Below are 114,417 nucleotides of genomic sequence, written 5' to 3' on the forward strand. Positions count from 1 at the left end.
GACGGCGTGCGGGCCGAGGAGATCAAGGAGAGCCTCGACCAGGACATCCAGGAGGAGCTCACGCATGCGCGCCAGCTCGGCGAACGGCTGAAGCAGCTCGACGACGCGCCGCCGGGGTCGATGGCGTTCGAGGCCACCCAGGAGAACCTCCAGCCGCCCACGGACACGACGGACGTGCTGGCGGTCATCGACGGCGTCATCGAGGCCGAGGAGGACGCCATCGAGACGTACCGCTCGCTCATCACGGCAGCCGAGGAGAACGACGACCCCGTGACGGAGGACCTCGCGGTGACCATCCTCGCCGACGAGGAGGCCCACCGGGCGGAGTTCCGCGGCTACCGGAAGGAGTACCGTCAGGACTAGTTCTCCGGCGACCCCTCGGCACCACTGGGGCCCGGGGGCCTGTCCTCGCTGCTGTCCGTCGAGGAGTCGACAGACTCCGCAGCCGTGGGCTCGCTCGGCTCGTCAGGCGTCTCGGCCGACCGAGCGGTCGACCCACCTGCGTCGTCGAGTGTCTCGACGACCCGCCAGCGCTCGGTCGGCGGGTCCGACCAGACCGTCACCGTCGCCAGCACGAGCGACGCGACCAGCCAGAGCGACAGCCCGACGAGGTTCGCGAGCACCGCCGAGAGCGGCAGCGTCGCGGCCTCGACGGTGCGGACGGACAGCGCGAGCGTCAGCCCACGGAACGCACTGTTCGGGCTGAGCGCGAGCAGGTAGCGGAGCGCGTCCGGCCCCACGAGCCCGGTCGACAGCGCGCCGACGAGGCCCAGGTCGAGGCCGACCGTCAGGACGACGAACACGCCGACGGCGGCCGCGATGGCGGTCCGTCCCTGGGTCGCGACCGCCGAGACGGCGACGACCACGGCGAGCACGACGGCGGCGTACAGCGTCGCGAGCAGCACGAACCGGAGGTAGGCCCCGAACGGGCCGTCGCCGCCGTGGCTCGCGATGACCGGGTTCGCGGGCGGGCCGAACAGCGGGACGAACAGCCCGGCGACGAGCAGCGTGGCGAACACGAGCGAGAGCACCGCGGTCGCGCGGCCGACGAACACGCCGACGACGTAGGTCCGTGGACGGAGCGGGTACGTCCGCAGCACGTCGAGCTCCTTCGAGGCGGCGTCGGCCTGGATGGCGCGGTAGCCGAACGCCACGGCGAGCAGCGGCACGAGCACCTCGACGGGCGTGAGCAGGTCGGCGACGAGCGGGACGTAGCCCGTCAGGCTGCTCGCGAACGCGAGCCACCAGACGACGGCGGCGAAGCCGACCGCGGTCGCGATGTAGGCCGGCGTGCGGGAGACGATGGTCAGCTCGCGTTCGACCACGGCGAACAGGTCGTCGGTCTCGCCGTTCATGCCTCGCCCTCCGTCTCCGCCGTCCGTTCATCGCTCGGGTCGGTCTCGCCGGCTCCCGTCCGCCCGGCCCGCACGGTGAGTTCGTCGCCGACCATGGCGCGGAACGCCTCCTCCAGGGTCGCCGCGCCGGCCTCGTCGATGATCGACCGGGGCGGGCCGTCGGCGACGATGTCGCCGTGGTCGAGCACGAGCAGGCGGTCCGCGGTCTCAGCGCCCACGAGGTGGTGGGTGGCGAGGACGACCGCGACGCCGCGGTCGGCGAACGCGTCGGCCGTCTCGAAGATGTGGCTCCGCATCGCCGGGTCGAGCCCGCTCGCCGGCTCGTCGAGGACGAGCAGCGGCGGGTCGCCGAGCACCGCACCGGCCATCCCGAGCAGGCGCTTCATGCCGCCGGAGAGCGCGCCGACCCGCCGGTCGGCGACGGCGTCGAGCCCGACGAGCGAGAGCGTCTCGTCGACGTCCGCACCGCCTTCGAGCAGGTCGGCGTAGAACGACAGCGTCTCCCTGACGGTGAACCCCGCCCGGAACGCGGGCTCCTGCGGACAGAAGCCGATGGGTCGGTCGCCCGTCGCCGCGACCGCGACCGAGCCCTCGGTGGCCGGGAGGAGCCCGGCGAGCACCCGCAGCAGCGTCGACTTGCCGGAGCCGTTCGGGCCGACGACGGCGGTGACGGTCCCCGAGTCGAGCGTGAACGAGATGTCGTCGAAGACGGTCACGTCGCCGAAGGCGAGCGTCACGTCGTCCACGAGTGCGACCGGATGGCGGTCGACGGTGAAGTGGTCGCCCCCGGTCTCCGCGTCGTCAGCCTGCTCGGCCTCGCCGTCGTCGCGCTCCGCGTCGCTCATGCGCCCACCCCCGTCGCGTTCAGCGCCGCCGCGACCGCACCGGGCCTGACCGGCCGGACCCGCGGTGCCTGGTCGACGACGCCCCGGCTCCGGAGGCCGGGGAGCGTGCCCTCCTGCGACCGGAGCAGCTGGACGGCCGGCGAGGTGGCGAGGACGTGGGCGTCGGGCGACGACCCGGCGTGCCGGTCGACCGCGCCGGTCGGCTGGAACGCGCGGTCGATGAAGCCGTCGCGGTCGCTGTCGACGCCGGGCGCGCCGTCCCAGTAGTTGCCCGCGCCGTCGTCGGTCCAGATGCGGACCGGCCCGAGCGAGGTGGAGACGTAGCGGTCGTTGCCGACGATGTCGTTCGCGGTGACGACGTTGGTCGGGATGAGCGTCGAGGCGCGGATGCCGACCTCGTTGCCGACGACGGTGTTCCGGGCGAACAGCGACCGGTCCGAACCGACGTCGAGGCCCTCCTCGTTGCCGACGACGGTGTTCTCGACGACGTAGGAGGCGCGGCCGGCCACGTCGATGCCGACGGCGCTGTCGCTGACGTGGTTGCGCGCGACGACGTTGTCCTCGGGGAGCGTCATCACGACGACGCCCGTCCGGGTCCGCGTCGCGGTGTTGTTCGCGACCAGCGTCTCGGAGGTGTACATCTCGTGGACGCCGAAGCGCAGGTCGTCGAAGCTGTTGTTCCGGACGACCGTGCCGTCGCCGAGGTGCATGTAGACGCCGTCGCGCCCGCCGACGAACGTCGAGTCCTGCACGACCATGCGCGAGTGGACGGTGATGGTGCTCATGAAGCCCTCGCGCCAGGGCGTCTCGCCGTCGACGCGGACGTCCTCGACGACGACGCCGTCGCTGTAGCGCACGGTCACGCCGTTCGTGGGCGTGTCGATGTACACGTCGGCGACGTACGAGCCGGCCGCGTCGTCGAACTCGATACCGGAGGCGGCGTAGCCGTACGCCCGGAGCACCTGGGCGTCCCAGGCGTCGGTGTCGACGGTCAGGTTCGGGCGGGCCTGCTGCTGGCCGATGCCCCGGATCGACAGGTCGGTGACGGCGACACGGGCGTCGAACCCGCGGAGGACGCTGCCGTTCCCGTCGCCGACGAGCCAGGTCTCGTTCACGCCCGCCCCGCGGATGGTCAGCGGCTTGCGGACGGTGCGGTTCACGTCGCGGTACTCGCCGGCCGGGAGCACGACCGTCGTGTTCGCGGGGGCCTGTTCGATGGCCGCCGCGAGCGTGGGGGCGTCGTCGCCGACGACGACGGAGACCGGCCGCTCGGTCAGGCTGCGGGCGTCGGCCGCCGCGGCGTCGGCCCAGGCGTTCCGGTCCGCGGCGCGTCGCTCGGCGGCGTCGACGGAGAGCTCGGAGCGCTCGAACGGGTGCGCCCTGAGGCCCGCCCAGTCGACGACGGTGCCGCCGAAGCTGTCGGTGAACCGTTCCGCTGCCGCGCGTTCGGAGAACGGCACGACGGCGGGACCGCCCGGGTGTCTGGCGTCGGCGTCGACGACGAACGCCGCGTTCTCGACGGCCACCCAGTCGGTGTCGCCGCCGGTCACGCGCAGGAACCCGTCCTCGCCCGTCGCGAGCTCGGCGTCGGTGTAGTCCGTGACGTAGATGGAGAGCGGGACGCCGAACTGGCGCTCGTGGCCGTCGCGGTCGAGCTCGGTCACGAGCGAGGCGAGCCCCTCGTGGCCGACGACGTACCGGTAGCGCGAGTAGAACACCTCCGCCCGTGGGACCGCGAGGCCGCGCTCCCTGACGACGCGCTGTTCGGCCTGGGTCAGGTCGGTCATCCTGATCGTGTCACCGAAGTCGACGACCGAGGGCCCCTCGCCGGGGTCGACGTCGACGACGAAGACGCCGCTGCTCACCAGCAGGACGGCGGCGAGCGCGGTGACGAGGTAGCGGGCGTACACGGCTCAGCGACCGACCAGTGCGGGGGTGATGTCGTCGAACGAGACGACCTCGCCGCCGTACTCCGCGGCGAAGGCGTCGGCGTCGCCCGCGTCGGAGAACGGGACGAAGTCCGCGCCCATCGCGCCGTTGACGTCGCTCCCGACGACGTAGGAGAGCTCCCGTGCGGGCGCGAACGCCTCGGCCTCGGGGTGGGAGCTGATGTACGGCGCGTCGCCCGACTCGGAGACGGTGTAGTCGACCGAGGAGTAGTCGGTGACGTAGACGGCCTGGAGGCGCTGCTGGTCCCGGTTCTCGAAGAAGTGCGGGAACAGGCACTGTTTGAGTGCGTCGAACCGGAACGGCGCGTCGTGCTCGTCCGGGGTGAGGTCCTGCCAGTAGCTCTGGCCGTTCGGGCCGGGGTGGTTCGTGATTATCATTCCGCAGACGTCGCAGGCGTCGCTGCTTCCGATGGTGATGGCAGCGGGGACGGTGTCGTCGCCGTTACCGCCGAGACAGCCGGCGAGTGCGGTGGCGGCGAGCGCGCCGCTCGCACCGAGGACCGTCCGTCTCGACACGTCGTGGCCGGTTCCGTCCGCCTTGCTCGGACAGTGATGGTGGTGGCACATGGTGGAACACATCGGAGCGGGTACCGCTCGGCCTAATATTGTGCTCGGAAAACAATATCAATGCCGATGGTGCTTTGTAACTGGTAATCGGCGCAAACTACTTGAGCCGGGTGGGAGGCGAGGATTTTTCTCGTGCGGATTCGAGTACTCCTCCATGAGCAACTTCGACCTGGACCTGAACGCGGTCGAGGACCACCTGCCCGACGAGACGGCGGACGGGGAGGACCTCGCCGGCGCGGTGGAACTCGGGCACCTCGACGGCTCGACGTCCGACGAGGAGTGGATCGAGACGGTGATGAACGGCCGCATCCTCGTCCTCAACGTCGAGGGCGACGTGAACGAGCTCGCGTCCGGGTTCGCCCGCAAGATCAAGAACGAGGGCGGCGGTCTCGTCCACTTCCGGGGCTTCCTCATCGTCTCACCGCCTGGCATCGAGATAGACACCGACCGGGTCTGACTCAGGTGCCGGTCACGGTCAGGTAGTGCCCGTCCGGGTCGCGGATTCTCACGCCGTCGTCGACCGATTCGACAGCGCAGGCAGCGTCGCCGACGGCCGCACGGACGGTGTCTGGGTCACCATCGAAGGCGAGGTCGACGTGCAGGCCGCCGCGTGCGTCCGCCAGCCCGAGGTGTGGCTCCCAGAGTTCGAGCGCCATCGGGCCCTGGAGTCTCGTCCGGACGCGGTCCTCGCCGCGGTCGACGGGCTCGAAGCCGAGGGCGGTGTAGAACGACTCCGCCCGTGCGAGGTCCTCGACCTCCAGGACGACCTCGAAGATACCGTCGATGCCCGGTCCGTCGACGTTCGTCTGGCCGAGCTCCACGCAGTTGCCGTCGGGGTCGTAGCAGTACAGCGACCGGGCGTCGCCGAAGACGTGTTCGTCGAGGTCGAACTCCCCGTCGAGCCGGTCCCACCAGTCGTCGTACTCGTCCGCGGGGACGGAGAACGCGAAGTGGGTGTGGACGCCGCCCCTCGGGACGGTCGACGGTCGCCGGAGGACGAGGTCTGTCTCGCCGGCGGCGTAGGCGACGGCCTCGTCGTCACGTCGCAGCTCGGTCATCTCCAGGGTGTCGCCGTAGAAGGCGGTGGCCGGGTCGAGGTACTTCACCTCGAGCCCGAGCCGGGTGAGCGCGTCGAGCATACCGCCGGCTTCGACGGCCGACGGGATAAACGTGCCCGCGAGTCAGCAGGTCAGGTCGTTGTCCCGCGTCGAGATGTCGCTGGCACTGTCGCGGACGACTATCTGGTCGTCGTCGTTCTCGCAGATGGTGTTCTCCCGGACGCTGATGTCCGACGACGTCTTGACGTCGACGCCGTCGTCACCGTTGTCGCGGATGGTGCTGTCGACCACGTCGGACTCGGCGCGCGAGCTGCCACGGAAGAAGACGCCGTCGTCGGCGTTGTCCTCGATGGTGCTCTGCTCGATGTAGATGTTGCTCGATGACTGATGGTCGATGCCGTCGTCGCCGTTGTCCTCGATGACGCTGTTGTCGACCCCGCCGTCGCCGACGACGTCGAAGTAGACGCCGTCCTCGGCGTTGTCGTGGCTGTGCACGTCGCGCATGTACCCCTCGGTGAGCTGCTTGAGGTGGATGCCGTCGTCGGTGTTGTGGTGGGCCTCGACGTCCTCGAGTCCGAACTCGAAGAAGTCCCGGGCCTTCACGCCGTCCTTGTTGTGGTGGGCTTCGATGTCCTCGACGAAGGCGTAGTCCCCGCCGCTGCTGTCGGGTGCGGTGGCGAGGATGCCCTCGTCCCAGTGCGAGACCTCCAGGTCGTTGACGTACGTCTCGCTGGTCTCGCCGATGTACACCCCGATGGTGTCGTCGTCACCGACGCCGTCGATGGCGTGGCCGTTGCCGTCGAAGGTCACGTCGTCCGCCTCGATGACGATGCACCTGTCGCGTTCGCTGTCCTCGATGTCCTCGGTGAGCTCGTACGTGCCGGGCTCGTCGATGGTTCGGCAGGAGTCGATCTGTACTGCGGTGGTCGTTGCCGACGGGATGGCACCGACGCTCCCGACCGCGGAGAGCGCCAGTACGCCCGCCAGACAGAGGGCAAGTATCGCCTGTCTGGAGACCATACGGCTACCGAACAGCACGGTATTTCGTATTGTAACGCGACGGTTTCGGGAGTAACGGGCTGCTTCGGGGCCTGCGATGACAGGTTACTCGACCCTGGCGACGCCGAGCATGTGGCTCGACAGGTCGACCACGCTCCGGTCCTCGCGAAGCTGGTCGTTCACCTCGCGGACGACGCGTCGACGGTCGTCGTCGAGCCCGTCGAACTCGTCCCGGCGCGTCGAGGCGACACCCTCCAGCGCCGCCAGCGTCTCGACGGTGAGGCCGCCGGATTCGAGCAGCGACTCCAGCTCGTCGGCCCGGAAGAAGTGGCAGTCCGCCATCGCGGGCTCCACGTCGTGCTCGGCGCAGCGCTCGCCGGTGTAGTCGCCGGACTCCACGAGGTCGGGGAGGATGTGGTAGTCGGCCGCCCCCGCCTCGAACCGTTCCCGGCCGGTGTGGTGGACGGTCGTGAGCACCGCGGAGAGCCGACCCATCACCGAGACGAGGACGGGGCCGCCGAGCCTGGTGACCCGCTTCAGCTCCGAGACCGCGGTCTCGCGTTCGGCCTCGTCGAGGACGTGCGAGATGGGGCCGCCGAGACAGAGCGTCGCGTCGAACTCGTCGGCATCGAACGCGAGGTCGCGCACGTCGCCCTTCTCGACGGTCACCGAGCCATCGAGGTCGCGCTCGGCGACCCGTTCTCCGGCGATGTCGAGCTGCGCCGCGCTCAGGTCGACCAGCGTCACGTCGTAGCCCCGCTCCGCGAGCCAGACCGTGTAGCGTCCCGCCGCCCCGCCCGCGTCGAGGACGTGGCCCGACTCGGGCAGGTAGCGGTCGAGGTACTCGACGGTCCCCTCCCACTCCAGCCGGTGGAAGAAGTCCCGTTCCAGTCGCTCCCACTCGCGCTCGCCGTACTCGTCGTAGAACGCCTCGGGATCCGTGGTGTCCGTCATGGTCGGTGCGACGAGGGCGGACGGAAAAGGCTTGCCGAAGGTGTGGCTCTGTCTGTCGAACCAGCTGCCGCGAGCCCCCATTTTATCCGGAACCGGACCTATCGAATGGGTATGGGAATGAAAGCCTCCGGGACAGCCGAGGCGTTCCGCGTCGTCAACGAGGGCGACCACGGCTTCGGCTGGATCGCCTACCCGGACGAGGAGATGCAGCGCGCGTCGGTCGCGCTGGTCGGCGACGACGACAAGGTGTGGGTGTGCGACCCGGTCGACGTGCCCGGGCTGGACGACCTGCTCGCAGAGCGCGGCGAGGTCGCGGGTGTCGTCGTCACGCTGGACCGGCACAGGCGCGACTCGGCCGCGGTCGCGAACCGCCACAACGTCCCGGTCTACCTGCCGACGTGGTTCACCGGCGTCGCGGACGACCTCGACGCGCCGGTCGAGCGGTTCGGGAACGAACTCGGCGAGTCGGGCTTCCGGACGCTCCGCCTGCGGGACGGCCGGTTCTGGCAGGAGGCCGGACTCTACAACGAGGAGACGGGGACGCTCTGGGTGCCGGAGTCCGTGGGCACCTCGAGCTACTTCCTCGCGAAGAGCGAGCGCCTCGGCGTCCACCCGGCGCTGCGGGCGTTCCCGCCGCGGCGCGCGCTCGGCAACCTGACGCCGGAGCGCGTGCTCGTCGGCCACGGCGAAGGTGTCGAGACGGACGCTAGCGCGGCGCTGGCCGACGCGCTGGCAGGGTCGCGAAAGCGGATGCTCGGCGTGTATGCGAAGACGGCGCGGAACGCGCTGCCGTTCTGAGCGTTCTCACGACTGTTCTTTCGTCACGGCTTCTGCGAGGAAGAGGTAGCCGATCGTCAGTGGGAGGAGCTGGACCCGGTGGGGACAGAGATGCGCACACAGGTCCGCGGCGAAAGACACGGCGATAGCGGGCCCGAACAACGACCAGTCGTAGAAAACGTGGAGCTCCCTGGTTCCGCTGCAGCTGGCGCCGAAACAGGCCCTCAACGGAATCGGCAGCGCTGCGACGCCGAAGAAGACCACACCGAGCAGTGATACCTCCCATTTCTCCGACAACATCGTCTCGACGCGTTCGCCGACGTTGAGCCTGAAGAGTCCTATGAGGAACAGACACAGGAGCGCGAGGCCCATCGCTCCGACGTGGTTGAATCTCGGAGCGACCGCGACGTACGCGAAAACGACGACGAGGACGGTGAGCGCACTCCAGAGCACCAGCACACGGAGCGACAGGTAGCGACGGACTCGCTCGCGGATCTGTGAGGGGATGGGTGTGGAGGTCACGTCCCAAGTACTCTCACGAGTGTACAAATACCTCCATGCTGGCTCACATACCGACTGCCCCCAGAAGTCGGGGCAACGTCGAGGGTCTTGTTTATCGAGGAGTTCTCCTCGATGAGGAACATACTCGAACAGACTCTCGGTGTGACAAACTGAATCCACTGCTACAGGGTGTTTATTGTTCGGACACTCCTTGAGAGGAGCAATGGCCGAGGAGCCAAGCACCGAACTGCTCGATGAAATCGGTGCGTTCGAATCGATCTCGTTGGAGGAGGCCATCCCGATCAGAGGAACTCCCTGTGCTGCTCGGTCGTCAGAATCGGTAGAGACAGGGGACGTATTCAACATCACCCACCAGGCCAGCGTGGAGTCACCCCTTGACCTGTTGAGAGATGCGGTACAACGGGTAGAAGAAGTACAGACCCGCCAGGCCGACCAGCACGTAAATGGCTCTGCCCACTAGTTCGGCCGCAGATGGCTGGAATACCGGGTTCAGTAACGCCTCGACGGCGTTGAATTGCAGAAGGCCAACGAGCCCCCAGTTGAGCGCGCCGATGATCAGTAGCGCGAAGCATACCCAGTCAAGTGCCGACCAGTCAAACTCCGAAAGTCGATACAGGGGCATACACGGCAGTTGGAGCTATAGTAAATTAGTTAATTTTCACTTATTAGGCAATCCGTGAACTGCTTGCTGGTCGTGCGTGGAATGGGCGAGGAGATAGCTTCGCACGTTTTGCTTGTCGGGGTCTTCAGCGAACAGAGGCCGAAACGAATCGAGGTCTGTGTATTCTCTGGATTCAGCAGGCCACTTCTAACAGGGTATTGAACGGTAGACGCTTGACCGTCACCAGGTCAGCCCTTCGTACCTGATGCCCTCACGCCGCTCGATGACGTGCCGACCGTCGACGACGACTGGACTCGCCATCGCGTCGAACTCCGAGTCGAGCGCGGCGAACTCGTCCCAGTCGGTGACGACGGCGCAGGCGTCGGCTCCCTCCAGCGCGGCCGCCGCGGAGCCGGCGAACTCGACGTCGATCTCGGGATGTTTTGCGCGGAACTTCTCCGTGGCGACGGGGTCGTAGGCGACGACCGTCGCGCCGCGCTCGCGCAGGCCCTCGACGACCGGGACGGCGCGGGAGCCGCGCACGTCGTCGGTGCCGGGCTTGAAGGAGAGGCCGAGGACGGCGACGCGCGCAGTAGCGAGGTCGACGTGCTCGGCGAGCAGGTCGAGCAGGCGCTGGGGCTGGAGGTCGTTCACCTCGACGGCGGCGTTGAGCATCGGGGGCTCGTAGCCGGCGTGCTCGGCGGCGGCGATGATGGCGGCGACATCCTTCGGGAAGCAGGAGCCGCCCCAGCCAAGGCCTGAGCGGAGGAACCGCTCGCCGATGCGGTCGTCGAGGCCGATGGCGTCGGCGACCTCGTAGGCGTCCACGTCGAACTCCTTGCAGACGTTGCCGATGTCGTTGATGAGGCTGACCTTGCTCGCAAGGAAGGCGTTGTTGGCGTACTTTATCATCTCGCCCTCGCGGAGGCCGGTCTCGACGACGGCGGGGTCGGCGTGCTCGACGACGCCGGCGTAGAGCTCGTGGAGTCGGTCCAGCGCCCACCGGTCGCCGGTGGTGCCGAACACTATCTTCTGGGGGGTCCGGAAGTTCTCGACCGCCGAGCCCATCTGGAGGAACTCGGGGTTGACGGCGACGTGGACCGACTCGCCGACGGGCTCGTCGAGCTCAGCTTCGAGGGTGGGAATCACGAGCTCGTCCGTCGTCCCGGGGACGACCGTGCTCTTGACGACGACGAGGTGGTCGCCCGCTTTCGCGGCGAGCTGTTCGCCGAGCGAGCGCGTGGCCGCCTCGACGACGCTCGTGTCGATGCTGCCGTCGTCGCGCGAGGGCGTCCCGACCGCGACGAACGTCACGTCCGTGTCACGGACGGCCTCGTAGTCGGTCGTCGCGCGGAGTCGCCCGCCGGCGTGCTCGGCGAGCAGTTCGTCGAGTCCCGGTTCGTGGATCGGCGACCGGCCGTCGTTGATGGCGGCGACGAGCTCCTCGTCGATGTCGACGTTGACCACGTCGTGCCCGTCGTCGGCCAGACAGGCCGCGACCGTGGTGCCGACGTAGCCGCTCCCGATGATGCTGACGTCCATTGTGGGCGGGTACGACGGGGCCGCTAATGATGGTGGTGGTCTCCGGTCGAACTGGGGGGCGACGGGACGGAGGTCGGGACCATCTCGACACGCTCTGACGTGTGACTCGAGACCACGTCTCATGCTCTGCGGGAATAAAACCAAGAACTTTAATTACTCTCAGTAGTTATACTCGGTATCGTGACCGACCTCACCGTCGAACCAAGGACGTACGAAGACATCGCGCCGGAGCGACGACCAAGCCTCGCCCAGGCGCTCGTGCCGATGCTCGGCGTCGTCGTCTTCCTTGGCGTCGGGTCGGGCTACCTCCGGCTCGCACCCCATGCACCGCTGCTGTGGAGCATCGTCCTGACAGCCGCCGTCGGGAAGTACTGGCTCGGCTACGACTGGGCGGACCTGTACGAGGGCATCGCCGACAGCCTGCTGATGGGGCTCCAGGCCATCCTCATCCTCTTCGTCATCTACGCGCTCATCGCGACCTGGATCAGCGCGGGGACCATCCCCGGGCTGATGCACTACGGGCTCGCCGTGTTGACCCCGACGGTGTTCCTCCCGGTGACGGCGGTGCTCGCGGCCGTCGTCGCCTTCGCCATCGGCTCCTCGTGGACGACGGCGGGCACCCTCGGCGTCGCCTTCATCGGTATCGGCTCCGGGCTCGGCATCCCCGCGCCGATGACCGCCGGTGCCATCCTCTCGGGGGCGTACGCCGGCGACAAGCAGTCGCCCCTCTCGGACACGACGAACCTCGCCGCCGCGGTGACGAACACCGACCTCTGGGACCACATCCGCGCGATGCGGAACGGGACGGCCGTCGCGCTGGGTCTGTCGGTGCTCGGCTACGCCGTCCTCGGACTCCGGGCGGGCAGCTCGATCCCCGCCGGCCGCGTCGCGGAGATACAGGGCGCACTCGCCGGCACGTACGACCTGTCGGTGCTGGTTGTGCTCCCGCTCGTCGTCACGTTCGGGCTCGCGCTGCGGGGCTACCCGGCGCTCCCGACCCTCGTCGCCGGCGTCTTCGCCGGTGTCGCGACGACGGTGCTCGTCCAGGGCGTCGGCTTCGCCGCCGCCTGGAACGTGTTCCTGAACGGGACCGCCCCGGAGACCGGCGTCACGGTGGTCACCGACCTGCTCGAAAGCGGCGGGCTCGCCGGCTCCGCCTGGACCATCTCGGTCGTCGTCGCCGCGCTCTCGCTCGGTGGGCTCCTCGAGCGGACCGGCGTGCTGGCGGTGCTCGCCCACAGCCTGGCGAGCGCGATCCGCGGGACGACGGGGCTCGTCGTCGGCACCGGCGTCTCCGCCATCGCCGTCAACGCCTTCTCCGCCCAGCAGTACATGAGCATCGTCGTCCCGGGGATGACCCTGCGGAACATCTACGACGAGTACGGGCTGGAAAGCGAGGACCTCTCGCAGGCCATCGAGTCTGCCGGTACCCCGACGGGCGCGCTCTTCCCGTGGCACGCCGGCAGCGTCTACATGGCCGGCGTGTTCGGCGTGCTTCCCTGGGCCGGGAGCTTCGGGCTGGCCGGCTTCGCGCCGTACTACTTCTTCGCGTACCTCTCGCCGCTGGTGCTGTTCGCCAGTGCGCTGCTCGGAGTCGGGTTCGAGCCGAGCGACGACACCGACGGGCCCACCCCGTCGAGCACCACCGCAACGGCCGACGACTGACCCGGCGCCTGCGACCAAATCCCTTTAACGCGCTGACCCGCTATCAGTTCTCGTGGTACATCTCACACAGGGGCTTCTGGAGACGTTGCTCGACTTCGCTCGAGAGGCGGACCCGGAGGACGTGACGGTGTCCCTCGCCGTCACGGCCGCCGGCGACCTCGACGGGGCCGAGGACCTCCCGCCGGAGACACCGGTGTTCACTGATTTCTACCTGCCCGACGCCGGCAGCTCTGTCTCGGCAGTGTTCGGCGTCGACCTCGGAACCCCGGCCGGCCAGACACACGGCCGGTTCGTCTCGCACGCGACGGGCGAGCTGGCGGTCTCACGCGAGGACGACCTCCACGCCGTCGTCTTCGTCGCCGTGCCGCCCTGGGAGTCAGGGAACGTGCGAGCGTTCGACCGGTCCGGTCGCAGACAGGAGATGCACGTCGTCGACGCGGTCCCGCCCGAGGGCTCCATCGACTGAGCCCGACGCAGGTGCGACGCAGCCGCACCGGCGATGGCTCACTCCAGGTAGCCCAGGTCGCGCAGCTGTTCGGCTATCTCCTCGAACTCCGCCTCGGTTAGCTCGCCCCGTCGCTGGTGCTGGATGACGATGCTGCGGAGCAGGAACCGGACGAGGTCCGACGTCGAGGAGAAGCTCGTGCCCTCGATCGTCTCCTCGACGCGGTCCGCGAGGTCCTTCGGGATGGAGACGGTGGTGTAGTCGGTCACATCCGGCCAGTGCCGGTCCGCGGTATTGGGCCTTGCGGAGCCGGGGCACCGCAGCCGAAGGATTTTGCCTCACGAGCCGTAACTGCCGAGTAACGATGGGAATGCGCCCGCCGTCGAACGACACGGACGAGCCGACCTCGGTCGAGTTCGGCATCGCGGCGGTCGACGCCAGGCTCGACGAGTTCGATATCGCGTACCCGGTGACGAAACCCGACCTCGAGCGACGCATCGGCCACCTCGACATCGCCTACGATATGAAGGGCCACACGCTGTCGATGCGCGACGCGCTCGATAAGGTCGACCGGGACGAGTTCGCGGACGAACAGGCGCTCCTGAACGCGCTCCACCCGGTGTTCGAGCGCCGTCGCGAGAAGGGCAGCGTCCTCGACCGCATCCGGTCGAGTCTCCCGTTCTGAACTCCGGACGCGTCTCCGCCGCCCGCGTCGCCGTTCAGTCCTCGGTCTCCGACGACAGGTCGGCCCCGGTCTCCTCCGCGAGACGCTCGATGCGCGTCCGCTGCTCGCGGTGGAGCACGACCATGGTGTCGGCGAGCACGCCGAACATCGCGAGCTGGACGCCGACGAGCAACAGCACACCGGCCAGCATCGCGAGCACGTCGTGCGGGACCCTGTTGACGAACCACTCGTAGCCGACGTAGGCGGCGATGCCGACGCCCACCGCGCCGAGGATGCCGCCGACGGTTCCGAAGTAGAACAGCGGGTTGTGCGTCTTCGAGCGCAGGTACACCGTCAGCAGGATGCCGCCGCCGTCGCGGAACGGCCGGAGGTTCGTGTCCGAGCCGTCCGGGCGCGCGAGGTAGGTGATGTCGACGACCTCGGTCGTGATGTCGTGGCGCGCGCACTCGACGGCGAGCTCCGTCTCGATGCCGAATCCCTCTGCACTGAGCGACATCAGCTCGAACGACTCCCGTGTGAACGCGCGGTAGCCCGAGAGGATGTCGCCGAAGTCCTGCCGGTGGACCAGCCGGAAGCCGGCGTTGATGACGCGGTTCCCGAACTGGTTGAGCCGCGTCATCGCGCCCGACTCCATGTCGGCGAAGCGGTCGCCGACGACGTGCTCCGCGCGCCCCGACAGGATGGGTTCGAGCATCGCGTGGGCGTCCTCGGGCCGGTAGGTGCCGTCGCCGTCGAGCATCAGGACGTACTCGGCGTCGATGCGCTCGACGCCCTCGCGGACCGCCTCGCCCTTGCCCGAGCCGCGGCCGGTCCCGGTCTGGAGGACGACGCGTGCGCCGTGCTCTGCGGCGATGTCGCGGGTACCGTCGGTCGAGTGCCCGTCGATGACGAGGACGTTCTCGAACCCCTCGTCGCGCAGGCCCGAGACGACCTCGCCGATGGTCGCCGCCTCGTTGTACGTCGGCACCAGCACGCAGACGTCGTCTTCCGTCTCGGCCATCGCACGGAGTTCGACGTGGCGGCCGCAAAAGAGTTGCTGTCGGTGCCGAGTAGGAGGACTAAAACTATTTACAGCCGGAGGAGCCGATATGATGGTATGAAAGCTGTCGTACTCGCCGCCGGAAAGGGCACCCGCCTCCGTCCGCTGACCGACGACAAACCCAAAGGGATGGTCGAGGTCAACGGCAAGCCCATCATCACGCACTGTCTCGAACAGCTGCGCGACCTCGGGGCCGACGAGTTCGTCGTCGTCGTCGGCTACCTCAAGGAGAAGATAATCAGCCACTACGGCGACGAGTTCGAGGGCATCCCCATCACGTACGCCCACCAGCGCGAACAGAAGGGCCTCGCCCACGCGCTGCTCACCGTCGAGGAGTACATCGACGACGACTTCATGCTCATCCTCGGCGACAACATCTTCCGCGCGAACCTCCAGGACGTCGTCCGCCGCCAGCGCGAGGACCGCGCCGACGCCGCGTTCCTCGTCGAGGAGGTCCCCTGGGAGGAGGCCAGCCGCTACGGCGTCTGTGACACCAACAAGTACGGCGAGATCGTCGACGTCGTCGAGAAGCCCGAGGACCCGCCGTCGAACCTCGTGATGACCGGCTTCTACACGTTCTCGCCCGCCATCTTCCACGCGTGCCACCTCGTCCAGCCGTCGAACCGCGGCGAGTACGAGATCAGCGACGCGGTCGACCTGCTCATCAAGAGCGGGCGCACCATCGACGCCATCCGCATCGACGGCTGGCGCACCGACATCGGCTACCCCGAGGACCGCGACGAGGCCGAGCGCAAGCTCCAGGCCGCGGAAGAGGGCGTCACGGACGACGTGAGCGCAGCCGATGAGGAGGAAGCAACCGCAGAGAGCGGGTCCGAATAGATGCAGGCGGTCGTCGTCGCCGCCGGCGAGGGCACCCGCATGCGACCGCTGACCGCGAACCGCCCGAAGCCGACGCTCCCGGTCGCGGGTACACCCCTCATCGAGCGCGTCCTCGCCGCCGCCGCACCGTACGTCGACAGCTACGTCCTCGTCGTCGGCTACCGGGACGAGGTCATCCGCGAGCTCGTCGGCGACAGCTACCGCGGCCACCCGGTCGAGTACGTCCAGCAGACCGAACAGCTCGGGACCGCACACGCCGTCGGTCGAGCCGCTGATGTGGTCGACGGTCGCTTCCTCGTGCTGAACGGCGACGTGGTGGTCACCGACGAGCTGGTGGCCGGGCTGGTCGACGCCGGTGGGACGGCTGTCGCGACGAAGCCCGTTCCCGACCCGTCGAACTACGGCGTCGTCAGCCACGACGGGGGACGGCTGACCGAGCTCGTCGAGAAGCCCGCCGACCCGCCGTCGAACCTCGCGAATCTGGGGCTGTACGCCTTCGAGGAGTCCGTGTTCGACGCGATCGACCGTACCGAGCTGAGCGAGCGCGGCGAGTACGAGATCACGGACTCGATCGGTCACCTGCTCGATGATGGTGAGGACGTCTCTGTGGTGGAGTACGATGGTCCCTGGTTGGATGTCGGTCGGCCGTGGGAGCTGCTGTCCGCGACGGAGACGCTGCTGGAGGGGCTGGAAGGACGTATCGACGGGACCGTCGAGGACGGTGCAACGTTGTCGGGTCCGGTCGTCGTCGAGGAGGGGGCTCGTGTGCGTGACGGCGCGTACATCGAGGGCCCCGTGGTGGTCCAGTCCGGCGCGGACGTCGGCCCGAACTGCTTCGTCCGCGGTGCGACCGTCGTCGGACCTGACGTGCGGGTCGGGAACGCAGTCGAGGTGAAGAACTCGGTGCTGATGGCGGGGACGAACGTCGCCCACCACGCCTACGTCGGTGATTCGGTGCTCGGACGGGACGTGAACTTCGGGGCCGGGACGAAGGTCGCGAATCTGCGTCACGACGACGAGAACGTCCGGATGACCGTGAAAGGTGAGCGGGTCGACACCGGTCGCCGGAAGTTCGGTGTCGTCTGCGGCGACGAGGCGAAGACCGGCATCAACAGCAGCCTGAACCCCGGGGTCGTGCTGGGGGCGGGCGCGATGAGTACCCCCGGCGAGGCGGTCATGCGGGACCGGTGAGCCCACGCGTCCGAATTTCGAAACGGACGAATTGTTGAATCGGCCTGAACGGGCTCCTATCGCCACTTAAAGCCGTTTCTGGGAGATATGAAAGCATATATGGGATGGCCATCGAGAGGTTGACAATGGATTTATCCTCGAAACTCGCCGAACGCACGGTGTTCGTCACCGGCGCGGACGGGTTCGTCGGAAGTCATCTGGTCGACACACTCGTCGAGTACGACGCCAACGTCCACGTCTTCGTCCGTGCGACGTCGAGTGGCGAACTCAACAACATCCGTCACCACTCGGAGAACGTCACCGTCCACCGGGGTGACCTCCGCGACAAGCACTCGGTCGAACGTGCCCTCTCCGCCCTCGAGGGCCACTCCGACTCGCTCATCTTCCACCTCGCTGCGCAGGCCCACGTCGGCGAATCCTGGGAGCGCCCGTACGAGACAGTCGACTCGAACGTCGTCGGGACGCTCAACCTCCTCCAGTCCGTGGTCGACCTCGACCTCGACATCGCGAAGTTCGACACCGCCGGCACCTCCGAGGAGTACGGCAACGTCAGGGACGAGGTGCGTGACCACCACGACTTCGTCGACGACGGTCGCGTCCTGCTCTCGGAGCGCTCGCCCGTCAACCCGACGAGCATCTACGCCACGTCGAAGCTGGCGGCGGACTTCCTGACGATGAACTACTACGACGCCTACGACGTGCCCACCGTCACGACGCGGATGTTCAACAACTACGGGCCGCGGCAGAACCCGCGCTACATCACGGGTACCATCATCTCGCAGGCGCTGAAGCGGGACCACGTCGAACTCGGCAACCTCACGCCGAAGCGGGACATGTGCTACGTCGAGGACGGCGTCCGCGGCCACCTGCACGTCGCACTCGGTGGGAACCCCGGCGAGCAGTACGTCTACGGCTACGGCGAGAACATCTCGATGCAGGAGTGGACGGACACCATCCTCCGCGTCGGCACCGAGGAGGGCTACTGGGGCGATCCCGAAATCGTGCAGGACGAGGACCGCTACCGGCCGGGGGACAGCGACGTCGAGGAGCTTCTCGTCGGCCACGAGAAGCTGACGAAGGAGACCGGCTGGGAGCCCGAGGTCGGCTGGGAGGAGGGTATCCGCCGCACCATCGAGTGGTACGCAGAGCACGAGCACCGGTGGATCGGCCGGGTGGACTGGCGATGAGCTACTGGGACGGAAAGACGGTGATGGTCACCGGGGGCGCAGGTTTCCTCGGGAGCCACCTCGTCGACGACCTCGAGTCGCGTTCGGACACCGTCGACGTGTTCGTCCCACGGAGCAACGAGTACGACCTCCGGAATCGGGAGGATATCCGACGTGTACTCGACGACTCTGACCCGGATGTCGTCATCCACCTCGCAGCCACGGTTGGCGGTATCGGTGCGAACCGGGAGAACCCCGGCCGGTATTTCTACGACAACGCAGTGATGGGGATCGAACTCATCGAGCAGGCCCGCCAGTTCGGCGTCGAGAAGTTCACCATCCTGGGCACCATCTGTGCGTACCCGGAGGAGACGCCGGTCCCCTTCTCGGAGGACGACCTGTTCGAGGGTTACCCCGAGCCGACGAACGCCCCGTACGGCATCGCGAAGAAGGCCCTGCTCACGCAGTCGAAGGCCTACCGGAAGCAGTACGACTTCGACAGCATCTACCTGATGCCGGTGAACCTCTACGGCCCGCGCGACGACTTCGATCTGGAGAGTTCACACGTCATCCCGGCCATCGTCCGGAAGTGCGTGGAGGCACGCGAACGGGGCGACGACAGCATCACCGCGTGGGGGACCGGCGAGCCGACCCGGGAGTTCCTCTACGTCGAAGACGCCGCCGAGGGTATCCTCGACGCGACCGAGGAGTACGACCGGAGCGAGCCGGTCAACCTCGGCAGCGGCATGGAGATCAGCATCCGTGAGCTGATCGAGACCATCGCCGACGTGACCGACTTCGAGGGCGACGTGGAGTGGGATACGTCGAAACCGGACGGTCAGATGCGTCGCTGTCTCGACACCTCGCGTGCGAAAGAGTACTTCGGCTGGGAGGCGACCACCGACTTCGAGACCGGGCTGGAGCACACCGTCGAGTGGTTCGAGAACGAGTCCGAGTATGTCTGAGTTCACGCCGAGACACGACCGCATTCCGAACGACGAGTGGGAGACGGTCGTCCGGAACGTCCCCATCGTCTCCATCGACCTCGTCGTCCGATCCGCCGACGGCATCGTCCTCGGGGAGCGGACGAACGAGCCGGCGAAGGGCGAGTGGTTCGTCCCCGGCGGCCGCGTCCACAAGCACGAACGACTCGTCGACGCCGCCCGTCGAGTCGCTAGCGAGGAGCTCGGCGTCGACGTCGAGGTCGTCGAGAAACTCGGAGCGTACGAACACCTGTACCACGAGGCGGAACTCGACGGTGTCGGCGGGAAGCACTACCTCGCGAACGGCTTCGTCGTCGAGACCGACGCGGGTATCGACGAGATGACGCTGGACGACCAGCACGGCGATGTCCGTGCGTTTGCGCCCGGTGACATACCGGCTGACCTTCACGAGTACACCGCAGCGTACCTGCACGACGCGACGACCGTTCAGCTCATCAGTGATAACGAGTGAGTCGGACGCGCCGGACGGCACAGGGTCGAGAACGGAATCGATGACGGACTGGTTCGGTGCCGCACCCGGCCCTCGATTCGCGATTCAGGGTTAGCAGCCCGGGAATCATTCAGATTAAGTACGGGAAATTCGTGTTAAAGCACAACGTGCCACTCCTCCCGCCTCACGCGTCGCGTGCACTCCGCCAACGCGGTCTTCGTCGGTTCCTCTTCGACGGCATCGACATCGTCACCGAACAGCAGATACAGCCGAAAGCCCGCCCGTACTTCGAGCGGCGGGCGCTCCACGAAGGAGATCTCTCCAAGATCTGCGCCGAAGAGGACACGTTCTTCGCCTACTACGATGACGAGGAGCACTGTACGCTCTCGCTCCCGACCACCCCGAACGGCTACCCCGAGGACGCTCGTTTGCAGATGCAGGAGCGGTTTGCGAGCGGGATGCAACTCGACGCTCCGTTCGTCTGTGAGGTTCCGGACGTAGACCTCGTCGGGCCCGACGCGCTCGCCGTGACTCACGGCGGCTACGTGTTCGAGAACTCGCTCCAGTACGAGAAGCGTCTGACGGTTAGCGGTCTGCGCTCGCTCCAGCGCGGCGTGTGGCCGACGCAGTCTCGGTGGCTGCGACCAAGTGCGCGGGTGGAGACCGCCGTCTCGCTCGTGGGCCCGTGGACGAACAACTACACACACTGGTTCCAGGACTACCTCACCCGGCTTGAGGGACTGGAGCACTACCGCGCGAAGACCGGCGAGAATCCGACGCTGCTCATCCCGAAGGATGCGAGCGGCTGGATGCGTGACGCGCTCAGGGCGGTTGGCTACCCAGAGGACAGCTGGATCGAGTATCCCGGGGGGCGGGTGGGGGTGGACCGGCTCGTCGTGCCGTCTGTCCGTCACGAGGCGATGGCCGACGCAGAGGTCCACGATCGGCGCCGCGTCTATTCCCCAACCGGTATCCGCTGGCTCCGTAACCGCATCCTCACCAATGTCGAGCCGGTGTTCACCTGTGAGCATAGCCCGAGGGTGTACATCTCCCGGGAGAACGCACTGAAGCGGCGAGTCGTGAACCAGGAACAGGTGATGGAGGTGCTCTCCAACTGGGGATTCTCGGCCTATCGCCCGGAAGAACTCAGCTTCGCCGAACAGGTGACGCTATTCTCGAACGCCGAGGCCATCGTTGCTCCCCACGGCTCTGGACTCATGAACCAGATGTTCGCCGAGGACGCGGTCGTGGTCGAACTGATGGGGAAGAAACAGACCGTCACCTCACCGGCGACGGAGTACTACTACGCCGAGCTACTGGGGCACGACTACGGCTGTGTTCCCGGCGAGCCGGTCGGACCAGACGTCCGGACGGATACCGAGGGGGTGGAAGCGGTTCTCAGGGAGCTCCTCGGCTGAGGCGGCGACGCTACAGTATTTCCTCAAGTAACGCCGGTCGTTCGGTGTACCACTCTACTGTCTCGTCTAGGCCGTCCTCGAGCGACCAGTCCGGTTTAAACCCGAGCAACTGACGGCTCCGCTGAAGGTCCGCGACGTATCGATCGACCTCGCCCGGACGGTTCGAATCGACCGTGACGTCGATGTCTGCGTCGAAGGCCTCCACAACCAGCTCCGCGAGCTGTAGCAGGGAGTAACCCTCGCCCGACCCGACGTTCACAACCTCGCCGTGAACAGAGCTCATCCGGTCGATGCTCCAAACGAGTGCGTCGACACAGTCGTCGATATAGAGGAAATCGAGCAGCTTGTTGTCACCGTAGACAGTGAGGTCTTGCCCACGGGCGGCCTGTGCGATGAACAGCGGAATCACACGGTTGTAGCTGTCGAACCGCCCATACACGTTCGAGAGTCTGAGTGTGCAGGAACGGATGCCGTAGCACTCCCTGTAGGCCTCCACGAGGGCTTCACCGCCCGCTTTGCTGGCACCGTACGGGTTCTTAACGTCCCGGAGTCCGGCGTCCGACTCGTGGTAGATGGTCTGTCCCTGATAGCCGTACACCTCGCGGCTACTCGTGAACAAGAAGTCGCTCTCGGTCTCCCGGGCGTACTCCAGGACGGTCGAGAGCATCTCCATGTTCTCCGTCGCCTCCAGAGGATTCGTGACAGAATCTCGGACCCGGGAGTGTGCCGCGAGGTGGACCACAGTGTCGACGTCCGCAGGGAGCCGCTCTCGGGCATCGCTCGCGAGCAAGTCGACCTCACTCGTGACGTCCTGCACCGCATCCGACCACGGGTTCGGGTGTCTGTCGATTCCTCGAACATCGGTGCCGTCCTCGAGCAACCGCTGGACCAGTGCTGTTCCGACGACGCCACTGCTCCCGGTCACGAGTACCGACGGTGACTCGGTCATCAGGTGGAGAGTTTCAGGGGGACCGAATAAGCGTTTCTACGGCCGCGTCGATGGGTCCTGATTGACGATGCCGTGCTCGTGAGACCGAAAGTGTTCGAACGTCCGTCTGAGCCCAGTCTCGAGCGACACTTCGGGCTCCCAGTCCAGGAGTCGGCGGGCTTTCGAGATGTCCGGACGGCGGCGCTGGGGGTCGTCCTGCGGAAGTGGTTGGTAGACGATTTCGCTCTCGGTGTCGCATTCCTTGAGGACCATCTCCGCCAACGCCCCTATCGTCACCTCGTTCTCGATTCCGATGTTCACGGCCTCCCCCTGCAGTCCATCGGTCTCCATCAGCGACCGGAGCCCGGCAATCATGTCTTGGACGTAGCAGAAACTCCGGGTCTGAGAACCGTCGCCATATATCGTGAGGTCCTCGCCCTGAATCGCCTGTGTGATGAACGTCGGGATGACCCGGCCATCGTTGGGACGCATCCGTGGCCCGTACGTGTTGAAGATTCGTGCAGTCCGCACGTCGAGGTCGTAGCGCTTTTCGAAAGCGACGGTCAGCGTCTCGCCGAAACGCTTCGACTCGTCGTAACAGCCGCGTTCGCCCCGGATGTTCACGTTCCCGTTGTAAGACTCTGGCTGGGGATGCACCTCGGGGTCGCCGTAGACCTCGCTGGTGCTGGCGTACAGAATCCGTGCGTCACAGTCGACGGCGTGTTCCAACAGGTGGCGGGTACCTTCGGTGTTCGTCAGGGCGATTCTGACCGGGAACTCGGTGAAATCGGCAGGGGATGCCCGGGAGGCGAGGTGGTATATTTCGTCGACGATCGGCAAATTAGACGACTTCCTGATATCATCCTCGAGAAACCGGAAGTTGGCGTGGTCCTGAATGTCCGCCACGTTCTCCTGACGACCGCTCCCTAGATTGTCGACACAGACTACTTCCATCCCATCGTCGAGGAGGGAGCGACAGAGGTGGCTTCCGAGAAAGCCTGCACCCCCTGCGACAAGAACCTTTTTCGTAGCCATCACCTACGTCTCCTCGGCCGAGACTAATGGAGTTGGCGGTTACTTACGCGGGGCAACGACTGTTGCTCCCGACGGGACGACTTCAGCCCCGTCTTCCGCGACAGCCGTCCCCCCTCCGTTCGCACGGCGACCGACTCCTGGAGCCGGGTAGCAGGAAGTAATAAATAGAAACCCTCCTGTAGAATGGTATCAGGATAAAGTGTGGACGTTTCAAACGTATGCTGCTACAGCAACAGAGATTATGATGATTGACAGAATTATTACATATCCGGTGCAGTTCTTGTTGAACACCATCCGCTGGCTATTCTACGGGACATACAACTCCATCGTGGCCCAGGACGTACGGTTTCTGTTCAGCTCCTTCTGCTCACAACGACTCCCGCTGTCGACCTCGTTCCCGCATCCCGTCGGAGTCGTCATTTCGAGCGACAGTCCCATCGGAGAGAACGTAAGCATATTGCAGAACGTGACAATCGGTGGGAACGGAGACGGTATCGCCCCCCGAATCGGCGACGACGTTACGATACACAGCGGTGCGGTCGTTGTGGGGGACATCGACATCGGCGATGGTGCCGTCATCGGTGCCAACTCAGTCGTTCTCTCGGACGTGCCAGCGGGCGCAACAGTCGTCGGTGCTCCTGCCCATGTCGTAAAGGAACCGTAGTCGGCGGACGCAGTTGAGAAAACGATTCCGACGGGGTCAGCGGATCAGGGGTTCGTACCAGTCACGATTCGCCTCATACCAGTCGATGAACTCACCGACGCCTTCGCGGATGGTCGTCGTCGGCTCATACCCGATGATCTCGTTGGCTTTCTCGATGCTCGCATGCGTGTGCTCGGCGTCCGCAGCGAAGCGCTCGTCGTACTCGAGTTCGACACCGGGCGCGAGCTGATCGCGAACCTCCTCGGCGAGCGCCTTGATGCTGATATTGTCCGTGCTTCCGATGTTCATGACCTCTCCGTTGGCGGCGTCGGTTTCGAGCAGTGAACGGTTCGCGGTAAGGATGTCGTCGACGAAGGTGAAATCGCGTGTCTGCGTCCCGTCCCCGTAGATGACCGGTGGCTGACCGTTGAAACAGCGGGAAACGAAGTTGCTGATGGCCATGTTCGGGCGCATCCGGGGGCCGTAGACGGTGAAGTACCGGAGTGCGACCGTGGGAAGATCGTATACGTCGTTGTACATCCGGACGTACTGCTCGGACGCCAGTTTGGAGACACCGTACGGGCTGACTGGCGTCGTCGGATGGTCCTCGTCGTAGGGGAGGTACTCCGGTTTCCCATACACCGAGGACGAGCTGGCGACGACGAGGCGTTCGATGTCCGTCTGCCGGGCTGCTTCGAGAACGTTGAGCGTTCCGCAAACATTGACGTCGTTGTACGACTGGGGCTTTTCGACGCTGTCACGGACGCCGACACGGGCGGCCTGGTGGTAGACCATGTCCGCCCAGTCGACGTACCGTTCGATTATATCCTCGTCTCGGATGTCGCCTTCGACGAACTCGTACGTCCCGTCGGCCGCTTCGGCCGCCGCTACGTTCTGCTCTTTGATGCTCAATGAGTAGTTGTCAAACAGAGAGTCGAGCGCGACGACATCGTGTCCGTCGAGGACGAACTCCTCGGCGAGGTGGCCGCCGATGAACCCGGCACCACCAGTGACCAGTATCTTCATGCTGTTACCCTGTTTCTGCCCGCCGTCTCACAAGTAGTTATCGCGTTTCGGTCAGTGAGGGGCACTCCGTAACTCCTATGACGCCACTCTCGGATAGGTAGCGGTAGATGAGCGAGCCGTCCGTCAGCGTCGTCATCACCACCTACAACCGGTGCGAACTGGTCGGCGACGCCATCGAGAGCGTGCTCGCACAGACCTACTCGAACTTCGAGCTGTTCGTCGTCGACGACGCGTCGACCGACGACACGGAAGCGGTCGTCGGGTCGTACGACGACGAACGGCTGACCTACGTCCGCCACGAGACGAACAGACATCTCTCAGCGGCCCGGAATACCGGCATCGAACTGGCGAACGGAGAGTACATCGCATTCCTCGACGACGACGACGAGTGGGTCGAGACCAAACTCGAACGGCAGGTCGAGCGGTTCGAGGAGGCGTCCAGCCGAGTTGGACTCGTCTACTGCTGGATGGACTACTACGAGGGCGACGAGGTCATCGCGGAGTATCATCCCACCTTCCGTGGCGACATCTACCCACGGACGCTTGGTCGACAGCCGCTCGGCAACGGTTCGACGTGGCTGGTCAAGGCGGAGGTCTTCGACGCGGTCGGCGGCTTCGACGAGGACATCCGTCGGGGGGTTGACGGTGACTTCGTCAGGCGGGCGTGTAAGGAGTACCACGTCGATGTCGTCCCGGAGGTGCTGACGGTGTACAACGTCGGTCACGGTTCTCGACGCATCACCGGCGAGGACGAGGACAGTATCCGGGCTGCGATAGAGGGACAGCGAACGAAGTTCCAAAAGTACGGCCCCGCATTCAGGGAGTACCCGAGACAGGAGGCTATCGTACGGGCGAAGATTGGCTGGCGTCGAACCCAGCTAGGTGAGTGGTGGGATGGAATAGCCGAGTTCGACCGGGCCTTCAGACTTGCACCGACCTGTACGACAGTGTACTACTACGTGGGCGTCGCTGTCTTCCACGCACTCAAGCGATATCTCCCATCGCAATCATCATGAATCGAGAGGCAGGTAACCGGCACGAGGTTCAGTGAGTACCGATGACCGACGACTTCGACGAAGAACAGCAGATACAGGAGCAACAGTACGAGTACCCCTACCACTACCTGCCGCGAGTCGAGGATGGGAACTACAGTCAGACGCAGTACTGGTCGTGGGGCATCCACTATCTAGGCGGGATGCGAGTCGTCCTCGACCAACTCTCGGACTGGACGTTCGATTCCCTCGTCGACGTCGGGTGCGGTGACGGTCGGTTCCTGCGGGAACTACACGTAGCTCAACCCGATGTCGATTCACTGGGCGTCGACTACTCTGAACGTTCCATCGCAATGGCGAACGGAATGAACCCACATCTTACCTACGAGGCCCGGAATATCCTCGAGGAGGATCTGGACCGGGCGTTCGATGTCGCCACCTGCATCGAGGTGCTCGAACACATTCCACCTGAGGACTGCGCGGCGTTCGTCGAGGCCATCGCCGGGACGCTAGCCGACGACGGCAAGCTCGTCCTGACGGTCCCACACGTGAACAAGTCGGTCTCGGAAAAGCACTACCAGCACTTCGACTCGGACAAACTCGTCGACCTTCTCGACCCACAGTTCGACCGCGTCGAGTTCGTCCCGTTCGACCGGCAGTCGAAGGTGTTCACCGCGCTGGAACTGGCCGTCGGTGGCCGGGGGAACCAGTTCGTCGTCAACTCGCCACTGGTGCTGAACAGGCTCTGGGGGTTGTACGAGCGCCGGTACATGTACGCCGATAGCGAGGCGAACTGCCGTCGAATCGCTGCGGTCTGTGAGAGATGACGCGGGAATCGGGAGCGACCGACGAGGGCGACGCCGGACACGGCTGGAGCAGGCACGACCTCGCCGTCGACACCGGAGACGGACGGCTCGACGACACCGATCCGACGGCCGAAACCCCGCTGGTTACCGCTGTCGTCACGACGTACGACCGGTTCGAGGAGGCGACGCGAGCCATAGAGAGCGTGCTCGCCCAGACGTACGAACCGGTCGAGTTCATCGTTGTCGAGGACGGAACTGAAAGCGGTATTGAGGTGTGGCTCACCGAGCAGGGCCATTACTCGGTCCGGTACGTTCGACATGCGACGAATCAGGGGCTCGCCGGAGCACGGAACACCGCCATCGCGCTCGCCTCGGGCGACTACGTGGCTTTCCTCGACGACGACGACAGCTGGAAGCCGGAGCGCATCGAACGACAGGTGTCGGCACTTAGGTCGCTCTCCGACGGGGAACGCGAGAATCTCGGTGTCGTCTACTGTGCAGTCGAGGCGCGGGAGGACGGGCGGGTCACCTCCGTGATTCCCCCCGAGAATAGTGGGAACCTCCGTGAGGCCATCGCCCGTGACGGGCCGTCGACGCTCCAGTCCGCCTGCTTGTTCTCGAAGCGTGCCCTGCTCGCCGTCGACGGCTACGACGAGGAACTCGTCTCGTCGGTCGACCACGACATTTGGCTCTCGCTTGCCGTGGGCGGTTACAGCGCGGTGACCGTCGCAGAGCCCCTGGTCGTGTCCTACGACACGTTCGCCGACAGCATGATGACGAACACCGACGAGCGCATCGAGGGCGTCGCACAGTTCGTCGAGAAGTGGCGGCCGACGTACGTCGACTGGTTCGGGCGGGAGGAAGCTGACCGCCGCCTCCAACGTTACTTCGCCCGCGTCATCGCGCGGCTGGCAGCAACGAAACTCGTCAGCGGGAGTTTCGGCGAGGCGAGACGAGCGATTGCTGTCCTGTTCGAACGGAGCGACCAGACCAGCTACAACGTCGCAACGCTGGCACTGTTGACGGCCGAAGCGGCGGTTAAACGGTTCGTCCCACCAGCTCTCGTCCGCCGACTCGCCGCGATTCGCAACCGGTAGTCGACCGTCGGTGACAGTTTACAGGTAGCCGAGGTCTTCGAGCTGTTGCTGCCGACTCGCGGAGAGGCCTTCACTGCCGGAGTCTTTGCTGTCCTCGTCGGGGAAAGACTGGACCGCGTCTTCGCATGTCTCGACGAGGTGCTCGGGTGCGTCAGCGCGGGACCGTGCATCGTCGTCGTTCCACACGTCCATGTCACCGTTCGAGTAAGCGATGACGGTCCAGGGGTCGTCGAAGCCGACGACGGAGTGCGTCATCGACTGCCGAGTGACGAACCAGTCGGGAATGTGGTCGTACCGGTCGAACGAATCCCGGTGAAAGGGGTTCGCCGGGAGCTCGAACAGGGTGGGCCCGTCAGTCGTCAGTGCATTGCCGATCGATTCAAGCGAACCGTCGACGAACGACGCAGGGCCGGTCAACAGCTGGTTTGAAAGTGCGGTGAGCGGCACGCGCTGTTCGACGGTTTCAGGTTCTATGTCGGGGTTCGCGACGATGAGCGGGACTCGCATGTGATGCTCGTTGACGGAGTTTATATGCCCCATCGACCGTTCGCCACGGATGTCCTCCTCACCGAGCGCCTCGCCGTGGTCCGCAGTCACGACGACCAACGTTTCGTCCCGAAGTCCGGCGCGCTCCAGCGAGGCGAGCAACCGCCCGACCAATTCGTCGACGCTGTGGACCTCTCCGCGGTAGGCGGCACGGACGAGTTCGAGGTCGTCCTCGTTGACATCGTCAGCGAAGTAGCGGTCTAGAAACACCCTCGGGTTCGAGAGGTCCGGTTCGATATCGGTGATGTCCTCCCGTCCGTACTGGCCGTCGGTGACCGTCCGCAGGTGGTCTTCTGGCGGTTCGTACGGGAAGTGAGCGTCCATCAGATTCGCAAACGCGAAGAACGGGTTTTCACCGTCGCTGTGGCGCTCAAACACGTCGACAAGACGTTGCTCGGTGCGCTCGGAGGCCGCGGTTAGGTAGCCGTATTTGTCTGTCGAGAGGCCTGGAATCCGGTCGCGGAGTGCGTACCTGTCGTTCAGTTCGATGCCGATCGCTCTGACGTAGTTCTCGACACTTGCGAGCGGATTGTCGTGCTGAAGTGCTTTTCCGAAGACGGTGAGATAGGTACGTATGTCGGGACCGTCCAGCGGCTCATGTCGACGGACCGCCGAGAACGGGTTCAGTCCGTTCGGATTGAGCGGCCGTCGTGTCTCGTAGAACTCGTCGAAGCTGTTCCCAAAGCCCTGACTCATGGAGAAGTAGATGTTCGACGTGAGACCGACCGTATCGAAGCCGTTCCGGTTGAACGACTCGACCAGTGGAAGCGAACTTATCTTCTGTTCCCGCCAATAGCAGTGGTGTTCGTGGGCCCATTCGCCCGTGAATATCGATGCATGCGACGGGAGAGACCAGTCCGCCGGAGCGATGCAGTCCTCGAACGAACAGTTCTCCTCGGCCAGCTTCGTCAGATTTGGCGCGGTCTCGGGAGTTACCGCATCCCCTCTGAGACAGTCGAGGACGAGATACAGAACGTTCGGTGCCATACCAGATGGAGAATCCATGGATATAAGAAAGGTACTTTCTACACCACCACGCCCCCACGTGGAGTCACGATTCGCCCCGGGACAGCGGCACCTGCTCGACGAGTAGTTCGCCGATGTGCTCTATTGAGAACACCGACTCGTAGCGCTCCCGGCCCTGTCTGGCGATTCGGTCGCAAGTTTCGGGATCGTCCCGGAGATCACGGATGGCGTCGGCGAGCGCGTCCGGGTCCTCCGGTGGAACGAGGACGATGTCCTCGCCGTCGGTGAACCACTCCTCGATGGCTGGCGAGCGCATCGTGACGACGGCGGTTCCGGCGGCGACACCTTCGCTCACCTTGTTCGTGATACTGGCCCGCGAGCGCGGGTCGTCCGCGAAGATGCCGAGTGCAACGTCGCCTCCAGCGGCCGCCTCCGAGAGCTCCTCCCAGGGGACACGGCCTCGGAACTCGACATTCGACACGTCTAGTCCGTCGATTCGCTCCCGGATGCAGTCGAGCTTCGGCCCCTCGCCGAGGAAGACAAAGTCGACGTCCTCGTCTCGAAGTCGATCGATAGCGCCAACGACTGTGTCGAGCCCGTGGTGTGGGAGGAAGTTCCCCCAGTAGACGACGGTGAACGAGTCGAACGGGGAGTCTTCCCGTGGGTGGAACCAAGTGTCGTCGGCGCCGAGCGGTAGGCCGACGATTCGCTCGCGTGGAAGCGAGTACAAATCGGTGTAGAGCCGGGCGAACTCGGCCGTCTCGGTAAGGTGGTACGCTGGTAACCGAAGCGTAATTCGTTCGATCCAGTGGACCACCTTCACCTTCCACGAGGCGTAGCCGCGCATCTCGCCGGTCCGGTAGAGCGAAACGAATAGGTCGTAGATCAGGATGGCGTCCAGCCACCACGCAGCCAGCGCCGCCGCCGGAAGCATGAGAACATTGAACTTCGTGACGAGGATGGCGTCGATATCGCCCTCCCGGGAGAGCTGCCACAGTCGCCGGAGCACGACGCCGTAGAAGAATGGGAGCAACAGCAGTTTCCGGACGCCGATGAACAGCGGTTCGTCGCGGTACCGGCACTCCTTCACCGTGACACCCTGCGATTCGAGTCCCTCACGCAGCGAGACCTCTCTGAAGTACTCGTAGTCGTAGTCCCCGAGAAGGATGACAGTCCTGTCGTCTACACTCATCAACTGCCCCTATCTCGCCGAAGCGCGAGTATAAGCGTACCTATCATTTCTCGCGGAGCACTCGACGGTCGGGCTAGCCGGTAATCGTGTTGCTCGGGAGGTTTCGCGAGAGCGTCGTCCTGAAGTCCCGCGAGATAGCGGTAAGGACGGCGAAGTAGACGCCAGCACCGATACTGACGAGCACAACCACGAACACCAGATTGTAACCGCTGAAGTAGCTGGAGAGCACCGTCCGTGCACCCAGCACCACGCCACCCATCAAGAGCGCCGAAAGACACTGTCTGGCAATCTCCCCGAGAGGTGGGTCGATATCGAACCACGACCGTGCGTAGCGGGCCGACATCAGGAGGGCAATTCCTGACGAGAGCATCGTCGCGACCGCCGCACCGACGATGTCGAACTGGTAGATGAGTACCACGTTCAGGATCGTGTTGGCGACGACGAACACGCTGTTTGACCGGAACGCGATATCGGGTCTGTCTATCGCGTTGAAGGCGTTCACGAGTTGTTTGTTGAACGTCCAGATAATGGCCGCCATCACGAGGATGGCGAACACCTCCGTCCCCCTCGTGAACGTCGGCCCGTAGATACGGAGCACCCTGTCACCGACGATGATGGCACCGACGAAGCCGGGGATGAGGACCAGCCCCGAGTACATCAGCGCGTCCTCGGTCAACCCAACGACTGCTTCCCTGTTCCCGTCCGTGGATTGCTTGCTCATCTCGGGGAAGATGGTTGTCTGGATTCCGTTCCCGAAGATGGTCAGAAACACGACTATCGACCAGACGACGGAGTAGACACCGACCAGCCCAGAGGCGACGAACACACCGAGTACCGTCACGTCGAGATTGCCGTAGAAGCGCTGGCTCAAGTTTCCGAGCCACGAGTATTTCGCGAACTTGAACAGGGAGACGAAGTGTTCTCGGCGCGGGGCCGCTGGACGGATGTCTATCACCCAGAGGGCGACGATGCCGGTCAACAGACTCGACACCGCATAGCCCGTGACCATCCCACCGATCCCCCAGCCGACTGCCACGAGCGCGATCTGGACGGCGCTCTTGACCGCCTGTCCGCCGATCTGAAGCAGGGATTCGAGGTGGACCAGACGCCGGCCGTGGAGCGCGGCGTTGAGGATGGATTTGAACGTAATGAGTGCGAGGAGTGGGATGACGAACAGAACCGCGCTCGTGCCGACGTAGGAATCGACGGTGTCGCCGAACAGTAGGATGACGAGCGTGGCAACGACAGTGACGCCCCCGGCGAACACCAGCCCCGCTCCGAAGTACTTCTCGGACTCGCTTCCCTCGCTGATGCGTTTCGTGATGGATTCCGAGAGCCCGACCTGCGAGGCGATACCAACCCACATCACCAGTGCGAGAATCAGTGCAAACTGACCCAGAACGGCGTCGCCGAGCACTCTCGCGAAGTAGACGGTCGCGACGAAACCGAGCGCTGAACCTGCGAACCGTGAAACTGAGTATATGATAGACGTTTGACCGATTCGCATGGTTGGGTCGGCCGGTGGAGGGGAGGCGGCCGCTTAATCTACACTGGCAGTCGCGGTTTGAAACCTGTATCGGTTTCGAAACTCTACTGCCGCGAGGCGACGAACTCGTCGGCGCTGCTATCGCTCACTCTCGTAGTCGTCTAGCAGGTTCGGTTTGAGAATCGCGTAGACGTAGCCGAACCCGACCATCGCGGTGAAGACGAACAGCGCGACGAGCTGTTTCACCTTCGCCAGCTCGGGTTCCCTGACGAGCGAGACGAGCCGTTCGGGGACGTGCTTCGTCAGCAGGTCCGCGAGGTACTCGTTCTTGTCGCCCGACGCTTCGGGGATGATGTGGTCCATGATGCGCTTCGAGTAGCCCTGCCAGAACGAGCGGCTGGCGAGCCACCGGAAGTCGCCGCGGTACTCGAACAGCTTGTGGTGGACCTTCGCGTCGGTATTATAGATTACTCCACGCCCGTACTCGCGACGGATGCGTGCGCCCACCGTCGACTCGTGCGCCTGGATATGTTTGTCGCCCTTGCGACCGGTGTTCTCATCGTAGCCGCCGACGTTCAGCAGGACCTCGCGTCGGAACGAGATGTTCGAGCCGTACGTGTTGCGCAGCTCTTCCATGTGCTCGCCGAAGCCCTTCTCGTCGCAGCCGACGAGCCAGTAGAACTCGTCGGGGAAGAAGTCGGGCTTTGCGACCTGCCAGTCCGGGAGGACCTGCCCGCCGACGGCGACGGCGTCGGTTTCTTCGTACGTACGAACGAGGGTCTCGATCCAGTCGGGTTCCGCGGCGGCGTCGTCGTCGATCATCGCGACGATGTCGCCCGTCGCGAGCTTGGCACCTTTCGTCCGCGAATAGGAGATGCCGCGGTTCTCGTCGTTGCAGTGGATGCGGACGGTCTCCTCGTCGCCGAAGTCGGCGACGGTCCGCTTGTGCACCTCTTCGTTTCCGTCGATGACGAGGACGATCTCGATGTCGTCGTATGTCTGATTTAGAACACTTTCGATGGCTTCCGAGAAGACCTCGTAGCGGTCCGTCGGGTACGTACAGATGACGACGGAGACGTTCATCGTTCGGATTCACCCCCGAAGCGCGAATAAGCGTTTTGCATCGCGCTTTTCCCGACTCTCCGAAACGATTACACAAGGCTTATTCGTGGCTTCAGACTTTTCCCGTACAATGAGTACGTCGACCGGAGAGGAGACCGAAACCGAGGAAACGACCTCGGAGTCCCTCCTCGAAGCCTTCGAACGCTGGTATCACGTGCCGGGCGTGGGGCTGATAATGCTGTTCATGCTCTGGGTCAGGCTCCAACCGCTCGATAAGTTCACGCGGAACGGGCAGGTGTTCTTCGCCGGCAACGACGCCTGGTACCACTACCGGCAGGTGTCGTGGACCGTCCGCAACTGGCCGTGGACGATGCCCTACGACGTCTATACCCAGTACCCGACAGGCACCAGAGCGGACCAGTTCGGCACGCTTTTCGATCAGATCGTCGCGACTGGCGCTCTCATCGTCGGGCTCGGTGACCCGTCCCAACAGACTATCGGCATGACGCTGCTTGTCGCCCCCGCCGTCTTCGGCGCCGTCGTCGCCGTCCCCACCTACTTCATCGGGAAGCGACTCGGTGGCCGGTCGGGTGGTGTCGCGGCTGCGCTGGTTCTCGCACTCCTCCCAGGGGTCTTCCTCCGGCGCAGTACGGCCGGGTTCTCCGACCACCACGTCGCCGAGGTTCTCTTCCAAGCCTTCGGGGTGCTCGCTGTGATGATTGCTCTTCGATCGGCAGAGCGCGAGAAGCCCGTCTTCGAACTGCTGCTCGACCGGGACTGGGCCGCCCTCCGCGAGCCGACCAAGTGGGCCGGACTCGCCGGCCTCGCGATCGGTCTCTACATGTGGGTATGGCCGCCCGCAGTCGTCATCGTCGGTATCCTCGGCGTCTTCTACACCATCGCCCTCGTCGTCGAGTATCAGGCCGGTCGGTCACCGGACCACCTCGCCTACACAGGCGTCGTCATCGGTGTCGTGAGTGCGGTGCTGGTGCTCTTGAGCATCGACCAGTTTACTCTTGGCGTGACCTCTCTCTCGCCGCTGCAGGTCGGTATCTCGCTCGGACTCGCTGCCGGCTCTGCGTTCATCGCCTACCTCGCACGCGTCTGGAACGGGCTCGATGTCCAGACGATCCGCACTGTCGTTCTCCCGCTGAGCGCGGTGCTGTTCCTCGCGCTCGTGCTGGCGCCTCTCTTCGGGTTCACGTTCCTCCCGTATCCGTTCGCGATCATCTTCCTCATCGCGGGATCGCTCGCGTTCGGGTCCTACTACGTCCACGAGGACGAACGCCGCGTCCACTTCCCGCTCGCGGTCGGCTCGCTACTGGTACTCGGCCTCGCCGGCGCTCGATTCCTCGTACCGCCGGTGTACAACCGGCTGATCTCCAGCCTCAAGCAGACGGTGGCTCTGAGCGTCAGCGACAACATTCTGACTATCGGTGAGGCGCAGTCCGTCGTCGGGGCGGGCGACCCGTTCTTCCAGACCGCGACGCAGTTCTTCGGCTCGCAGTACGGACTGAGCTACATCCTGGCCCTCGTCGCGCTCGTCTGGCTCCTTTCCTACCTGTATCTCGGTGAGGAGTACCGCGCCGAGTACCTGCTCGTCGCCGTCTGGACTGTCTTCGCGTTCCTGATGGCGCTGACGCAGGTCCGCTTCAACTACTATCTCGTCGTCCCCATCGCGGCGCTGAACGGCTGGTTCCTGGGCCGTATCGTCTCGTTTATCGGATTCAAAAACATCACCGACGAGGCGTTCGACATCGAACCCTACCAGGTCATCGCCATCGTTGCGGTGCTGATGCTCGTGCTCGTCCCGTTGGTTCCGGGCACGAACATGACCTCGACGACCGTCGACCAGCAGGCACAGGGCCTCTCGCCCGGTTCGGTGCTCATCTGGAACGAGAGTACGGAGTGGATGCAGCAGAACACGCCCCAGCCTGGACAGTACGGTGATGCAGACAACGACCTGGGCTACTACGACCGCTACCCGGACCAGGACGACTTCGAGTATCCCGAGGGAGCGTACGGCGTGATGTCGTGGTGGGACTACGGCCACTGGATCACAACCAAGAGCGAACGCGTCCCGGTGGCGAATCCGTTCCAGGGGAACGCCGAAATTGCCTCCGCCTACCTCCAGGCCCAGGACGAAACGCGTGCGAATCTCCTGCTCGAGGCGCTCCCGAACAGGGACGATGCTGACGGCGCTATCTACAACCTCAGTAACGAAGAGCTCCGGAGCCTCATCGACGAGCAGACCGAACAGGAGGCCCACGAGGACACGCAGTACGTCGTCATCGACTATCAGATGGCCGGCGGCAAGTTCGGTGCCATCGCGACCTGGACCGGTCCGGGTCCGAGCTCCTATTACAACCAGCGTGAGAACGTGACCGTCGGTGGCCAGCAGGCCGCACTGCCGACCCGCTCTGAGTCGTACGAGAACACGATGCTCTCGCGGCTCTACTTCGACGACGCCGAGGGGATGGAGCACTACCGGCTGGTCCACGAGGCGACGAACCAGCGTGTGTTCACCTCCATCGCGATAAACGAATCGGGAACGCTGCAGCCGACGCGGTTCGTCAACCAGCCGCTCCCGATTCAGCAGTACTTCCAGTACCAGATGCAGCCGCAGTACGAGACGTACAACACCGAGGCCGAGTCCACCGTGAAGACCTACGAACGGGTCCCCGGTGCGACGCTCAGCGGTCAGGCCGACGTGAGCAGTCCGACGAACGTCACCGCACGCGTCGAGCTCACCTCGGACACCCTGAACCGGACGTTCAACTACACGCAGACGGTTCAGACCGACTCGGAGGGCAACTTCGAGGTCACGGTCCCGTACGCGACGAACGACGAGCTCGGGCCCGAGGACGGGGCCACCGACGTCGCCGTCGAGGCGACCGGTGACTACGAGATCACCTACGGAAACGAGTCCGCGCGGGTGTCCGTCCCCGAGACGGCGGTCGTCAGCGAGGACAGCTCGCCCATCGAGGTCACGTTCGACGGGAACGCCTCGACGTCGTCGAGCGACGAGTCCGAAGAGTCCGCCGACGACCTGGAGCGGACCGACGGCGCGCTCCTCCCCGTCCGTCATCACGCGCCGCTGGCGTAACGAGTCGAAAGCGAACTGTTTTCCCGGCCACGGTTGGTACTGACCGTCGATGCGTTCGTCACTCTCCGTCTACCTGAAGGGGTTCCTCATGGGTGCGGCAGACACCGTACCCGGGGTCTCAGGCGGGACAATCGCCCTCATCACCGGCATCTACGAACGGCTGATCAACGCGATCACGGCCGTCGGACCGTCGGACGCCCGGCTCGTGCTGTCGTTCCATACGGCCGAGGGGCGGACCGACCTCCGTGACCTGTTCGTGCAAGCCGACGGCGTGTTCCTGCTGGTCCTGGGCCTCGGTATCGCCTCCGCGGTGCTCACGCTCTCTCGCGTCCTCGAACACACCCTGGAGCAGTTCCCGGCGTTCACCGCTGCCTTCTTCTTCGGTCTCATCGGTGCCTCGGCCATCGTCCTCTACTCCGAGGTCGACGTGGGGACGTCGAAGCGGCTGGCCGTCGCGCTATTCGGTATCGTACTTGCGGCCGGCCTGTCGAGCCTGCCTGAGAGCGCGATCGGAAGCTCGTACCCCGTCGTCTTCGTCGCTGGCGCCATCGCCGTGTGTGCGATGATACTCCCTGGTGTCTCGGGCTCGTTCCTCCTCTACGTGCTCAACCAGTACGAGTTCATGATCACGAACCTCACGGCGTTCGTCGACGGCGTCATCGCCCTCGTGGATGGGGGCGACCTCGCCTCCCTCACGGAGCCGTTCACCGTCGTCGTCACCTTCTGTACCGGCGCGCTGCTCGGACTCCTGACGATGGCGCGGGTGGTGAAGTGGGCGTTTCGAGAGTTCCGTGCGGGGACGCTCACGTTCCTGGTGAGCCTGATGGTCGGCGGCCTCGTGAAGCCGCTTTCGACCATCGCGGCCGAGGCACAGCTCGGCTCCACGACCGAGGTCGCGGGGATCGTCGTATTCGCGCTGGTCGGCGGTAGCCTCGTACTGGGTGTCGACTCCGTAACGGGAGAAATCGACTATTAGTACCGGTCTTCAGTCGCTGGGCCGATTGGTGATTACTGCACGATATTCGAACTGACCAGTCGTGCAGCTATACTTGTACTTTCTGGCCGACAGTCGTCCATTGTGCGGCACTACTGGCGAGATGTATCGTTATTAATTTCAGAACAATACATTCTTTTACCGATTGGGTAATAAACCGTGAAATTTTATAAGTAATATTAAGATAATTTGATGTGTGTGCCCGCGCACCATGCAAGTACAATGTCGAAGAAAGGCACCATGTCCGACTGGCTGTCCGAGCACCCGCGTATGATTGGCGTCCTGTTCATGATCGGCCTGCTGCTCATGCAGGCGGCACCTGTCGCTGCGACCGGTGCGACTGCGAACCCCGGCCCGTAAAGCAGCTGTTCTCGCGACGACTGGTTACTGGAAGTCCACGGTACCGATAGTGTTGTTCCAGTGGAGTTGACCGTCGAACTCGACTGGGGAGACCGTCCACATCAGATACTCGAATAGCTCGTGCTCGCTGAGCTGGAACGTTCGCATCTTCCCCGGGAGCAGATAGTACTCGTCCACAGCATTGAGCGTCGGCATGGTCAACGAACCGAGCTGGAGTTCCTTGGTCGGGTACGTCTGTATCGTCAACTCGTACGAGTCACTACCGAGTTTCTCGACGTGGCACACGATCGGTGGGCCTCCCTCCGACTGAACGACGTCGACAGAGCCGTCACCGACGACGAGGTACTGCTCACCGATTCGGGTGTGTTCGTGGACGAGTTCGACCGCCGCACGGAGCGGGAAACCGAGGTTCAGGAGGTGGGCCACGGCGTGGCCGATCTCGACAGCGTGCTCGTTCACGACGTCTCCGAGTGTCGCGACACCACCGAACGAGCCCTTCTTGATCAACGCCTCGGCCTGCTCGAACGAGCGGCAGGCGTTGAGCAGGAACACGTTCACACCGACGGAATCCAGATCGCGGATATCGAGTTCGCCGTCGGTACATCGGAGTCCAGTCGGCGTCGCGTGACCGATGTAGTGAAGGAAATCACAGCTGCCGTCCGTCAGCAACTCGCCGAGTTGCTCTCGGGGAATGCCGAAGTACGAATCGACGTTGTACGGCAAGTCCTCACGTTCACCGTAGACATCGTCAAGCGAGACCTGCTCGTCAAGCATCCGTGGGTCGTTGCAGACGACAGTGATGTTGATCGAGTCGCTCCGTCGGCCCTGTCCCAGCTGATGCGTGAACGAATCGACCGAGGCCTTGGATGCACTCATCGGTAGCCGGTCCCCGAACCAGGCATGCTCGATTGACTCCTCGTTGACCGCTGGCTCGACGAGCGTCATCGCAACCTCGTTGGATGCCGAATTTCTGGCGTACGACCGGCGTAATCTCGTCTCCGGGGCGGTCGTCGTGGTGGTCCTCGAGATCTGGCGCTCGATTCCGCGGGGCTCCCGGATTACGCCGAGATCGTTGACGATGTGAGGAATAGCCTCTACGTGATTCGGTTCTGACGGGACGTGTGCCGTCAGGCACCATCGAGGAATGTGTGGCTCAACGAGGTCGAACGGGACGGAGAGATACGACGCGAGCTGTTCGGAGAGGGGTCGCTCGTACATCTCCGAGATGTCGAAGGGAAGCTTCGACTCGATGGCGTGCCGTTCGTACAGGTCCACGTGGTGGATCCCTTCCGTTCTGACGACGCAGTCGAGAAGGAACACGTGCTTGAGAACTGTTGCAACGTCGTCCTCGAACTGCTCTCCCGGCGAGAACTCGTACTCGAACCCGTTCGTCGTTATCTTGGGTTCCGAACCGGGAACGAGCTCTGCACCGAGATAGAACGCGAGCGGGGCCGCGGAATAGATGTACCGGAGCTCAGAGGGGATGGCGATATCGATGTCCGTCTCCGGTTTCGAGAATCCGTCCGGGATGTCGAGTGTCTCACCAAGTTCGATGAGTGGAGGATGGCCACGGAGGGTCGGATAGGAACGTTCACTCGAGGTCGTCTTGAGTGCCGACGACAGGGTACTGACGGCTGCCATCATATCCTCCGGGCACTCAGTTGTCTGAATCGTCCCGGCGGGGTGCTTGTGATACGTTCTGACCCCGAAATCGACGGTCGTCGTCGTGTGAAAACTGACCTTCAACGAGTCGACGCCCTTCCTGATCTCCGGGGCAGCGTGGAAGCGCCAGTACAGCTTCACGGGCGCGGAGATTTCCAGACTGTACATGTCGAGCCCGTAACTACCGTCGGTGTTCGCTCCGACCGGCCCGTCACTCTCGCCGTTCGAACTTCGCAAGTACACTCCTTCAGAGCGTTGAATCGACAACTCGTTCACCTCAATGGTGAACGCCTTGTCGACGGGGAACTCGAAGGATTCGGGGTCGGTCGGGGTCGGCGAAACCGGCTCGTCGGTCACGACCTGGAGGCGTCGCTGTTTGATCTGGTCCGTGATGGCGACGCCGCATGGGTCGTCCGTTTCCTTGTAACTGACCTTCATGATGTTCCGACGATGCCTCGACGGTCGTGCGGTGAGCGGTTCGTGGCCGACTGCGCCACCACCCTGTCTTGCCGTCTCTGCAGGGAGTAGGGGGAGGTTTCAGCCGGACGTGAACGTTCCGTCCGGATCGGGTCGTGCCGGAGGTACCGCCGATGTCGTTAGGTGTAGATACCCGTCGTGCTACTTAAATTTCCTGCTGGTGGTTGTATCAACTGAAAATCAGTAATGGTGCGTTACCGGGGGAGGCCCGCCGGTCAGACCGGGAGTGACCGGTCGGTGAGTGCTGCCTCGATGACCTGCAGGGTGTGCTTGACGGGGTAGTCGCTTCCGTGTTCCATCTGCATCGCGCAAGTCGGACACTCGGTCAGCCCCGTCTCCGGTTCGGCGTCGGCCATGTGCTCGAACATCTCCTCGCCGATGGCCATGGAGGTCTCGTAGTTCTCGGACTTCCAGCCGTAGGTGCCGGAGATGCCCGAGCAGGACTCGCCGACGTCCTGGGTCTCGACGTCGCCGAGGTTGGAGAGCACCGCGGTCGTCTGTCCGTCGAGGCCCTGGTTGCGAGCGTGACAGGGAGCGTGGTAGGCGAAGTCGGGTGCGTCGACGTCGTCGACGGCCGCGAGCGCGCCGTCGAGGTCCTCGTGGATGCGGAGGTACTCGACGGCGTCGTAGGTGTGTGCGGAGACGCGCTCGGTGTCGTCGAAGTCGAACAGTTCGGGGTACTCCTGGCGGAGGGCCATCGAGCAGGAGGTACAGGAGCAGACGATGTCGTAGCCGTCATCGACGAGGTCGGCGAACGTCTCGACGTTGAACCGCGCGGCGCGTCGGGCGTCGTCGAGCATCCCGTTGGCGAACATCGGCGTTCCCGAGCAGCGCTGTTCCGGCACCGCGACCTCGTAGCCGAAGTGCTCGAAGACGCGGACCATCGCCTTGCCGACCTCTGGGGTGTTGTAGTTCGCGTAGTCGCCGTGGAAGTAGGCGACGCGCCTGTCCTCGCTCTCGACGGCCGCACCGCCGCGGTCCGCCCACCACTCGCGGAAGGTCTCCGTGGCGAACGCGGGGAACTCGCGCTCGCTGGTGATGCCGAGGAACCGGTCGTTGATGGTCTGGACGAGCGAGTTACCCATGACCGCGTTGGTGAGTCGCGGGAACATCGAGCCGAAGCGGGCCATCGTCCCGTAGTTCGCGAGCAGCCGGTTGCGCCAGTACTCCACCGAGAGCTTGCTCATCGACTCCTCGACGTACTTCGCGCGGGCCGTGTTGTGCATCTGGCTCAGGGGCACGTCGGAGGGGCACGCGCCGTCACAGCGCATGCAGTTCGAGCACTTCATGATGGAGTCGTCGATCTCCTGGTCTCCCTTGCGCGTGAGCCGCCACTGCTCGGGCCCCTGGAACTTCGGCCCGGGGAACTCGTCGTCCACCTCGGCGACCGGGCACGACGAGTCGCACGTCGAGCACTTGTAGCAACTGTCCGCCCCGGGACGCAGGTCCGCGTCGCCCTCGGGGAACACCTGTATCGGTTCGAAGTCGTCCTCGTTGTCCGTACTCATGCGTTGTTCACTCCGCTCTCGGCCGCCGCCCGTGTCCCTGCGCGCCAGCCCGTCGCCAGCGAGACGCCGCTCGCCGCCTTCTGCATCGCCGTGTCCGCGCCGCCGACGACCGCCCCCGCGGCGCGGAGGTTCTCGTACGCGACCGCCTCGTTCTCGCCGAGCGGTCGCCCCTCGGCGTCGATGCGCACGCCGAACCGGGCGAACGCGTGGTCGCCGAACGCGCCCTCCGCGGACCAGTCGTACCGGTCGTCGGGGTGGGGCACGTGGAGGTCGAAGATGGGTTCGTACACGCGGTCGCGCTCGGAGTCGATACCTTCGCCGACGAGCCCGCCGGTCGCGAGCACGACCTGCTCGGGTGCGTACGGCACGCGTGCGCCGTTGCGGTCGACGACGACGGACGCGACGCGGTCGGCGTCGTCCGCCGCGTCACCCGCGTCGGTGTCCCCCGGTTCGGCCTCGAAGTCGACCACCGGGACACCCGTCACGAGCTCGACGCCCGCATCCTCCAGCTCGTTCCGGAGCAGGTCGCGGAGTCGGCTGCCGGGGATGCTCGGCGGTCCGGTCGGCACCTCGAACACCGACACCGGTGCGCCGGCCGCGTCGAAGCGCGCCTCCAGCTCGTCCCTGACGAACGCGGGGTCCTCGCCGAACACCGCGGGGAAGCCGACGCGGTCCGCACCGTCGACCCGCGGGGCGATCTTCTCGACGAGTTTCGCGCGGAACTCCTCGCTCTCCGTGAGCAGCTTCGCGTGTCTGGTCCGCTTGGCGTCGTCGCGGAGCCGGGGGAACCGGACGGTGACGCCGCGCACGTCGCCCGGGACCGTCGCGTCGAGGCTCTCCGCCGCGCGCTTGGCGTCGAAGTCTGGGTCGGTCGAGATACCGACCAGCAGCGTCTCCCGGCCGTCGCCCGCGATGCCGGGTGCGACGCTCCCGGGGTACCGGAGCGTCGGTTTGACCGTGCCCTGCGTGGTCGGGACGAGCGCGTTCCGGTCTCCCCCGCGGTACCGGTCGCCGGTCACGTCGTCGAACAGGGCGAGTCCCCCGTGGAGCGCGTCCACGCCGACGACCGAGTAGGGGTGGTCGTCGGGGAGCCCCTGGATGGCGTCGAAGGGGTCCGCGACGAGCTCGCCGTCGACCCGGCCGAGCACGTCGACCAGTCCGGACGCCTGCTTCAGCGTGCTCTCTGCCTTCGAGACGAGCGTGACCTGCGCGCCCTCGCGGGCGGCCGACAGCGCGGCGACCGAGCCGGCGAGCCCGCCACCGACGACGAGCACCTCAGTCGCGATCATGGCTCCCTCCGTCGGTTGCGGTCCGTGTCGGCGTGGCGAAGGCGTCCCAGTCGACGTCCGCGTCGTCGCCGTCGCGGTTCCAGGTCGTCGCGTGCAGCGTGTGGTTCAGCATCGCCTGCGAGAGCTGCTCGCCCCAGAGCGCGTGGCGGTGGCCCTTCCAGCGCTCCTGCCACAGTTCGTCGAGCGAGCTCTCGGCGGTCTCGGCGTCGTACTCGGGGTGGAGCTCGTTGGCGAGCCGGTGACAGCAGAAGCCGCCCTGGCAGTTGCCCATCGAGGCCCTGGTGCGGAGCCGGACCGCGTTGAGGTCGGTGCCGGCCTGGCCGATGGCGTGCTGGACCTCGGCGCGGGTGACGGCCTCGCACTCGCAGAGGACGGGGTTCGGCTCGTCGGTGCCGAGCACGTCCGGCGCGTACGAGCCGAGGCGCTGCTTGCTCCGGCGGGCGACCGGCGAGCGGAGGCCGTAGTCGTCCATCGCCGAGTCGAGCCGGTCGAGGTTCTCGCTGCCCGGCAGCGGTTCGTCGGCCGTCACACACGACGCGCGGACGCCGAGGTGGTCGCAGACGTGGTCGGTCACCTTCTCGGCCATCAGCCGGTAGGTGGTGAACTTCCCGCCGACGACCGTCGTCAGGCCGTCGACGCCGTCGCGGTCGGCGTGGTCGAGCAGGAAGAAGTCCCGCGTGATGTCCGTCGGGTCCGTCGTCCCGGTGTCCGGCGGCTCGTACAGCGGTCGGACGCCCCAGAACGAGCGGATGGTCCGCGCGTCGGAGAGGATAGGGACGAGCTTCGAGAGCTCGTCTATCATGTGGTCGACCTCCCAGCCCTCCTCGGGGTAGTCCTCGGGGTCGTCGACCTCCTCGTCGGTGGTGCCGAGGATGGCCGTGGTTTCGTGTGGGACGACGATGTCGGCATCGCCCTTCGGCTTGCACCGGTTGACGACGGTGTCGACCTGCCGGACGTTCATGACGACCATGACGCCCTTCGAGGGCCGGACCTCGACGTCGACGCCGGCCATCTCGCCGAGCTGGCCGGACCACGCGCCGGTCGCGTTGACGACGTGCTCGGCGTGGATCTCCTCGGTCTCGCCCGGGAGTCCGTGCTCGCGCTTGCCCGGGCCGGAATCGTGTTTCACGCGGACGCCCGTGACCTCGTCGCCGTCGGTGAGCAGGTCGACGACCTCGGCGTGGGTCTCGATGCGCGCACCGTGGTCCTCCGCGGAGACGGCGTTCGCGACGACCAGCCGGAACGGGTCGACCGCCCCGTCGGGGACCTCGATGGCCCTGTCGATGTCCTTCGCGAGATAGGGTTCGACCTCGCGGGCCTCCTCGGCGGAGAGGACCTCGGCCGGGATGCCGCACTCCCGACAGCCCTGCAGCTTCTCCTCGAAGTATTCGTCCGTATCCTCCGGGCGCTTGACGAACAGCCCACCGGTCATCTCGACGCAGTGGCCGGCGATGTCGCGCAGGACGCGGTTCTCCTCGATGCACTCGGTCGCGCTCGCCTGGTCGGCGACGGCGTAGCGGCCGCCGCTGTGGAGCAACCCGTGCATGCGCCCGGTGGTGCCGTGTGTCAGGTTGCCCTGCTCGACGAGCGTCACGTCGACCCCGCGCATGGCGAGGTCGCGTGCGATGCCCGTGCCCGTTGACCCGCCGCCGATGACGAGTACTTCGGTAGTCGTTGCCATCCGGTTATCGACACTGGGGACTGCGAGTACTTGATTGTTTACCTTACGGCCCCTAGCAGCAGTAACTCACACCTTCGTGGGGGGAGAAAATTCCGGAGATTCCAAACGCATTCGCGTGATTATGGCGCTAGCGGCCGTAAGACTGTTCTGATAGTGAACATCACGCACAAGTTTTATCAGGGTTTACTATAGTGTTTACTACTGGTTGCGGGCCAACAGTAAAAATAGGCTCGCGGACACGGAGGAACCTATGGCAGGTAAGCAATACGTCGGCGCGATAGACCAGGGGACGACAGGCACACGCTTCATGGTGTTCGACCACGCGGGACAGGTCGTCGCCAACGCGTACGAGAAGCACGAACAGATATACCCGAAGCCCGGCTGGGTCGAGCACGACCCGATGGAGATCTGGGAGAACACGAAGTCGGTCGTCGAGACCGCACTCGACCAGGCCGACCTCGACCCGGAGCAGCTCGCCGCGCTGGGCATCACGAACCAGCGCGAGACGACGCTGCTCTGGGACTCGGCGACCGGCCGACCGGTCCACAACGCCCTCGTCTGGCAGGACCGCCGGACGACCGACCGCGTGGAGGAGCTCGAAGCCGAGGACAAGGTGGAGTGGATCCGGGAGAAGACCGGCCTCGAGGCCGACGCCTACTTCTCCGCGACGAAGGTCGAGTGGCTGCTCGACAACGCGGACCCCATGAAGCTGGAGCGCACGGTCCCCCAGGATCTACGGGACCGCGCAGAGAGCGGCGAGCTCCTGATGGGGACCATCGACAGCTGGCTCATCTACAAGCTGACCGGGAACCACATCACCGACGTCACGAACGCCTCCCGGACGATGCTGTACGACATCCGGGAGATGGAGTGGGACGACGAACTCCTCGACGAGTTCGACGTGCCCGAGGAACTGCTGCCCGAGGTCCGGCCGTCGAGCGACGACGAGACCTACGGCACGACCGACGCCGAGGGCTTCCTCGGCGCGGAGGTGCCCGTGGCTGGCGCGCTCGGCGACCAGCAGGCCGCGCTGTTCGGCCAGACCTGCTTCGACGAGGGGGACGCGAAGAACACCTACGGCACGGGCTCGTTCTTCCTGATGAACACCGGCGAGGAGGCCGTCGAGAGCGACCACGGCCTGCTGACGACCGTCGGCTTCCAGCGCTCCGGTGAGCCCGTCCAGTACGCGCTGGAGGGTGCCATCTTCATCACCGGCGCGGCCATCGAGTGGCTGGAGGACGTCAAGCTCATCGACGACCCGGTCCAGACGGCCGAGCTCGCCCGGAGCGTCGACTCCACGGACGGCGTCTACATGGTGCCGGCCTTCACGGGGCTCGGTGCGCCGCACTGGGACGGCCGCGCACGTGGTACCATCGTCGGGATGACGCGGGGCACCAAGCGCGAGCACATCGTCCGCGCGACGCTCGAATCCATCGCGTACCAGACCCGCGACGTGGCCGAGGCGATGGAGGCCGACTCCGGCATCGACATGGGTCGGCTCCGCGTCGACGGCGGCGCGGTGAAGAACAACTTCCTCTGCCAGCTCCAGGCGGACATCCTCGGCACGGACATCGTCCGGCCCGAGGTCGACGAGACCACGGCACTGGGTGCGGCGTACGCCGCCGGGCTGGCGGTCGACTACTGGGAGACCGTCGACGAGCTCCGCGAGAACTGGCAGGTCGACCGCGCGTTCGACCCCGAGGGCGACCAGGCGGACCTCGACGCGAAGTACGACCGCTGGGGCGACGCCGTCGAGCGCAGTCTCAACTGGGCGCAGGACGGGGGTGACTGACGATGTTCGGCGTCGCAATCCAGACGACGGTTCCGGTCATCGGGCTCACGGTCGAGACGTTCGTCCTGCTGCTCATCGCGGCCGCGGCCGGTGGGGCGTTCGGGGCCGCCATCGGCGCACTCCCGGCGTTCATCTTCACGGGCTTCGTCGTCTTCCTCGGCGAGGGCATCGCGATCCTCAACCGGGAGCTCGGTGGCGAAGCACTCGCGGTCGGGCAGGGTGAACTCGTCGGTGGCCTCTCGGGCATCATCGGGTTCGGTGCGGTCACCGGCCCGCACATCGCCTTCGCCGGCGGTGTGGCCGCCTCGGCGTACGCGGGGAAGAAGTACCCCGAGATGGAACCCGACGGCTGGGACTACCACTTCGGGAAGAACATCCTGTACGCCTTCGGCACGAAGCCGGACATCCTCGCGGTCGGTGCCATCTTCGGCGTCTTCGGCGCGGTGTTCAACCAGTTCACCGGCGCGCTCCTCGTCATCGACGGCACGGGTGTCACGGACTCCATCGCGCTGACGGTCGTCGTGAGCGCGTTCGTTGCACGGGCCGTCTTCGGCTACCCCCTCGTGGGGAAGTCGGCCGGCTCGAGCATCCTCGACATGTCGCCGTTCGAGCGCGAGGAGCCCCGCACCGCCACCGACGGCGGTGAGGACGTCGAGGTTCCCATGGAGCACGAGGGCCGTCTGGCGACCGAGCCGTGGCTCCCGCACCAGTACAAGTGGTCGGGCGTCACCGCCATCGGCATCGTCGGGGGCATCCTGGGTGGGTACATCTACATCCTCACCGGGAGCATCTTCCTCGGCTACGCCATCTCGGCGATCAGCCTGCTGTTCCTGAACCTGGGCGTCGAGAAGATCCCGGTCACGCACCACATCACGCTCATCGGTGCGGTCGGAGCGGTCGTCTTCCTGCCGAACTTCAGCCCGGTCGTCGCGTTGCTGGCCGCGGGCGTGTTCGGCGCGGTCAGCGGCCTGCTCGGCGAGGTCACCCAGCGCATCTTCTACGCGCACTCCGGGACCCACGTCGACCCGCCCGCGATGGCCATCGCCATCGCGATGGTCGGCGTCGCCATCCTCGAGATCGTCGCCGTGCTGCCGAACGCAGGCTACCTCTGAGCCGGGAGACGCCCAGACGGGGCCACGTCCCCGTCGACAGGGTCCCCGGCGTGTCGCCGAGGGATTTTAGCGTCGGGACGGATTGAGCTACGACTACCGAATCGACCCAACGCATGGACATCGAAGCACGAATCAGACGACGACAACGGCGCAGCGGCGAGCCCCGCATCGTACAGGACTACGACGCCCTGTCGCCGGTCGTCCACGTCGAAGAGCCGTCGGGTCGGGGACCGGTCCTCGAGCAGCTGCTCGACCACCTCGACCCGATCTTCGAGCGGTCGCTGCCGCCGACAGCCTACGTCTGGGGGGACGGGGGCGTCGGCAAGTCGGCCGTCGTCACCGCCCTGTTCAACCACCTCGACCGGATGCTGACCAGGACCGGGAGCGTCATCCACACCACGACGCGTGCCCGCTCGACGCCCGCGCCGGAGTTCGTCTACGTCGACGCACGGGTCGACGACAGCGAGTTCGCACTGTACCACACCGTGCTCGACGGACTCGTCGACGAGCAGGTGCCGAAACAGGGCGTGCGGACGGACTCGCTGCGCTCGCGGCTGATGGAGCGCCTGTCGGGGACGGACCGGGCGGTCGTGGCCGTCGACCACGTCGACGAACTCGACACGTTCGGGCTCTCGACGCTCCACGGCGCCTTCGACGGGATGGACGACCGGCTCAGCTGGATCGCGGTCGGACGAACGTCGCCCGAGGAGCTCTCGAGCGAGCTGTTGCCGCCGGAGCATATCCACGTGCCCCCGTACCAGCAGCACGCGCTCGTCGACCTGCTGACGGGCAGGGCCTCGGACGGGCTCGCTCGGCAGGCGTTCGACCACGAACAGATCAGACGCATCGCGGAGTGGGCGGAGGGCGACGCTCACGACGCGCTCACCGCGCTGTTCGGCGCGGCGGAGGTCGCGACGAGCGAGGGGCACGGGCGCATCCACGAGCGCGACCTCGAGGCCGGACTCGACGCCGTCCCGCGGCCGACGGTCGCGCTCGGCCGGGTGCTGACGCTGCCCGAGAACCGCCAGCTGGTGCTGCGGACGCTGGTCGACCTGCCAGAGGCTGAGACGACGTCGGTCGGGGAGGCGGCCGAGTCCGTCGCGGCGGCACCGGGTATCGAGCTCTCGCCGTCGACGGTCAAGCGGTACCTGTACGAGCTGGCCGAGGAGGGTATCACGGAGCGCGTGACGGCGGAACGCAAGGTCGACAGCGCGGGCCGCCCGCCGAGCCGGCTCGAACCGCGGTTCCCGACGCTCGTGTTCAGCCGGCTGTACGACCTGCAGCACGAGTGAGCTCGGGGGAGCTCCGACCTCGCGTCCCGCGTCGACGGGACTGAGTTCGACGGCGACGGCGGGACACTATTTATGCGTCTGTAGGTGCCGAGCGGGACCCCCTCTCATGAGAGGTCACATGGTTATACCGAGGGATACGTATTGACTTCCCATGTCACACGTGAACAATGGTGGGTCCAGTCGCGGCACGACAAGTCGGCGGCAGCTGCTCGGGTTCGTCGCCGGTGCGGGAACCGCATCGCTGGCCGGCTGCATCAACGCGTTCGGTGGGGGAGGCGGCGGTGGCGCGGACGAGATCGTCCTCCAGATGGAGGGCGGGACCATGCTGGACGCGCTGGAGTCGGAGGCGTTCGAACCGTTCGAGGAGGAGTTCGGGACGACCGTGAATGTCGCCCTCCGGAGCAGCCAGCAGAGCGGGTACGCACAGATCAAGGCGGGCCAGGCCGAGGTCGACATGGCGAGTGTCCCGCCGTTCACGCTCTACAACGGGACCATGGACGAGGTCTGGGAGCCGATCGACCCGTCCGAGATACCGAACTACGAGAGCAACGTGCTCGACCCGCTGAAGAACCCGATCTTCGACCCGGGCGAGCAGATCCACGGCGTCCCGCACGCCTACGGTACCGTCGGGATGGCGTACAACAACGAGGAGCTCGACGACCCGACGTCGTGGAGCGCGATGTGGGACGAGGCGTACGCGGGCCACGTCGCCCCGGAGGGGTTCGGCTTCATCCGCGTGTTCACGACCGCCCTCGAGATGGGGATGGACCCCAACAACATCGGGGCTGAGAGCTCCTACGAGGAGGCCATCGAACAGATCTGGCAGCGCGTCGACGAACAGCAGGAGCTGGTCGTCACGAACTGGACGAGCGGCGACGAGCTGGGACGGCTGTTCACGTCGACCGACGCCTGGGTCGGCGAGGCCTGGGGGAACGTCATCTACGGGGCGGTGCAGGACGGGAACGACCACCTCAGCTACGTCATCCCCGACGAGGGGGCGTACGGCTACACGCAGAACCACGCGCTCGTCCAGGGAATCGAGGACGACCGCCGTGAGGCGTGCCTGGAGTTCATCAACTTCCTCCTGCGGGACGAGATCCTCCAGCCGGTCGTCGAGAAGCTCGGACTGCCGCCGTCGACCAGCGTCACCTCCGACACCATCACGGGTCTCTACGACTACGACCCGTCCGGCGGCGAGGGGCTGAAGTTCCCCGACGTGGAGTACATCAACGAGCACAACGACGAGTGGTCCCAGCGGTGGGAAGAAGTGCGTGGGAACTGAGCCGACCCCGAAATCAGAGGGTGACACGACATGGCATTTCTGGAGCTAGACGAGATACGGAAGGAGTTCGGCGACCTCGTCGCGGTGGACGACGTGTCGCTGGACATCGAGGAGGGACAGTTCGTGACCATCGTCGGCCCGTCGGGCTGTGGGAAGTCGACGATCCTCCGGTCGATCACGGGGCTGGAGACGCTGACAGACGGCGAGATACGGCTCGAAGGCGAGGACATCACGGACCTGCCGCCGTACCGACGCAACATCGGGCTGGTGTTCCAGGACTACGCGCTGTTCCCGCACAAGACCGTGTTCGAGAACGTCGCGTTCGGCCTGAAGATGCGCAACGCCCCCGAGGCCGAACAGCGCGAGCGCGTCGAGGAGATGCTCCGGATGGTGAACCTGGAGGGCTACGAGGAGAAGTACCCGGAGGAGTGCAGCGGCGGTGAGCAACAGCGCATCGCGGTCGCGCGTGCCATCGCGTTCGACCCGGACCTCGTCCTGATGGACGAGCCGCTGTCGAACCTCGACAAGAACCTCCGGACGAGCATCCGGAGCGAGCTGCGGCGCATCCAGGAGGAGACGGGCGTCACGACGGTCTACGTCACGCACAACCAGAACGAGGCGCTGTCGCTCGGCGACAAGATCGCCGTGATGAACGACGGCCGACTGGAGCAGTTCGACGCCCCCGAAACCGTCTATCGGGAGCCGGAGACGCGGTTCGTCGCGGACTTCCTCGGCCGGTCGACGGAGGTCGTCGGGACGTACCGCCGGGAGAACGGACGCGCCGTGGCCGAACTCGCGGACGGCATCGAACTGGAGGTCCCCGCCGACGAGACACTCGCCGCCGGGGACACGGTCTCCCTGTTCCTCCGCGACGAGAAGCTGAAGCTCGTCGACGGCACCGAACCGACGAGCAACGTCATCCAGGGAACCGTCGAGTCCGTCGACTACCGGGGCCGCGACATCAACTACTTCATCCGCGTGCCCGAGCTGGACCAGACGCTCCAGGTGAGCCACATCGCCGACCACAGCGAGGAGACCTTCCACGAACTCGGTGACACCGTGTCGATGCACATCGAGCCCGAGAACGTCACGTGTCTGCCGGCCGGGGACGCACCCGTCGCCGAGCAGGGCGAGCCATGAGCACGGAGCGCGCACGCTTCGGGCGGGTGCGAGACCGCGTGATGGAGAGCGACCTGGTCAGACTCCTGCTCGCCCCGGGGCTGGGGATCGGCTGGGTCCTCCTGTTCCTGTTCCTCCCGATGACCGTCATCGTCGTCATCAGCTTCTCCGTCCCGGGCGACTTCGGGAACGTCATCTACGAGTTCACGCTCGCGAACTACGAGCGGTTCTGGGAGGCCGACGTCTACAAGAACATCATCTTCGAGTCGCTCGTCTACGGCGTCGTCGTGACGCTCCTGGCGCTCCCGCTGGGCTACACCGTCGGCTACTTCCTCGGCCGGTCGAAGACCGACTGGAAGTGGGTGCTGCTCGGCCTCGTCGTCCTCCAGTACTGGGTGCCCTTCATCATCAGGACGTACGCGTGGATCATCGTCCTCTCGAACAACGGCGTCCTGAACCAGCTCCTCCTCGACATCGGCGTCATCGGGTCGCCGCTCGACATCATGTACACGGACTACAGCATGATCCTCGGGCTGACCGTGAGCCTGCTGCCGTTCATGATACTGCCCGTCTACGTCTCCGTCAGTACCATCGAGGAGGACCAGATACACGCCGCGAAGACGCTCGGGGCGACGGACTTCCGTGCGTTCCGCGAGATCACGCTCCCGCAGTCGCTTCCCGGCATCGTCTCGGGGATACTGTTCGTGTTCATCATCTCTGCGGGCGCGTTCCTCGCGCCGACGCTCCTGGGCGGCCCCAGCACGCGGATGATCGCGCCGGTCATCGAGACGGTGTTCATCCTCGACTTCAACTGGCCGTTCGCCGCCGCACTGTCGCTCATCTACTTCGGCATCATCGGCGTCCTGCTGTACCTGTTCACGCGACGCGTCGACCTCGAAGAGGCGCTGGAGACGGGGGTGGCCTGACGTGGCGACGGACACCGAAGCCGTCACGCAGGGCGAGACGGACGTCGACGCCGAACGGGGCTACTTCGGAATCACCGTCTCGACGCGGACCAAGTGGAACCTCATCCGCGCGGTGACGGTTTTCGTCTACGTGCTGATGCTGCTGCCGCTGGCGGTCATCGTCATCAACTCGTTCAACCCGTCGCGGCTCGGCAACTTCCCGCCGTCGTCGCTCAGCCTCAAGTGGTACGAGGCGCTGCTCGCGGACACCCGGATGCTGCGTGCGCTCTGGAACAGCTTCCAGGTCGGGGTCGCCGCCGCGCTCGGGGCCGGTCTCGTCGGGACGCTCACGGCGATGGGGTTCGTCCGCAACGACTTCCCCGCGCAGGACGCCCTCGTCATCGTCATGCTGTCGCCGCTGCTCATCCCGCCCATCATCGTCGGCGTCGCCTCGACCATCTTCTTCGGCCAGATCGGTCTCGAGCGGTCGATCGCCTGGCTCATCGTGATGCACACGCTGCTGGGACTGCCCTACGCGTTCCTCATCATCCGCAGCCAGCTCTACCTGTTCGACGAGACCCTGGAGGAGGCCGCGAAGACCCTCGGTGCCAACCCGGTGACGACGTTCCGCGAGGTCACATTCCCGCTCATCTCGCCGTCCATCCTCACCGCGATGGTCATCGTCTTCGTCATCTCGTTCGGCGAGTTCACGGCGACGCAGTTCTGGGTGAAACGGACGACGACGACCGTCCCGGTCGTCATCTTCTCGATGCTCCGGACGAGCATCAGCCCGCAGATCGACGCGCTCGCGACGGTGATGCTCGTCATCACCATCGCCATCCCGCTGGTCGTCCTCGGGATTCGGCGGTACCTGCTGCAGAACTGAGCCCTCCTCTCGGGGAACCACCGACCGTCCCCGGGTCTGTTGCCATCTCGTTCGTTGATGATGAGAGCCGACTCACCGGAGTCGGTCGAACGCGACGCCCGCTGTGGGGAATCCCGGGTCGAACCCGCCGACCTCCGCGGCGACGAGTCGACCCGCGGCGGGCGCGTACTGGATGCCGTTCGCGTTGAAAGCGAGCACGGAGAGCCCGTCAACGTCGGTCGGGCCGAGGATGGGGTCGCCGTCGGGCGTCACCGTCCGGACGCCGACCCATTCGTCCACGACTGACGCCCCTCGAGTGCCCGGACAGAGTCGTCTGATTACGTCGAGCGAGCGCTCGTGGCGTGCGTCCTGTACGTCGTCCCCGATGGCGTCGGGGTCGAGCACGCTCGCGTCGTCGTACTGGCCGGGGAAGTGGCCGACGAACAGGCTCCCGTCCCGGTTCTGCCGGGTGTAGACGCCGCTCTCCTCGTGGTAGAGCGCTGGGAGGCCGTGCTCGTCGGTGTCGAGGGCCAGCATCGGCCCACGGGTGTTCCGGACGGGGAGCGTCACGCCCGCCGTGTCGAGCAGCCGGCGGTTCCAGGGGCCCGCGGCCGCGACGACCGCGTCCGCCCGTCGCCGACCATCGGTGGTGCGGACGCCGGTCACCCGGCCGCCCTCGGTCTGGAGGCCGGTCACGGTCGTGTTCGTCTCGACCGTCGCACCACTTTCCCGTGCCCGGTCGAGCACCGCTCGTGCGAGCGCGGCCGGGTCGTCGACGTAGCCGACGCCGGGGCTGTAGAGCGCGCCGGTGACCGTGTCCGTCGCGAGTCCCGGCAGGACAAGCGTCTCGTCGAGTGTCTCCCCGGAGAGGTACTGCACGGGCGCGCCCTTCGTCGCCGTCGCGCTCGCCGTCGACTCACGAAGCGTCCGGTCGAAGTCGGACTCGAACGCCGTGCGGATGGCGTCGTCGCCGGCCGCCGTCGTGGCCAGTCGGAGGCGTCCGCCGTGGACGAACCGTGCCGTGGTCCCGGCCGCCGACAGCAGCCGCCCGTAGTACCGGATGCCGTACCGGAGCAGCGGGACGCAGGCGGCGGACTCGTGGCCCCAGAACCCGACGAATGCGCCGGACCTCGCGGTCGTCTCGTCGGCCGGCTCCGTACCGCGTTCGAGGACGAGAACCTCGGCGTCCGTCCCCCGGGCGAGGTGGTCGGCCGCGCTCGCCCCCGCGATACCGGCACCAACGACGACGACCCGGTCGGTGTCGGTCATCGCTCTGTCGCCGCCTCCCCGGCGCTCGGCGTCCCGCCGTGGTACGTGCGACCGACGTACTCCGAGGTGAACGCCTGGACGAGCGCACGGTACCCGGGGCGGAACGAGAGGGTGTCCCCGACCGTGATTCGGGCGGTCGCGTCCGTGATGTCGCAGACGGTGTGGTCGCTGCTCGCGCCGACCACCTCGACGCCGTCGGCGAGGGGGACGAGCTCGTCCGTGACGACGTCCTGCTCGCCGACCGCGACGATGGCCCGCTCGCGGACGCCCCGGTCCTCGAACCCGGGACGGTCGCCGTCGACGTCGCGGCCTCGTGGTCCCGCCGGCGTCGAGGGCTTGCGCTTGCACTCGATGACCTCCGCACGCAGGGTGAACGCATCATTCCGGAGGTAGGGGACCGTCCGGTCCCGCGTGACGTCGGTCCCGAGGAGGATGGCCTCCCCGACGCGGAGCTCGTTCACGCGGTCGGGGAGCGTCCCCGCCTCGACGAGCGGGAGGGTGACGCTGCTCCCGCCCGAGATGACGGGAAACCGCCGACCGAGGGCCGCCTCGCTCTCCTCGACGAGCGAGACGAACTCCCCCATCGACGCCGCCGTCGGGAGCACGCCGCCGAAGCAGCCGACGTTGGTTCCGACACCGACGACGCGGACGCCGTCCAGTTCGACCGCGCGGTGGAGCGTCGGCCGGAGGTCCTCGGGGAGCACGCCCTCGCGTCGGTCCCCCGTGTCCACCATCACGAGCACGTCGTGTTCGACACCGCGCTCGCGGGCGGCTGTCGCGACGGCCTCGAGCACCGCCACCTCGCTGTGCAACGAGCGGTCCGCGGCGGTGACGACGCGGTCGCGGTCGCGCAGCGACGACACGAGCAGCGTCCGCTCGGCGTCGACGTGCTCCGCGAGGCGTGAGAGGTTCAGAATCCGGGAGTCGCCGACCCCGTCGACGCCCCCGTCGAGCATCGCCCGCGCGACCGCCGGGTCGCCGGTGACGGCCTTCGTGACGCCGACGACGCGGCCGTCGAAGCGCGCACAGACCGCCCGCGCGTTCTCCCGGACGACGTCGAGGTCGACGTGAACGGTCGGCGCGTCGACGCCGCGGGTATCTGGGGGTGCCATGCTCACGAGAGCAGCTCGACCGCGCCCGCGGCGAGGACACGCGCCACGTCGACGGTCTCGTCGAGGTCGACCCACTCGCCCGCCCCGTGGATGCGGTCGCCGTCCGGCCCGAAGATGACGGTCGGCACGTCGGCGCGGTGGCCGAGGTAGTTGAAGTCGCCGACGCTCCGGAAGTAGCCGAGCGACGGCGACTCACCGGTGACCGTTCGGGTCGCGGCGGCGAGCCCCTCGACGAGCGGCTCGTGCTCGTCGAAGACGTACGGCCCGTATCGGGCGTCGGCGTGGGGCACCTCGCGGAGGCCCACCGAGACGTCGGCGTCGATTCCGAGCTCCGCGACGACCTCCTCGGCGTCCGCGAGCACGGACTCCCGGGTCTCGCCGGGGACGACGTGGCGGTCGACGAGGAGCCGGCACGACTCCGGGACCGACAGCGTCTCGCCCCCGCCCTCGATGGAGAGCGGGCAGACCGACCCCTCGCCGAGCAGTGGGTGAGAGCCCACCGGCATCTCAGAGAGGGCGTCGGCGAGCAGGCCCGCCGCGACGACGGCGTTCCGCCCGGCGTCCGGTGTGGAGGCGTGTGCAGCGGTGCCCCGGACCTCGATGTCGTAGAGGAAGCGCCCCCGTGCACCGAGGTAGAGCGTCGGGTTCTCCCGCCCCTCGCCGTCGAGGATGGGGCCCGGTTCGGTGACGACCGCCATGTCGCAGTCGTCGACGACGCCGTCGCGGAGCAGCTGGTCGGTGCCAAGCCCGTAGGGTCCTTCCTCGTCGACGACCGCCGCGAGGACGACGTCGCCGGCGAGGTCGACGTCGGCCTCGGCGAGCGCGGCGACGGCGACCATCGCCGCCGCCAGCCCCGCCTTCATGTCCGCCGCCCCCTGCCCGTAGAGACGACCGTCCTCGATGCGACCCGAGAGGGGGTCCTCGGTCCACTCGTCGACGAGTTCGACCGTGTCCATGTGCCCGTTCAGCATGAGCGTCGGCGCGTCCGGGTCCGAGCCAGGCAGCCGCACGAGGACGTTCCGTCCCTCGTAGCCGGTAATCGCGGGTTCGCTGACGGCGTGGTACTCGGGGTCGAGCCCCCGGTCGTCGAGCCAGCCGTGGACGAACTCGCCGATCTCGTCCTCGTGGAAGTAGGGGCTCTCGATCCGCACGAGCGACTGGACCAGGTCGACTGTCTCGTCCGCGTCGACGGCTGCTGCCACCCGCCTCGCGGCGTCCGTGGAACTCTCGGACTGTGTCGTGGATTCGTCGTCGTTCATACTCACTCTCCGCGTACTGGGCCGTCGGAGTCGTCCGGTTCGACGGGCCCTGTCACGGCCTAGCCAACCCCCGGAACGACCCTAATCACCGCCCCTCTCATGACAGGTGGAGACAGGGGTGATGCTACCGTATATCATGAAGAGCTATCGACACGAAAGTCGCCCTCCTCCTCGGATTCAGAACAGCGGGTGACAGCGCGGTCGAGTCGGGCCCGATACCCTAAGGCAGCGCATCGATGACCTTCGCCTCGGCCTTCCGGAGGTGCTCCAGCGTGGTCGCCTTCGAGACGCCGAGCTCCTCGGCGATCTCCGTCGCACTCACCTCGCGCGGCCACGTGTAGTAGCCGCGCTCCCGGGCGAGTTCGAACACCTCCCGCTGGCGCTCGGAGAGGATGCCCTTCCGGAGGAGCCCGCCCGCCTCGCGGTCGTCCGACGTAATGTGCTGGACGTCTATCTCGGCGTCCATCTCGTCGCGGACAGCGTCGAGGCGTTCCTGGATGCTCGCGCGGTCACCCTCGATGACGACGTCCCAGTACTCGCGACCGTCGTGGATCCAGACAGCCTTGTCCGGGATGAACCCGTTCGAGACGAGTGAGTCGTTGATGCTGCGGTCGTGCCCGTACATCACGACGAGACTCTGGGAGACGTTGCCCGGCGTCGGTATCCGCTTGTCCAGGTCGAAGCTGTTGTCGAGCCGCCAGACGGAGTCGACCAGCGGCGACGACTCGATATCCCCGACCAGCGTTTCGAGTGCCTCGGTGGAGTCCCCGTAGGCGGTGAACCGCCCCTTCGCCGAGTCATCGACCGTGTAGACGCCGTGCCCGAAGATCCCCCCGTCGGCGTTCTCGGTGACCTGGAGCGTCCAGCAGTCGGGGTGCCAGATGCTCAACGTCAGGTGCGACCCGGTCCGGGTGTCGTGTCCGGCCTCGGCCATGTTTGACTTCAGTACGCAACCAAGGCGCATTACACTTGTGATGGTTGGGGTGACTGTCACCACGAAGTTCCACAACCCATCCCTCTCACTGAGATTCAAGGAGAACGCCTGACTCTTTAGCGTCAGGATAAATCCGACAATCGCTACACAACCTACCGCCGATAACACGATCCGATATTCCAATAGTTTCTTACTGTATCGAATTTAATTACAATAATAATGGCCACGGTGACTGTCACCGCGAAGCTACACAATTCATCCCTCTCACGGCGCAAAGAGTGGCAACACGCCACTCGCCTTTACCGTGACACCAAACAGTTCTGTATCGACGGGTGGGAGAACAGCGACTTCGACAAGTCCGTGACCACAGCCAGCATCGACAACGACCTCTACTCGGCCATCCAGAACCAAGCCATCCGAGAGGCGAAATCCGACCATAGCAAGGACGGAGAGGTTCGATACCGAGAGAGTCAACCGTTCGCGGTCAACAACCAGAACTGGGAACTCGACATGACCGAAAACGGGACGGTCATCGTCGGCTTCCCGTGTGTCTCCCAATGGTGGTACACACCTATCGAAGTGTACGCCGACATTGCAAACGAGGTTCACCGACTCGTAGACGGAGATGTCGACAAGACCCGTCTACAGGTCTACCGTCGGGGAGACGACTGGTTCTGCACGTTCAACATCGAATACGACGCCGACACGTCGGGTGAGACGCCCATCGGTGTCGATATTGGTGAACGTCATATCCTCGCTGTGACGGCCTCCGGTGAAGACGAGTCAATGCTGGTGTCTGGTGGTGAGGCGAAGTACGTTCGGCGCAAATATCGTTCCCTACGCGATACGCTATCGGAAGCGGGTGCGCTTCGCGCACGTAACCGTGTGGGTGACAAAGAACAGTGCCGGATCAAAGACCTGAATCACAAACTCTCCCGCCGTCTCATCACGTTCGCGGAACAGTTCGAGAGTCCTGTCATTCGGATAGAAGACCTCGAAGGCATCCGCGTGAACAGTTCGTGGTCCGGTGTCCACTCGTGGCACTTCCATCAACTCCAACAGTTCATCACGTACAAAGCCGAACGCGCTGGTATCCGCGTTGAGACGGTCGATGCGTACCAGACCAGCCAGCGGTGTTCGGAATGTGGGTCGATCGGAACCCGTGATGGTGACCACTTCTCGTGTTCGGAATGCGGCCGTGGACGCCATTCTGACCTGAACGCTTCGGAAAATATCGCACAACGGGAGGGAGAACCATGCACGGCGTAACAGTTCAGCTGACGCGAACCGTGCTACCTCGCTGGTTGAACAGCCAGCCGTCTTCGACGCCCGCTGTATGCGGGGAGGAAGGCCCCATTGACAGGGCTGTACGCGCTGTAACGCACACCGTTGGTCACAACTCGGTGGCAACCTTCGACGGGTCACGCGAAAGCGTACTTGAACTCCGAGGAAACGCGCAACCTGAATATCCACTTCGTGGATGCCCGCGTCTGTCGACGCAGGAGGATGTCAATCTACCGCTGGCTGCTTCGAGGACCAGCCAGTTTCGCGTCCAGGTACCACGGACTTCGGCGCCGACTTCTGCCAGGACTGCGACGCGCAGGTGACCATGGTCGACGAGGTGTGTCCCAGTGCGGGCGGTTGCTCGATGTCGAGGGACGACCATCGACCGAGGCCGGCTACCACAAGTATCGTACTTCAGAGTATGATACTCTGAAGTATGATTATCAGAAGTATTTCTTCCTCCCGGCGAAAGGTGGACTATGCCAGCGTTCGTCAATCGGACGGAGGAACTCGCTCGGCTCCACGAGCTCTACGACTCGGACGACGCCGAACTCGCGGTCGTATACGGACGGCGACGACTCGGAAAGACCGCGCTCGTACGGGAGTCGCTTCGGGCGGACGAAGACGCAATCATCTATCAGGCGAAGCAGAAGACGAGCGAACTCCAACTCCAGCAGTTCATCGAGACGGCCGCAGCGTCGTATCCGGGCGTCGGACGCATCCGGGAAGAGTGGGACGAGATTCTCGGCTTTCTCGCCGAACAGGATGCGACCGTTGTGCTCGACCAGTTCCCGTACCTCGTCGCACAGGATGAGAGTCTGCCGTCCGTGCTGCAGGCGATGTTCGACCACGAACTCGCTGACTCGGCTGCGACGTTCGTCCTCGTCGGGTCGTCGATCAGCATGATGGAAGAAGCGGCGTTGCTCGGGAACAGCCCGCTCTACGGTCGCTCGTCGTTGAAACTGGACATCAGACAACTGCCGTTCGACGCCGCAATGGAGTTCTTCGATGACGAGTACACTGCTGAGGAGCAGGTGCTCACGTGGGGTGTGTTCGGGGGGGTTCCGTACTATCTGGAGGAGGTCTCACCGGACGCGACCCTCGCGGAGAACATCCTGCGGACGATCCTCTCCCGGCACGGCACGCTTCACAACGAACCGGACTACGTCCTGAGAATGGAGCTAACCGAACCCACGCGGTACTTCTCGATTCTGGAAGCTATCGCCGGCGGAAGTACCAGCCGAAACGAGATTGCCGGGACGACCGGTATCGAGTACAACCAGCTGTCGAAGTACCTCGACCGACTGGCTCGATTGCGCCTCGTCGACCGCCACGTCCCGATTACGGAGCAGAAAGAACGGAGCAAGCGCAGCCGGTACCGCATTCGTGACCCCTTCTTCCGTTTCTGGTTCCGCTACGTGTACGGGTCCGGTGACCAGTACGACGAGTTGGGACGAGATGCCTACGACGCCCTGGTCGAACCGGAGCTCGCTGACTTCGTGAGTCACTCGTTCGAAGAATTCTGCTGTTCTGCACTTCGGCCGCTCTATCCGGAACACACGATCACGAACACAGGACAGTGGTGGTACGGTGAGCACGAGATCGATGTCGTCGGTCTCACGGCGGGGGAGACGCTGCTCGTCGGTGAGTGCAAATTCCAGCAGTCACCGCTCGGATACGACGCACTCGCGGGGCTTCAGGAGCACGTCGGCGAACTTCGATGGTCGCCGCAGGATGGGCGTGACCGGGTCGTAGAGTACGCGCTCTTCTCACGGAGCGGCTTCAAGCCGTCCGTCGAAGAGGCAGCCGCTGAACGGGAGAATCTCCAGTTGTTCACCGTCGATGAGGTCGTGCGCGCGCTCTCAGAGCACGGGGTTCGCAGAATAATCCGTTCCTCTATAGATTTATTCCGTCTGGGGCAGAAAATACGAACATGAAGGAACCGGACGACGAACTAAAAACGGCCGGCGAGAGCGGGACGGAACCACCGGATTTCGATACGTTGACGCCGCCCGAAGAGCTTGTCCGTGGTGACCGTACCCGCGACGACTTCTTCGATGCAGTGCTGGCGCTGGACGCGCCGACGACGGTCAGCGATGTCGCGGAACTCGCAGGCCACGGTGTGGACGCAGCGCGGGAGTACCTGGAGTGGTTCGAGCAGCCGGCATCGTCGTTCAGGTCACCGATTGACATCCTCCACGCGCCTTAAGGCGCGGGAATCCTCGCGCTCGGGGTCTGGCAGTAACGCCACCCCCGACGTGAGCGACTTTCTCCTATACGTGGATACTCTGGTCTGTGCGCGCTTCTTTGGGACGGTGAGAGCGTGGTGACTCCAGCCACTCGTGGCTGTCCCACTCGAATCGCACGGGCCGTGCCATCGGCCTTGGGACGCCTGTGTGCCGTTGACGAGACACGGTGTGTCTCGTTCGCCAGCCAGAACTCTCCGAGTTCTGGTGACGTCTCAGGAAGGACTCGCTTGCTACGAGGTCGGCGTGACCCTCGAACCCGCACGAACACGTGAGCGTGTCCTGATGCCGAATCGTGTCCGTCGTCGAACCGCAGTTCGGACACGTCCGGGTCGTCCACGCCTCCGACCGGAGTTCGACCGTGATGCCGTATTCTTCGGCGGTACACGCCAGCCGGTCGATGAACGCCCGGAACGCCCAGAAGTTGTGCGTCTTCGCGTTCGCTCGAATCGACCAGTGCGTCTCCAGCACGTCGGTTAAGTCCCCGACGTACACCGTCGAAACACCTTCCTCGTAAAGACGGTCGAGAAGGTCGCGCACCAGCGCGTTCTGTGCGTGGTCGCGTCGTCGCCTTCGACCACGGTACAGTTGCCGAATCCGGTTCGAGGAGTAGCGCCCCTCACGGAGCTTCGACTGGAGCCGGGAAATTTCCCGCGTGGTGTCGCGGAACTTCTCGAACAGATCGCGTCCGTGGTACAGGTACTGTTGGCCGGTCGTGGTCGTACAGGCGACGAGGCTGTTCGCCCCAATATCCAGAGCGGCTTCTTCCGAAGCCAGTGGTGCATCCAGTCGAGAATCGTCCACGGTGACTGGCTGAAAGGCCCTGAATTGGTTCGAGGACTCGTCGTAGTACAGTTCCAACCGACCCTGTTTCCCGCCCCACTTCGGAACGCCCGCGACTTCGAGACGAAGGCGTTCGGTGTAGCCGAGGTCGTACTTATCCTTGAGTTCCTTCCCGACGGGAATTTCGAGGCGGGAGCGGTCGCCCAGCTCCAGGGTGTACTGGTCGTTGCGGATGTACGTCCGGAGTGTTCGACCATCGTCTTCGTTCCCCCAGTAGCCGGGTGGGGAACAGTGTTTGCCCTTCTCTGTGAGCGAGAAGAACGAATTCCACGCGCTCTTGTTCTTGCGAATGAGTTGTTGGGCGGTGGCGCTTCCGAGGACGCCGACGTACTGTTTGCGGTAGTCGGCGGTGTCCCAGATGGATTCGCCGTCGAAGTAGTTCTGGCGGCGTTCGTAGGTGAGTTCGTTCCAGAGACTGGCTGAAGCGTCCAACAGTTCGTGTAGCAACTCCGCGTCCTGGTCGGAGCGGGGTCGGACAACGAATGTGTTGGTGCGCCTCATCAACTACTGGTTGTTCCCAATCAGGTATAAATGAGGACTCATGTGTGACTGTCTGGCAGAAGTTCGAATCGAGTTTGACGACGATGAGCAGTACGAGCGGTTGAATGAACTGGAAAATACCGTAGTCTGACGTGGAAGGGATTGCTCCTCGAAGGAGAGAAGCGTGTTCTAGAACAGACCCCGGAGTGAGTGTCGTCGGGGGATTGTGTCGATCTGTGGTCGCTCGACCCCCGCCTGAAGGCGGGCGCATGCGCTTGATTTTATGTCACATCCAGCCGACTGGCGTGATGTGCTCTCGATGGCACTACGCCGAGATCGAGGACCGACAACGGGCGTTCTGGTCAGATTGAAGCGGGCAATCTCACTCACGTCGGCCAGTTACCGACTCCCGACGACTGCTCGCGATTTCGCGTCGACAAGAAGATATATTACTGACGAGAGGGGTTCTTCCTCCAATGAGTATTACTGCGGCCGTGGTCCTCGCCGCAGGGGAGGGTGAACGGCTGCGTCCGCTGACGCGGAACCGGCCGAAACCGATGCTCCCCGCCGCGAACCGACCCATCATCGAGTACGTCTTCGACGCGCTCGTCGACGCCGGCATCGAGGAGCTGCACGTCGTCGTCGGCTACAAGCGCGACCGCGTGCGGGGCCACGTAGGCTCCACGTATCGGGGCGTCCCAGTCACGTACCACGTACAGGAGAAACAGCTCGGCAGCGCCCACGCCGCCCTCCAGGCGCGCGACGCGCTCGACGACGACTTCCTCGTCGTCAACGGCGACCAGATAATCCAGGGCGACCTCGTCAGCGACGTGATGGCCGCTCACGACGAAGAGAGCGCGGTCACCCTCGCGGTCATCGAGAGCGACGAGGCGTCGATGTACGGCGCGGTCGAGGCGAACGGCGACCGCGTCACCCGCATCATCGAGCGCCCGGGCGGCGACGAGTACCGACTACTGAACGCCGGCGTCTACGCCTGCGACGCGTCGCTGTTCGACGCTGTCGAGTACGCAATCGAGCAGGGCGACGAGCTGACCCTGCCAAACATCATCAGCTCGCTCGTCGACTCGGGCTTCGAGGTCCACGCCACGCGTACCTCGGGCCTGTGGACCGACGCGACCTACCCCTGGGATCTGCTCGACGTGAGCCAGCAGCTCCTCGACCGCGGCGACATCGACGCCACGGAGGTCCGCGAGGGCGTCTGGTGCGCCGAGCGTGTCCGCGTCCACGAGGACGCGGTGTTGCGGCCGCCCGTCGTCGTCAGCGCAGACTCCGAGATCGGCGCGAACGCGGTCGTCGGCCCCCACGTCGCGCTCGGCCAGAACGTCACCGTGGGCTCGAACGCGACCGTCGAACGCTCCGTGCTCGACGCGGACACGCGCGTCGGCGCGGGCTCGACGCTCGTCGACTGCGTCACGGGACAGGGCGTCTCGCTGGGAGCGGGCTGCGTCGCTCCCGGTGGGCCCGCCGACGTGGCCATCGGCACGACGGTCCACGAGGACCGCCGCCTCGGCGCGCTGCTCGCCGACCGCGCGACCGCCCGGGGAGGGGTGACCTTCGCCCCCGGTACGCTCGTCGGCCCGAACGCCGAACTCGATGCGGGGACGACCGTCTCTGGAGTGATCCCCGAGAACGGGAGGGTGATGCGCTGATGTGCGGCATCGTCGGCTGCGTCGGCCGCCCCGACGAGACCCTCGACGTGCTGATGACCGGCCTGTCCAACCTCGAATATCGTGGGTACGACTCAGCGGGCGTCGCGCTCTCGAACGAGGCGCTGTCGGTCGAGAAGCGCGCCGGCGAGCTCTCCGAGCTCGAGAACGCGGTCCGCACCACCTCGCTGCACGGGAACGTCGGCGTCGGACACACCCGCTGGAGCACCCACGGCGCACCCACGGACGCGAACGCGCACCCGCACACCGACTGCAGCGAGCGCGTCGGCGTGGTCCACAACGGCATCATCGAGAACTACGACGTCCTGAAGCAGGAGCTCCAGAGCCGTGGCCACACGTTCGAGAGCGAGACCGACACCGAGGTCGTCGCCCACCTCGTCGAGGAGCGCCTCGAAGCCGGCACCGACCCCGAGTCGGCCGTTCGAGGTGCCGTCGACCGCCTGGAGGGGAGCTACGCCGTCGGCGTCGTCGTCGCTGGCGTCGACGCCATCTTCGCCGCGCGCGAGGACTCCCCACTCGTCATCGGCGTCGCCGACGACGAGTTCCACCTTGCCAGTGACGTCCCCGCCTTCCTCGACTACACCGACCGCGTCGTCTACCTCGACGACGGCGAGTTCGCCACGCTGCGGCCCGGTGGGTTGACTGTCATGGACGCCGAGGGGGTTCCCATCGAGAAACCCATCGAGACGGTGGACTGGGACACCGAGGACACCGGCAAGGGCGGCTACGACCACTACATGCTCAAGGAGATCCACGAGCAGCCCCACGCCATCCGTCAGTGCCTCAGCGGCCGCGTCGACGAGCTGCACGGGCGGGTCGAGCTGGAGGAGCTTGATGGGTTGAGTACGCCGAAGCGTGTGCAGTTCATCGCCTGCGGCACGTCGTACCACGCGGGCCTCTACGCCGCGCATCTGTTCCGAGAAATGGGCGTTCCGGCACAGACGTTTATTGCGAGTGAGTACGCGACGAGTCCACCGCCTGTGGGAGAGGACGAACTCGTCGTCGCCATCACCCAGAGCGGCGAGACCGCCGACACGCTCTCGGCGTTGCGGGAGGCGAAAGCTCGGGGCGCGGAAACGCTCGCGTTGACCAATGTTGTCGGCTCCTCGGTGACCCGGGAGTGCGACCACACCATGTACATCCGCGCCGGCCCCGAAATCGGGGTCGCGGCGTCGAAGACGTTCACCTCGCAGCTCGTTGCGGTTAATCTGCTGGTGGAAGCGATGAACGGGAACGACGCCGGCGTGTTGACGGGACTTCGTGATCTGGCTGGCGACCTGCAGTCCGTGCTCGACCGCGTGAACGTTCGGTCTGCCGCGGCGCAGCTGGCTGCTGCGGACCGCTGTTTCTTCGTCGGCCGTGGGCTGAACCACCCTGTCGCGCTGGAGGGCGCACTGAAGTTCAAGGAGATCACCTACGTCCACGCCGAGGGCTTCCCCGCCGGCGAACTGAAACACGGGTCGTTGGCGTTGGTGACGGAGGATACGCCCGTCGTGGCCGTGTTGACCGGCGACGACGAGGAGACACGCAAGACCATCGGGAACATCAAGGAAGTGGAGTCGCGGGACGCGCCCGTGATTGCGGTGACCGATGGTCGTGTCGAGGTCGCATCGTTCGTCGACGAGTGTATCCAGATACCAGAGACGCATCCCCACGTCGCGCCTTTGCTCGCGAACGTCGTGCTACAGTTGATCGCGTACCGGAGTGCAAACCTGCTCGGCCGGAGCATCGACAAGCCCCGGAACCTCGCGAAGAGCGTCACCGTCGAGTAATCAGTTCTCCCGGAGTTCGGCGGCGAGCTTGCGTGCCCGGACGTACCTGATTCTGCGTTCGGCCACGAACCAGACGCTCACAAGGACCGCGCCCAGCGTGTTCGCGAGCAGGTCGCCCCAACCGAAGTACCGGTACGAGAGCGTTCCCTGGGCGAGTTCGATTACGGCTCCGAAGGCGACCGTCCCACCAATGACGAGTGCCGCGCGTCGGTACGGGCTGTCTCGCTGTCGTGCCGTCGCGTAGGCGAGTGTCAACGCGAGGGTAGCGTAGGCGGCGAAGTGAAGCCGCTTGTCCCAAAACGGCGTCGTCCCCGTCGGTGGTGCCGGTGGCACCGTGACGAGCGAGTAGTAGACGACCACCGAAACGGCGCCGAGGACACCGAACCAGCGAACCGACTTCGGGAGCAACGGGAAGCGCAACCGGGCCATCGTTCGGTTCGGGAGACGAACGCGCGACTGATGAGGATTGCGGAGACGGGCAGGTTTGATTACGGACTGAATCGTTCCAGTAATACGCCAAGAATTGCGGTTATGTGTCCGGATCTCGGACGAGTGCATCCTCCTCCCCTTCCTGAACCAGATTGCGTGCTTCTGGGCCCATGTTGAACAAGACATCGATAGCCGAGAGATGAGAGACGAACTCTCCATGAGGCTGTGGGTATTCTGGATGGTCAAATTCATGCCAGTACAGCGAAATTCCCGCGTCTGCGAAGGGCTCCGTATCGAGGTAATCACGTGCTGCAGGCCCCGAGATGTAGGCGTCCCCATCGACCGCATCAAGGATGTTAATCAGGCGTTCGGTCTTCGAGCCGGTAACGTCGAGCTCGGAAGACAACATCACTTCAGTATCTGACGGCACAAGCTCGTCTGCGAGGATTTCGATAATTCGAGTGTTGAGGTCGACCAGTCGGTTCCACTCCTGATGGTACACCGTCTCAAGCCGCTCCGAGTACTCGTCGAAGTAAGGTGCGCCCGCGTATGAGTGATGAATACTCTTCCAGTGGCTCTCCTGCCAGTTCTCGTCGTTGTTGAGCTCGACATCCCGTATCTCTTGACCGTGGTTCTTGACTACAGGGAGTGTGAGGTAAGTGAAATCCCCGTCAGGAACTTTAATCCGGTTACGTCGCTGCCAAGAGCGACGGTTGAACTGGATGTCGTCGTAGAGAACCATCGTGTCGGCACTCGAGAAATAGCCGAAGTAGCCCATCCACGGTAGATAGAGCGGTTGGACAATCACTACGGTCTTCTGGGCCTGCTCGCTGGGACACACGGATGTCTTAGAGTCACCCGGGTGTCGTATTTACCTCTTTTGTTGGACGAGTTCGTCGACGATATCACGTAGTTTCTCGTGCATGCTGAAGTACTGCTTTCCCTCAGTCGTATCTTGTGGTTCTGGTTCCGCAGACTCGTCTTCGTATCTCAGAATTGCGTCAACCATGACTTGGTGCGTGGTTTCGTAGTAATTTTGCTCGATAATCTCTCCCGCAGAATCGGCTGAGTCTTCATCTAACTTCCGTTGGGCAATCAGGTCGCCTGTGTCAACGCCAATATCAACGACATGGGCACTCGACCCCACGGCATCGTCATGTAGGAGCGCCCAGTACTCAGCGTCAATTCCTCGGTAGTTCGGGAGGAGACTTGGGTGTACGTTGATAGTCGCCACCGAGGGTATCTCAATTATCCTCTCCTCCAGAATCGTTCCACCTGTCTTGATTGCCATGATATCTGGCTGGATACCCCGTAGAACGGTTTCACACTCGACACTGTTCGCATCAGGAACGAAATGTAACTCGAAGCCATTCTTGTTTCTGTAGGATCGGAAGATGTCGTACTCTCCCGCACCATCACCCACGAGTACCACGTGTGAGAAGAAAACACCTCGCGTCTGTGCGTGATAGAGGAGGTGCATTGCCGCTGTACTCGACGAGGCCAGAAGGCAGTACTTCACAGTTCGATTCCCCGTCGTTCCCGGAGCTTTCGAAGTGATTTTTCCTCAGCCACTTCAATCTCCGAAACCAGTTCTGGGTCCGTCCCGTAGGAGCGAATCCAGTCGTTGAGTTTCAGCGCTGTGTTCAGAAACCGGAAATCGTCATCTTGGAACGCGACTTCCATGAATTCCTGACTGAGCGCTACGACCTCCTCTGTGTCCGTGAACGAATCTGGCGACTGCCAAGACCGGCGTATCTCTATCTCTCGCATCCGAGCGACAAGACTTGGGTCCCTGTCTGAGGTCATTGTGTTGGGACATCAAAGCCAATCGCGGTATCTAAATCTGTTGTCTACAACAGGCACATCACTGGTTTGTCTTCCAAGAAACAACTCACGGCTCAAGAACCGAATCACTAATCAGATGGCCGGGGAAACTGGTTTACAACATCTCAATGTCTGTCGAAGACGGAATCTTGCTGGTGCTGTTTGCCGGACTGGTGCTTTCGCTAATCGCAGTCACTCGCGCATCATATCGTCTACTCGATCCCCATGGCACGAACCGGGACGGATACGCACACCTGCTCTTCATTGCCGAAATAAGAACAGCTGGTCATCGAATTCCAGAGTATCTCAGTGTTTCTGCATTGTCTGGCAGGTCCGTGTACCCGTACTTCCTCCACTGGGTTCTCTCGTTCTTTCCTTCTCGGTGGCTTCCGATAATCGAGAGATATTTCAGTCCTCTTATGGACTTGTTATTCGCCGCTGTACTTTTATCGTTATACCCACTGGGATTACTGAGCACCTGGCAGACGGTATTTGCTATCACGCTGTTCCTCGTCACACCCCAGTTCATGCGATTCGATATGGCACATGGGATTGGGCTCAGTAGTCGCAAGCCCGGACAACTTCTCACCACAATTAGCCTCTTGCTGTTCAGTCTCTGGTCAATCGGCGGTGCCAACTGGTTGTTCGTCGCCGGTGTGTTCGGAGGCGCATTAATTTGCTTGACCAGCAAGTTCAGCGTTCAATCATTGGTATTCATCCTCTTCGGGATGGGTTTAGTGGTGGATTCATTGTTCTTACTCGCCATCCCGTTGTCGCTCGGATTAGCGGTGCTACTATCGCTCGGAGCCTATTGGGATATCCTCAGGGGACACGTCAGCCATCTCAAACACCTTGCATTGAAAGGACAGTTCAGACTACGGGCAATCCAGCGTCGGAGCGTACTCCAATCACTCCACAAAATTATCAACAACCTTCGGTCGGGTGATATAAAAGCAGTCGCCAGACGTGGATTCGACAATTTGATAGTCCGGGTCATCTCAGACAATCCATTTATTTTGTTACTCCCATTGATTGTCGCAGCCCGTTGGGGGACAGGTTTTGGAACCCCGACCGTGTTCACCGTATGGCTTTTCACAGGAATTATCACGTTCGTGCTCACATCTCTCCCATACCTACGATTCATAGGAGAGGGAGAGCGGTATCTCGAATACGTGTTCCTTCCTGCAGTCCTAGTAATCGCCGATGGTCTGAAAACGATTGGCCCGTGGTTCACGGTCGTGACTGTGGCGACGATGGGCTTTGGTGCAGTCGTTATCCCGCTCTATTTCAAAGGGTATCAACTGTTCCTGTACGACTCAGATGAGGGTGATGATTGGGGAAAAGTCCGCGAGTATCTTGAATCACAAGACCAAGGCGTCGTACTACTCCAGCCTAAGGGACGAGGTCGACAACTGGCTTGGGAAACCCATCATATAGTAGTTGACCCTGTTATGAACGCAGGAGATTCAACGGATGAAATCGATTCCCTCTGTCCCGAAATGTACGGGATTATTACCGACGATGTGCGATGGTTAGAAGAGACGTTTGATCCTGACTGGGTCATCTTTGAACTCGGACGCTCGTACCCCGAAGGTAGCCTCAAACCGAACGACGCTGAACCAGTACTGAACACAGAAGACTATCAGCTATATCGGTTCGAACAGCTCAAATCAAATAGAACGAACTAATTGAATGTTTTGAATTACTGGATGCCCGACTATACAAATAGTACTGGAATGCCCTATAGACCCAGCCTCAACCAGACAATAATAGTAAATCTTCAATGACTGGACCCTCAACTCCTGCGTTCCCGATTCCGAACACCCACGTGGTCTATGTTGCAGTACAGGATGGCGAGAAGAGCAATGAGTGATAACGAGACCGCCCTAGAGACGCTCCTCTCTGGTGGTTCTATCGTCTTCCTCGGTCTGATACTCCAGAACTTAACGACGTTCGTCGCCAAGGTCGTTATCGCTCGGATACTCGGACAGCGTGGCATCGGAGAGATTGCACTCGGCGTCACAATCCTTGCGTTCGCCACATCGTTCGTGCTACTCGGTATGAACACGGCTGTTGGTCGATACTTGCCTCGGCAGGACGATCAGTCGTTCAAGCGCGGAGTCGCAGTCTCGGCACTACAGATCGTCCTTCCAATCTCTCTCGTCGTCGGCATCGCCCTGTTTGTGCTCGCCGAACCCCTAGCGACTCGGGTGTTCGATTCACCTGAATCAGCAACTACTCTGGCTATATTCGGGGTAGTACTTCCGTTCGCAGCAATGATGAGGTACGCAATCGGTGCGATGCAGGGACTCAAGCGCTCAACGGCGAAGGTACTCATCCAGAACATCCTTTTCCCGGTTTCCAGGTTCGCGTTCGTCATCGTCGCACTCGTTCTCGGAGCCGAGGTCGTCGGAGTTGCTGGCGCGTACGGACTAGCTTACGTCCTCGGTGGAGCCGTCGGTATGGGTTATATTCTCCGTCAATCCTCACTGTTAACCGGCGAGGCTGAGCCAACGTCAATGCACCGCGAACTCGTCGCCTTCTCCCTCCCGGCAATGGTCACGGCCTCAATGCTCCTCATTCACCGGAATATCGACATACTTGTCGTCGGGTACTACGCATCCATAGATGTAGTCGGCGTCTACGATGTCGTCTACACCCTCGCCACACTGATGGGACTTGGGCTCTCTGCGTTCGGGTTCATCTTCCTCCCAGTGTTCTCAGAGGCAGAGTCCGACGGGCGACAGAACGACATGAGAGAGGTGTTTGCGGTCGCGCAGAAGTGGGTCCTCATCATCTCACTCCCCCCCTTCCTCGCGTTCTTGCTCGCTCCTGAGGTAGTCGTCTCGCTTACCTTCGGGCCCGAGTACGTCACTGGCAGCCTCACACTCTCCGTCCTTGGAATTGCTTACTTGACACAGGGGCTCGTCGGTCTCAACGGCCACGCACTCACAGCCGTCGGGGAGACACGGCTGTTGATGTACGACGCCCTCGCAACGGCCGTTGCAAACCTATACCTTAACGTTCTACTGGTGCCCCGATACGGGGCTCTCGGTGCAGCCATCGCCACTGTAGGCTCCTTTGTCGTACTGAACCTCCTGTGCAGCTACCAGCTACACAAACGTACGGACATTGTTCCGGTGACAAAACAAACACTTATGGTCGCCACGATGAGCAGTATCGTCACGGCTACAATCTATCTGACGCTTGGAGCGACTGCAGGCGCGTCCACCAGGAATATGGTTCTCACACTACCGGTGTTCGCCGTCTCCTATCTCGTCACCATCGTCAGATACGGTGGTATCACCGAAGTAGAACTGGCTTATCTCGATGACATTGAGGCGCGGCTGGGCCGAGACCTCTCCAATATTCGATATTGGGTACGATTGCTTCGCCGGTAACAATCATGGAACAACACGTTCGACGGTGCTCGAAAGCAAACCCGTAATGGCCCCGCCAGCAAGGAGCACGAATCCGTACGCAAAAACCAGCTCTTTGCCCAGGCTGGAGTAGGTGTCGGCGACACTCCCCTCAAACAGAACAAAGTTGAAAAACCCGATATTGAAGAATAAGATAGTCACAAACCCTACCTTTCGCTGCGCACGACGAGCAGCGAACCATTGGCGGATGAGGCACAACGATACGCCCAGTATTAGCATGCCAACTATGACACCTAGCGCGCCAAAATTCCAGTAAAATTCGGCCGGGAGTATCATCTGTGCCCCCCCATTCTCCCAGGTCCGTCCAGCGAAGTAATACGCGGTTCGAGGCGACATCGTAATGAGCGGTTTTCCTTCCCAGAGTACCCGCGGAATAAACGAGTAGAACGTCAACAGAATGGTCTCTCCATGCTGGTAAGGAACCTCCTCGGGAACTCGATGGATCACCATCGTCAGGCTCTCAGTTCCAATCATCCGTGTGACGAAGTGCTCCAAAATGCCTGTGTTTAACTTTCCGTCCTGAACGTATCCAAAGAGGAGTTCGAGGGGGAACAGCACAAATAAGCCCGCGCCGAGTGCCGGAATCGTCCGGAACGAGATGCCAGGGCCGGCGTAGTGATACACCAAGAGCAACGGGAAGAACTGCTGCAGAAGCGAGTACAGCGCAAAGTCGACGACGGTGAGCAGAACGAGGTTCCCGACGAGCGTCACCGCCAACAGGGGGCGCCACCACCCCGGTGACTGTCGCTGAAGACCCAAATAAAGGAGACACGGCGGCGCGTAGTAAATCCACGTCGTGAGCAAAAGGACGAACGCGTTTCTGGAGATATATCCGTACTCGATCGCCAGATAGGCAGCGGCACCGACTGCCCAGGCGAGGAGGATAGCCTTTGAGGACCAGCCATTCCACGTAGGAATGACTGGACCGGGAAAAGAGACATCGGGGAATCGGTAGTAGCCGAGATAGAAACAGAGGACGCCGAGATTCATCAGTCCGAGTGCGACCGTCATCGGTTCGAGAAGGATATCCACGTTTCGAACCACGGAAGGGTACGCTGGTTCCATTTTCAGGATTGTCAGTCCTGCAGCACTCACCGGCAGGTAGAGGAACATGACGCCACCGACGACGGCTGCCGGTTCGAGTGGGTCGCCGTCCTCGACGAAGCTACGGAGCAACGGGTAAAGACAGAGCAGCGCGAGCGAGAGGATGAAACTGATCGTGAGTGCGGAGGGAGAGTAGATCGAACCCTCCGGGAGTCCGTCGAGAGCGTAGAGGAGTGCATCGAGTGGGAGAAACAGGAGAACGACAGCCACGAGGAACTGCGTCGGGATATCGCGGTCCTCAAACGTACTGGCTATGGACTGCATCTGGACACCCCTTGGCGAACCTCCTGTTTCAACGTTTCGTGATACTCCGGCTACAGCTTAGAGGTAGCCGAAGTCCTCCAGTCGCTCCCGAACCTCGTCGTCGTACTCGATGCCGCCACCGCTCCCGAGTTCCGGATGCTCACTCAGCAGGGTCTCGACGTGCCGTTTCAGGTCGTCGGTCGTGTCCGACTTCCCGTCGACGGTGCTGAATCGTCCGCCCGTGTACTCCACCCGGGCATCGCCCCGGATGGCTGCGATGTCGTAGAGGGTGCGTCCGGCGTCGGTTCCCTCGGGATTGACCGGGGTGCCCTCGACGTCCTCGTCGTGGATGAACTCGGTGACCGAGGTCTGGTCGGACGAGACATCGAAGAGGTCGTAGCCGTCGAAACCACCGTCGTTGCCTGCCACGGCGCGCATCGTCGTCTGGGGAAGCGCGAGGAGGTTGACCGTGTGCCCCACTCGTCGGGGGTCCTCGCCGGGTGCGAAGACGACGAGCGGCACGTGGACTCGTTCGTCGTCGAACTCCCGCTGGCGGCGGAACCAGATACCGTGGTCGGCGGTGACGACGACGAACGTGCCGTCGTCGAGCAGCTCCTCGACGAGCGGCGTGAGCTTCCGGTCGACGTCGTATATCGTCGCTTTGTAAAGGTCGTACATGTCGCTCGCATCGTAGTCGTCCTCGGCGTGGAATCGCTCGTAGACGTCCTGTCCACGGACCCCAATCGGGAGTTCGGAGCGAGGTGTGTCGGGACAGAAGCGTTCCAGCGCCTCATCGCTCGCGTCGAGCGGCGGGTGGACGTCCATGTAGTTGGCGACGACGAAGCTGTCGCCGTCAGCCCGGTCGCGGAACGACCGTACGCCCTCGTTGATGGTGTTGGCGTACTGGTACGTGGTCGTGTCACCTGCCGCGTGTTTCGGGATTTCGGCCGTCTCGCGGCGCTGCCAACGCTTGAAGCTGATGCCGTTGGCGAGCGAGCGAACCGGCTTGCCGCTCGACCGGAGGAATGCGAGCATCTGTCGCAAACTGGAATCGAAGTCGTGCTGCTTGGCGAACATCTCGGGGTCGCCAGCGTCCTCGAATACCTTGTACTGGCCACGCCTGAGGTCGTCCGTCTCGTCGAAGTCGCGGTCGAGCCCGTTGAAGATGAACGGGTTCGAGGAGATCATGAACGAACGGTGGTCGGAGAGCGCCCCCGCGATAGTCCGGAGGTCGCTATCGAAGTAGGGGCGCGCCTCGTGCATCCCCGTCTCCGAGGGGAGCTTGCCCGTGAAGAATGCGGAATGAGAGGAGGGGCTCGACGGCCCGGGGACGTACGCTTCGTCGAACACGACGCCACGGGAGTCAGCGAGCTCGGCGAACCGCGGCATCGTGTCCGGGGCGTCCGACGCGAACGGCGTCGCCGAGTACGAGAGGGAGTCCACGATGAGCCATGCGACATCCATATCCCGCAGTTCTTCGGGCGGAATAAGAGGTTTGTCGTTCTCAGGTGATGAGTCCCCGAACCCGGTCACCGAGGTCGGTGAGCTCCCAGCGAACGTGGGAGACGGGATTGTGTGCAGTGATTCGTGGCACGAGGTACTCATTGACAGAGTCCTCACAGAGTCGAGGAACCGTCGTGACCGCGGTGTCGTGCGTCTCCGCGACCACACGAGGAGTGCGCTCGTCGTAGCTCCCGTAGGGGTAGCTGAACCGGTCGACAGATACTCCGAGGAGATTCTCAAGCGACTCCTGTGCGCCGCGAATCTCCTCTCGAAGCTCGGTCTCGTCGTCCACTTCCGCCAGATGCGGGTGCGTGTGTGTGTGATTTCCCACAGTAACGAGTGGCTCGCCAACCAGTTCGTGGAGCTGGTCGGCAGACATGATGGAACAGTCGTTGTACCCCTGATTCGTTCCGACGAAATCAGCGACCGCGTAGACGGTTGCCGGGACTGAGAACTCCCGAAGGACAGGGAGTGCATGCTCGTGAACGTTCTCGAACGCATCGTCGAACGTGATGGCGACGCGCTTCTCGTCAGCCGTCGTCTCGACGAGCGTGTCTAGGTCCACAACCTCGTACCGGTCGGTAAGATACCGAAGGTCTGCTCGGAACCGCTCGACAGAGACGTTCCCGTAGGCCTCCGGTTCGCCCACAGCGTGGTACATCAGTACTGCATCACGGGTGTCCGAGAACAGCGAGGAGACGTGAAGGGCCGCGTCGAGTTTCGCGAGGGTGCGCCAGGCCCGAATCTTCAGCGCAATCATAGATAACCAAGGTCGCGTAGTTGTTCGCCAGCGTCCTCGCTCAGTTCGACTTCGGTCCGGGTGACGCTCCGTTCGTTCGCCGCCGCCAACCAGTCCAGCGCCTGGTCCCGGTCGAACCCCGGTATTCCATACCTCGTGGTCCCACGGAGGTAGGCACGGAACGCCGGGAGGGCGTGTCGCTGGAGGTACCCGCGTTTTGCGCTCTTGAGCAGTTTACCAGCGAGTATCGCTGTCCGGTCTCGCCGCGGCGAACGGGGGATAACCCAGCCACCATCCCGGTCCCAGGCCCCTTCGTACCGCAATCGACCCGAGAGGCCCGGAACACGATCGGTGAAGAAGCTGCTATCGTAGAAGCTGAGGCCATGGTCGGCGGGCTCTTCGTGGACCAGCGACCGTCCGTCGAGTTCGACCGGCCACTCGTCGACGCCGAGAATATCCAGAAGGGTCGGGAGGAGGTCGACATGTCGAACGAGGTCCGGCGACGTGGCGTCGCCCGGCAAGTCCGGGTGCGAGAACACGACCGGGACGTGGACGAGTTCTGCCCGCATCGGCCCGTTGTGTCCGAGGCTACCACCCTCACCGAGCAGCTCACCGTGGTCCGACGTGTACACGACGAGGGTGTTCTCTAGCAACCCACGGGATTCGAGCGTCTCCATCCGGGCTGCGAAGCGTTCGGCGTCGCTGGCGACGCGCTGCTCGTACGCCTCTCTGAACTGAGCTGCACTCAGGTCCGGATTCGCCCGGAAGTACTCCCACGCGGTGAGGTCGCTGTCTCCGTACGGAGCATGGCCACCGTTTCCGCGTTCGAGGAGCACGAACGGTGCCTTTACCGTGTCCAGTTCGCCGTGGGACTCACCAGGGTTGAGGCCGAACACCGAGAACAATGAATCGTCCGCACCACCGGCGTCCAGCATCGAGCTGTCGTAACGAGTCTCGTGGTCCGGAACGTCGAACAGCGTCGGAACGTCGAGACGGTTCGTGAACGAGAACACGCCGTTCGTCGGCGGCGAGAGCCCCGAGACGAGAGCTGCGAACGAGGTCGGGCTGTGAATCGACGCGGCTACACCTTTGGCTGTCACGCCACGGTTGGCGACAGCTGAGGGGAGCGCGTCCCAGCGCACGGCATCGGCGACGTAGACGAAGACGTTGTCTACGTCGAGGGCTGAGAGGGACTCCGCCAAGTCAGTAGACATGCGTTGTCGACTGATTACCGGCAACGTGGATAATACTTGTCGAACCGATTTCGTGACAGTTCACTCCCCCATCAGAACGAACCGGGCGTCGTCACGGTCGACCAGTTGCTCTGTCGGCAGGTTCACGATACGACGACAGACCGACTCGGCGACCGGACAGGACCCCATCTCGTAGTCCCACCGCGCCAGACCGTCCTCTACCGGGTCGATGGGCGTCGAGAACCACGTCCCGAGCCTGACGCGACGCTCCTTCGCCCGCGAAATCGCGGCTTCCTTGTCCTCGACTTCGACCGGATACCGAAGGAACGAGTGAGTCGCGTACTCCGCACGCGGGGCCGGGTCAAGACCAAACTGGGCGACCCACTGGTCGTACGTCGAGGCGTGTGCTCGTCGCCGCGCGACTCGTTCGTCCAGTACCGCCAGCTCCGACACGAGCCGATCGGCCTGTGCTGGGCCCATCCGTTTCTCGAAGCCGGGAGGCTGACTCGGTGACGACAGTTCGGAGCTGGTAGAGGAACCCTCCATGAAACCGGTTCGCTGGGTGAGGAACCGATAGGCCTTCGCGAGAGGCCAGTACAGCGATGGACGGAACAGCAGGTCGTATGCGAGGAGTTGTGCCCGCACGACGGTTCGCTCCCGAGCCGTCGGTGCAGGGGAGGACTGCCACACTTCACGGAGAGCGTCTGCAATCACGTCGTCCGTAGTGTATGCGATACCGCCGAGCCCTGTCGAGACTGGCTTCGACCACTGCGTCGAGAAGAAGGCGGCGTCGGCGACCGTCCCATTCGGCTGTCCACGATACGCACCGCCGAGGCCGTGGGCACAGTCCTCCACGAGCGCCACGTCGTCCGGGACCACCGCGTTGATGGCGTCGAGGTCCGGGGCGAGCCCGAACGAGTTCTGGACGAGGACGACCTCGGTGTTCGGCGTCAGCGCCTCCTCGACCGCCGCCGCCGTGATTGTGTACGTCTCCGGGTCGATGTCCACGTAGACCGGTGTCGCCCCGCGATACATGATGGCGTTGGGAACAGCGACGCAGGTGAAGCCAGGGACGATGATCTCGTCGCCGTCACCGACATCAAGCGCCGCAAGCAGAGCATAGAGTGCGACCCGTCCCTTCCAGAAGAGGGCTGCCTGACCCCCGCCACCCAGATAGGACACCGTCGCACGTTCGGCGCGAGCCAGCGATGCGTCCGTCGTCATTGTCCGTCTCGACACCCCCCGACGGGCGATTCAGTCTGGAACCCCGGACCAGCGAGAGAACAGGATAGGTGCAGCTGCAATGCTGCCCGATAATCCCACAGCAGAGACCATAAAACCACAATATTGATACCCCGGAGTAGGTGAACTACTATCCATGTCTGATAGACCCAGCGTCTTCATTCTCTCTATCGACTCTCTGCGGCGGGACCGGTTCGAGGAAGCGATGGCGGACATCGCAGATTCCATCGACCCAGTCGTCTTCCCGAACACCGTCTCCTCGGCCTCACAGACCATCTCGGCGATGCCCGGACTTAGTGCTAGCCTCTATCACGACTCGTTCCCGACGTGGGGGTTCCCGGACGACGGCTCTCGGACGAACATGGCCGAAGTCCTCCAGAACGAGGGGTACGAGACTGCCCTGTTCACCGATAACTACCTGTTCGGGGTGCAGTACAACCACGACCTGGGCTTCACGTCAGGTAACCTCGGCCGTCCAACGCTGAAGAAGCGTCTCGCGGTCAAGCTCAAGGAACGCGATGCGACGAAACCACTGTTCAAGCTGGGCGAGTGGACGTACTTCAACCTCTTCAAGCCGGTCCGTGACGCGATGCCGGGCGACGAGACGTTCTATCGCTCCGCCGAGGCCCTGAACGCCAACGCGATGAATTGGCTGGACAGTGAACAGCCGGAGACGTTCCTCTGCTGGGTCCACTACATGGACACCCATCATCCGTTCGAGCCACCACAGGAGTACATGGAGCAGTTCGAGTTCAACGAGGAGCGCTCGCGCTCGGAGCTCGGCGAGTTCACACGCAAGGCGTGCAAGTCGAACGGCAAGGGGCTCTCGGAGGCCGAACTCGAAGACGTCGACACCGCGTACGACGCCTGCTGTGCGTATCTCCACGACGAGATGACCCGATTCATCGACGAACTTACCGAGAAGGGTCACTTCGACCCCGACGAGGACGTCCTCGTTCTTACGTCCGACCACGGGCAGTGCCTCAACCGCGAGAAGGACGTGCTCGGTCACACACCGCCGACGTTCTGGGAGGAGATCATGAACGTCCCACTGGCCATCAGCCGCCCGGACTGGGAGCCGAGAACGGTGGATGGACAGGTGAACCTCATCGACATGATGCCGACGGTGCTCGATGCTGTAGACGCACCCGTTCCAGAAGACATCGACGGCGAGCCGAGTGCCGAGCCCGAGGAGATGCCGGTCAGTCACACGACCTTCGTCTCGCAGTGGCTCTCACCCGACGACGGCGAGATACAGACCTACCGTGGTGTTCGGGCTGACGACGGGTGGAAGCTGTTCGGCCGACAGGTCGACGGGGCAGACGAGATTCTCCTGACGAAGTACAGCACCGAGGACCCAGAGGACGAGGAGCTAGTTCATCGGTCGATGGACACGACAGGCCCGAGAAGCGGCGAGGCAGCCGAACGGTGGGATGATCTACTCAAGGCGGTCGAGGCACACGGCCCGGCGCTCGAACTCGGCGACGATGCCGTCGAGACATCGACGGAAGTTCGGGAACACCTCAAGAGTCTCGGGTACGTCGAGTAGCTGGCTCACCCGGAGACGAGGTTCAGCACAGACGCGTATCGGTCGATTGCCTCCTCCCTCTCGTAGCGTTCCTCGAAGACCGAGCGAGCGCGCTCGCCCATCGTCCGCATCTCGTCAGGGTTGTCGAGCCAGTATTCGATGGCTGAGACGATCTGGTCCGGGTGCTTCGGGTCGACCCGGATGCCACAGTCTGATTCGGCGACGATCCGCGCGATTTCGGTCTCCTCGTTCGCGATGGCCAGTATCGCCTGCCCGCTCGCGATGGCCGTGTAGAATTTCGACGACACGCACAGACCTTCGACGCCTTCCTGCATGGAGACGACCGCGATATCACCCGAAGTGAGCGACTCCGGAAGCCGCTCGACCGGCTGGTACGGAAGGAACGAAACCGAGTCGAGATTCTGTTCGTCGGCCATCCCCACCAAGGTCGCCTTCCGACCGCCCTCTCCGATGAACTGAAAACGAAGCTCGTCGTCACGTTTTTCCTCCAGCGTTGCGGCAGCTTCCACGACACTCTCCAGGTCGTGGTGCATCCCGTGATTCCCCGAGTAGAGGACCGTCGTCGGTTCGACGAGGCCGTGTTCCTCGGAGAACTCGTTGTCCGCCTTCGCCTTCGGCTGGATGACGGAGCCGTCTTCCCAGTTGTGGACAACCGCCGTCTCACAGGGCCCGTACTTCCGCTCAAGCGTCTCCTCCATCGTCTCCCCGATGGTGACCGTCAGAGTAGCGTTCCGATAGGCACGTCTGTTCAACCAGTCCCAGACGCGATACACCACCCCGCCCTCGGAGAGGTAGTCGAGCTCGACGGCCAAATCCGGGTACAGGTCCAGAACGATTGGGACGTACTCGTAGCCGCGAACGCGCGAGAGTACCCATCCCAGAATCGGCAGGAACGGTGGCGCGGTCGGCAGCAGAAGTACGCCCGTCTCGTCCCGCCTGAACAGGAGATGCACGAACGCGGAGAAGAAGAAGACGGCATCGTTCACCATCCGTTTTGCCGTGCTCTCGTTCTTGTCGAATCGGGTCGAGAAGATGCGACGGATGCCGACGCCCTCGTACGTCTCCCGCGTTGGTTGCTTCTCTGTGCGGTCCTCGGAAGCGTATGCGGGCTGGCCCGTGACGACTGCGATGTCGAACCCACGTGCTTCGAGACCGACGGCAAGCTCTGAGAGTACACTCGCATTCGCAGATGTATCCGGGTGGAAGAACTGCGACACGAGCGTCAGTCTGGTGTCGGTTCCATCTCCTGTCGCCATGTGCGTACTCCTTGTCGGATTCCTGTTCTAAGTCTTGCCTTTGAGCACGTGGTCACTCACTGCACGGCTGCGTAGGCATCTGCGTACTTCGCGTAGTTACTGGTGATGTCGAACCGCTCGCGGAACACGTTGCGTGGCATCTCCGGGCGCGACTCTCGAACGTCGTATATGGCAGCTTCGAACGCCGTCGAATCGTCCCGGTCGACCAGAGTACAGCCCGGCAACCCATCGAATGCGCGAGCGATACCCGTCACATCGGCTGCGACGATGGGAGTCTGCATCGCACACGACTCCTGCAGCACACGTGGCACTCCCTCGTTCGCAGGCTCGGAGAGGAGTGTGGTCGCATCGGCGGTGGCGAGCAGTGCTGGAACGTCTTCGAAATCGACCCGCTCCGAATGGACGAGAAAGCGCGTTCCGAGTGCATCGAGACGGCCCGACAACCGACGTTCGAAGCTCTCGTCACGGAACCCACCGACAGCGATGAATACCACATCCTCGGGGAGGTCGTCGTCGAGCTCCTCGACGAACTCCACCAGCCTGTCGAACCCTTTCCGTGGGAGAAACTTGCCGAGATAGAGGACGATAGTCGAGTCGTCGAGGTCGACGGGGACATCTGAAAACAGCGCTTCGTAGGGATTTCCTGGCGGGACGCGTGCAGGGTCGAACGTTTCGAAGTCGACGCCGGTAGGTGCCGTGGTGAACCCGCAGGTTACGCCGTAGGTCTCCCTGACGAACTCGCGTTGATACTCGGCCTTGGTCACGATGTGGGCTGCGCGTGGGATAATCAGGCGCGAGAGGGTCACCAAAATCCGATAGTTCACCCGTGCACGCCGGGTTCCGCTCTCGGAAACCATGTTCCTGTACGCAGGCTCCTTGAGTCCCCGAACGCTCACGACCAGTGGGACGCGGCTCGCCGTCGCCGTCAGCATCGCGGAGAACCCTCCAAGGATGTAGTCGAGTGCGTGTACCGCGTCGGGCCGTCGTCGCTTTTTGAGCATCATCGCAAGCGCGGCAACGACAGCGAAGAACACATGCAAGAAGAAGACGAATGGCTTCACCCAGCCGGGAGTCACAAACGTCCCCCGCGTCGGTGGGATGTCGACGACAGAGACACCCTCAAGCGACGATACGTTGCTTTCACCGTCGGGCCGAGAACGAAAGATAACTAGCGAGTCGACTGACTTCGAGAGCGCGACGATGCGCTCGTCGAAGTTACTCGACCAGCCATTCAGCTTAAATAGATATATTTCCATCACTCGCCTGTTGTGGTGGAGTACACTAAACCTGTTCTGGGTCGTCCCGACTCAACATCCTCGCCTGACACGAATAGCAACCGTTTAATGTACGACGTAACCCCTTCATACCATGAGTGATTCGACGGTCCTCGTAACCGGCGGGGCCGGCTACCTCGGTTCGATTCTCACCCGACAGCTTCTCGACGATGGACACGATGTCGTCGTTCTGGACCGCTTTCTCTTCGGCGACAATGCGCTCGCCGAACTGCGCGACGACGACAGCCTGACCATAATCGAGGGCGACGTCCGTGACGAGGACGTGCTCGAAGACGCCGTCTCCCGCGCGGACGATATCGTCCACATGGCCGCCATCGTCGGTGACCCGGCCTGTTCGGACGCCGTCGACGAAGCAATCGAGACCAACCTCGACGCCACGGTGCGGACCAAGCAGCTGGCAGCCGAGCACGACGTCTCGCAGTTCGTCTTCGTCTCGACGTGCAGCGTCTACGGGAACTCCGAGACCGGGTCGATGCTCGACGAGACATCGCCGGTCAACCCCGTCTCCGTCTACGCGCAGACGAAACAGCTCGCCGAGACCTCTCTGCTGGAGGAGCCGATGGGCCTCGACGTGACGGCGCTCCGGCTGGCAACCGTCTACGGACTCTCGCCGCGCCCACGGTTCGACCTGGTCGTGAACCTCCTCACGAAGATGGCGGTCGAGCAGGGAACGGGGACAATCTTCGGCGGCGACCAGTGGCGACCGTTCATCCACACGCGCGACGTGGCACGAGGTATTCGGGCGGTACTCGACGCCCCCGCCGAGGACGTGGGCGGCGAGGTGTTCAACGTCGGTCGCGACGACGAGAACTACACGATGGCCGAGGTCGGCAAGCTGATCGACGACGCCGTCCCCGAGGCCGACGTCACCGTCGACGAGACGGTGAGCGACGACCGGACCTACCGCGTCACGTTCGAGAAGCTCCGCGAGGCGACCGGCTTCGTCCCCGAGATTCGGCTCCCCCAGGGTATCGACGAGATACGCGACGCACTCGAAACGGAGGCCATCGAGGACCCGGACTCGCCGCTCCATCTGAACCACGCCTCGGGCGGGAAGGAGGTCGAGTGATGGCAGGCGACGAACTCGCGATCGAGGGGGGCGAGTCGGTCCGCGAGGAGCCGCTCGACTTCGCGACCCCGGTGCTGGGTGACGACGAGGTCGAGAACGTCGCTGACGCGCTGCGCTCCGGCTGGCTGACCACCGGTGGTCGCGTCGACGAGTTCGAGTCCGCAGTCGCCGACCGGACCGACGCTGGCCACGCCATCGGCACGACGAACTGCACGAGTGCGCTGTACCTCTCGTACCGCGCACTCGACGTCGAGGGTGAGGTCATCACGACGCCGCTGACGTTCGCGACGACCGTCTCCAGCGCGATGCAGGCTGGCGCGACACCGGTGCTCGCCGACGTTCGGCCGGACACGCTCACGCTGGACCCCGAGTCGGTGAAGGAAGCCATCACCGACGAGACGGACGCTATCGTCCCGGTTCACTACGCGGGACAGGCGACTGACATGGACGTGTACCGCGACCTCGCCGAGGATCACGACCTCGCGCTCATCGAGGACGCGGCTCACGGCCTCGGCGGGTCGTTCGAGGGCGAGGCGCAGGGCACGCTCGGCGACGCTGGCTGCTACTCGTTCTACGCGACCAAGTCGATTACGACGAGCGAGGGCGGGATGCTGGTGACCGACGACGACGAACTCGCGGAGACGGCGCGCAAGCTCCGACTCGCGGGCGTCAACAAGGATGCCTGGGAGCGCGAGGACACCAACAGACCGAGCTGGCACTACGACGTGCAGGCGGTGTCGGGCAAGTACAACATGACGGACGTGCAGGCGTCCATCGGCATCGCACAGCTCGACCGACTCGATGGGTTTATCGAGCGGCGGCGGGCGGTCGCCGACGAACTCGACGCCCGGCTCGCGGACGTCGACGGCGTCGAGCCGCTCGCGGTCCGCGACGCCGACGAGCACGCACGGCACCTCTATCCGATTACGGTGGACCCCGAACAGATCGGACGGGACCGCGACGCGTTCGACCGGGCACTCACCGCCGAGGGGTTCGGCACGAGCGTCCACTACATTCCCATCCACCGTCACACCGCGTTCGCCGACCTCGACAGGACCGACCTCTCGACCGTTGACGACGTGGCCGCACGACTGCTCTGTCTCCCGCTGCACCCGGAGATGACCGACGCGGACGTGGACGACTTGGTGACCGCACTGCGGAAGGTCGCCGAGAACTAGTCGCCATTTAGCTTCTCGAAGAGTTTCCCGAACTGCATGGCAACGAGCTTGCAGTCCAGCCAGAGCGACCACTCCGACATGTACCGGTCGTCGGCCCGCAGGTTGTCGGCGGCGTACTGCCCCTCGTCGAATCCCTCGAAGTCGACCTGTGCAAAACCGGTGAGGCCGGGTTTGACGTGCCACCGTCGTGGCCACGCCGGGACATCGTCCGTCCACTCCGCATCGAGCTCCGGTCGTTCGGGACGCGGTCCGACGGCGCTCATCCGGCCGACGAGTACCGAGACGAGCTGTGGAATCTCGTCCAGGTACGTGGTGCGCAGCACGGCACCGACACGGGTGATTCGTGAGTCCTCGTTGTCGTCCATGATGACAGCCCCCGTCTCCGACTCGGCGTTCTCGACCATCGTCCGGAATTTCGGGAGGACGAACCGGTTGCCGAACCGTTCCGTTCGGACTTGTCGGTAGAGTATCGGGCCCGGGCTATCGAGTCGGACGGCGAGCGCGATGAGCGGCACGAACGGCGTGACGAAGACGAGCCCGGCGACGGCGAACGCGATGTCGAACGCCCGTTTCTCGAGTTCTTGCCACGGGGTGAGTGGCGAAGTGTGGACCTCGACGAATCCGTCGTCGGTCCTCGATCCAGTGAGCAGTCGGTCGCTGGCTGGCTCTGTCGTGGCGACCGGCAGGTTGCGCGCGTGACAGGCGTCGAGGACGGAGAACGCACCGTCGCGGGTCACGTCGGAGAACGCGAGGACGACGCGCTCGGGCGTAGCCGAGTCCAGCGTGGCTCCGAATCGTGTGCCGCTGCTCGCGAGCTCGGTGGGCAACGATTCGAGCGTCTCCCGTCTGAGTTCGATCGCCCCATCTGTCAGATGAACCGGTTCCGTCGAGACCCCGTCCGCGAGTCGGACGAAGCCCGTGACGGAGCCATCGAGCCGCTCGGCAGCCGTGGCGATGTCGTCGAGGTCGGAACCCACGACGACCGCCCCCTCGCGCCTCCGTGCCACCAGCGACTGGTAGCCGAGTCCGAGTGCGGGGACGAGGAGGGCGAACACAGAGACCGCACCGGCCACGGCCGGGAGCGTCGCGAGCGACGGCGTCGCGAGGGTCCAGCCGGTGAACAGCACGAGCGCAGCGACCGCAGTTCCCCGCACCCCGAGTCCGACGACGGCGACGGTCCGTCGACCGACCGTCTTCGCGAGCGGCGCGAGGACGACTGTCGCAGCGAGAACGGACACGGAACAGAACAGGGCAACTGGCGGCCCCAGCGGAGCGCCTCGAATCGCGAGGGCGACACCCGTCGCGACCAGCCCGAGACACACCGCACCGACGAGCCACAGCAGGTACAGCGCTCGACCGTGTTCCATCGGTTCAACCAGCCCATTTGACGCGAATAAGTACTTCGGTTCAGTCGATCCGAATCCGACGGCCGCAGCCGGATTCGACGGATGCCGTCACGCCACCGCGACCGACCGATTCGAGCCACCCGCTGGGATGTCCTCGGGCAGGACGACGTCATGGTACACTCGCACGTCATCGAGCGTCATCGAGGCGTACTGACTTCCCGGTCTGCCGCCGAAACGGAGTTCACCGTCCGTTCGAATCGCGTCGAGTTGTGAAGCGTCCCGGGTCGAAACGAGAGTGTCGTTCCGGTACAGTCGGACCTCGTCGACCTCCCGGTCAAGGACGACGGTGATGCGGGTCCAGTCGTCGAACGACGTGCCGTTGATACCGAAGTTCTTGACCTGGTCGCCCTCCACATCGTCGAACCGGACCCCGAAGTCGTTCAACGATGTGCGTGCCCAGATACCGAAGCGACCGGTGTCGCCGGAGCCGTACTCGAGCACACGCGGGAGGCGCTCACCGCTCGCTGTCAGGTCTCCCCTGAGGACGACAGAGACGGTCAGTGACTCGTTCGGACCGATCGCGATCTCGTCGGGATTTGGGACGGTCGCGACGTCGTCCTCGCCGTCGAACGAGAGTGCGGACCCGGAGGAACCGTCGGCCCACGTCGCACCGTCGATGCTGGCGTGCTGTCCGCTGGAGAGGTCGTAGACGCTCCGCCCCTCGTTCGAGTCGAAGGACCAGTGGGCGGCTCCCGGACCCTCGAATCGACTGGTCGTCCCGCCCTCTGCGACTGCCGATTCAGAGACGGCGATCGTCTCGTCCCCGAGGGTGTAGTCGCCAGCGTACGGGACAGTGAGTTCGTACACGCCCGCGCCGTTTCGCTCGACCGTCCGCTCGTACGTGTACGTCTCCCCGTCGACGGTGAACGTGGTCTCTACGGTGTCGCCCGCCGGGACGTTTCCGACGAGCCGGGCACCTGTGACCGTCGAGAATATCTTGACGGACCCACCGTCCCTGACCTGGACGAGCTGGTAGTGCCCGAGTCCGTCGACGCTCCCGTTCGTGCTCCCGACGTGCTCGTGGAGACGGATATGGAGCGAATCGGCCCGGAGCCCTCGCCCCGAGAACTCGTCGGTAGTGATGATGTATCCGGCGCGCTCGTCAGCCGTCAACCGTTCGTACCAGCGACTCCCGTTGTCAGCAGACAGGAACTCCTCGTAGTTCGACTGGGCGTATCCGTACGAGCGTGACTCGCCGCTGACGAAGTAGTTGTACATCCGGTTGCGGTCCCACTCGCTGAACACGTAGTTCTCGGGATAGTCGATGTCGTGTTCGGCGGCGTGTGCGTCGATGGCCGTCGCCGTCTCGTACTCCCCACCGTCGATGGTGGTAAGTCCGATCTTCAACGGGGAGAACAGCATGCCGACCCCGGCGACGACGACGAGGATGACTGCCACGTACTGCACGGTCGTCCGGTCGGGACGCGGGAGCGGCCGGAGAGATGGAACGCCATCCGCGAGTTGCCGTTCGCTCGCGAGGATGGCGGGAACCCGTTCGGTGAGATCAACGAGTGCCACGACGTGGACGAATCCCACGCCAGCGAAGAGCGCCGCGAAGGCAGCGAGTTCCCCGCTGAAGCGGACCTGAATCGCCGAGAGCAGGAGGAACCACCAGGCGTAGCTGACGGGGACGAACCACCGACGACTCGGGACGCGGGCCGCACGCCACGTCACCCACCCGAGGTACGGCAGCGCGAAGAACAGCACCAGCCCGAACGAGAACAGCGGTGCGAGAAACAGCCCGAGGTCGCTCTTGAACAGGGAGCCCGTCTCGGCGACGCCCGGCGTGTTCAGCAGGAAGTCGAGGCGTCTGGTGAGCGTGTCCCCGAACTCCGGAAGGACCACGAACGCGACGACGAGGACGCCAGCACCGACGGCAGTCTGCACGCCGACGAATGCCTCAGTCGTCCGTTCGCCAGCGACGGCGGACCGAACGAACGCCTCACCGAGCAGCGTCACACCAGCGACGCCCGCGAACAGCAGCGCTGGCGTCGCGACGACGACCGTCGCGTGCCATCCCAACGTCACGTGGACCAGTCCGACGAGACCTGCCCCGATAGCGGTCCCGACAAGCAGCGAGCGATGGGCGGCGAGCACGCTCTCGTCGACGGCGACCAGCGCGAGGGCGGAGGCGGCGACGGCGATACTGACGGGCAGTATCAGCAGCGGCCCAGCCTCCCACGCGAGGACCTGCCCGGCGATACCGACCCCGAGACACACCGTCGCGAGCCAGCCCTCGCCGTCACGGAGGTCCGGGCGGTCGAGCGCGCCCACCAGCCCGTATGCGGTGAGCAAGAGCCACGGGTAGTCGAACGCGTGGTGGTCTGCGAAGCCAATCGCGGTACGGAGTGCGTGGTCCGGCGTCACCGCGAGCATGACGACCGCAGCCAGCCCGGCGCGACGGTCGCCGGTCAGCCGCACCGCGAGCAGGTACAGCAGGACAGCGGCGACGACGGCAGCGACGACGGGATACACAGCGAGTACGACACCCGCGGTATGCTGGCCGCCGCCCAGCAGCGCCGAAATGAACCAGAGCACCGCGACGAGCAGCGGTTCGCCGTTCGCCATCTGCGCCATCTCTCCGAGCACGGCGAAATCGAGCGGGCCACTCGACTTCGCGAGCAGCTGGTCCACCCAGTAGCGGTACAGATAGGGGTCGTTCGAGGAGAGCACGACCGCGTCGCCGCGGAACACCGACGGACTCGGGAACGCGCGCATCGCCACGACGAGCAGGAGGGCACCCACGAGTGCGAGCGCAGCGCGACGGTCGACCGAGGGAAGCGAGAGAGAAGGAATCGAAACTGCCGAGCCGTCGTCCGCAACCATGGTGTCGTCGCCGTCGAGCGCGGCACGCACCGCCGTGCGGTCCGCGACACGGTAGTCGCCGTCGTCAGCCTTCCCGACGATGCCGCGAGACACCAGTTCGCCGAACACCCCCGAATCGACCGGGATATCGTCGAACGTCCAGCCGTCGGCGTCCGCGTCGACATCGAGGACCGCCTCCAGGTCGTCTTCGAGGGCGGGTTTGTCCGCGATCAGAGACTCAGTCGCGGACCGAACGTCGTCCATACCGTGATACTCCGCGATGAGTGGAATAAAACCATCGCGATGGTCGCCGCTGTCGGACCCGCTCCGCTGTCTCTCTGGGACGGCTTCGTCACGCTATGCATAAACTGTGACCCGACCGGGTAACTCGTCGATAACAAACCCGACTGATGGCCCCAAACCGCAGTATGGATTTCTCTCGTCGGCGGGCACTTGGTATCCTCGCAGCAGCCGGGTTGGCGGCGACATCCAGCCCACGCTCGACCGCCGAGTTTCGTAAAACAGTATCCGAATCTCTGCCCGACACCGTGCTCTTCCAGAACGGGGACGACCTCACTGAGTCGAACCTTGCGCGACTGCTCGCACGCAGCAACAGCAGTGACTACGTCGAGCGTGGTCTCAGATTCAGCGCGGACTATCGGGACAACACGCTCACCATCGGGAACGGGATGGCTGTGGTCGCGGATTCGTCGACGAACCGGGCCTATGTCGTGCTCACCGAGCAGCGCCAGAACATCTCGCTTCCAATTACGAGCGGTGCGAACTACGTGTATCTCACGATAGACCCGAGTACGCGGGATGCGGTTTCAATTCACATCGTTGGCGACGACAGTTCACCCTCGAATCCGTCGTTGAAAATCGGTGAGATCGACACCGCCAACGGCACCAGTACGGAGCTGAACCGGGAGCCTGATTTGATGGTTGGCGACATCACGAGCGACGGGACCACCGTGTACGATGCGGACACAAACACGGTTGGGGATGGGACCACACGTGCGAATCACGAATCGGTGCATGCAGAGGACGTGGGAAACATCCACTACCTGCCCGAAGTCAACGGTGGCACCCTTAACGCCAAGTGGGACACGCTTACGTCTGGATGGAGGGACGGCGAGTCCCACGCTGTAATCATCCCGCCTCCAGACCAAGACAACGACGGCAGCCGAGACGACACCGTCACACTCGGCAACGGTATCGTCTGCTGGGAGATGGACGGTGCGATCACTATCGACAACGACCGCGACAACGTCGTCATCAAAGCCTGGAGGAGCAACATCAGCCACGACCCTGCGAACAGTTTCACCAACTACATAGAGGTAATCGACGGGTCCAACAAACCTGAAAATATCGACATCCAAGGCGGGATATGGAGATGCAATGGTGGCGTCACGAACCTCGTGAAAACCACAGGGGCGAGCCGTCTCAGGCTCCACGGGCTCAAGGGGGGGGCAACTTCAAGCGGGAACTTCCAACGTGGTGTCTATGCCGTCGCCGACGACCATCCGATAGGAGGTCTTCAAGTCAATACGTTACAGGGCGCAGTCTTCGACAACTCAACCGTCGTGCTCGACGGAACCTCAAACAGCGTCATCAACTTCCACGTCGAAGGTGTTCGTGGGTCTGGGAATCAGGATGTCGTCGTAGGGCGCGGACAATCAGAACAGGGCGACATCGAGCGTGTTCGACAAACTGCAACGAACATGCCGACCAGATCGGGCGTGCGCTTGGAAGCAACCTCAGACGGCCGACCTGACAACGTAAAGGTCGAAGACGTAGCCGTATTCACGAGTGGCGTCGCGGCGCTCGATACCGGTGATACGACTAGAGGGTCGGCGTCGAGAATGCGTGAAATTTCCTGTGAGCGACTGGCGGTCGGGAACAACGAGACAGTTGCCTCACTTGATTGGCTGCAGGGTTGCCCCGCGCTCAATATTGGTGGAACCGACCTGTCTTGGACCATCGACGTGGGCGTCAACTCCAACATGTTCGATTGTGGCATCGACGCCCGTGGAAGTGATGTAACCGTCAATCGTGGCGCGAACGCAGCTCGTATCGTTGTCAACGGAAAGGGCATCAATTCGGGTGACCCATCGAGCACCGGCCAATGGAACGGAAACGGCTACGAAGGGCTCAACGTCGAGGACACGACTGTGCCTGCGATGTACTATCACGACGGGTCTGGATTCGAAGCGTACTGACACACACTTTACGGCTGAGTCTCAGTACGCCACGAAGCGTCACCAGTAACTTAGTCTTGATTTCCAACTGGATTCTGACGAAGCACTAGTGGTAGACGAGCCCAACTAATCAGTTAGGAAGCTGTCTCTATCGACGCCTGGCCGACCACAGAGACGTTGTTGACGCTCCCAAAGAGACCAACTCAAATCCCTTGTGCGTCCAGCCACCCTCTATCTTGGAATTCATCGACGTCTCCTAATCTGGCTCAAGAGTTATGAAATCGGCCAGATCGGTTTCACGTGTCTCAACAAGCTCTCTCTGAATATCCGCTTGGTCCCATCCAAGTGGCGAAAGAATGCTCTCTACAGCACGAACGAGCTGTGTCTCATAGTACGAGGCGTCGTAGGCCCCGACCTCCTCGTGCGCGAGTGCGACACGTTCCCGTGAGGAATTCGAGTCGTCGACAACGACGTACTCGATACTCTGTCCGGGATGCACAGCCAATTTCTGATCACGGGCACGTTTGAGCGCAGCCACGTTCCGGGTGTTCTGCTTGTACCCTTCGAGTGGCTTCGAAACACGGTTCCGATGGATGAGCTGGTCAGTCGAGACCTTCCCAGCGTGGAGCCTCCCAATCGCAGTCCTGAGACACCCCAGCACCGCCTCAGGTGACCTCGTCGTATCGAGCTTCTCAATACAATGTCGCTGAACGGATTCGATGAACTTCGGCGTCGAACGCTGCCGCGCTTCGATTCCCCGAAGCTTGTACTCGTCTTTGCCAGCAACCTTCCCAAAGTACTTCGTCAACGCCCCAGTGTCGCTGTTCCGCTGGGGGACGAACGCGACCCAGTCGTAGTGGGCCTCGTGTTCGAGTCGAATCTCGACAGTCTCCGTAATCTCGTCTGCGAGCCTCCCGAGGTCCTCGCGTTGGCTGTCGCCCACATCGGAGTCAGGGGTCACCCAGATGGAGTCGACGATGCCGTGGACGACACGCCACCCGCCTTCCTCCAGCCGTTGTTTCGCGTCCAGCAGAATCTCGCGGGCGAACGCGTTAATCGCCTCGTGGCACTCGATTCGTCCGTACTTGGCGTTCGAGAAACCCTGATAGCCAAAGCACGCGACGAGTATCCATTTGAGGGCACCCGACCGTCCTCTGAGTTCTGCGAGGCGCTCCTGGTTCGGGTCGTCACGCTGTTCCTCACGACGGATTTCGCTCTTGATCTCGTCGCGGGCGTCGATGATGGGCTGGAGAACGTCGACGAGGTATCCACGCTCGTCACAGATGGCGTAGCCGAGTCCGGGGACATCGTCGCGATGGCGATGGCATTCACACCGAATCACGTCCGGCGAGACGTTCCGGGTGCAGATGATGTTCGGATAGAGGCTCGAGAAGTCGAGCTCGTGAACGTCTTCGTGGAAGCCGACCTCTGGTGCGAAGATGAATCCGCCACGGTCGGCCTCGTGGAGCGTGCCCATCGGCTTGTAGAACTCGTGTCGCCAGGAGTTCCACGGCACCAGCACGCCGCGGTCGTGGGCCTCGCAGATCTGAATCGCCGTGAGCACGTTCCCTATCGACGCCCACGCGACCTCCCGAAGGGGCTTCTTCGAGCGCGAGACGAGGTCGAGGACACCGTCGAGGTTCGTCTCGCCGTGGAAGAACGTGTTCGACTCGTCGACGATTGCTCGCCCGGGGACGTTGTACCGCGCTGGCGAATGGCCGACGCGACCATAGCTCGAATACGTCGACCGACTCGCGAGCTGCTGGTATTTTGCACCTGGCCAGCGACTCAGCGTGAACTCGTCGACATCCGCGCCCGTCGCCATCTCGAACAGCGTCGGGATAATCTCGCTCGTCGAGCAGACAAGGACGTCGGGGTCACGTTCCTCGACCGCCCGTTGAACCGCGGCCAGGATCTCCTCGGAGGCACCTGAAACCGTCTCGCCAGCGATGGACAGTTCGCCGTACTCGTCCCCAGCCGTCTCGGTGACCGGAACGCTGAGGCGGAGTGTCGACAATTCCGATTCGGGTACCGGGTCGACGCCTGTCTCCAGACAGTAGCGGAACTCCCGCGAGAGGTCGACGTTGAAACAGGCGAGATTGCCGACAGGATATGCAGATAGCTGTCTGGCCTGCTGTGCGAGTGGGGCGACCCGGTCGATGTGGTCCACGTGGACCGCGAGCACCTCTTCGTCGTCGCGGCGAAAGCCGGGCCGTCGAGACACGTATTCCGTCGCGACGATGTCCGGGTGACGCTCGTAGAGCGTGCGCAATCTCGTGAGGTCAATGTCTGCGTCGGGTGAGCGCGGAGCCACGTAGAAGCGTGGGGTGTAGTCGTCGCGTTCGGTCACGACCGCACCGTCAGCCGTCGACTCCCATTCGAGCACCCGGCCGTCGTCGAGAAAGTCGATCGTGAACGGCATCGTTAGCCGTCCGTCTCGTGATTGGTGGGTTCTTCCTGAGAGGAGTCGAGCGCCGCTTCGAGTTCCGCGAGGCGCTCGTCGTGCTCGTCGAGTCGGCGCTCCTGCTCGATGTCGATGCTGAACCGCGCGGGGATGAGTGGATTCTGATGGTTGAGGAAGCCGCTCGCGTCGGCGTGCTCCTTCGCGTAGGCGAACAGCTGGTCGAACCGGGTCTGGTCACGGAGCCGAAGCGCTCGCCTGTAGTCCGCCCAGCGTTCCTCGATGGCTCGCAGCGCATCACGGTAGGTCGGGTTCGTCCGACCCATCGCTATCGACCTCCTCCACCGCCACTCGTTCACACATCGAGCAAGGGATTCGCACCGAGCCTCGTCGTTTCGCCGTCGGCAGTGACACCCATTCCGACGCCACCAGATTCCATCGAGGCCGAGGGCGTGCCCGGCTCCACCCCGACCTGCGCCGCACGAGCGTTGAGGAGCTCTCTCCAGTAGGTAAGCGTCGTCTGGTAGTACGCGCCGTCGTCGACCGGATAGACGAGCGTCTCGAAGTCGTCGCCGACGAATCGAGGGCCCATCCGGGTCTGCTCGCACTCGAGATGATGGTCCGCCACCGTCGCGACCGGTTCCGTGAACTCGTCCTGCTCGCTGCGCGTGACGAGGACCGGCACGTCGTAGGATTTCGCGTAGGTCGCAAGCCGTGCAAGAACACGCATCTGTAGTGTCTCCGCGTGAGTCTCCCCGAGCGTGTCGTCAGCTCGGTACTGCGCGTCAACGGCCGGGACGACGATGAGCGACGGCGTGAATCGAGACGATCTGTTCTCCTCTCCGGCTTGCTGTCGACGCGACCGGTCGGCGTCTGTGGTCGCGTCCTTGATCGACTGGTTCACGGCTGCGGGAAGGTCGGAGACGATGCCGTAGTGCTGGTAGGCGGTGAAGCCACGGGCGACGTGTATCCGATCGAGGAGCCGCTGGCTGGGTGTGAGCTGTGCGAGTGTGGTCGTCGTCGCGTGACCGCTGGCATCCACCCAGAAGGCTGGCCCGTCGTGCATGAGGAGGTGGTCGAGCACGAGTGACTGCAGACTCGACACACCGCGCCCTTCATCGAAATCCAGCAGCGTGATTCCGTCGTCGAGCGAGGGAAGCAGGAGACTCTCCGTTCCCGGGTCTGCCCGGTCGACGAGCTCCCGATTGCGGTCTGCCCCGCGAACCGGTTTGTCAACCGCGAGCCGACCTCGCTTGGAATTTTCAGTCATACCCGAACGGATGACGGATGTACCGAAAAGCGACGGCGTGTGACTTCCGCATTTCAGGAAAACAGGGGAAACTGCCAATCTCTCCGGTGTTGATGGGGTACCTTGGCCACGAAGCGTGTTTCCTGGGCGGTTTCACGGAATCGCAGCTACGGCGGCTATTGGAATCCGGTTAGAGAGGTTTCCACTCCGCTGAAACAACTTCGGCTGAGATACATCCCAAATATAATTTCAAAGGAACGGATGCTACATGGGCAGTGAATATCGTACATGATTCCGAATTCGGGAACGAGGGCGTTTGGTAGTCGTCCACAAAGCTATTTCCTCAAAGTCCGAATTGACACGGTGATTCACCGGTCGCGGGATGCGGGTGGCACGACCCATGTCACGATTGGATTCCTTCTCGGATAAACTCAATTCCGCCCGAAATAGCCGGTGGAGGTTCCTTCTCTACCTAATCATCGTATTCGTACTACTTCCGGTCGTGCTTTTCCTGCTTCCGTTCATGGTGGCTGGTGCCATCGCGACCAACTACCGGGAGGCTGCACATCGTCTGAGTTTCCTCCCGGGGATTTCGGAGACCGGAGGAGTGGTCTCCGGAGTCGTCGCGTTCGTGTACACGTTCATTGCGCTCAGCGTCTTCGGAGCCGTTCTAAATCTCGGCGATAGCCCCGAAACAACCGCGTCGAACCAACCAGCGGCCACCACCGTAGCACCCGCTGCGACGACACAGAGTGCGCTCGCCGAAACAGACACGAACACTCCAGCTCAGGAGGAGACAACCAGCGACCCTCCCGCGACGACCGCCACTACACCCTCGACCCCGACGCCGACGCCGACACGCACGACCGTACGAACAGCGTCGACGCCGACTACGACGGCAGTACCAACTCCTTCTCCAACGCCGACCACGACGGCAGTACCAACACAGACGCCAACTCCGACCCCGACCACAACCACGGCCGCGACGACCATTGCAGGTGGAGGGAGTGACGACAGCCAGTTGTCGATCTCAGTCCACGAGGACGCCATCGGCGACGAGTACGACAACCTGGACGACGAGTACGTTACCCTCACAAACACGGGTGAGTCGACGCTCGACCTGTCTATGTGGCAGATCAAGGACATTGCCGACCACACCTATACCATCCCACGCAGCGTCACACTCGCGCCAGGGGAGAGCGTCACTCTCTACACTGGGCACGGCACGGACACAGACACGGAGCTGTACTGGGGCCGAGATGCACCCGTCTGGAACAACAACGGTGACACGGTATTCGTCTTCGACACCGATGGTGAGCTCGTCGCTGAACACACGTACGGGTGATATTTCGTTGATTGAATCCTAGTAACGAATTGGCAGCCCACGAGATTCGAACGAACCGCCACACCACATAGACATCTCAGCGTTACTGAATCGGTGACGTGTTCGACGGGTCGACGATAGAGTACTCTCGGTCGCGACTCGTTCCCTCGGCGTCGAGGAGGTTGTACTGCTCCATTTTCGAGAGATACGTCCGAACCGTACGCTTCGTCCGCGGGTCGTCGACCTCGTCCGTGTAGCGGTCGTGAATCTCACTCGGCCCGACTGGCCCGTGTTTTCGAACGATATCGTAGACTGCTCGCTGGTGCGGGGTGAGCGAGTCGAGACTCCGCTGTTTGATCTGGGCGCGGGCGTCCGTCGCCGCATCGAGCAGGAGGTCGTCCGTAATCTCCTCGTACTCCTCGCGGTCGGCCTTCCCCGCCGCAGAGCGGAGGATACCGATTCCGAGTCGTGCATCACCGGCTGCCGCGTCGGCAATCCGGTAGAGCTGGTGCTCGGTAACCGTGCCGGGGTCGAGGCCGCGCTTCGCACGTGCCTGCAGAATATCGTAGAGCTGGTCGTTGTGGTACCGGTCCATCCGAACGTGCTCACTGGAGCGCAGTCGGCTCACGAGACGGTCGTCGACGCGACTGAACAACTGCTCCTCCTCGTTCGCGATACAGATGATCGCGATGTTCTCGATGGAGTGCAGGTCGTAGAGCACGCTCGGGTCCTCGAGCTGGTCGACCTCGTCGAGGATGACCACCGTCCGGGAGTCGTCGTACTGCTGGAGGCGGTCGACCAGCTCGTCACGGGGCGTCGACTGCCGATGGATGTCGATGGTCTTCCCGAGGTCGTCGAGAATCTGGTAGAGCACTCTGAAGCGGGTGTAGTTCCGCCAGCAGTTGACGTGCGTCGACTTGACGTCCAATACCTCCTCCTGCAGGCGTTCAGTGACGAACTTCGAGAGACACGTCTTTCCGGTTCCACTGGGGCCAGTCACGATTGCGGTGTCAGCGGGTTCGCCGTTCGTGATCGGTTCGAGGACGCTGGAGAGGTGGTTGAGTTCGGCGTCACGATGCTCGATTTCACTCGGGACGAACCCAGCTCGGAGCACGCGAGCATCGCGAATCATCTGGTGCTACCAGCATGTATCGTGGCACGTACCAAAAGCGTGACTGGGTCGTTTCCAGAAACACGTATTCGTCGTTGAAACTGACTGTTCAATCCGGTCGCAGTCGTGCGGTTTTGATTTCGGAAACGCACATGTTTCCGGAAACATCCAGTATGACACCGACTTACAGGGGTTGACGCTGGAGTGCGGATACATTGACAGAGAGCGTCCACCCTTCGTGGGGTCCGGTGTACTCCCGAACGCACCCAACGAGATAACGCAGCCACAGTACCGATACGCAGTGACGGTCGTGGGAGACTGACTGGGATGCCCTTGAGCCACTACCGCCAATTAACCAACGGGGAGTTTGTTGGTTAATTTCCCACGGTGTCTCCCCGATGCAGAACATCGTGGGTCAGCGTCACATGGCCCCAGTAGCTTTTCCACACCTGTCGTCCATCCAATCCAGTGGACAGGTGACGACGAATGAAGGTGTACCCGAAGATTCCCCGATACGACCATCCGGTCGTCTCGCCCTCGATATTCGACGCCGACGACCTGACCCTCATCGAGAAGTTCGACGGGAGCAGCTTTCGGTTCACGCTGTACGACGAACGCTACAGCGAGTCCTACCCACAACAGGTCTCGACGGCAGCAGACGGCGATGGGAGCATCGTCTTCGGGACACGGCGAGCCATCCGAGGCAGCCATTGCGATTCACTCGACACGATCGACGGTGCGCTCCACCGTGCTGTCCGCACGCTCCGGAACGGGATAGAGACAACGGCGCTTCGTCGACTCCATCGAGAGTACGACAGCCCGCTAGCGATTTATGCAGAGAACCTCGTCTACTCGACGCTGGACTACGGGTACACCGAACGGGAGCTTCCGGCACTCGTGGGATTCGACGTGCTCCCGTACTCGGCCGTCGAGACGATGACACCTCCGGGGAACCCGTACGAGGAGACGTTCGACGGGTTCCTCCCACTAGAAACTGCATGGGACATCTTCGAGCGAATCCGGGTAGAGGACGCACGGACGTCCGAGTCCTTCGTCCCGGCGACGGTGCTCGACCGGCCGACTGACGGCTTCGACCCCGAGGCGTACACGTTTCCCACGTCGTCGCTCGCGCCCGACGTCCGCGTCGAGGGGGTCGTCGCCCGGAGCGACGAACACGAACGCCGCGTGAAGCTCGTCCGGGACGAGTTCAGAGAGCTCAACCGGGAGCAGTTCGGACAGCAACCGGAAGACGCCGAATCCGGTGCCGAGTACGTGGTCGCCTCGTTCTGTACACCCCCCCGGATTCGCAAGCAGGTTCGGAAGATGATGCTCGAAGAGGACCACGAGTTCGGGCTCCACCTGAACGACGAGCTGTATCCCCGGGTCGTCGAGGACATGTGGGCCGAGAACTGGCCGGAACTGATGGAGCTGCACGTCTCGTTCACCCCGGCCGAGGTCTACCCGCTGGTGGCCAAGCGGTGTATCACCGAACTCCGGAAGATGCAGACGAACGCCGAGTTGAACGACACTGAGCCGACAGACGTGTGGCGGCACCTGTCGTGATGGTGTCTACGGTGGGTTCCGTCCTGCGTTTAGTGGTTCATACGAATCGGTGTGATACGCTACCCGCCAGAGCTTGAGGACAGCGCGGGTAACCAATTCTTCGGGAGACTGCATGATACAGGATTCCTCGACCTCGGCTGGGTCTGAGCTCGCATCGGGCGGTGGGTGATAGTGTTCGAACCCACTAGTCTGGATATAGTTTCCCCCGTGTGGATGCTTTCCCCAGCGAAGATTCACCGCTTCGCTGTCCGAGTAATGGAACTTGTAGTCATCCCGTGTCGTCCACTGGACGTCGATTCGGGCCTCGTCAGCCTCACACAACCCGTCGTCAAGCGAAACTTCGAGGACGGATGGATTGAGATACTCGTCGAGTTCGGGTGTTGCAAGTGGTTCTGTTTCCTCGACAACATCGCGAATCGTCAGTAGTGCCGGCCGGTCCGTCGCTCCACGAAGACTGTGTGTTTCCGTCCGGTCAGATGACTCCTGCATCGTTCAGGCCGGAACGCTATCGTCAGTCGAGCGACGGTCACCGTCGACGAACTGCTCGGCGTTTCCGATCGAGAGCGCTGCGTTCGCGAACGCGAGATTTCGGCGGAGCGTCTTCCACTCACGAATCGTCTCTGGATCAATCTCCTCCGTCGGAGAATCCGACTCGGTGAGTATCTGATTCGTCTGATCGACGACCAATTCTGCTGGCGAATCGACACCGAACTCAGACTGATACTCGGTGAGTTGCGCACGCATCTCCTGGATTCGTGTGACGAGTTCGTCGGTCGAGACGTGGTCGAGGATGTCGGCAGCCTGCTCGACGACGAGCGATTCGGGTGAGCGGCGATAGAGCGTGCCGCCGTGCTCGCCCGTGGTCGTCTCGACGAACCCCTCGTCAGCGAGTGTGTTCAGGTGCTTTCGAGCGGTCTTCGGGGCCGTCCGTGCATCCTCAGCGACTTCTGCGGCTGAGACGGGACTGTACGTATGCGCAACGACGTGTCGAATGCGCTCGTAGGGCGTTGTTTCGGACTCCCACTCCTCTCCGACCACCTCGTTGATGTCCGAAAACTCCTCTGGTGGGCCTCGGTCGTTCATATAGAGACTCAACGTTCAGAGTAATATAGTTCTTTGGTAAAGTTCTATATTCCCTTTCCAGGCGCGGACGAATTATACTTCATGAGTACGTACTTTAATACAGAATGAGGAGCAGTCAGTATGAGTAGCAACGATACGAAACACGTCCAGACTGAATTGAACGAGGAGGAGTACGAGCGATTTCGAAAGTTTGCCGAGGAACACGGACTGTCGCTCAAAGAAGCCAGTCATGAGGCGCTGATAGCGTGGGTCGAACGTCAGCAACAGGCAGATCCGAACGATGCAGCCTTTACCGTTCTCGACGACCTCGATGACTCGTCGCTTTCACTGACAGCACAAACGGACGCCAGAGAGGAAGACGATCTCGTTGACGAGTGGCACGGCAGCGATGAATCGTTCGTTCTCGCTGAGGAGCCATCCTCAGGCTCCTAAATCCGATGGCAGACCCAGTTGAAACATCCATCGGGCAGTGACTGCTAAACATTTTCGACCAGGATCAGTTCGGCATCAGGCTGTCTGTGGGCCGAAGTTCCTCTATCAGTTGTTCTCCGAGAGTGTATGATCTCCTTCGTGACCAGCACCGTCGTGCGTTTCAGACCCGTTACCACCCATCGAGACCGGTTCGAAATCGTCGAACGCACCGTAGCGCTGCTTGACTACTTCGACGGAGAGATTGTCCTCGTCGTCGGTGGCCCACCGGAGCCTGTCACCGGCCTCGATACCGAGTCGCCGCCGGAGGTCGACCGGAATCGTGACCCTCCCACGATCGCTGACCTTCGTTTCTTTGGAGGGCTCATCGGTTGGCATATTCAGCAATACAGACCCTCGTGTGATATATCCTGCTCCGCATGTGGGCAGTGAACTCTGCCCATATCTCCCGATATGTAAGGCGAGTACCCCGGGGCTCGACTCCGAGGCAGTTTAACGGAATACCTGAATCAGGCGTTGCAACCGTGATGATAGTCGGACGCTGGCGGGCTCCACTGGTGCTCCGGAAACGGGCTCACGCCTAGAATGTTCAGTAAGACCCTGTTGGGACTGCCGGAGGCCGGCAATCTCGTCTCGTGTCCGTGCGAGTTCTCGTTCGAGGCTGTCAACTCGACCCCGGAGCAGGTCGACACGCTCTCGGAGCATCGTGGCTTCCTGATTCGAAACCGAGACAGGGGAGCCGCTGCCAGCAACGTCCGCTTCGTCTGTCTCTCGCTCGTACGTCTCATTCGACACCTGGACAGCGTTCGCGACAGTCTGCTCCCCGTACGTCGACCCGTCGGAGTAGTGGACTTCGTCCCACTTCTCTCGGTAGAGTCCCGAATCACTGAACAGTCGATCCATCTGTGTCTCGTCGTTTCCGGTCCAGAACGCCAGCAGACAGCACAGGGCCATGTCGGCCTCGGACTGGCTCTCGTAGCCTGCCGTACTTCCGTTCCAGAGGCGCTCGAACTTCGCGCCGTTCTTCGCATTCGTCGCTTTCTCGATGAGCTCGGCATCCGAAAGTGAGGTCGGCGTTGACGAAGTACGACGTTCTTGTGCTCGCCCCTCGGTCGACCGTTCATCGTCACCGTAGACGTACTGGTCGTACACGGGCGCGAACGCGTCCTGTCGTTCCTCGATTCCAGTCGGCGTTTCATCGACGTGGTCGCCGGTCATGGTGAAGAATCGATTCGAATCGTAGCACTCGACCGACCCTGAACGGGATTTCGTACTCGGAATCATCCCCTCGATGAGTACATGCACACCTGTTCCGGAAGGACTGACCTCGGTGTAGGAATCCAGTCTGTCGACGATGTCGGCGGCCCAGTCGGTGAGCTCGCCGTCCTCGCGACAGTCGTCGAGGTCCACACCCACAAAGGGGTCGTCCTCGGTGAACACGAAGCCGAGGCCATCCTCCGCCTCGGCTGCACCCAGAGCGACCTCGTATAGCGCCCACGTGTCCGGGTCCGAAACGGAGGCGAACGAGCCAGTCTGCGGGTCGATTGGAATCTTCGTCAGCTTCCCATCACGCTCCTTCGCGCGCCAGCACACCCACTGTGGGTACTCACGGAGCGCAGCTGGAATCGCGTCCGGCTCGACACCCCTATTCACGGTGCTCACCTCCATCCGGGCTCAGTCGAACCCCTGCACTGACGTCGCTATCGAGATCGGACCCGGTCGGACGTTCGTGAGAACCATCGAGCACCTGTCGCTCGTACGGACTCGCCCGAACTCGGAGTGGGAACCAGCCTTCCTCGTCGATACCCAGCAGTGCCTCGGAGAAGCCGTCCTCGTCGTTGCCTGCTTTCGCGGTGCGGACCCAGTTCACCTCGCGCTCGCTCAACCCGAACCACTCCGCGAGTTTGTCGGCCTCCTCGTCGACGCGGTGGATCAGCGTCATCGAGCAGAGACTCGCGATGGTCTTCGCTTCGGGAGTGAGTGCGAACTCGCCACCGGTCTGGGTGATGAAGTGCAGCGAGAGGTCGTAGTGCCTGCTGTGCCGCACCGCCGTCTCGAGGAATCCCAGCGAGGTCGAGTCGTGCAACAGGTAGTGGGCTTCGTCGATGACGAACACGACGCGCTTGTCGGTCCCCTTCGCGCGCTCGTAGACCGCGTTAAAAAGGACCTGCATCATCAGGCTCGTCTCCGCCTGGCCACGGACGCCTTCCTCCTGGTGGAGGTCGAGATACACCACAGAGGAGTCGAGGTCGAACTCGGTGGGCTGGGCGAGGTTCGCGAAGTCACCGTCCGGACGGAAGGATGGTTGAAGGTCGGTGAGCAGTGCTTCCGCATCCTCCCGGACCCGTTCCTGAACGCCCTCGTTCGGGTAGCCGAATGCTCCCGGATTCTCCAGCATCGACTCGAGGACCCGCATGAGGTCCGTAATCGTCGGCGACTCCTTGCCATGGGTTGCGGGGTCCCGCGTGATGCCCGCCTGCTCGTACGTCTCCTGCACCGCACGGCGTAGCGTCTGTGTCCGGTCGCCGAGCGGGTTCGACGCGACGTGCGTGAAGAACGTCTTGAAGAACGTGAGGACCCACGCGATCTGCTCGCCCCACGGGTCGATGTCGGGCGTCGACTCCAGCACCTCGCTGGGCGTCGCCCGAATCTCGAGCGGGTTGAACCCACGCGTCCCACCCACCGTGACGCGTTCCCCGCCGAGCGCGTCGTTCACGCCCGCGAAGCCCTCGAGTGGATCGAGCATCACGATGATGGTGTCAGGGTCGTACATCGCGCGTCGGAGAAGCTGGAGTTTCGTCGAGAACGACTTCCCTGCGCCGAGTTTCCCGATGACCATCGTACAGTACCCGGTCTCGCGATTGAAGCGGTCGAGGATGAGCGGGCTCTCGTTGAGCGCGTACGTGCCGTACTCGATACCAGGCTCTGCGAACGCACCGGAAACGAACGGGAACATCGCACCGAGCGCGCCCCCGAGCATGGGTGTCGTCGAGTCGAGTGAGTCGTCGAGGCGGTCCACGCCGATGGGGCTACAGGAGACGAGGCTGTCGAGCTGCTGCCAGCGCGGTGTCACAGGTGTGAGGTTCGCCGGCGCGCGCCTCGCCGCCCCGAGCACGCCGTCGACGTCGACACGCTCTGCGTCGGGCTCGTCGGCTCTCGTGGTGAGGTACATCGAGACGTCGAACGCCTCCATCGGCGTGTTCCGAAGCACGTCGTAGAGGTCCTGATAGTCCTCCAGGTCCTTCCGGATGCCACGCGCTCCGGCTCGATGCCGCTCATTCAGGTACTCGTGGTCGGCTTCGAGCGTCTCGATCTTGTTCTCCAGTTCGTTCAGCGTCCGGTCCGTATCCCGCGGGTCGACGTGGATCGCGATATCGGTCTCGCGTGTCTCGCCGGTCGAGTACAGCTGTTCGAACAGCCCGTCCGTGGGCGCGTCCGGATACTCCGCAATCCACTGCGTTCGCGTCAACTGCTCACCTGTCTGAACGGCGTTCGGGAACTCTTCGATGCTGTCGGCGCTCACAAGCGACTGGTGGCTCTCGGCCACCGAATCGAGCCCGCGGCCCGAACCGTCGTCCGGGGCTGTCGCGTCCGTCTCTTCGCCATCTCCCTCCGGGTCGTTGGCGAAGAACGAACGAAGAATCCGGATCACCGCGCACCTCCAACGACGGGTGTCGTCCGCAGTCGCTGTTCCATCTGCCCCTGTGACGCCTCGGTTCCAGCCCAGAACTCCTCGACGAGTTCCGTCGCCTCTTCGACGGGGACGCGATATGCAGTACAGCCGTCGATCTCCCGGAGGCCACCACTGACCCGGCGCAGCCGTTCATCGAGCCGCTGCTGCAGAACCAGACGCTGTTTCTCGATGGGGGGCGCGGCGATCGCGCGGATGAACAGCCCCAATACAGGAAGCCCGGCGAGTTGCTGGGTGATGCTCTCGCGTTCGAACTGGACCTCCTCGGGACGTACCGAGACGACGACGTAGTGGTCACGGATGGTCATCTGGCGCGAGTCGAGCTCGCGGCCGTACCACTCGATATACTCCTCGATGAGCGCGGCCAGCTGCGGGTTCGCCTTCACGTCCGAATCCGTGAGCCGCCGCTCGTAGTGCGAGAGGTATTCCTCCACGGGAAACGAACGGGTGGTCGAGTAGAACTGCAGCGGGAACTCGACGGTCGTGTTGAGAAACCGCTGGAACGCCTCCGTCGTCTGTGTCCACTCATCGTCGGTCGCCAGCGCCAGCATCGGTGGCGTCACCTGAACGATGCCGACGAACGCACCGTCAGTCCGCTCGACGGCTCCGGCTTCCTGATGCACTCGTTCGAGCTGTGTGTACTCCTTCGCGTCGTCGTGGTCGAGCTGCGATGGTCGCCGCAGGTACGCGAGCATCGAGGCCACCCAGTCGATGCTCGAGGTGTACGTCGGCGTGAGGTAGACGAACACCCCACCAACCACCGTTGCGAGTGCAGCAAGCGGGATGACGATTTGCTGTGCCCGATACCCTGCGACCGTCGTCGTCGCCGGCACAAGGAGTTGCGTCGCGAGCACGACGACCACCCCCGGGAACAGGCCGACCATCAGGTCGGTGAGGGTGTAGCTACCGAACAGTTTCGCGTCTGTGCCGATCGACTTCGGGACTCGTTTCGCTGGTTCCGTACTCATGGCTGATTGGCGTCTGTGGCGTCGGTCGTCTGCGCTGTGCGTGCTGGTGGGAGTGCGCTCGGCCGGTCAGGACGGAGTGCGTCGAAGGAGTCGTTCCGTGTCGTATCCTGACCAGAACTGCTCGCTTCAGAGGCCACGCCAGTACTCGACTCCGGAGAGGGCCCCGAGAATGCGGCAGCCAATGAGTCTCGAGTTCCGCGAACCCGCTGACCTGCTGCGTGTGCCCGGGAGTCACCGGAATTCAGCAGCGTCTGTCCGTCTCGACGAATCGCACCGTCACCGCGGAGTCCTCGGGAGAAGTTCCGGCCACCGTGGGCTGCGGTCTGTCCAGCCTGCTTCGTCGAACTCAGCTGCTGGCCGAGACGGCCAGTGGAGACCTGTCGCCCCATGCGTTCGCTCGCCATGAATATCGCCCCGGCCTGCCAGAACAGAACGAAGGGCGCGACGAGCGCGAGAAACGGGGTCACGAGACCGAGAACCCACGAAAGCAGGCCCTCTACAGAGAGCCCGAAGTTCCCACCGAGGATCGCCGAGAGTCGAAAGAGAACGACTGCCGGTAGCGACATGAAGAGGAACGGCACGTAGAATCCCGCGAGCCGTTTCATGAACCGCGCCACGAGCGCGAACGGCCCCACGCTCGGTATCCACATGACTATCAGCAGCGGCATCACGAGCACGAACATGTACAGCGCGATTCGTCTGGCCAGATAGACCGTCGCGATGGACACGAGGAGCGTGTTGTTCACCGACACCGAGATCGCGTAGGCTATCGCACTGAGAACACCATACGAGATACTCTGGATCAGGTCGACGTCCGAGAGATCCGGAAGGATGTAGATTCCGAGATGGTCCACGAACTGCAGGGAGAACGCGGCGATCCACCACCATGAGAGGACCGCGAGCAGTCCGGCGAACGCTCGCCGCTTCATGCGTGCACCCTGATAGCCGCTGAAGAGGTTGCTCGTCGACTCCAGCAAGATGACGAGACCGATAGACAGTGCCCAGATGCCGAGTGCGAGCGGGACGACCGACTCCCAGTAGTAATCGTACAGACTGGGCCACACGCCGTTCGTGGGCCGACTGAAAATTGCGTTCGGAGCATCCGTACCGACGACGAACTGGAGGACCTCGTTGCCGTGCTCTTCGACGAGTCCTTCGAGGGGCTGGAATAGAGCCTCAACGAAGTCGGTGAGGGCAGCGATTATTACTTCTTTTAGCCCCATCAGTCCTCCTCCTCCTCCTGAACGGTTTCGAGTTCCACGGTCGCTTCGCTACAGATGTGCCGATTCCAGACCCCGATTGGTTCTCCTGACGTGGTGACAGAGAGATTCCCTCGAAAATTCGGTCCGTAGGCTGTTCCCCCGATAACCTGAAACTCAATTGGTCCATACGAACAGTCTTGATTCGGTGGATCGGGGAACTGTAGAGGTCGACGGAATCCGACATAGCTCTTGGATTCACCAGGAGCAATAATTACGTCCTCTGGATTTTGTGGAGCCTCTAGTTGTGGAAGCGATGTTGGTTCGAAGAGAGATTCGTTCGCATCTGGATAGGGAGCATCGGCGTAGACGATATGATGAACCCAAGATGGGCCAGACCCATCATTCGTGACTTCGACCGTAATGTGTCCAGTTGCTTCGGTCGTTTCTTCGTCAATCGTAGCTCTCGCATCGGTGAGGCGGAGATCCGGCTCCAACGCCACGGGGATTCTATGGGTTTCCCCATTCGTGACGACAACGACCTCGTGCTCGCCCGGTTGATACCGGTCCTGAATCCGTCGCACACCGGGGTCGAGTATCGGAATCCGAACGGTTGTCGTACCCGCGGTAACAGTCCTACGCGCAAACGCGGTTCCATCGGGGGCGATGAGGTTCAGCTGTGACACATTACTGTCTGGCTCGAGCGAGACCACTACGTCGGTTGCAGTCACCTCGACACCGGCCACTGGCGAGTCGTCTGGAACGGAAACCGACCCCGGTGACGTCGAGTTGTTAGCCGTCCCGTCGTCACTCCCGCCGAGGCAGCCCGCAAAGACCGTCCCGACGAGGCCTGCACTACTCGCGAGCAGCGCTCGACGAGACGGCGTCATCGAATCCCCCTCCAGGGTGGCCAGACACCCCAACCGGTGATTCGGTCGACGAGGAAGATACCGAGGAGGACGAGGACGAGTGGAACGCCCGCGTGGAACATGAGGTCGATGAATCCGGCGACCGAGCCAGCGACGAAGACCTGGTCGCGGTCGCCGAGGTCTTCGGCTTCGTGGTCCCACCAGGTTCCCGGGTCGTACCGGGCGTCGTAGACTGAACGGCGGGGGAGCGTCACCTGCCCGTGTCCATGCTCGTTGGTCTGGACGGGGTGGCCGTTCACTCGAACGATACCGGTTGTCCAGTCCGTGCTGATCGGTGCGCCCGTCTCAGCGTCGACCAGCGTGACTTCGAGAGTCACGTTGTCCCCGCTCACCTCGACGATGTCGACGGTCAGGTTTCGAGGTGCCAGATCTCCCCGGTCGACCTCACTCAGCTCTCGCTCGACGGTCACTCCACGAACGAGGCCGTGGACAACGACGCTCGTTCCCGGGGACTCGTCGTCACGGACGGCGATTCGGTCGCTCGACGTGAAGGTGCCCGTTGCCACGTCGAGGTCGATCTCGTCGGGAAGCGAGGGCGCAGGCGCGGTCTGGCCATCACTCGCGAGAACATCCACCGATCCATTGGTTGCTGTTTCTGGACCACGGGACTGCGGTGACGGGAACGCATGGACCTGCAGTGGGACCGACGGCGAGTCCACGGTTACCGAGTGGTTCCACGCCTGCCGACGCTCCAATGTGTCCCAGTCGGAGTCTCGTGCTGAGTAATAGCCCCACGAACCGCTCACTGAGCCGTTCTCGAGCGCCAAGCCCTGCCACGGCTGGGGCGAGGTGACCCCGACGCCGAGGTCGCCGTTGGGGTACTCCACGGCGCGGACGGACGCGACCAGCTCGTACGCAGTCACGTCGGTCGAGTCGCTCACCGTAATCGTCTCGACGAACGTGGTGGCGTTCGGAACCCAGACGTCCTCACACGTCGACTCGTTGTCGGGGTCGGAACACTGCTCGACACGGGTCTCGACCAGTTCCTCCACCGTGACGGTGATCTCGGCCTCGACCGTGAGCGTGTGCTCGGTCCCCGGCCACTCGTTTAGTTCTGCGTACGTGAGCGTGGGTGTCGCTGTCCCCTCGACCGTATCGACTGTCGTGTTGTCGACGCGGAGTCGAACTTCGCTCTCGGTGTCGACCACGCTCCAAGATGTTCGCTCGTCGCTCGTGTTCGTCGAGGGCGGGAGCTCGACCCGATAGTCGAGAGTCGCGAACACGCTCCCCTTGGGCGCGACAAACAGCGGCGTCTCGTTGGGGGAGAGGTGCGCCCTCGTCGACGGCGAGATAGCGAACGTCCGGACGTAGGCATCCCTGACGAAGAGGCCGCGCGTGGTCGGCGTGTTCTCGGGAACCGCCGACGTTTGCCAGTCGGTCTCGGGGAACTCCCCGTGGTCGCCGGCGTTCCACTGGTCGACCGCACGTGGTGGTGCGTCGAACGGGATATCGACGTACGCGGCCAGTTCTGCCATCGCCGAGGCGTCCGTGGGGATGCTCCCGTTGTCCGGGTCGCCGGACCAGAGCCTGTCGAACGTGGTCTCGTTCACACCGTGGTCCGGCTGCGTGGGCGGGCCAGCGGTGGGTGCGATACTGCTTCCGGTGACGGTGAGTGCGAGCATGGTCATCGCGAGGACTGTATTGAGCGCTAGAACGCGCAACTCGTGCCCCCCGCGACGACGTTGTTCATGATGAACTGGATGATCACGGTCGCCAGCGGTGCGACGATGATCCCCCAGATGATGCCCTGGGTGCGCATCTCTTTGAGCTCCTTCTTCATGTCGGAGCGACGGATGATCGGCATCGAAACGGTCGCGCCGAGTGCGAGCACGCCTCCGATGAGCGGGCCGCCGAACTGGATGACCGAGAATACGTTTCGAATGGTATCGGCCATGTCGCTGGCGCAGAACTCGGCACCAGGGCCCTGGGCGATTGCGGGCGAGGTGAAGAGGGCAACTGCGATTCCTCCCAAGACAGTCCACTTGAGAGCGGTGGTCAGTCGGTCGATACTTGTCACTATCCGTGTCTCGGGTGCGGACATGGTGTTCTGGTGAAACACGTCTCTGCGCGGCCTGTCGTCAACCCGGAGAAGACAACGAGCAGCGCGGCGTGCTTCTTACCTATAACCTATAGCAATTAGTATTAAAACTATCTAGATGGGCTCGGAAAATAGGTGGCGTCCCTAGAGAGTCAGTTGCGGGCTGATGACTGTCGAGATCGGCAGCAAGCGACGACGACAGGTGGGGTATACTGTGGGATGATACCTCGCGACAGACCATGGTTGAGCAACCAACAAATCCATACTTCCCGCTCCGTGACCACTGTGCATGACTACTGATTCCGGGGACAGCAGCAACGGATTCGTCCACCTGGACTCGGAACCCATCGACGTCCTCCACGTCGACGACGATCCGCAATTTGCAGCGCTCGTTTCGGCGTTTCTCGAACGACGGGGGGAGCGGTTTCGCGTCCACACAGAGACCGATCCAGAAACGGTGCTGTCGCTGATTCAGGACGGCGAGACCGCCTTCGACTGCATCGTCAGCGACTACGACATGCCCGGATTGGACGGGCTCGAACTCCTCGAGCAGATTCGAGTTGACCACCCGGACCTGCCGTTCGTCCTGTTCACCGGCCACGGCTCGGAAGCGATTGCGAGCGACGCGATCACCGCAGGTGTCACGGAGTACCTCCAGAAGGGTGGTGGCAGCGAGCAGTACACCGTGCTCGCCAACCGAATCCAGCAGGTCGTCGAGCGGTACTGGGCCGAGCGCTACACCGATCGCGCACGACAGGCCATCGAGACGGCACAGGGGGGTATCAACATCCTCGACGAGGACGGCCACATCCAGTACGTCAACAGGGCGGCTGCGGACCTTCTCGGGTACGAGCGTGACCAGCTACTCGGCGAGCACTGGAAGACCCTCTATCGCGATGAGGACATCACCGAGGTCTACGATGTACTCCTCCCGCAGGCACGACAGGGCCAGTGGCAAGGGCACACCTCGTTCGAGCGCAAGGACGGGAGCGTCCTCGAGACCCATCACACGCTCACGGTCAGCGGTGACGGCTCGCTGGTCTGTACGTTCTCGCCGCTCGACGACCCCGCCACAGAACGGGCGCTCTCACTCAGAGAGCGCACGATGGACGAAGCCCCCGTCGGAATCGCCCTGTTCGACCCAGACGCCGAGGGGAACCCCATCACGTACGCGAACGACTGGTTCACCGAGCTCACCGGCTACGACCGAGCCGACGTCATCGGGCGTGACTGGCTCTTCCTGCAGGGCGAGGACATGGGCGACGACGCCATGGCCGAACTCGAATCCGCCATCCGGAACCACGGTCGAACGACCGTGGAGATGCGGAACCATCGTGCGGACGGGGCGGCGTTCTGGAACCGGGTCAGACTCGCCCCGGTGTTCGATTCCGATGGTGAGCTGGCTCACTTCGTCAGCTTCCACGACGACGTGACGGAGCGAAAGACCGCCGAAGAGCGACTCCGCGCCAGTAGGGCCCGACTCGAAGCGGTGTTCGAGGGCTCGCCCGACATGATCGTGATCCACGACGCCGACGGCGTCATCCACGACGTCAACCAGCAGTCGTGCGAGAAACTCGGCTACACAGAATCCGAACTCGTCGGGAAGAAGGTGTGTGAGATCGACGTCACAGCCGACCGAGAGCGCGCACATGCGTTCTGGAAGGACCTGCCGACGAACAGTCCACGCCGCTTCGAGGGCGAGCTCCAGCGGGCCGACGGCGAGACCATTCCGGTCGAGGTCCACCTGACTCGACTCGACCTCGATGGGAAGGACCGGTTCGTCGCGATGGACCGCGACATCAGCGAGCAGAAGGCATACGAGGAGGAGCTCGTCCGCCAGAACGAACGTCTCGACCGCTTCACGAGCGCCGTCAGTCACGATCTCAGGAACCCGCTCCAGCTCGCGCGGGGCCGCTTCGAACTGCTCGAAGAAGAGTGCACCAGCGAGCACACCGAGGATATCGAATTCGCGTTGGACCGCATGGACACGCTCATCGATGACCTGCTCGCCTTCGCTCGCTTCGGTGACGAGGCGATGGAGGTCGAGCCCGTGGACCTCTCCGAGCTCGTCCGAACGTGCTGGACGACAGTCGAGACGGCCGACGCGACGCTCATCGTGGGGACGGAACGCTCCGTGGATGCTGATAGGGACCGGCTCCAGCAGCTGTTCGAGAACCTCATCCGAAACAGCGTCGAGCACGGTGGGCGAGACATCACCGTGACCGTCGGCGACACCGAGGCCGGGTTCTACGTCGCGGACGATGGCCCGGGGATTCCGGCGTCAGAACGGGACGACGTGTTCGAGGCGGGCTACTCGACGGCGGAAGCAGGGACCGGCTTCGGGCTGAACATCGTCAAGGAGATGGTCGACGCACACGACTGGACGGTTCGAATCTCAGAGAGCGACGATGGGGGTGCGCGCTTCGATGTGCGTACAGAGTCCGCCTGAATCTCACCGAACTCGATATCGCTCCACATCGACGTCACGACTCCCGCGTCGACGGAGCCTGCGCCATCAGAGTCCAGCATTAGCGTCCCGGAATGGAGTCGACGGATGGAGGCAAATCTGGAATCGGGGTGGTGTCACGGTCTCTCCACTCGTTTCGGTAGCGTTCTTCATCGGCGACGGTGAATCGATAGTCGAGTTCGCCGTCGGAGTCAATCGACGAGGTACTGCTGGCGAAGCTGAGCGACATACCCTGCATCCCAGCTCTTGGTTTCGACGTAGTAGCTGAGTGCAGCCGCAACGTATTCCGAGGGAAGGATTCCGTGGGTAGCGAGCGTACAGAGAACGTGCGGCGTCGTAAAGAGCGTATTCCGGTCGTCGAGGGCGAGGGCGACGAAGAGGTAGTTCGTCGTGTTGAACTCGTCGGTGATGAACAGGTTGGCCGCCAGTTCGTTGGCCAGCCAGATACCTTCGGATTCGCCACGGTCGAGCCCGTATCCGAGTGGATCGTCGTACTGCTCGTCGACATCGTGCGTGGTCAGGTGCTGTGCAGCCTGCAAGACGAGGTCGGCGGCTGCAGACAGGAGATCACCGTTCCCTGTCGCCTCGCCGAGTTCTCCGAGAACGCTCGCAGGTATGTGGACGTCGTACGCGGTGAGAAGTGCTTTGAGCGGGTCTGCTCCGGTAGGGGCCTTCGGTCGGCCGTCAACGACTGGTGTTGCGAGGTTCAACAGAACGTTGGTGTCGACGACAGCGAGCGCCTTCTCCGACATCGTCAGGCGTTCGACTCTTCATCCGTCCATTCTGGAACGTCACCGTCGTAGAAGTCCTCATCGCTCGGAAGACCGTCACCGAGCCGAGGCTCGGTTGGTGTCCGGTCGATTGAGGACCGGAGAAGCTTCATTCGCATTGCTTCTTCGCGTCCGAGGATTGCCTCAACTGTCTCGTAGTCGACCCGGCCCTGATAGTAGGCGTCGCCGAGACGGCGACGGAACTCTGTGTCGTTCGCGAGTTCCTCGAGTTCGTCTTCGAGGGCATCAATGAGCAGACGTGTCCGAGAGATATCGAGGATTTCGACGACGCTATCGGCACGTTCGACGAGCGATTTCGGGGCGTTGAAATCGACTCGTGTTTTCTCTTCGGCCATCATCCATGTGTAGAACCTACACATATTAAACTTCGTGGGTGGTCAGTAGTGCACGTCGGCCGGCACGATCCACAGCTCGCGCGTGTCCAGTACCCGCTCCAGATGGTCAGGATCGCGAATCCCGTCCCCGTGTCGGTCGTAGAGGTACAGCGAGGGTCCGTGGTACGCGCCGAGGTTGTAGCAGGCGTGGCGAATCAGGTTCCTATCGCGCATGACGTCCGCAGTGCTGTACTCACAGATCGATTCTCGAATCTTCTCCAAGTTCCGCTCGAACTCGGCGACGGTCGCGTTCCAGCCGCGTTCGAGGAGCGCTTGACCCTCCATTGAATCGACTCGAGCCGCGACGGGCAGGTCGCCCCACCGGTCTCGGCCGGCAGTCGAGTGACCGTCCATGTCGAACGTGACGTAGTAGTCGAAGACGGCCGCGTCGTGTGGGGTCGCACCCACGAGTCGGTCGAACGTCATCCTCGCTTCCGCGAGCGCGCTATCTTCGGTCGGTGCCTCGACGAGTGCGTAGATCAACTGGTGCATTGTCGGACCTCGCCAGCACGCCCTCTACCCACAGGGTCGATCAGTCGCGCTGGCACCCGGTGCCAGCGCCACAAACTGGCTGCGGTCGCTCAGTCGAACAGCGACTCGTTCTCGAACTCTCGCTCACCGTCACGGAAGCACGGCCAACATGGCACGCCATCCGGGAGCGCACTACAGTCGCAGTCGTCTTCGTCGACGAGCTCGGCCTCCGAGTTCTCGGCCGGAACCAGGCCGCCATCGGTCGCGACGGCATTCTGTCGTGCAGCTCCGAGGACCGGGCCACGGATCGCGATGGCGACGCGGTGCTTGCACGCGCCGTCGAAGCGTTCGTCGGCTGGGCAGCTACACGACTTCGGGAGTCCGTCGACAACACGAACCAGATAGCGATGGTTCCTCGGGTCGGCGTGGCTGCAGTTGGTCACGAGCACGCCCTCGGGGATGAGTGCGAACTCGAACGCTTCGTACTCGGCACGCCGACGTACGCGCTTGGTGAACTCGAGTCTCGTCAGTGGATGCGTTTCGTTGGTGGAAATCAGTACTCACCTCACCCCGCAGGTGAACATAAACCGGGGCTGCGACGAACCTCTCAGTCGGTGCGAAGTATACAACGCGACCGTCAAGCCCATGGTTCAATGATTTCGGTGAGAAAATAAGGCCCTCAATCGTCAGCAGTGTAGGCTCCACTCCGATGTTCGATTCGGTGGACTTCCAGAACGTGTCCTTGGTGATTCAACACACAGGCAAGACGATATTGTCCGACACGCAGTTTGTCGAAGGGTCCGCCTGTGAGTGGTTCGAGGTAATCCGCGGGTTCACGCCACTCGGAGTCAACTACTTCGTCTAGCTTCGAAACGATACGATCCTGGATATGAGGATCCTGACGGTTAAACTGTGCAGCAGCTTACTGAGTGAACTTCCACGTCCACTTGTCATCTTCAGCGGTCATCCACGTCTTCGTCAATCATCGCGATGATTTCTTCGCGTGAGACCAGCTCCGTTTCTCCCGTTCGAAGCCCGTGTTCACTAGTCGCAACCTGTTTCCAACCCTCCCTGGAGAAGTCAGGATTCTTTACTGCATCTCGTGCGATGTGACGGAGGAACTCGCTCCGAGAGTTGAATCCCTGTTCCTTCCACGTTGCATCGATATCTTCGAGGAAAGATCGAGTGAGACGGATGTTAATCTGCACCGTCTCGGGGTCGTTGTCCCCCGCGCCAGAGTCAGCGTCAGACATGATATACAGATGCTTTACGCCCGTATATGAATAAGTCCTTCGCACACTTGGCAATTCCATTCAATTCGGGTCCTTTGTCCCGTGACACCGGCGATGAGGCCACTACCCGAGTAATCGACTGAATTATCTTGTGCAGCACCAAGGACCGGATCACGGACCGCAACCGCTACTCGGTGCTTATACGCGCCGTCGAATCGCTCGACGGCAGGGCAACTACACGACAATAGGAGTCCGTCCACGACTGCACCAGGTAGCGATGCTCGCTCGGGTCGGCATGGCTGCAGTTGGTCACGAGCACACCCTCCGGTACATGAAGAACCCGAACGCTTCGTACTCGGCGCGGCGACGCACGCGCTTGGTGAACTCGAGTCTCGTCAGTGGATGCGTTTCGTTGGTGGAAATCAGTACTCACCTCACCCCGCAGGTGAGAATAAACGGTCACTCGGCGAGCGCACCGAGCTGCTCGCTGTGGTTCCGAACCGTCACCGTCGACGTGTTCGCTGCCTCCGCGACTTCGCGCTGGGTCAGCCACTTCGACCGCTTGCCGGCCACGTACAGACAGGCTGCTGCGAAACCAGAGGGTTGCACACCATTGGTCACACCAGCCGCCTCGGCGCTTCGCGAGAGCGCAATGGCGCGCTGTTGAAGTGCATCAGGAACGTCCAACTCCGAGGCGAGTCGTGGAACGAACTCGCTCGGGTTCATGGGTCTCGTCGGGAGTTTGAGCTCGACGTTGAGGGATTTGTACGAACTCTGGACGCGGTCCTGTTCGACACGGGCGACGGCAGCCACTTCGTCGATGGTCCGCGGCAGCCCGTTGCACCGCACCACCGCGTAGACACACGCCGCTGCGACCCCTTCGATCGACCGGCCGTGTAGCAGGCGCTTGGATTGGGCCGTTCGGAACAGCGAGCACGCCTGGTCCCGGATCGAATCACCGAGTCCGAGCGCCCCCGTGATGCGTCTGATTTCGGTGAAGCCGTGCATGAGGTTCCGGTCTGCTTTGGTCTCATACCGACCACGCGAGTGCTCGCGACGGAGTCGGTGAAGTTGCCGTCGCTTCCGGGTTGAGAGCCCGTTCCCACTGCCATCGGTTCCGTACCCGATCGTCGTCGAGAGCCCCCGGTCGTGCCGCGCCGCCGTCAGCGGAGCACCCGAGCGTCGCCGCGTGTCTTCGTCGTACGAACTCCAATCCGGACCACGGTTCAGTCGCTGTTCCCCGATGATGAGCCCACAGTCTTCGCAGGCCCGCTCGCTCGAATCAGCCGTGATGCGGCCATCGCATTCCGGACAGGCGTTCGTATGTTGATCGAGCGGGACGTCTTCGTCGAACGTTCGTGGATAGATGTCGCTAACTGGCATCTCTGTAGTTCTCCGGGAGCGCCGCCGACTCGACGACACCCCTCACCCGTCAGGGGTCAATAAACTGCTTGCGCGTGTG

The 114,417-nt window shown here is 63.5% G+C and carries 102 protein-coding genes and 2 pseudogenes (2 of these 104 running past the window's edge); 42 read left to right on the forward strand and 62 right to left on the reverse strand.

Annotated elements, in window-relative coordinates:
- On the forward strand, nt 1-363 hold the 3' portion of the coding sequence (locus tag NOW55_RS01750; protein ID WP_256398331.1) for a ferritin-like domain-containing protein. It extends 90 nt beyond the left edge of the window; the window shows 363 of its 453 coding nt (coding positions 91-453); its start codon lies off the left edge, out of view; it ends in the stop codon at nt 361-363.
- Here the strand turns inward: NOW55_RS01750 and NOW55_RS01755 are convergent.
- The 4 genes from NOW55_RS01755 to NOW55_RS01770 are packed head-to-tail and all read right to left on the reverse strand — an operon-like array spanning nt 360 to nt 4,728.
- A complete protein-coding gene (locus tag NOW55_RS01755; RefSeq protein ID WP_256398332.1) occupies nt 360-1,355 on the reverse strand; it encodes an ABC transporter permease in 996 nt (331 codons plus the stop codon). The two genes, NOW55_RS01750 and NOW55_RS01755, sit on opposite strands and share 4 nt — an antisense overlap.
- On the reverse strand, nt 1,352-2,200 hold the full coding sequence (locus tag NOW55_RS01760; protein ID WP_256398333.1) for an ABC transporter ATP-binding protein: 849 nt from the start codon (nt 2,198-2,200) through the stop codon (nt 1,352-1,354). The genes NOW55_RS01755 and NOW55_RS01760 overlap by 4 nt, the downstream gene beginning before the upstream one ends.
- Nucleotides 2,197-4,110: a NosD domain-containing protein gene (locus tag NOW55_RS01765; RefSeq protein ID WP_256398334.1), complete on the reverse strand. Its 1,914-nt coding sequence runs from the start codon at nt 4,108-4,110 to the stop codon at nt 2,197-2,199. Before NOW55_RS01765 ends, NOW55_RS01760 begins: the two co-directional genes overlap by 4 nt.
- Nucleotides 4,111-4,113: 3 nt before the next feature.
- Nucleotides 4,114-4,728: a nitrous oxide reductase accessory protein NosL gene (locus NOW55_RS01770; RefSeq protein WP_256398335.1), complete on the reverse strand. Its 615-nt coding sequence runs from the start codon at nt 4,726-4,728 to the stop codon at nt 4,114-4,116.
- Nucleotides 4,729-4,870: 142 nt separating this feature from the next.
- Here NOW55_RS01770 and NOW55_RS01775 point away from each other — a divergent pair, with 142 nt between their 5' ends.
- Nucleotides 4,871-5,173 (forward strand): DUF5779 family protein, encoded by a 303-nt coding sequence (locus NOW55_RS01775; protein ID WP_256398336.1) that lies wholly within the window; start codon nt 4,871-4,873, stop codon nt 5,171-5,173.
- Nucleotide 5,174: 1 nt separating this feature from the next.
- Here the strand turns inward: NOW55_RS01775 and NOW55_RS01780 are convergent, their stop codons facing one another.
- The 3 genes from NOW55_RS01780 to NOW55_RS01790 form a co-directional block, all read right to left on the reverse strand.
- Entirely contained in the window at nt 5,175-5,855 is a 681-nt protein-coding gene (locus NOW55_RS01780; RefSeq protein WP_256398337.1) for a VOC family protein, read from the reverse strand.
- Nucleotides 5,856-5,897: 42 nt separating this feature from the next.
- A complete protein-coding gene (locus tag NOW55_RS01785; RefSeq protein WP_256398338.1) occupies nt 5,898-6,794 on the reverse strand; it encodes a right-handed parallel beta-helix repeat-containing protein in 897 nt (298 codons plus the stop codon).
- Between the two features lie 84 nt (nt 6,795-6,878).
- Nucleotides 6,879-7,727: a class I SAM-dependent methyltransferase gene (locus tag NOW55_RS01790; protein ID WP_256398339.1), complete on the reverse strand. Its 849-nt coding sequence runs from the start codon at nt 7,725-7,727 to the stop codon at nt 6,879-6,881.
- A 111-nt stretch (nt 7,728-7,838) separates the two neighbouring features.
- On the opposite strand from NOW55_RS01790, the gene NOW55_RS01795 reads away from it, so the two are divergent.
- A complete protein-coding gene (locus NOW55_RS01795; RefSeq protein WP_256398340.1) occupies nt 7,839-8,525 on the forward strand; it encodes a hypothetical protein in 687 nt (228 codons plus the stop codon).
- A gap of 6 nt (nt 8,526-8,531) precedes the next feature.
- On the opposite strand, the gene NOW55_RS01800 is transcribed toward NOW55_RS01795, so the two are convergent.
- The 3 genes from NOW55_RS01800 to aglM form a co-directional block, all read right to left on the reverse strand.
- Entirely contained in the window at nt 8,532-9,026 is a 495-nt protein-coding gene (locus NOW55_RS01800; protein WP_256398341.1) for a hypothetical protein, read from the reverse strand.
- Between the two features lie 367 nt (nt 9,027-9,393).
- On the reverse strand, nt 9,394-9,648 hold the full coding sequence (locus tag NOW55_RS01805) for a DUF378 domain-containing protein (RefSeq protein ID WP_256398342.1): 255 nt from the start codon (nt 9,646-9,648) through the stop codon (nt 9,394-9,396).
- Nucleotides 9,649-9,867: 219 nt separating this feature from the next.
- Nucleotides 9,868-11,169 carry a UDP-glucose 6-dehydrogenase AglM gene (aglM, locus tag NOW55_RS01810; RefSeq protein ID WP_256398343.1) on the reverse strand — a complete coding sequence of 434 codons (1,302 nt, stop codon included), beginning with the start codon at nt 11,167-11,169 and terminating at the stop codon, nt 9,868-9,870.
- Nucleotides 11,170-11,349: 180 nt separating this feature from the next.
- On the opposite strand from aglM, the gene arcD reads away from it, so the two are divergent.
- Both arcD and NOW55_RS01820 read left to right on the forward strand, forming a co-directional pair.
- Nucleotides 11,350-12,834, forward strand: a complete 1,485-nt coding sequence (gene arcD, locus NOW55_RS01815; RefSeq protein ID WP_256398344.1) for an arginine/ornithine antiporter ArcD — start codon at nt 11,350-11,352, stop codon at nt 12,832-12,834.
- Between the two features lie 52 nt (nt 12,835-12,886).
- The gene (locus NOW55_RS01820; RefSeq protein WP_256398345.1) at nt 12,887-13,300 is read left to right on the forward strand and encodes a JAB/MPN domain protein-containing protein; all 414 of its coding nucleotides are present in this window, start codon (nt 12,887-12,889) and stop codon (nt 13,298-13,300) included.
- A gap of 38 nt (nt 13,301-13,338) precedes the next feature.
- Here NOW55_RS01820 and NOW55_RS01825 read toward each other — a convergent pair whose 3' ends face one another.
- Nucleotides 13,339-13,548 (reverse strand): ribbon-helix-helix domain-containing protein, encoded by a 210-nt coding sequence (locus tag NOW55_RS01825; protein WP_256398346.1) that lies wholly within the window; start codon nt 13,546-13,548, stop codon nt 13,339-13,341.
- A gap of 95 nt (nt 13,549-13,643) precedes the next feature.
- On the opposite strand from NOW55_RS01825, the gene NOW55_RS01830 reads away from it, so the two are divergent.
- Complete coding sequence (locus NOW55_RS01830) at nt 13,644-13,964, forward strand: hypothetical protein (RefSeq protein WP_256398347.1); 321 nt, start codon at nt 13,644-13,646, stop codon at nt 13,962-13,964.
- A gap of 34 nt (nt 13,965-13,998) precedes the next feature.
- Here NOW55_RS01830 and aglJ read toward each other — a convergent pair whose 3' ends face one another.
- Nucleotides 13,999-14,964, reverse strand: coding sequence for an S-layer glycoprotein N-glycosyltransferase AglJ (gene aglJ, locus NOW55_RS01835; RefSeq protein WP_256398348.1), 966 nt, complete (start codon nt 14,962-14,964; stop codon nt 13,999-14,001).
- Nucleotides 14,965-15,060: 96 nt separating this feature from the next.
- Here aglJ and aglF point away from each other — a divergent pair, with 96 nt between their 5' ends.
- The 6 genes from aglF (at nt 15,061) to NOW55_RS01865 (ending at nt 21,052) form a co-directional block, all read left to right on the forward strand.
- Entirely contained in the window at nt 15,061-15,843 is a 783-nt protein-coding gene (gene aglF / locus NOW55_RS01840; protein WP_256398349.1) for a UTP--glucose-1-phosphate uridylyltransferase AglF, read from the forward strand.
- Nucleotides 15,844-17,034 carry a bifunctional sugar-1-phosphate nucleotidylyltransferase/acetyltransferase gene (glmU, locus tag NOW55_RS01845; protein ID WP_256398350.1) on the forward strand — a complete coding sequence of 397 codons (1,191 nt, stop codon included), beginning with the start codon at nt 15,844-15,846 and terminating at the stop codon, nt 17,032-17,034.
- 125 nt (nt 17,035-17,159) lie between these two features.
- Nucleotides 17,160-18,221, forward strand: coding sequence for a GDP-mannose 4,6-dehydratase (locus tag NOW55_RS01850; protein ID WP_256398351.1), 1,062 nt, complete (start codon nt 17,160-17,162; stop codon nt 18,219-18,221).
- Nucleotides 18,218-19,165: a GDP-L-fucose synthase family protein gene (locus tag NOW55_RS01855; RefSeq protein ID WP_256398352.1), complete on the forward strand. Its 948-nt coding sequence runs from the start codon at nt 18,218-18,220 to the stop codon at nt 19,163-19,165. Before NOW55_RS01850 ends, NOW55_RS01855 begins: the two co-directional genes overlap by 4 nt.
- Entirely contained in the window at nt 19,158-19,655 is a 498-nt protein-coding gene (locus tag NOW55_RS01860) for an NUDIX domain-containing protein (protein ID WP_256398353.1), read from the forward strand. The genes NOW55_RS01855 and NOW55_RS01860 overlap by 8 nt, the downstream gene beginning before the upstream one ends.
- Nucleotides 19,656-19,711: 56 nt before the next feature.
- Nucleotides 19,712-21,052 carry a glycosyltransferase family 61 protein gene (locus NOW55_RS01865; RefSeq protein ID WP_256398354.1) on the forward strand — a complete coding sequence of 447 codons (1,341 nt, stop codon included), beginning with the start codon at nt 19,712-19,714 and terminating at the stop codon, nt 21,050-21,052.
- A 10-nt stretch (nt 21,053-21,062) separates the two neighbouring features.
- Here the strand turns inward: NOW55_RS01865 and NOW55_RS01870 are convergent, their stop codons facing one another.
- On the reverse strand, nt 21,063-22,001 hold the full coding sequence (locus NOW55_RS01870; protein ID WP_256398355.1) for an NAD-dependent epimerase/dehydratase family protein: 939 nt from the start codon (nt 21,999-22,001) through the stop codon (nt 21,063-21,065).
- A gap of 36 nt (nt 22,002-22,037) precedes the next feature.
- On the reverse strand, nt 22,038-23,015 hold the full coding sequence (locus NOW55_RS01875; RefSeq protein WP_256398356.1) for a UDP-glucuronic acid decarboxylase family protein: 978 nt from the start codon (nt 23,013-23,015) through the stop codon (nt 22,038-22,040).
- Nucleotides 23,016-23,256: 241 nt separating this feature from the next.
- On the opposite strand from NOW55_RS01875, the gene NOW55_RS20545 reads away from it, so the two are divergent.
- Nucleotides 23,257-23,679 carry a serine O-acetyltransferase gene (locus NOW55_RS20545; RefSeq protein ID WP_303648629.1) on the forward strand — a complete coding sequence of 141 codons (423 nt, stop codon included), beginning with the start codon at nt 23,257-23,259 and terminating at the stop codon, nt 23,677-23,679.
- 36 nt (nt 23,680-23,715) lie between these two features.
- Here the strand turns inward: NOW55_RS20545 and NOW55_RS01885 are convergent, their stop codons facing one another.
- On the reverse strand, nt 23,716-24,684 hold the full coding sequence (locus NOW55_RS01885; RefSeq protein ID WP_256398357.1) for a GDP-mannose 4,6-dehydratase: 969 nt from the start codon (nt 24,682-24,684) through the stop codon (nt 23,716-23,718).
- A 107-nt stretch (nt 24,685-24,791) separates the two neighbouring features.
- Here NOW55_RS01885 and NOW55_RS01890 point away from each other — a divergent pair, with 107 nt between their 5' ends.
- Genes NOW55_RS01890 through NOW55_RS01900 form a run of 3 tightly spaced genes read left to right on the forward strand, consistent with a single transcriptional unit; the run spans nt 24,792 to nt 27,579 of the window.
- A complete protein-coding gene (locus tag NOW55_RS01890; RefSeq protein WP_256398358.1) occupies nt 24,792-25,700 on the forward strand; it encodes a glycosyltransferase family 2 protein in 909 nt (302 codons plus the stop codon).
- 41 nt (nt 25,701-25,741) lie between these two features.
- Nucleotides 25,742-26,503 carry a class I SAM-dependent methyltransferase gene (locus NOW55_RS01895; protein WP_256398359.1) on the forward strand — a complete coding sequence of 254 codons (762 nt, stop codon included), beginning with the start codon at nt 25,742-25,744 and terminating at the stop codon, nt 26,501-26,503.
- A complete protein-coding gene (locus NOW55_RS01900) occupies nt 26,500-27,579 on the forward strand; it encodes a glycosyltransferase family 2 protein (protein ID WP_256398360.1) in 1,080 nt (359 codons plus the stop codon). The genes NOW55_RS01895 and NOW55_RS01900 overlap by 4 nt, the downstream gene beginning before the upstream one ends.
- An 18-nt stretch (nt 27,580-27,597) precedes the next feature.
- On the opposite strand, the gene NOW55_RS01905 is transcribed toward NOW55_RS01900, so the two are convergent.
- The 4 genes from NOW55_RS01905 to aglG form a co-directional block, all read right to left on the reverse strand.
- Nucleotides 27,598-29,112, reverse strand: coding sequence for a sulfatase-like hydrolase/transferase (locus NOW55_RS01905; protein WP_256398361.1), 1,515 nt, complete (start codon nt 29,110-29,112; stop codon nt 27,598-27,600).
- A 64-nt stretch (nt 29,113-29,176) separates the two neighbouring features.
- Entirely contained in the window at nt 29,177-30,283 is a 1,107-nt protein-coding gene (locus tag NOW55_RS01910) for a glycosyltransferase (RefSeq protein ID WP_256398362.1), read from the reverse strand.
- A gap of 73 nt (nt 30,284-30,356) precedes the next feature.
- Complete coding sequence (locus tag NOW55_RS01915; protein ID WP_256398363.1) at nt 30,357-31,790, reverse strand: flippase; 1,434 nt, start codon at nt 31,788-31,790, stop codon at nt 30,357-30,359.
- Between the two features lie 117 nt (nt 31,791-31,907).
- Nucleotides 31,908-32,852: a glucosyl-dolichyl phosphate glucuronosyltransferase gene (gene aglG / locus NOW55_RS01920; protein WP_256398364.1), complete on the reverse strand. Its 945-nt coding sequence runs from the start codon at nt 32,850-32,852 to the stop codon at nt 31,908-31,910.
- 109 nt (nt 32,853-32,961) lie between these two features.
- Here aglG and NOW55_RS01925 point away from each other — a divergent pair, with 109 nt between their 5' ends.
- From NOW55_RS01925 to NOW55_RS01935, 3 genes are all read left to right on the forward strand, one after another.
- Entirely contained in the window at nt 32,962-35,937 is a 2,976-nt protein-coding gene (locus NOW55_RS01925) for an STT3 domain-containing protein (protein WP_256398365.1), read from the forward strand.
- A gap of 49 nt (nt 35,938-35,986) precedes the next feature.
- Nucleotides 35,987-36,913: a DUF368 domain-containing protein gene (locus NOW55_RS01930; protein WP_256398366.1), complete on the forward strand. Its 927-nt coding sequence runs from the start codon at nt 35,987-35,989 to the stop codon at nt 36,911-36,913.
- A gap of 240 nt (nt 36,914-37,153) precedes the next feature.
- Nucleotides 37,154-37,291, forward strand: coding sequence for a DUF7503 family protein (locus tag NOW55_RS01935; RefSeq protein ID WP_256398367.1), 138 nt, complete (start codon nt 37,154-37,156; stop codon nt 37,289-37,291).
- 24 nt (nt 37,292-37,315) lie between these two features.
- On the opposite strand, the gene NOW55_RS01940 is transcribed toward NOW55_RS01935, so the two are convergent.
- The 4 genes from NOW55_RS01940 to glpA form a co-directional block, all read right to left on the reverse strand.
- The gene (locus tag NOW55_RS01940) at nt 37,316-39,310 is read right to left on the reverse strand and encodes a hypothetical protein (protein ID WP_256398368.1); all 1,995 of its coding nucleotides are present in this window, start codon (nt 39,308-39,310) and stop codon (nt 37,316-37,318) included.
- Nucleotides 39,311-39,645: 335 nt separating this feature from the next.
- Nucleotides 39,646-40,938, reverse strand: coding sequence for an anaerobic glycerol-3-phosphate dehydrogenase subunit C (locus tag NOW55_RS01945; protein ID WP_256398369.1), 1,293 nt, complete (start codon nt 40,936-40,938; stop codon nt 39,646-39,648).
- Nucleotides 40,935-42,227, reverse strand: coding sequence for a glycerol-3-phosphate dehydrogenase subunit GlpB (gene glpB, locus NOW55_RS01950; RefSeq protein WP_256398370.1), 1,293 nt, complete (start codon nt 42,225-42,227; stop codon nt 40,935-40,937). The genes NOW55_RS01945 and glpB overlap by 4 nt, the downstream gene beginning before the upstream one ends.
- Nucleotides 42,214-43,908, reverse strand: a complete 1,695-nt coding sequence (gene glpA / locus NOW55_RS01955; protein WP_256398371.1) for an anaerobic glycerol-3-phosphate dehydrogenase subunit GlpA — start codon at nt 43,906-43,908, stop codon at nt 42,214-42,216. The genes glpB and glpA overlap by 14 nt, the downstream gene beginning before the upstream one ends.
- 250 nt (nt 43,909-44,158) lie before the next feature.
- Here glpA and glpK point away from each other — a divergent pair, with 250 nt between their 5' ends.
- From glpK to NOW55_RS01990, 7 genes are all read left to right on the forward strand, one after another.
- Entirely contained in the window at nt 44,159-45,700 is a 1,542-nt protein-coding gene (glpK, locus tag NOW55_RS01960) for a glycerol kinase GlpK (protein ID WP_256398372.1), read from the forward strand.
- 2 nt (nt 45,701-45,702) lie between these two features.
- Nucleotides 45,703-46,812, forward strand: a complete 1,110-nt coding sequence (locus tag NOW55_RS01965; RefSeq protein ID WP_256398373.1) for a DUF7973 family transport facilitator — start codon at nt 45,703-45,705, stop codon at nt 46,810-46,812.
- Between the two features lie 113 nt (nt 46,813-46,925).
- Complete coding sequence (locus tag NOW55_RS01970) at nt 46,926-48,104, forward strand: Cdc6/Cdc18 family protein (RefSeq protein WP_256398374.1); 1,179 nt, start codon at nt 46,926-46,928, stop codon at nt 48,102-48,104.
- Between the two features lie 151 nt (nt 48,105-48,255).
- Complete coding sequence (locus NOW55_RS01975; RefSeq protein WP_256398375.1) at nt 48,256-49,386, forward strand: ABC transporter substrate-binding protein; 1,131 nt, start codon at nt 48,256-48,258, stop codon at nt 49,384-49,386.
- Between the two features lie 30 nt (nt 49,387-49,416).
- Nucleotides 49,417-50,526 (forward strand): ABC transporter ATP-binding protein, encoded by a 1,110-nt coding sequence (locus tag NOW55_RS01980; RefSeq protein ID WP_256398376.1) that lies wholly within the window; start codon nt 49,417-49,419, stop codon nt 50,524-50,526.
- The gene (locus NOW55_RS01985; RefSeq protein WP_256398377.1) at nt 50,523-51,431 is read left to right on the forward strand and encodes an ABC transporter permease; all 909 of its coding nucleotides are present in this window, start codon (nt 50,523-50,525) and stop codon (nt 51,429-51,431) included. The genes NOW55_RS01980 and NOW55_RS01985 overlap by 4 nt, the downstream gene beginning before the upstream one ends.
- A 1-nt stretch (nt 51,432) precedes the next feature.
- Nucleotides 51,433-52,296 carry an ABC transporter permease gene (locus tag NOW55_RS01990; RefSeq protein WP_256398378.1) on the forward strand — a complete coding sequence of 288 codons (864 nt, stop codon included), beginning with the start codon at nt 51,433-51,435 and terminating at the stop codon, nt 52,294-52,296.
- 72 nt (nt 52,297-52,368) lie between these two features.
- Here the strand turns inward: NOW55_RS01990 and NOW55_RS01995 are convergent, their stop codons facing one another.
- From NOW55_RS01995 to NOW55_RS02010, 4 genes are all read right to left on the reverse strand, one after another.
- Nucleotides 52,369-53,544, reverse strand: coding sequence for an NAD(P)/FAD-dependent oxidoreductase (locus tag NOW55_RS01995; RefSeq protein ID WP_256398379.1), 1,176 nt, complete (start codon nt 53,542-53,544; stop codon nt 52,369-52,371).
- On the reverse strand, nt 53,541-54,656 hold the full coding sequence (locus NOW55_RS02000; protein ID WP_256398380.1) for an alanine/ornithine racemase family PLP-dependent enzyme: 1,116 nt from the start codon (nt 54,654-54,656) through the stop codon (nt 53,541-53,543). Before NOW55_RS02000 ends, NOW55_RS01995 begins: the two co-directional genes overlap by 4 nt.
- Nucleotides 54,657-54,658: 2 nt before the next feature.
- Nucleotides 54,659-55,915, reverse strand: coding sequence for a M20 family metallopeptidase (locus NOW55_RS02005; RefSeq protein ID WP_256398381.1), 1,257 nt, complete (start codon nt 55,913-55,915; stop codon nt 54,659-54,661).
- A 220-nt stretch (nt 55,916-56,135) separates the two neighbouring features.
- A complete protein-coding gene (locus tag NOW55_RS02010; protein WP_256398382.1) occupies nt 56,136-56,849 on the reverse strand; it encodes a helix-turn-helix domain-containing protein in 714 nt (237 codons plus the stop codon).
- A gap of 219 nt (nt 56,850-57,068) precedes the next feature.
- Here NOW55_RS02010 and NOW55_RS02015 point away from each other — a divergent pair, with 219 nt between their 5' ends.
- From NOW55_RS02015 to NOW55_RS02025, 3 genes and pseudogenes are all read left to right on the forward strand, one after another.
- Nucleotides 57,069-58,118 carry an RNA-guided endonuclease InsQ/TnpB family protein gene (locus NOW55_RS02015; protein ID WP_256398383.1) on the forward strand — a complete coding sequence of 350 codons (1,050 nt, stop codon included), beginning with the start codon at nt 57,069-57,071 and terminating at the stop codon, nt 58,116-58,118.
- Between the two features lie 494 nt (nt 58,119-58,612).
- Nucleotides 58,613-60,070, forward strand: a complete 1,458-nt coding sequence (locus NOW55_RS02020; protein ID WP_256398384.1) for an ATP-binding protein — start codon at nt 58,613-58,615, stop codon at nt 60,068-60,070.
- Nucleotides 60,067-60,320 (forward strand): annotated as a pseudogene (locus NOW55_RS02025) (DUF7342 family protein); the annotation flags it as partial. The gene NOW55_RS02020 and the pseudogene NOW55_RS02025, both read left to right, overlap by 4 nt.
- 86 nt (nt 60,321-60,406) lie before the next feature.
- Here the strand turns inward: NOW55_RS02025 and NOW55_RS02030 are convergent.
- On the reverse strand, nt 60,407-61,723 hold the full coding sequence (locus NOW55_RS02030) for an RNA-guided endonuclease InsQ/TnpB family protein (protein WP_256398386.1): 1,317 nt from the start codon (nt 61,721-61,723) through the stop codon (nt 60,407-60,409).
- 455 nt (nt 61,724-62,178) lie between these two features.
- Here NOW55_RS02030 and NOW55_RS02035 point away from each other — a divergent pair, with 455 nt between their 5' ends.
- Nucleotides 62,179-63,372, forward strand: a complete 1,194-nt coding sequence (locus NOW55_RS02035) for a sugar phosphate nucleotidyltransferase (RefSeq protein WP_256398387.1) — start codon at nt 62,179-62,181, stop codon at nt 63,370-63,372.
- Complete coding sequence (glmS, locus tag NOW55_RS02040; RefSeq protein ID WP_256398388.1) at nt 63,372-65,162, forward strand: glutamine--fructose-6-phosphate transaminase (isomerizing); 1,791 nt, start codon at nt 63,372-63,374, stop codon at nt 65,160-65,162. Before NOW55_RS02035 ends, glmS begins: the two co-directional genes overlap by 1 nt.
- Here the strand turns inward: glmS and NOW55_RS02045 are convergent, their stop codons facing one another.
- The 4 genes from NOW55_RS02045 to NOW55_RS02060 form a co-directional block, all read right to left on the reverse strand.
- On the reverse strand, nt 65,163-65,591 hold the full coding sequence (locus NOW55_RS02045; protein WP_256398389.1) for a VanZ family protein: 429 nt from the start codon (nt 65,589-65,591) through the stop codon (nt 65,163-65,165). It abuts the gene before it with no gap.
- A 100-nt stretch (nt 65,592-65,691) separates the two neighbouring features.
- A complete protein-coding gene (locus tag NOW55_RS02050) occupies nt 65,692-66,432 on the reverse strand; it encodes a WbqC family protein (RefSeq protein WP_368407681.1) in 741 nt (246 codons plus the stop codon).
- A gap of 30 nt (nt 66,433-66,462) precedes the next feature.
- Nucleotides 66,463-67,071, reverse strand: coding sequence for a formyltransferase family protein (locus tag NOW55_RS02055; RefSeq protein ID WP_256398390.1), 609 nt, complete (start codon nt 67,069-67,071; stop codon nt 66,463-66,465).
- Nucleotides 67,072-67,106: 35 nt separating this feature from the next.
- Nucleotides 67,107-67,397, reverse strand: coding sequence for a hypothetical protein (locus tag NOW55_RS02060; protein WP_256398391.1), 291 nt, complete (start codon nt 67,395-67,397; stop codon nt 67,107-67,109).
- Between the two features lie 146 nt (nt 67,398-67,543).
- On the opposite strand from NOW55_RS02060, the gene NOW55_RS02065 reads away from it, so the two are divergent.
- Nucleotides 67,544-69,103 (forward strand): hypothetical protein, encoded by a 1,560-nt coding sequence (locus tag NOW55_RS02065; RefSeq protein ID WP_256398392.1) that lies wholly within the window; start codon nt 67,544-67,546, stop codon nt 69,101-69,103.
- 177 nt (nt 69,104-69,280) lie between these two features.
- Nucleotides 69,281-70,816, forward strand: coding sequence for a flippase (locus NOW55_RS02070; RefSeq protein WP_256398393.1), 1,536 nt, complete (start codon nt 69,281-69,283; stop codon nt 70,814-70,816).
- Between the two features lie 3 nt (nt 70,817-70,819).
- On the opposite strand, the gene NOW55_RS02075 is transcribed toward NOW55_RS02070, so the two are convergent.
- Genes NOW55_RS02075 through NOW55_RS02095 form a run of 5 tightly spaced genes read right to left on the reverse strand, consistent with a single transcriptional unit; the run spans nt 70,820 to nt 76,861 of the window.
- Nucleotides 70,820-72,223 (reverse strand): DUF8712 domain-containing protein, encoded by a 1,404-nt coding sequence (locus tag NOW55_RS02075; RefSeq protein ID WP_256398394.1) that lies wholly within the window; start codon nt 72,221-72,223, stop codon nt 70,820-70,822.
- Between the two features lie 57 nt (nt 72,224-72,280).
- Nucleotides 72,281-73,666 (reverse strand): sulfatase-like hydrolase/transferase, encoded by a 1,386-nt coding sequence (locus NOW55_RS02080; protein WP_256398395.1) that lies wholly within the window; start codon nt 73,664-73,666, stop codon nt 72,281-72,283.
- 40 nt (nt 73,667-73,706) lie between these two features.
- On the reverse strand, nt 73,707-74,465 hold the full coding sequence (locus tag NOW55_RS02085; RefSeq protein WP_256398396.1) for a polysaccharide deacetylase family protein: 759 nt from the start codon (nt 74,463-74,465) through the stop codon (nt 73,707-73,709).
- Nucleotides 74,462-75,658 carry a sulfatase-like hydrolase/transferase gene (locus NOW55_RS02090; RefSeq protein WP_256398397.1) on the reverse strand — a complete coding sequence of 399 codons (1,197 nt, stop codon included), beginning with the start codon at nt 75,656-75,658 and terminating at the stop codon, nt 74,462-74,464. Before NOW55_RS02090 ends, NOW55_RS02085 begins: the two co-directional genes overlap by 4 nt.
- A 60-nt stretch (nt 75,659-75,718) precedes the next feature.
- Nucleotides 75,719-76,861, reverse strand: coding sequence for a DegT/DnrJ/EryC1/StrS family aminotransferase (locus NOW55_RS02095; protein WP_256398398.1), 1,143 nt, complete (start codon nt 76,859-76,861; stop codon nt 75,719-75,721).
- Between the two features lie 154 nt (nt 76,862-77,015).
- Here NOW55_RS02095 and NOW55_RS02100 point away from each other — a divergent pair, with 154 nt between their 5' ends.
- Nucleotides 77,016-78,428 carry a sulfatase-like hydrolase/transferase gene (locus tag NOW55_RS02100; RefSeq protein ID WP_256398399.1) on the forward strand — a complete coding sequence of 471 codons (1,413 nt, stop codon included), beginning with the start codon at nt 77,016-77,018 and terminating at the stop codon, nt 78,426-78,428.
- 5 nt (nt 78,429-78,433) lie between these two features.
- Here NOW55_RS02100 and NOW55_RS02105 read toward each other — a convergent pair whose 3' ends face one another.
- The gene (locus tag NOW55_RS02105) at nt 78,434-79,645 is read right to left on the reverse strand and encodes a glycosyltransferase family 4 protein (RefSeq protein ID WP_256398400.1); all 1,212 of its coding nucleotides are present in this window, start codon (nt 79,643-79,645) and stop codon (nt 78,434-78,436) included.
- A gap of 95 nt (nt 79,646-79,740) precedes the next feature.
- Nucleotides 79,741-80,940 carry a glycosyltransferase gene (locus tag NOW55_RS02110; RefSeq protein ID WP_256398401.1) on the reverse strand — a complete coding sequence of 400 codons (1,200 nt, stop codon included), beginning with the start codon at nt 80,938-80,940 and terminating at the stop codon, nt 79,741-79,743.
- Between the two features lie 112 nt (nt 80,941-81,052).
- Between NOW55_RS02110 and NOW55_RS02115 the strand changes: the two genes are divergently transcribed.
- Nucleotides 81,053-82,048, forward strand: a complete 996-nt coding sequence (locus NOW55_RS02115) for an NAD-dependent epimerase/dehydratase family protein (RefSeq protein WP_256398402.1) — start codon at nt 81,053-81,055, stop codon at nt 82,046-82,048.
- Entirely contained in the window at nt 82,048-83,226 is a 1,179-nt protein-coding gene (locus tag NOW55_RS02120; RefSeq protein WP_256398403.1) for a DegT/DnrJ/EryC1/StrS family aminotransferase, read from the forward strand. The genes NOW55_RS02115 and NOW55_RS02120 overlap by 1 nt, the downstream gene beginning before the upstream one ends.
- Here NOW55_RS02120 and NOW55_RS02125 read toward each other — a convergent pair.
- Entirely contained in the window at nt 83,223-84,593 is a 1,371-nt protein-coding gene (locus NOW55_RS02125) for a sugar transferase (RefSeq protein ID WP_256398404.1), read from the reverse strand. The two genes, NOW55_RS02120 and NOW55_RS02125, sit on opposite strands and share 4 nt — an antisense overlap.
- Nucleotides 84,594-84,680: 87 nt before the next feature.
- A complete protein-coding gene (locus NOW55_RS02130) occupies nt 84,681-87,701 on the reverse strand; it encodes an STT3 domain-containing protein (protein WP_256398405.1) in 3,021 nt (1,006 codons plus the stop codon).
- 164 nt (nt 87,702-87,865) lie between these two features.
- Here NOW55_RS02130 and NOW55_RS02135 point away from each other — a divergent pair, with 164 nt between their 5' ends.
- A complete protein-coding gene (locus tag NOW55_RS02135) occupies nt 87,866-89,656 on the forward strand; it encodes a hypothetical protein (protein ID WP_256398406.1) in 1,791 nt (596 codons plus the stop codon).
- Nucleotides 89,657-89,891: 235 nt separating this feature from the next.
- Here the strand turns inward: NOW55_RS02135 and NOW55_RS02140 are convergent, their stop codons facing one another.
- Genes NOW55_RS02140 through NOW55_RS02150 form a run of 3 tightly spaced genes read right to left on the reverse strand, consistent with a single transcriptional unit; the run spans nt 89,892 to nt 93,306 of the window.
- On the reverse strand, nt 89,892-92,057 hold the full coding sequence (locus tag NOW55_RS02140; protein WP_256398407.1) for a type B DNA-directed DNA polymerase: 2,166 nt from the start codon (nt 92,055-92,057) through the stop codon (nt 89,892-89,894).
- A gap of 2 nt (nt 92,058-92,059) precedes the next feature.
- Complete coding sequence (locus NOW55_RS02145; RefSeq protein WP_256398408.1) at nt 92,060-92,362, reverse strand: DUF8156 family protein; 303 nt, start codon at nt 92,360-92,362, stop codon at nt 92,060-92,062.
- A gap of 29 nt (nt 92,363-92,391) precedes the next feature.
- Nucleotides 92,392-93,306, reverse strand: a complete 915-nt coding sequence (locus NOW55_RS02150; protein WP_256398409.1) for a hypothetical protein — start codon at nt 93,304-93,306, stop codon at nt 92,392-92,394.
- A gap of 379 nt (nt 93,307-93,685) precedes the next feature.
- On the opposite strand from NOW55_RS02150, the gene NOW55_RS02155 reads away from it, so the two are divergent.
- Entirely contained in the window at nt 93,686-94,630 is a 945-nt protein-coding gene (locus NOW55_RS02155; protein ID WP_256398410.1) for a lamin tail domain-containing protein, read from the forward strand.
- Between the two features lie 82 nt (nt 94,631-94,712).
- On the opposite strand, the gene NOW55_RS02160 is transcribed toward NOW55_RS02155, so the two are convergent.
- Nucleotides 94,713-95,741 (reverse strand): Cdc6/Cdc18 family protein, encoded by a 1,029-nt coding sequence (locus NOW55_RS02160; protein ID WP_256398411.1) that lies wholly within the window; start codon nt 95,739-95,741, stop codon nt 94,713-94,715.
- A 465-nt stretch (nt 95,742-96,206) separates the two neighbouring features.
- On the opposite strand from NOW55_RS02160, the gene NOW55_RS02165 reads away from it, so the two are divergent.
- The gene (locus NOW55_RS02165) at nt 96,207-97,283 is read left to right on the forward strand and encodes a hypothetical protein (protein WP_256398413.1); all 1,077 of its coding nucleotides are present in this window, start codon (nt 96,207-96,209) and stop codon (nt 97,281-97,283) included.
- Between the two features lie 6 nt (nt 97,284-97,289).
- Here the strand turns inward: NOW55_RS02165 and NOW55_RS20705 are convergent, their stop codons facing one another.
- Together NOW55_RS20705 and NOW55_RS02170 are read right to left on the reverse strand one after the other, a co-directional pair.
- On the reverse strand, nt 97,290-97,772 hold the full coding sequence (locus NOW55_RS20705) for a toxin-antitoxin system TumE family protein (RefSeq protein WP_368407682.1): 483 nt from the start codon (nt 97,770-97,772) through the stop codon (nt 97,290-97,292).
- Nucleotides 97,773-97,775: 3 nt separating this feature from the next.
- Complete coding sequence (locus NOW55_RS02170; protein ID WP_256398414.1) at nt 97,776-98,366, reverse strand: DUF7342 family protein; 591 nt, start codon at nt 98,364-98,366, stop codon at nt 97,776-97,778.
- Between the two features lie 120 nt (nt 98,367-98,486).
- Between NOW55_RS02170 and NOW55_RS02175 the strand changes: the two genes are divergently transcribed.
- Complete coding sequence (locus NOW55_RS02175; RefSeq protein ID WP_256398415.1) at nt 98,487-98,798, forward strand: hypothetical protein; 312 nt, start codon at nt 98,487-98,489, stop codon at nt 98,796-98,798.
- 105 nt (nt 98,799-98,903) lie between these two features.
- On the opposite strand, the gene NOW55_RS02180 is transcribed toward NOW55_RS02175, so the two are convergent.
- The 8 genes from NOW55_RS02180 to NOW55_RS02215 form a co-directional block, all read right to left on the reverse strand.
- The gene (locus NOW55_RS02180) at nt 98,904-99,173 is read right to left on the reverse strand and encodes an AbrB/MazE/SpoVT family DNA-binding domain-containing protein (RefSeq protein ID WP_256398416.1); all 270 of its coding nucleotides are present in this window, start codon (nt 99,171-99,173) and stop codon (nt 98,904-98,906) included.
- A gap of 114 nt (nt 99,174-99,287) precedes the next feature.
- Entirely contained in the window at nt 99,288-100,463 is a 1,176-nt protein-coding gene (locus NOW55_RS02185; RefSeq protein WP_256398417.1) for a phage NrS-1 polymerase family protein, read from the reverse strand.
- Nucleotides 100,441-102,447, reverse strand: coding sequence for a VirB4 family type IV secretion system protein (locus tag NOW55_RS02190; protein WP_256398418.1), 2,007 nt, complete (start codon nt 102,445-102,447; stop codon nt 100,441-100,443). Before NOW55_RS02190 ends, NOW55_RS02185 begins: the two co-directional genes overlap by 23 nt.
- Nucleotides 102,444-103,454, reverse strand: a complete 1,011-nt coding sequence (locus NOW55_RS02195; protein WP_256398419.1) for a TraC-like domain-containing protein — start codon at nt 103,452-103,454, stop codon at nt 102,444-102,446. Before NOW55_RS02195 ends, NOW55_RS02190 begins: the two co-directional genes overlap by 4 nt.
- A complete protein-coding gene (locus tag NOW55_RS02200) occupies nt 103,451-104,677 on the reverse strand; it encodes a TrbL/VirB6 family protein (RefSeq protein WP_256398420.1) in 1,227 nt (408 codons plus the stop codon). Before NOW55_RS02200 ends, NOW55_RS02195 begins: the two co-directional genes overlap by 4 nt.
- Nucleotides 104,677-105,543 carry a carboxypeptidase-like regulatory domain-containing protein gene (locus NOW55_RS02205; protein ID WP_256398421.1) on the reverse strand — a complete coding sequence of 289 codons (867 nt, stop codon included), beginning with the start codon at nt 105,541-105,543 and terminating at the stop codon, nt 104,677-104,679. The genes NOW55_RS02200 and NOW55_RS02205 overlap by 1 nt, the downstream gene beginning before the upstream one ends.
- Nucleotides 105,540-107,210, reverse strand: a complete 1,671-nt coding sequence (locus NOW55_RS02210; protein ID WP_256398422.1) for a DUF8186 domain-containing protein — start codon at nt 107,208-107,210, stop codon at nt 105,540-105,542. The genes NOW55_RS02205 and NOW55_RS02210 overlap by 4 nt, the downstream gene beginning before the upstream one ends.
- A 20-nt stretch (nt 107,211-107,230) precedes the next feature.
- Entirely contained in the window at nt 107,231-107,476 is a 246-nt protein-coding gene (locus NOW55_RS02215; RefSeq protein WP_256398423.1) for a hypothetical protein, read from the reverse strand.
- Nucleotides 107,477-107,909: 433 nt separating this feature from the next.
- Here NOW55_RS02215 and NOW55_RS02220 point away from each other — a divergent pair, with 433 nt between their 5' ends.
- Nucleotides 107,910-110,069 carry a PAS domain S-box protein gene (locus tag NOW55_RS02220; RefSeq protein WP_256398424.1) on the forward strand — a complete coding sequence of 720 codons (2,160 nt, stop codon included), beginning with the start codon at nt 107,910-107,912 and terminating at the stop codon, nt 110,067-110,069.
- Between the two features lie 209 nt (nt 110,070-110,278).
- Here NOW55_RS02220 and NOW55_RS02225 read toward each other — a convergent pair whose 3' ends face one another.
- From NOW55_RS02225 to NOW55_RS02250, 7 genes and pseudogenes are all read right to left on the reverse strand, one after another.
- Nucleotides 110,279-110,839, reverse strand: coding sequence for a PIN domain-containing protein (locus tag NOW55_RS02225; protein ID WP_256398425.1), 561 nt, complete (start codon nt 110,837-110,839; stop codon nt 110,279-110,281).
- Between the two features lie 2 nt (nt 110,840-110,841).
- Nucleotides 110,842-111,213: a hypothetical protein gene (locus tag NOW55_RS02230; RefSeq protein WP_256398426.1), complete on the reverse strand. Its 372-nt coding sequence runs from the start codon at nt 111,211-111,213 to the stop codon at nt 110,842-110,844.
- Between the two features lie 42 nt (nt 111,214-111,255).
- The gene (locus NOW55_RS02235; protein ID WP_256398427.1) at nt 111,256-111,744 is read right to left on the reverse strand and encodes a DUF7995 family protein; all 489 of its coding nucleotides are present in this window, start codon (nt 111,742-111,744) and stop codon (nt 111,256-111,258) included.
- 89 nt (nt 111,745-111,833) lie between these two features.
- Nucleotides 111,834-112,166 carry an SWIM zinc finger family protein gene (locus NOW55_RS02240; protein ID WP_256398428.1) on the reverse strand — a complete coding sequence of 111 codons (333 nt, stop codon included), beginning with the start codon at nt 112,164-112,166 and terminating at the stop codon, nt 111,834-111,836.
- Between the two features lie 236 nt (nt 112,167-112,402).
- Nucleotides 112,403-112,690, reverse strand: a pseudogene (locus NOW55_RS20710) (type II toxin-antitoxin system RelE family toxin).
- Complete coding sequence (locus NOW55_RS02245; protein ID WP_256398429.1) at nt 112,680-112,976, reverse strand: ribbon-helix-helix domain-containing protein; 297 nt, start codon at nt 112,974-112,976, stop codon at nt 112,680-112,682. Before NOW55_RS02245 ends, NOW55_RS20710 begins: the two are co-directional and overlap by 11 nt.
- A 438-nt stretch (nt 112,977-113,414) precedes the next feature.
- Nucleotides 113,415-114,338 (reverse strand): transcription initiation factor IIB, encoded by a 924-nt coding sequence (locus NOW55_RS02250; protein ID WP_256398430.1) that lies wholly within the window; start codon nt 114,336-114,338, stop codon nt 113,415-113,417.
- On the opposite strand from NOW55_RS02250, the gene NOW55_RS02255 reads away from it, so the two are divergent.
- Nucleotides 114,322-114,417 carry the 5' end (the start) of a hypothetical protein gene (locus NOW55_RS02255; RefSeq protein WP_256398431.1) on the forward strand. It continues 273 nt past the right edge of the window, so 96 of the gene's 369 nt are visible here — the first part of the coding sequence; it begins with the start codon at nt 114,322-114,324; the stop codon falls past the right edge of the window. The genes NOW55_RS02250 and NOW55_RS02255 overlap by 17 nt on opposite strands.

This window comes from Haloarchaeobius litoreus, assembly GCF_024495425.1.
Taxonomy (GTDB): domain Archaea; phylum Halobacteriota; class Halobacteria; order Halobacteriales; family Natrialbaceae; genus Haloarchaeobius; species Haloarchaeobius litoreus.

What these genes read in the sequence shown, in the direction of transcription:
- NOW55_RS01755 (WP_256398332.1), bottom strand. Translation starts at nt 1,355, where the DNA reads ATGAACGGCGAGACCGACGACCTGTTCGCCGTGGTCGAACGCGAGCTG.
- NOW55_RS01760 (WP_256398333.1), bottom strand. Translation starts at nt 2,200, where the DNA reads ATGAGCGACGCGGAGCGCGACGACGGCGAGGCCGAGCAGGCTGACGAC.
- NOW55_RS01770 (WP_256398335.1), bottom strand. Translation starts at nt 4,728, where the DNA reads ATGTGTTCCACCATGTGCCACCACCATCACTGTCCGAGCAAGGCGGAC.
- NOW55_RS01775 (WP_256398336.1), top strand. Translation starts at nt 4,871, where the DNA reads ATGAGCAACTTCGACCTGGACCTGAACGCGGTCGAGGACCACCTGCCC.
- NOW55_RS01780 (WP_256398337.1), bottom strand. Translation starts at nt 5,855, where the DNA reads ATGCTCGACGCGCTCACCCGGCTCGGGCTCGAGGTGAAGTACCTCGAC.
- NOW55_RS01785 (WP_256398338.1), bottom strand. Translation starts at nt 6,794, where the DNA reads ATGGTCTCCAGACAGGCGATACTTGCCCTCTGTCTGGCGGGCGTACTG.
- NOW55_RS01790 (WP_256398339.1), bottom strand. Translation starts at nt 7,727, where the DNA reads ATGACGGACACCACGGATCCCGAGGCGTTCTACGACGAGTACGGCGAG.
- NOW55_RS01795 (WP_256398340.1), top strand. Translation starts at nt 7,839, where the DNA reads ATGGGAATGAAAGCCTCCGGGACAGCCGAGGCGTTCCGCGTCGTCAAC.
- NOW55_RS01805 (WP_256398342.1), bottom strand. Translation starts at nt 9,648, where the DNA reads ATGCCCCTGTATCGACTTTCGGAGTTTGACTGGTCGGCACTTGACTGG.
- aglM (WP_256398343.1), bottom strand. Translation starts at nt 11,169, where the DNA reads ATGGACGTCAGCATCATCGGGAGCGGCTACGTCGGCACCACGGTCGCG.
- NOW55_RS01830 (WP_256398347.1), top strand. Translation starts at nt 13,644, where the DNA reads ATGGGAATGCGCCCGCCGTCGAACGACACGGACGAGCCGACCTCGGTC.
- aglJ (WP_256398348.1), bottom strand. Translation starts at nt 14,964, where the DNA reads ATGGCCGAGACGGAAGACGACGTCTGCGTGCTGGTGCCGACGTACAAC.
- aglF (WP_256398349.1), top strand. Translation starts at nt 15,061, where the DNA reads ATGAAAGCTGTCGTACTCGCCGCCGGAAAGGGCACCCGCCTCCGTCCG.
- glmU (WP_256398350.1), top strand. Translation starts at nt 15,844, where the DNA reads ATGCAGGCGGTCGTCGTCGCCGCCGGCGAGGGCACCCGCATGCGACCG.
- NOW55_RS01850 (WP_256398351.1), top strand. Translation starts at nt 17,160, where the DNA reads ATGGATTTATCCTCGAAACTCGCCGAACGCACGGTGTTCGTCACCGGC.
- NOW55_RS01855 (WP_256398352.1), top strand. Translation starts at nt 18,218, where the DNA reads ATGAGCTACTGGGACGGAAAGACGGTGATGGTCACCGGGGGCGCAGGT.
- NOW55_RS01860 (WP_256398353.1), top strand. Translation starts at nt 19,158, where the DNA reads ATGTCTGAGTTCACGCCGAGACACGACCGCATTCCGAACGACGAGTGG.
- NOW55_RS01870 (WP_256398355.1), bottom strand. Translation starts at nt 22,001, where the DNA reads ATGACCGAGTCACCGTCGGTACTCGTGACCGGGAGCAGTGGCGTCGTC.
- NOW55_RS01875 (WP_256398356.1), bottom strand. Translation starts at nt 23,015, where the DNA reads ATGGCTACGAAAAAGGTTCTTGTCGCAGGGGGTGCAGGCTTTCTCGGA.
- NOW55_RS20545 (WP_303648629.1), top strand. Translation starts at nt 23,257, where the DNA reads ATGATGATTGACAGAATTATTACATATCCGGTGCAGTTCTTGTTGAAC.
- NOW55_RS01885 (WP_256398357.1), bottom strand. Translation starts at nt 24,684, where the DNA reads ATGAAGATACTGGTCACTGGTGGTGCCGGGTTCATCGGCGGCCACCTC.
- NOW55_RS01890 (WP_256398358.1), top strand. Translation starts at nt 24,792, where the DNA reads ATGAGCGAGCCGTCCGTCAGCGTCGTCATCACCACCTACAACCGGTGC.
- NOW55_RS01895 (WP_256398359.1), top strand. Translation starts at nt 25,742, where the DNA reads ATGACCGACGACTTCGACGAAGAACAGCAGATACAGGAGCAACAGTAC.
- NOW55_RS01900 (WP_256398360.1), top strand. Translation starts at nt 26,500, where the DNA reads ATGACGCGGGAATCGGGAGCGACCGACGAGGGCGACGCCGGACACGGC.
- NOW55_RS01905 (WP_256398361.1), bottom strand. Translation starts at nt 29,112, where the DNA reads ATGGCACCGAACGTTCTGTATCTCGTCCTCGACTGTCTCAGAGGGGAT.
- NOW55_RS01910 (WP_256398362.1), bottom strand. Translation starts at nt 30,283, where the DNA reads ATGAGTGTAGACGACAGGACTGTCATCCTTCTCGGGGACTACGACTAC.
- NOW55_RS01915 (WP_256398363.1), bottom strand. Translation starts at nt 31,790, where the DNA reads ATGCGAATCGGTCAAACGTCTATCATATACTCAGTTTCACGGTTCGCA.
- aglG (WP_256398364.1), bottom strand. Translation starts at nt 32,852, where the DNA reads ATGAACGTCTCCGTCGTCATCTGTACGTACCCGACGGACCGCTACGAG.
- NOW55_RS01925 (WP_256398365.1), top strand. Translation starts at nt 32,962, where the DNA reads ATGAGTACGTCGACCGGAGAGGAGACCGAAACCGAGGAAACGACCTCG.
- NOW55_RS01930 (WP_256398366.1), top strand. Translation starts at nt 35,987, where the DNA reads ATGCGTTCGTCACTCTCCGTCTACCTGAAGGGGTTCCTCATGGGTGCG.
- NOW55_RS01935 (WP_256398367.1), top strand. Translation starts at nt 37,154, where the DNA reads ATGTCGAAGAAAGGCACCATGTCCGACTGGCTGTCCGAGCACCCGCGT.
- NOW55_RS01945 (WP_256398369.1), bottom strand. Translation starts at nt 40,938, where the DNA reads ATGAGTACGGACAACGAGGACGACTTCGAACCGATACAGGTGTTCCCC.
- glpB (WP_256398370.1), bottom strand. Translation starts at nt 42,227, where the DNA reads ATGATCGCGACTGAGGTGCTCGTCGTCGGTGGCGGGCTCGCCGGCTCG.
- glpA (WP_256398371.1), bottom strand. Translation starts at nt 43,908, where the DNA reads ATGGCAACGACTACCGAAGTACTCGTCATCGGCGGCGGGTCAACGGGC.
- glpK (WP_256398372.1), top strand. Translation starts at nt 44,159, where the DNA reads ATGGCAGGTAAGCAATACGTCGGCGCGATAGACCAGGGGACGACAGGC.
- NOW55_RS01965 (WP_256398373.1), top strand. Translation starts at nt 45,703, where the DNA reads ATGTTCGGCGTCGCAATCCAGACGACGGTTCCGGTCATCGGGCTCACG.
- NOW55_RS01970 (WP_256398374.1), top strand. Translation starts at nt 46,926, where the DNA reads ATGGACATCGAAGCACGAATCAGACGACGACAACGGCGCAGCGGCGAG.
- NOW55_RS01975 (WP_256398375.1), top strand. Translation starts at nt 48,256, where the DNA reads ATGTCACACGTGAACAATGGTGGGTCCAGTCGCGGCACGACAAGTCGG.
- NOW55_RS01980 (WP_256398376.1), top strand. Translation starts at nt 49,417, where the DNA reads ATGGCATTTCTGGAGCTAGACGAGATACGGAAGGAGTTCGGCGACCTC.
- NOW55_RS01985 (WP_256398377.1), top strand. Translation starts at nt 50,523, where the DNA reads ATGAGCACGGAGCGCGCACGCTTCGGGCGGGTGCGAGACCGCGTGATG.
- NOW55_RS01995 (WP_256398379.1), bottom strand. Translation starts at nt 53,544, where the DNA reads ATGACCGACACCGACCGGGTCGTCGTCGTTGGTGCCGGTATCGCGGGG.
- NOW55_RS02000 (WP_256398380.1), bottom strand. Translation starts at nt 54,656, where the DNA reads ATGGCACCCCCAGATACCCGCGGCGTCGACGCGCCGACCGTTCACGTC.
- NOW55_RS02005 (WP_256398381.1), bottom strand. Translation starts at nt 55,915, where the DNA reads ATGAACGACGACGAATCCACGACACAGTCCGAGAGTTCCACGGACGCC.
- NOW55_RS02010 (WP_256398382.1), bottom strand. Translation starts at nt 56,849, where the DNA reads ATGGCCGAGGCCGGACACGACACCCGGACCGGGTCGCACCTGACGTTG.
- NOW55_RS02015 (WP_256398383.1), top strand. Translation starts at nt 57,069, where the DNA reads ATGGCCACGGTGACTGTCACCGCGAAGCTACACAATTCATCCCTCTCA.
- NOW55_RS02020 (WP_256398384.1), top strand. Translation starts at nt 58,613, where the DNA reads ATGCCAGCGTTCGTCAATCGGACGGAGGAACTCGCTCGGCTCCACGAG.
- NOW55_RS02030 (WP_256398386.1), bottom strand. Translation starts at nt 61,723, where the DNA reads ATGAGGCGCACCAACACATTCGTTGTCCGACCCCGCTCCGACCAGGAC.
- NOW55_RS02035 (WP_256398387.1), top strand. Translation starts at nt 62,179, where the DNA reads ATGAGTATTACTGCGGCCGTGGTCCTCGCCGCAGGGGAGGGTGAACGG.
- glmS (WP_256398388.1), top strand. Translation starts at nt 63,372, where the DNA reads ATGTGCGGCATCGTCGGCTGCGTCGGCCGCCCCGACGAGACCCTCGAC.
- NOW55_RS02045 (WP_256398389.1), bottom strand. Translation starts at nt 65,591, where the DNA reads ATGGCCCGGTTGCGCTTCCCGTTGCTCCCGAAGTCGGTTCGCTGGTTC.
- NOW55_RS02055 (WP_256398390.1), bottom strand. Translation starts at nt 67,071, where the DNA reads ATGCACCTCCTCTATCACGCACAGACGCGAGGTGTTTTCTTCTCACAC.
- NOW55_RS02060 (WP_256398391.1), bottom strand. Translation starts at nt 67,397, where the DNA reads ATGACCTCAGACAGGGACCCAAGTCTTGTCGCTCGGATGCGAGAGATA.
- NOW55_RS02065 (WP_256398392.1), top strand. Translation starts at nt 67,544, where the DNA reads ATGTCTGTCGAAGACGGAATCTTGCTGGTGCTGTTTGCCGGACTGGTG.
- NOW55_RS02070 (WP_256398393.1), top strand. Translation starts at nt 69,281, where the DNA reads ATGAGTGATAACGAGACCGCCCTAGAGACGCTCCTCTCTGGTGGTTCT.
- NOW55_RS02075 (WP_256398394.1), bottom strand. Translation starts at nt 72,223, where the DNA reads ATGCAGTCCATAGCCAGTACGTTTGAGGACCGCGATATCCCGACGCAG.
- NOW55_RS02080 (WP_256398395.1), bottom strand. Translation starts at nt 73,666, where the DNA reads ATGGATGTCGCATGGCTCATCGTGGACTCCCTCTCGTACTCGGCGACG.
- NOW55_RS02085 (WP_256398396.1), bottom strand. Translation starts at nt 74,465, where the DNA reads ATGATTGCGCTGAAGATTCGGGCCTGGCGCACCCTCGCGAAACTCGAC.
- NOW55_RS02090 (WP_256398397.1), bottom strand. Translation starts at nt 75,658, where the DNA reads ATGTCTACTGACTTGGCGGAGTCCCTCTCAGCCCTCGACGTAGACAAC.
- NOW55_RS02095 (WP_256398398.1), bottom strand. Translation starts at nt 76,861, where the DNA reads ATGACGACGGACGCATCGCTGGCTCGCGCCGAACGTGCGACGGTGTCC.
- NOW55_RS02100 (WP_256398399.1), top strand. Translation starts at nt 77,016, where the DNA reads ATGTCTGATAGACCCAGCGTCTTCATTCTCTCTATCGACTCTCTGCGG.
- NOW55_RS02110 (WP_256398401.1), bottom strand. Translation starts at nt 80,940, where the DNA reads ATGGAAATATATCTATTTAAGCTGAATGGCTGGTCGAGTAACTTCGAC.
- NOW55_RS02115 (WP_256398402.1), top strand. Translation starts at nt 81,053, where the DNA reads ATGAGTGATTCGACGGTCCTCGTAACCGGCGGGGCCGGCTACCTCGGT.
- NOW55_RS02120 (WP_256398403.1), top strand. Translation starts at nt 82,048, where the DNA reads ATGGCAGGCGACGAACTCGCGATCGAGGGGGGCGAGTCGGTCCGCGAG.
- NOW55_RS02125 (WP_256398404.1), bottom strand. Translation starts at nt 84,593, where the DNA reads ATGGAACACGGTCGAGCGCTGTACCTGCTGTGGCTCGTCGGTGCGGTG.
- NOW55_RS02130 (WP_256398405.1), bottom strand. Translation starts at nt 87,701, where the DNA reads ATGGACGACGTTCGGTCCGCGACTGAGTCTCTGATCGCGGACAAACCC.
- NOW55_RS02135 (WP_256398406.1), top strand. Translation starts at nt 87,866, where the DNA reads ATGGATTTCTCTCGTCGGCGGGCACTTGGTATCCTCGCAGCAGCCGGG.
- NOW55_RS02140 (WP_256398407.1), bottom strand. Translation starts at nt 92,057, where the DNA reads ATGCCGTTCACGATCGACTTTCTCGACGACGGCCGGGTGCTCGAATGG.
- NOW55_RS02145 (WP_256398408.1), bottom strand. Translation starts at nt 92,362, where the DNA reads ATGGGTCGGACGAACCCGACCTACCGTGATGCGCTGCGAGCCATCGAG.
- NOW55_RS02150 (WP_256398409.1), bottom strand. Translation starts at nt 93,306, where the DNA reads ATGACTGAAAATTCCAAGCGAGGTCGGCTCGCGGTTGACAAACCGGTT.
- NOW55_RS02155 (WP_256398410.1), top strand. Translation starts at nt 93,686, where the DNA reads ATGTCACGATTGGATTCCTTCTCGGATAAACTCAATTCCGCCCGAAAT.
- NOW55_RS02160 (WP_256398411.1), bottom strand. Translation starts at nt 95,741, where the DNA reads ATGATTCGCGATGCTCGCGTGCTCCGAGCTGGGTTCGTCCCGAGTGAA.
- NOW55_RS02165 (WP_256398413.1), top strand. Translation starts at nt 96,207, where the DNA reads ATGAAGGTGTACCCGAAGATTCCCCGATACGACCATCCGGTCGTCTCG.
- NOW55_RS20705 (WP_368407682.1), bottom strand. Translation starts at nt 97,772, where the DNA reads ATGCAGGAGTCATCTGACCGGACGGAAACACACAGTCTTCGTGGAGCG.
- NOW55_RS02170 (WP_256398414.1), bottom strand. Translation starts at nt 98,366, where the DNA reads ATGAACGACCGAGGCCCACCAGAGGAGTTTTCGGACATCAACGAGGTG.
- NOW55_RS02175 (WP_256398415.1), top strand. Translation starts at nt 98,487, where the DNA reads ATGAGTAGCAACGATACGAAACACGTCCAGACTGAATTGAACGAGGAG.
- NOW55_RS02180 (WP_256398416.1), bottom strand. Translation starts at nt 99,173, where the DNA reads ATGCCAACCGATGAGCCCTCCAAAGAAACGAAGGTCAGCGATCGTGGG.
- NOW55_RS02185 (WP_256398417.1), bottom strand. Translation starts at nt 100,463, where the DNA reads ATGGAGGTGAGCACCGTGAATAGGGGTGTCGAGCCGGACGCGATTCCA.
- NOW55_RS02195 (WP_256398419.1), bottom strand. Translation starts at nt 103,454, where the DNA reads ATGAGTACGGAACCAGCGAAACGAGTCCCGAAGTCGATCGGCACAGAC.
- NOW55_RS02200 (WP_256398420.1), bottom strand. Translation starts at nt 104,677, where the DNA reads ATGGGGCTAAAAGAAGTAATAATCGCTGCCCTCACCGACTTCGTTGAG.
- NOW55_RS02205 (WP_256398421.1), bottom strand. Translation starts at nt 105,543, where the DNA reads ATGACGCCGTCTCGTCGAGCGCTGCTCGCGAGTAGTGCAGGCCTCGTC.
- NOW55_RS02210 (WP_256398422.1), bottom strand. Translation starts at nt 107,210, where the DNA reads ATGACCATGCTCGCACTCACCGTCACCGGAAGCAGTATCGCACCCACC.
- NOW55_RS02215 (WP_256398423.1), bottom strand. Translation starts at nt 107,476, where the DNA reads ATGGCCGATACCATTCGAAACGTATTCTCGGTCATCCAGTTCGGCGGC.
- NOW55_RS02220 (WP_256398424.1), top strand. Translation starts at nt 107,910, where the DNA reads ATGACTACTGATTCCGGGGACAGCAGCAACGGATTCGTCCACCTGGAC.
- NOW55_RS02225 (WP_256398425.1), bottom strand. Translation starts at nt 110,839, where the DNA reads ATGTCGGAGAAGGCGCTCGCTGTCGTCGACACCAACGTTCTGTTGAAC.
- NOW55_RS02230 (WP_256398426.1), bottom strand. Translation starts at nt 111,213, where the DNA reads ATGGCCGAAGAGAAAACACGAGTCGATTTCAACGCCCCGAAATCGCTC.
- NOW55_RS02235 (WP_256398427.1), bottom strand. Translation starts at nt 111,744, where the DNA reads ATGCACCAGTTGATCTACGCACTCGTCGAGGCACCGACCGAAGATAGC.
- NOW55_RS02245 (WP_256398429.1), bottom strand. Translation starts at nt 112,976, where the DNA reads ATGTCTGACGCTGACTCTGGCGCGGGGGACAACGACCCCGAGACGGTG.
- NOW55_RS02250 (WP_256398430.1), bottom strand. Translation starts at nt 114,338, where the DNA reads ATGCCAGTTAGCGACATCTATCCACGAACGTTCGACGAAGACGTCCCG.